This window comes from Archangium lipolyticum (assembly GCF_024623785.1).
In the GTDB taxonomy this organism is placed as follows: Bacteria; Myxococcota; Myxococcia; order Myxococcales; family Myxococcaceae; genus Archangium; species Archangium lipolyticum.
Genome location: NZ_JANKBZ010000025.1, coordinates 1 through 115,343, shown reverse-complemented (window position 1 = coordinate 115,343; position 115,343 = coordinate 1). Strand labels below are relative to the sequence as shown.

The window sequence follows — 115,343 nt, the reverse complement described above, 5'->3', positions numbered from 1 at the left end:
CGCGGTGGGCGGCGTGGAGTCGGACAGACCGAAGCCCTGGATGCCATCGCCGTAGCGGTAGAACGGATTGCCATAGATGGGCTGCACGGGCAGACCCTTGGCGATCCGGTCGCGGATGGCGGTGCGCTCGGCCTCGGTGGCCCCCAGGTCGAACGGCAGGTCCCAGCGCTCCTTCTGGTCGGTCTCCACATCGGTGCCGATCTGATCCAGCGAGCGCGGCAGATCCCACGGCAGCCGGCCACGGGGCAGCACGTCACCGAACAGCACGTCCGCCAGCGCCGGGCCACCCAGGTCTCCGGGCCGGTAGACGACCACCAGCGCGTTGCTCTGCGGCGCCACGTTGGTGAGGATGTAGGGCCGCGGCAGGACCACCACCGTGGTCGTCGGGATGTTCTTCGACTTGAAGCTGGTGATGATGCCGTAGTGATCTCGGGGCTCGTCCGGCCTCGAGAAGGCGGTGTGAGGGGGACCGGCCGGGTCACCGGGGATGTAGGGCTTCTCCTTGTCCCATGCGGTGCCGTGCGTGAAGTAGCTCTCGCCCACCACCACGATGGCCGCGCTGGGGGTGACTCCCGCGGGCGCCGCGTCCTTGTACACCGTGATGCCCGCCGCCTCGGCGCGCTGCTTGATGGCCTGGTAGATGGTCAGGGCCCCGAACTCCGTGTTGTGGAAGTCCGAGCGCCAGGTGACCATGCAGGACGGGTCGTCGGCGCGCGGACCGGCGACGACGATCGAGGAGCCCGCGCCCATGCGCAGCGGCAGGGCGCCGTCGTTCTTGAGCAGGGTCATCGACTCCTGGGCGGCCAGACGGGCCGCCTTCTTGTTGTCGGCCGTGTGCCACTCGGAGGTTCCCGCGAGCCCCTTGCGGTAGGGGTCCTCGAACAAGCCGAGCCGGAACTTCAGCTCGAGGACGCGGCGGGCGGACTCGTCGACACGGGCATCGGTGACCCGGCTCTCGAAGTCGCCCATCTGCCCGGGATCGGCACCGCCCATCACGTCGGAGCCCGCCATGAGCGAGCGGACCCAGGGATCGCCCGCCGGCAGCCAGTCCGTGCAGATGACGCCGGTGTAACCCATGTTCTGGCGCAGGTAGTTGATGATGCCCGGGCTGTCACCCGCGCCCCACTGGCCCGGAGCCAGCAGCTTGCTGCCGGCGTAGCCGGGCATGATGCCGCTGGTGCCAGCCTCGAGGGCCGCGTGCCACGGACGCATGTGGTAGTGGATGGTGGTGCCGTCGTAGGTGATGCCGCCCTCGCCACCGGCGCCCTGGCTCGGCCAGTGCTTGGTGGTGACCCAAATGGAGTGGGGGTTCACCTCGGGGCCTCCCTGCAAACCAGCGATGAGCGCGCGCGAGAAGGCGGCCGCCACGTCCGCGTCCTCGCCACTGCCCTCCTGGATGCGCGGGTAGAGGATCTTCGTGCCCACCTCGGCCAGGGGCGACAGGGTGCCGCGGCTGCCCACGGCCAGCTGCTCGCGCCGCTGGATGTCGCCCATCTCGTAGGCGAGCTGCGGGTCACGCGTGGCGACCAGACCGGGCTGGGTGGGCCAGCTCGTCTTGAAGCCGTGAATGGAGTCACCCGCGTCGATGTAGGGGATGCCCAGGGGCGTGGCCGCGGAGGCCTTCTGGAAGGCGACGATGTCCTCCGGCGCCAGCGGCCCCATGGTGAAGCCCGCGTCGGGGTACTCCTTGGCATTGAAGAACAGCTGCATCACCTTCTGGTGCCGCGTCATCCGGCTCATCAGATCGTTGACGCGCGTGGCGATGGGGTTGTGCCAGTCCTCGTACGGCTCGATGGTGCCGTTCTTGTTCAGGTCGCGCATCCCGTTGATGAGCGGCACGCCATCCGCGACGGTCTCCACCACCGGGAGGTAGACGCTGAAGGTGCGCAGGTCCGAGCGGCTGGTGCTTCCGCTCGCGAGCGTGGCGACGACGTACCACTTGTAGGTCCAGCGATCGACCAGGTCCTGGTTGAGGGTGAACGAGGTCCCCGTGGTGGAGCCCACCTCGGAGAAGCGGTTGATCAGGGCTCCGGGCGCATTCCAGTCGTAGTCATTGCGGGTGATGTTGACGAAGAGCTTGTAGTTGGTGGCGCCGGTGACGGCGGCCCACTGGAACGTGGGGCGGCGGGTGTTGGTGATCATCGCGCCATTGGCGGGGGCGATCACCGCGAACGCACCGGCCGTCGCCGGAGGAGGCACCTTCACGTAGGGGTCGGGGATGATGGGACCACCGCCGCCGGGATCCGTGGAGCCCGTGCTGTAGATCTCCACCTGCCACACCGCGTCCTGCACCGCGAGCCCGGTGACGGACTGCGCGCGCTGCGTGTTGCCCGAGGAGTCCGTGAGCACCAGGCGGATGTCGGTGTTGGGCTGGGTGGGCGAGAACTGGTTCTTGGACATCGTCACCGTGGTGTTGGGCGGGAAGGTCACCAGGTAGGTGACCACCCTGGCCGGGTTGCGCACGGAAGGCGTCGCGAGGCCCTCTTCCGGGATGGGAGACACGGCCAGCGGCGTGGGCGAGATGCTCACCTTCGCGTAGGCCAGATCGGGGAAGACCAGCTTGACGGTCTGGTTGGTCGTCTGGGTCGGAGGCGGCGTGGTGTCACCGGGCTTGTAGACCTCGAACGACCAGAGCGAGTAGCCATAGCCCGTGCCGCGCGCGGTACCGCGCATGCGCACGTAGCGGTACGTGCCCGACACGGCGATCTCCCGGCGGCCCACCGCGCCATCGGTGATGGTGGCCAGGGTCGTCCAGGTGGCGTCATCGTTGGAGCCGTCGACGGTGTACGCCTTGCCATAGGCGCCTTCCCAGTCGAGCACCACCTTGCCCAGGGCCTGGGACGAGCCCAGGTCGACACGGATCGACTGGGGGTCCACCCCCGCGGCGGAGGACCAGCGCGTGTTGGGGTTGCCATCGAAAGCGAAGGAAGGCCCGAGGTTGGGATCGTTGTTCTCGATGCTCGTGGCCGTGGCGGAACGGCCCCGGGCGAGGTCCGTGCTCGTCGACGAGCTCCCGCTGTACACCTCGAACTCCCACAGCGAATACCCGTAGCCAATGGCCCGGAGCTGTCCGAGCATCCGGATGTAACGGCCCGAGCCGGACACGGTCAGGTCATCGGTGCCACCGTCACCGTTGGTGACGGTGCTCAGGGTCGTCCAATTCGTCCCGTCGTTGGAAGTCTCGATCTTGTAGTTCTTGCCGTAGGCGGTCTCCCAGTAGAGGACCACGCGGCTGATCGCCACGGTCGACCCGAGGTCGATGGAGATCCATTCGTTGTCGCTGAAGCCGCTGCTCCAGCGGGTCCCGGGATCGCCGTCGACGGCGGAGGGGCCCGTGAACACGCCATCCGACGAAGACACCGTGACGGGCTTGCCTCGGGCGAGGTTGGCGATTTGAGCGTGCGCGGCGATGGGCCAGGCGGCCGTCATACCCACGAGCACGAGGCCCGCGCAGGCAGACGCCCACCGTGTCCAGGCGCTGCGCGCGCCGTGGAGGAGTGAATTGAGAGGGTTCATGGGGGGTGAGAATCGGAGTTTGAGAATGTCAGACAACAATGGTCAGACAACGCAGAATCCCTTCCAGCCTACCACGCTGGAAGGGATTCTGATCACCGCTTCGAGACCACTACTTCAGGTCGAGGTAGTCGACCGAGAACACCCAGCCGTTCGGGTGCGTCACCCCCACGAGGCAGAGCGTGCCCGTGCCACTCGAGGAGACCGACGTGGTGAGGTTCGTCAGGCTCGGGCTGCTCCAACCGCCAGTCGACGTGCTCAGCGTGAACGAGCCGATGACGGAACCATTGAACTTCAGCTGTGCCTGGCCACCGGTGTACGGCGCGCCCACGTGAGCCGTCGCGGAGGTGATGCCCGACATGTTCACGTTGCTCCAGCAGATGGTGTCATTGCCCTCGAAGGCGACGACCTTGCCACCGCTGTCACCGCCGGCCTCGGCGAAGCAGCCCGTCAGCGTGGCGCTCTCCGCCTCCAGACGCCGGGGCGTGACCGTGCCGACGCACTGGCCCGAGCTGTTGCACGTCGAGCCCGTGGCGCAGGTGCCGCAGGTGCCGCCGCAGCCATTGCTACCGCACACCTTGCCCGAGCACGAGGGTACGCAGGAGCTGACGCACTGGCCCGAGCTGTTGCACGTGGTCCCCGTGGCGCAGGTGCCGCAGGTGCCACCGCAGCCATCGCTGCCGCACACCTTGCCCGAGCACGAGGGCGTGCAGGTGCCGCCGGACGCCACGCACTGGCCCCAGCTGCCGCAGGTCGTTCCGGTGCGGCACGCGCCGCAGGTGCCACCGCAGCCGTCACTGCCACACAGCTTGCCCGTGCAGTCCGGCTGGCAGGCGTTGGCCGTGGTGCCGATGTACATGTCATCCAGGTAGAGCTGCGCGCCGGTGTAGGCGGAGCCGCCCAGGGAGATCTCGAACTTGTAGGTGTCCGTGGCGGACGCGGTGAAGTTGGGCCCGGTGCACGTGGTCCACGAGGTGCCCACGTTGCAGTTGAAGGAGGCGATGGCCGTCCACGGATCGTGCGCCTGGACGATCTTGATGGGCACCGTGCGCGCCGCGTTCGACTTCAGGTCCACCTTCCACTTGTACGAGGTACCGGCCTGAAGCTGGAAGCCCTCCTGACGCACCTGCACGCTGTGGTTCGCCCAGCCGCCGTTGTCCACGCGCACCCACTGCACGAAGCCGCGCGTACCGCCCTCGTTGATGACCTCGGTGAGGCCCGCGCCACCGTCGAAGAACAGGTCGCTGCGGTGGTAGGTGAAGTCCTCGTTGAAGCCGCAGTTGCGGATGAGGTTGTCGGGCACGCCGTTGTTGTCGATGTCCTGGCACGCGGCCCGGGGCGCCTGCGCATAGCCCGAGTTGCGGTGGTACCAGCGGATGTAGTCCACCTCGAGCTTGGCCTTGTCACCATGGGCCGCCCAGTCGATGTTGACGCACGAGCCCGCCGTCTCCTGGCACTTGCCGCTCACGCACGCCGCGCCATTGGCGCACTGCGCGCTGGAGGTGCAGGCGCGGTCCTTCCACCCCAGGCAGCCCAGCTCGCCGCCCACCGCGTTGTTGAGGATGAGGTACATCGGCTGACGGAACTCGGTCGCGCCGTCACCCGTGGAGAAGACGCCCACGGGCTGGCCGCCGTTCTGCGGCATGTTGTCGATGTAGATCTTGAAACCGCTTTCATCCCAGAGAAAGCCCCACGTGTGCCACTGGTGGTAGTCAATCGTCTTGCCGCCCCAGGTGGCCCGCGCACCGCCCACGTCCCCGTCACACTTCGCGTCACCGTTGTTGGGCCAGGAGCTGCACGCGTTGGGCTCCCATCCACCGGGGTTGGCCGCCAGCTCGCCCGCCTCGGGGAACTCGCGCCACAGCACGTTGTAGCCCATGGCCTCGTTGGACGGATAAAGGGCCTTGTTCTCCTTGATCTGCGTGTACTCCATGATGTCGATCTCGCCATTCATGGGCCAGCCGGCGCTGTCATCGCGGCCACCGTTGGTGATGGCTCCGTTGGCGCCGAGCATCCAGATGGCGGGCCACATGCCATTGGGCGGCGTGGCCCCGGCGGGCAGATCCGCGAAGGGCATGCGCGCGCGGAACTCGATGTAGCCGTAACGGTACTCGACCTTCTCGTCGCTCTTGATGCGGCCCGAGGTGTACTTCGTCCCGTTCACCGGCGCGTTCGCCGTGCCATTGAACGGCGCGCACTCCTCGTGATCGAAGACACCGTTGCGGTTCTGGTCATACACGCAGTAGCCCGTGGCCGCGCACGTGCCGTTGGTGCCGCATTGGCTGGAGGTGGTGCACTGCTGCCAGACCACACAGTCCAACGGCTCCTGTCTCGCCAGCAGCGTCAGCTTGCCGTTCTCGACACAGTAGTTCCAGTTGTTGGGATTGTTGGGACACTCCCGGTTCGTATAGGCCTGCTGCTCGAAGTTGACGCCCAGGTTCTCCTTCGTCCAGTACTGGGTGTTGAGATAGGACTTGGGCTGGCCCTTGTTCAGGTCACCGCCAAAGTCATCCTCCCACGTCAATCCAAACGTCTGTCCCCCGATGGTGAGCGTCTTGGAGCCGTAGGACTCCAGTGACGCCTCGTACCCGGCGGACTCCGCCGACTCCACGGCGTCCTCGCTGGTCGCCACCGCGCAACCCACTCCCGCGATGACGCCCACGACGCAGAAAGCGCTTTCAACAACGAACCGCCTCCAGGACGAACTCCCGCTTCGTTTCATGCCCTTGATCCTTTCCGCACTCCGGGCGAACACGAGAAGAAAAAGTAAAGCCCGTAAACAAGGCCTTATACCAATATCCAGCCTTTGAGAACGCGAAAAAAGATTGACGCGACGCGGCAGTTCCTACCTGTGAACGAAAGGCTCCTTCAAAGCCGGGAGTCGCAGGGAGGCGCCAATTGCAGGACATGTGTTCAGCAGGGAGCCCTCGAAGTCCGAGGCCATGGAGCCTTCCTGGCCGCCCTGGGACAGGTCCCACCACTCGCCTGATGCCATGCGCCCGGTGGGCGGGTCAGGTCTGGATCGCCTCGTATGCCGAGCGCCAGAAGTCCACGTAAGCGGGTGGAGCATCTGGCGAGTCCATCAAACGCTGGGTCAGCAGGATGCCGATCAGGCCGGTCTTCGGATCCCAATAGCAGGACGTTCCGTACCCGCCGTCCCAGCCGAAACCCCGAGGCTCTCCCGCCTCATGCTCATGGACGATGGAGAGTGCGTATCCCCAACCGCGCTTGTCCCAGAAACCGGGACCGAAGGGCGACACGGCCTTCTGTTGGGGAGTGATGTGGTCGGTGGTCATGAGCTCGACGGAGCGCTCGGAGAGGAGGCGCCTGCCCCCGTGCGCCCCCTTGTTCAGCATCATCCTCGCGAAGGCCAGATAGTCGTCCGCCGTCGAGACCAGGCCGCCAGACGCGGACGGGAAGCCCGGAGGGCGGCTGAACTGGCTGTCCCCACCGGCGGCGTCGAAGGCCTCGAACTTCCCCGGCGCGGGAGCGCGCATGTAGCAGGTGGGCAGCCGGTCCAGATTCCCGGCCGGTACACTGAAGCCGCTGTCCTTCATCCCCAGAGGCTCGAAGATGCGATCCCTGAGGAAGTCCCCGAGTGGCTGGCCAGAGGCTCGCGCGATCAGCACCCCCAGGACGGTGAGGCCGGTGTCGTACATCCATGCCTCGCCCGGCTGATGCATCAGCGGCAGGGAGCCCAGGGCGCGAAGCCAGGCGTCCGGACTCGGCGCCTTCGGCAACCAGGGGCCGACCGCGACCCCCCGCTCGGCCATGGCCTGGACGATCGGATACTCGCCCGGCGTCATGATGGCGCCCATGCCCATGCGCAGCGTCAGGAGATCGCTGACGAGAATCGGGCGTCTGGCCGGCACGGTGTCATCCACGGGCCCGCCGAGGCTCCTGAGAACCCTGCGGTTGGCGAGCTCGGGCAGCAGCCGGTCCACGGGCTCGTCGAGGCTGAGCTTTCCGTCTTCCACCAGGAGCATCGCAGCGACCCCTGAGATCGGCTTGGTCAGCGAGGCGATCCGGAAAAGGGTGTCGCGCCGCATCGGTGCCGCGCCGCCAAAGGATTGCAGGCCGATCGCGTCCGCGTGCACTTCGCTCCCTCGGCTGAGCAGCGTCACGACGCCCGGCAGTTCGCCGCGTTCGACGTAGGCGGCCATGGCCGCATGCATGCGGTCGAGCCCCTCCTTGGAAAACCCCGAGCAGGTGTCCTCTCGACGTTGCATCGTCCGATCCTTTCCCGCGATGACTGGTTGCAAATCGCAACCAGTTTCAGGTTAGGGATACTGGTACGAGAATGCAACCGGTTTCCCTGGGAGCAGGAGCATGCGCGCCGAACATCGGTCGGGTTGCCCGATCAACCTCTCACTCGAGGTCTTCGGGGACGGAGAAAGCCATCGCGCTCGTCCCCATCTTCGCGCATCTGGGCGCCTGGGGACGCAGGGCCCTTCCGTCGCCGAGCGGTTGCAGGCCGCCTACGAGAAGGCCCTGCGCGCTCCGTAGGCGCTCAGCGGCTCGCGGCGTGGGCCTCGGCCTGCTGCCACACGCGGAAGACGTTGCCCGAGGCGATCTTCTCGATGTCCGCCTCGCCATAGCCGCGCTCGAGGAGGACGCGGAAGAGGTTGGGATACCGGGACACGTCCTCGAGCCCGATGGGGAGCGTGGGGCCCACGCCATCGAAGTCGGAGCCGAGCCCCACGTGATCGATCCCCACCAGCTTCACCACGTGATCGATGTGGTCGGCCACATCCTCCACCCTGGCGAGGGGAAGCGGATGCTCGCGCAGATAGGACTCCACGAACGCCTTCAGCTCGGGGCTGTCCTGCTTCAGGCCACGCTCCTGGGCGAAGGCCGCCATGGCCTTGCGGAACTGCCCCTCGTAGGCGTTGGAGGCCTGGGAGAGGAACATGGAGCCGAAGTTGATCATCACCACCCCACCCTTCGCGGCCACGGCGCGGATGAGCTCATCGCTGATGTTGCGCTCGAAGCCCGGCGTGAAGTGGCGGCACGAGGAGTGCGAGGCGATGACGGGGACCTGGCTCGCCTCCACCGCCTGCCGGATGGCGTCATCCGAGAGGTGGGAGACATCCACCATGATGCCCACCCGGTTCATCTCGGCGACCACCTGCTTGCCAAAGGGGCTGAGGCCGTTCCAGGTGCGCTTGCCCGTGTTGAAGGAGGCATCGCTGAGCAGGTTGTCCCTGGAGTGAGTGAGGGTGATGTAGCGCACGCCGCGCCGCTGGAAATGCGCGACGTTCTCCAGCTTGTCCTCGATGGCGGCACCGTTCTCGATGCCCAGCGCGAAGGAGACCTTGCCCTCCTGGGAGTTGCGCCGGGCCTCCTCGACCGAACGGGCCATGGCGAATTTCTCGGGGGACCTGCGGGCGAGCGTCTCCACCAGGTCGATCAGCGAATCCGCGAGGGCCCTGGCGCCGCCCTTCTCCTGATACTCGGCGGGGATGTAGATGGACATGAAGGGCACGTCGAGGCCGCCCTCCACGGCGCGCGGATGGTCGAAGTCGCCCCCGGCGGTGCGCTGCGAGACATCCTCGGTGGGCACCCCATCGGGACCCAGCTTCTCCCTGAGGCGGTAGGGCACGTCGACGTGGCCATCGACAATGATGACGCGTCTGGCGAGCGCGCGGCCGCGCTCGGCGAGCTCCTCGGGCGAGGGGGTGGCCGGGGTCTCCTGGCGATTCGTGCCGTGGATGCAGGCCGGGCTCACGAGCAGGGCGAGGCTGAGAAACGCAGTGGTCGGTCTCATGGCCGATGCTTACCGCAACCTCGAGGACGCGTCGCGGCTCAGTAACCCGCCACCTTGTCGACGAGGTTCACCAATGGCTCGCCCCTCTCGAACCGGTCGAGGTTGCGCAGGAAGAGCGCCACGGTGTCCTCCCGCCAGCCAGGCGTTTGATCGGCGCAATGCGGTGAGAGCAGGACGTTCTCGAGCCGCCAGAAGGCATGGCCCACCGGCAGCGGCTCCGTCTCGAAGACATCCAGTGCGGCCCCGCGCAGACGTCCTTCTTCCAGCACCTTCACCAACGCCTGTTCGTCCACGGTGCTACCGCGGCCCAGGTTGATCAGCACGGACCCAGGCTTCATGGCCCGCAGCTCCGTTTCACCCATCAGCCGGTGCGTTCCGGACGTGTGGGGCATGGCCAGGAGCAGGTAGTCCGAGGCGGCGATCATCTCCAGCCGCCGCTCGAGGGGAAACAACTCGTCCACCAGCGGATCCCCCTCACTGCGCGACGGCTGGCGACGGCTGGCGAGGATGCGCATTCCAAAAGGCCTGGCTCGTTCCGCGGCCGCGCGGCCGATGTCTCCATATCCGAGGATGCCCAGGGTCCGTCCACGCAGCTCCACGGGCGTGAACTGTTCCCAACGTGCCTCGGCCTGCTGTCGCACCAGGCGGCGCAGATCCTTGGCGAAGTACAACATCGCGGCCAGGGCGAACTCCCCGAGCGAACCGCTGAAGACCCCCTTCGAATTGGTGAGGGGAAACGGACCCTGGATGAGCTCCTCGACGAGGAGATTCTCCACCCCCGCGGAGAGGGCGTGGATCCAGCGAAGGGCCTTCGCCCGTGGTAGCAGCGTGCGCAGCAGCTCCTTCTTCTGCGCCCCTATCAGCAGCACCTGGGCCCGTTCGATGGCCGGTCCCAGCTGCTCCTCGGAGAGCCCGACGGTGAGGGTGATTCTCGGGGCCAGCCGCTCGAGGTGTTTCAGGTAGGGCGACGCGGGATCCGCGAGGACCAGCAGGTGGTCGACTTTCATGTTGCCGCCGACCATATCAACCCCCCTGGCACTTCTTCAGAAGGGCTGGTTGGGATCGTGCCAGACGAAGAACGGGTTGCCCTCCGGATCCCAGAAGGTCACCGAACGGGCCGCGCCCACCTTGCCCGCCACCTGGCTCATCCGGACACCGGCGGCCCTCAGTCTCGCGAGTTCCGCGTCGAGGTCGTCCGCCTGAAGCACCAGGCGCGGCTGAGCCATGGCCTCCTCCGCCCCGAGCTCCTTGCGCCACACGTGACGTGCCATGAGGCCCACCGCTGGCTTGCCGCCGATGGCGATGAGCGCGTATCCCCAATCGAGCTTCAGCTTCAGCTCGAAGCCCAATGCCTGCGTGTAGAAGGAGATCGCCTGGTCGAGGTTCTCGACGTAGTAGGTGGTCTCCTGTGCCTTGAGTGCCATGCATCTCCCTCTTCATCAGGAAATCATTCCGCGAGGCAGCGCTCGAGCAGCGCCCCCGCCCAGGTGAGGCCACTGCCCACGACCGCGAGCGCGACCGCGTTCCCCACCTGGGGATTGTCCCAGTTCTCCGAGAGCACGGTGGGGGCCCCCGAGGCACCACAGTTGCCGCGCTGGTCCACGTTGTAGAAGTGGCGCGCGTCGGAGACCTCGGTGCGCCGCTGCACCGCCTCCAGCATGCGCAGGTTGGCCTGGTGGCCGATGAGGCTCAGTCCCTCCGGGGTGCGCTCCGGGGAAGCCGCGAGGTAGCGCGTGCGCAACGTGAGGAAGGTCTCGCTGGCGCGCTTGATGGCGAAGGTCTGCACCGCGGAGCCCTGCTGGGTGAAGTGTCCGGCGCGAGGCACCCGCACCTTGTCCGCGCCCGAGGGACTCCCGCCCAGCAGCGTCTGGGTGATGCGCCAGGGGCCGGGGATGCGCGGGCTGAGCAACGCGGCGCTGGTGCCATCACCCCACAGCACGCAACTGGAGCGGTCCGAGTAGTCGACCACGCGGGTGGAGTTCTCCGGATTCACCACGAGGATGAAGTCCGGGAGGACCTCCGGCCGCATCCCGGCGAGGAAGTGCAGCTGGGCGCAGAAGGAGGAGCACGCCGCGTTGAGATCCAGTGAAGGGGCCTCGATGCCCAGCGCCTCCGCGATGCGGCAGGCCTCCGCCGGGATGCACTCGTCGGGCGAGCAGCCGCCAGACACCACCATCCCCACGTCCTCCACGCTCCGCCCCGCGCGTTGGAGCGCCATCAGCGCCGCGCGCCTGCCCGTCTCCGCATTGGAGTACAGAGCTGCCTCCAGTGCTCCGCGTACGTCACGGTTGCGTGTCGCGCGGATGTAGTCGAGCGGCAGCACCGTGTGACGCGTGCGGATCCCCACCCGCTCGAGGATCCACGAGTCATTCGTCTCCAGGCCGATGTCCTGGAGGAACGCATTGGTGATGAGATTCTCCGGGTGGAAGTGTCCGAGAGCGTGGAGGAACATGCCCTCGTTCTACCCACGCCACGTCATCGCACTGACACGGCCTCGTAGATTTCCCGCGAGCGTCCGCTGTCTGACGTGACGCAATGCGTGACGGAGACGCCAGCGGGTGGTCCTACGCACTGAGGCGCATACGATTCTTCTCGGGGGCTTCGGGCAACTCCAGCGTGAACGTGGCCCCCTTCCCCGGGCCCTCACTCTGGGCGCGCAATGTGCCCCCCAGCTCCTGGGCCGCCAGGGCACTGGAGTGCAAGCCGAAGCCGTTCCCCTCCTCCCGGGTGGTGAAGCCATGTTGGAAGATGCGCGTGAGCATGTCCGGCGCGATGCCCACGCCATTGTCCCGCACCTCGATGCGGACGCGGTTGTCGGCGAGCCGCTCCAGCTTCACGCACAGACGCCGCTCCCCCTCGCTCACCGCATCCATGGCGTACTTGGCGTTGCTGATCAGGTTGACCAGGATCATCAACACCTTGTGCCTCTCGGTGAGGATGGGGGGCAGCTCCGCCAGGTTGCGCTCCACGGTGACGCAGTGGCGGCCCAGCGCCGCCTGGTTGATGCGCAGCGCGTCCTCCACCAACTCCTCGAGCTGGACCGGCTCGAACATGTGCTGGGGCGTCCGGGCATAGCGCTGCTGTAGTTTGACGATGGCGCCAATGTGCTCGGTGTGCTTGCCGACATCGTTGAGCAGTGCCTGCAGTTCCTGGCGCCCCTCCATCAGGTGCGTCCCCAGCTGGCTCAGGTAGGGCAGCGCGTTCCGCCCGCGCTCGTCCTGGGTCAGGAAGGTCGCCAGATCGGCGCGGTGCTCCTCGAACAAGGCCCCCAGCCGTTCCACGCCCTCGAGCTTCAGCCCGGCCAGCCGCTCCCTGGCCAGCAGCGCCGAGGTGTGGACGCTGTTCAGCACGTTGCCGACGTTGTGCAGGACGTTGGTGGCGACCTCGGCCCTGCCCACCTGCCGCGCGGTCTCCACGAGCTGACGGTGCACCTCCTGGAGCTCCCGGGTGCGCTCCTCCACCCGCTTCTCCAGTCCCTCGTTGGCCTGCCGCAGAGCATCCTCGCGATGCTGGACCTCCTGGGCCATCAGCTGGAAGGCATTGGCCAGCCGGCCCAGCTCGTCATCGCGCGAGGACTCCAGCTTCACCTTGAAATCACCGGCCGCCACCTGGTCCGTGGCCCGGGTGAAGGTCAGCAGCGGGCGGGTGATCTGCTGCTTCAGCACCCAGTACATGATGCCGAGCTCCATCAGCAGCGACGCCAGCCCGAACATCAGGACATAGCGCGCCACATCGAAGGCCCGCGCGGACACCACCTGCTCGGGCAGCACCGTGACGAGGTTCCACCCCGGGCCCTTCAGCCGCACCACGGCGATGTACTCGCCGTGCTCCGAGAGCTCCAGCACGTTCTGACCCTCCGGGCGGGCCCTCACCTGTTCGACGATGCCGCGCAGGTGGGCCAGCTGCCCGGCCGTGCCCCCCTGCTCGAAGACCGCCTCCGGCTTCCGGGCGTCGTTCAGGATGTTGTACGGCTCCGCCCCGCTCTTCACCTTCAGCTCGGGGTGGGCGATGAGAAGACCATCATCGCGGAAGAGGACGTTGTAGGTCCCGGGAGGGTGATCGCCGATGGTCCGGCGCATCAGCTCATCCAGGAGCATGTCATGGGTGATCGTCGCGACGTGACGGCCGTCCACGTCCAGCGGGGTCGCGACCGTGACCATCCAGGTCTTGCTGGGTGTGTCCTCGAAGATACCGGTCCAGGCGGACTCCCGCCGGAGGTTCTTCTCGGGAAGGCCGAGGGTGAAGTACTCGAAGTCCAGGAGCGAGAAGTCAGCCGCGACGTCCTGGAACCAGGTGGCCCCCCCCGGCCAATACCCCACCAACACCCCCTCCGGCAGTATGACGCCCGTGTTGGCGAAGCGGATGTGGAAGGCGGGCCCATACTGGGCGACCACCTCGTACGCGGCCAGGAGCCGGCGGCGGAAGTCCGCATCGTCCGTCACGCCCCTGGGAACGAAGACCCCCGGCATCTTCCTGCCATCGAAGCTCCGGGGCTCGTTGCGGATCGTCCCATCCGGCAGCCGCGCGAACAGGCGGTCGAAGTGGGGATCCGGATCCCGCTGACTCCAGGCCTGGAACCGCTCCGCCAGGGCCTTCTTGATGACGGAGTGGTTGTCCTGCGCCAGGACGAAGTGGGCCTGCTCCCTCTGGCCGCGCTCCGCGAGGTACCCCTCCATCTGCTCGAGAGCCTCGGTGCGAAAGGAGCGGAAGATGTGGAAGTAGCTGAAGAAGGTGGCCAGGGTGATGATCACCGCGATGCGCACGCCCATCTTGATGAGCGTGGAGCGGGCCAGGGAACCCTGGGCCTTCGGAAAGGGAGCGTGCCGCATGACCATGAATGCGTGTGATCAGGGGGTGTTGAGCGGATCCGCGGGATTGCTTCCCGCTACCCGCTCGTCGCCATCGAGGAACCCGTCGAGGTCGCGATCTATGCCGATGCGCCGGCCCGAGCCCGGAGGGGTGCAGGTATAGGTCAGCGCCCCCCCACCCGAGACGACAGCCGCACGGAGGGCCGCATCGGACAGGGAGGGGTGCGCCACCCGGTCGCTCGCGAATTGCCCATTGCGCAGGTAGAGGAAACCCACCTCCTTGCCGCCGACCCGGCCCTTGGCCACCAGATCGCACTCGCCGACGTTCGCACGCGCGACCAACAGATTGAGGCGGGGGGCCACCACGGTCGTATTGGTGACCGTGAGCGTCACCTGCTGGCCGACGATGGGCGCCAGGTTGCTGTCGAAGGCCAGCATGAAAAGCTCCATGTTCCGCTTGGCCTCGGTGCCCTCGGGCGTGAGCGGAATACCGGGCGTGTTGAAGATCGGGTGGAAGTCGAAGCCGCTGTTGAAGAGAAATAGCGTGGGGATGGCACCGTCGCTGTTGAAGCCGATGCCGCGAACCTGCTCCCCGAGGAAGGGATCGGCCTCGACCGAGCCGAAACCGAAGCCGGCGCCGAACATGCCGACCTTCTGGTACATATTGCGCAGGTGCGGGACCTTGGGGAACAGCGGCTCCGCGTCGAAGGACGAGCGGCCATCCGTCCCGAAGAAACCAGCGAAGAGGCCCTTCTCGGGATTGGCATGGGGATCCAACCGGTGGCAGGACTCGCACGGACCCTGGAAGAAGCTCGTGGTGTTGACGAAGAAGTCCTTCCCCGCCTGCTGCGCCGGCGTGAGTGAGTTGTCGAGGTTCCGGATCGGATTGGGCGGGTACATCACCTGGAGGATGAAGTCCGAGAACTTCTGCATCTCCGCGGGGGTGAGCTGCGTGTCGCGCCCGAGCAGGTCCATGAAGGCCGGGTTGAACTGCTTGAAAGCCGCGGCCTCGTCGTACGCACCGCTGTCCGGCTGAGCGCTCGGCGCGTCATTGGCGGCCGTCCGGTCACCTCGCCAGTGCATCGGGCCGTGGTTCGCCATCCCGCGCAGACTCTGGGTCGCCAGGGGCCCCTTCAGCGGATGGAAGCTCGTGTCCTGGCCGAAGGTGGGATCCGTGCCGAACTCCGGCAGCACCGGCACCACGGGGTTCAGGTTGGTCTTGACGGTGGCGTCCGGGTTGCCCAGGTCCCACGTCAGGCTGTCGAAGTCACCGAAGATGTGGCAGCTCGCGCAGGACGAGTCGCCGTGGCTCGAGCTCTTGCGCGCGTCGTAGAGGAACGGACGCCCCGCCACCACGCTGGGCGGCTCGGGGTTGTACATCGGCAGGTGGCCGATCTCCTGGCGCGTGGTGGTGTCGACGATGGAGATCGCGTTGTCGAAGCGCGTCAGCACGTACATGCGCCCGCAGGACTCGTCCAGCACCATCCCCGTCGGGCCACCGCCACTCAGGAGGATCTGGTTCGCCGTGCTCGGCACGAAGGTATCCGCCTCGAGCGCGGCCGTGGAGTAGACGCCGATCTTCGAGGAGCCGAACGCGGCCACGTACAGGGTGGAGCCGTTGGAGCTCACCGCCATGCCCATGGGCTGCGCGAGGCTCTTCTCGTTCTCCGGGTTGGGGATCGGCGCGCAGCAGGCGTTGTAGTTGATGTGCTTGTTGAGGTGCCGCGGGGCGACGCCCGAGGAGCTCAGCACGCTGATGCGGCTCTCGTGCAGGTGCCCGCGCAGGGAGCTGCCGGCGAACGTGCCCGGCCCCTCGAAGCGCAGATCGTTCCGGGCCTCGGTGTTGCTGACGTACACCTTCCCGCTGACCGGGTTGACGGCCATGTTGAACAGGATGGTGCCGACACCGGAGTAGACACCGGCCGGGCCCGCGAGCTGCGCCGGCGGGTTGGCGACGGCGTCGATGACGAACACGTCCTTGTCCGGCAGGGAGAACCGCACCTTGTCCGTCCACGGGCGGTTCAGCACGTCCACCCAGTCCTGGCCGTTGTACTTGACGATGACGGACACCTCGGTCCCCGGCACCCCCTCGAAGTTGGTGTTCGGTCCGGGGACGCCGCCCACCGCCTCGCCGCCATTGGGGACGAGGGACTCGTGGATGACGGAGGTGCGGTTGCCCGAGTGGAACGCGGCCGCGTAGACGCGCGAGCCGTCCGGCGTCACCGCGAGCGCGCGCGGGGTATCACTGAAGAGGCTGACGATCGTCAGGGGGGTGCCACCGAGCGAGGTGCCCAACACGTTGGCATCGAAGACCCAGACGTCGGCGCGGCCGATGCCCGGCGTGGTGAGCTTCGGATCGAAGGGCACGTTCTGGCCGCGGTGCGCGGCGGTGATGAAGGCGCGGCTCTTCCCGGGCCCGGCGAAGACGATGTCTCGCGGCTCGTCGCCGACGAGCAGGGTCCGCACCACGGCGCCGCCCGTCCCCAGGGCGTTGAGCCGCACGACGCTGACGCTGTCGGACAGGTGATTGACGACCCAGACCTCCTCGTCGCTCCGCGCCGCGACCGCGACGGGCTCGAGCCCCACGGGCACCGAGGCGCGGTGGGTGAGGCTTCCGGATTGGACCTGGAAGACCTCGAGGCGGTTGTCCGGCGTGTTGACGGCGTAGAGGAACCTGCCACTCGGCGAGAGTGCGAGAGGCCGGACCTGCCCGCTTTCAAAGAGGGTAAACGCCTCCGCGGACGCCGCACGGCCCGCCGCCAGGCCCGCCAACAGCATCGCGGCGAGGACGGCTCTCCAGATGTTCCGGCCAGACGCCGGGCTCCTGCTTCTCATGAACTCTCTCCAAGCGAGGTCGAACGCGTGCTCGCGTTTCCCAAGAAAACAGCCACACGCAAACATTGCATCTTCACGGTATAGATTGTAAATACTGGGGGCTTCTCGACAAAAGAAAGAGCCCATCCCCGAGAAGGCCGTCCGGAGTCAAGGTCCGGAACGACCCTCCAGGGAGGGCTCACCCTTTGCAACCGCAAGATGTCGTTCGACCGGAGGCTACCCGTTCTGCGGCGGCGTGCTCATCGCGGCCGCGGCGCGGCGCGCCATCTCCTTCGAGGAGACGTTCTCCTTGTGGGTCGCGAGCTGCCACTGATGACCGAAGGGATCGATGACCGTGCCGTAGCGGTCACCCCAGAACATGTCGGAGACGGGCATCGCGACCTTCGCCCCCGCGGCCACCGCCTGGTTGAACAGCGCATCCACGTCACGCGTGTAGATCAGCAGGCTCGACGAGGTGCCGCCCACGGACTCGGGCGACTTTGCCCCCATGTTGGGGAACTCGTCCCCGAGCATCACGATGGAATCGCCGATCTTGATCTCCGCGTGCAGGACCTTGCCGTCCGGTCCAGTCATCCGGTTCAGGTCCTTCGCACCGAACGCCTTCTTGTAGAACTCGATTGCCTGCGCCGCGCCGCGCACCACGAGGCTCGGCGTGATCACATGGTAGCCCTTCGGAATCGGCGGAACCTTCGCGCGGCGCTTCGCCGGCGCCTTGCTGGCCACCTTCTTCGCCACCTTCTTGGCCACCGTCCGAATCCGCTCCGCTGCCTTGCTGGTCTTCTTCGTCGCCATGGTTCACCCCTCTGAGGAGTTCGCGCCACAGCATGAGACCAATCCGGTCTCCCTTCAACATGAACCGCTCGGGTCCTACGGAACGAAACGGCCCCTCCCCCGGAGCCAGCAGGGCCGGGAGAGGGGGAACCGCGAGACGGCGAGGGCTCAGGCCGGGACGCTGTCCTTGTCGGCGCGCTCCCAGTGACGGTGCTTCGCGATGGCCGCGACGAACGTGGAGATGAAGGCGCCGCCGTCCGCGCCCGCCTCGGTCGTGACGACACCCGGAGCATTCACGGAAATCCCCGCGGCCCGGAGGAGCTCGAGCCCCTCCTTCGACGCCCCGAGCGCCTTGCAGTGACGGTAGGCCTCCTGGACGAAGTGCAGCGCGTCCCCATCCTTCTTCAGCACCGCCACGCTCGCCGCTCCCCCGGGGATGAAGACGGCGTCGTACTCGATGGACGCCGTCGTCGGGGCGCTCTTGTCGACCTCCACGGGCTGCCCCCCCGCCCCCTTTACCGTGCCGAGCCGCTTCGCGATGACCTTGACCTTCGCGCCCATCTTCTCGAGCGCCGTCCGCACGCTCGTGAGCTCGGCGGCATCGACCCCGTCCGCGACGAGCGCCGCGATGCGCCGCGTCTGGATGGACTCCTTCTTCAGGTTCTCGATGCTGAGGGCCGGCGACTTCTCCAGCTTCCCCTTCGGGGTGACGGACGCCTTGGGCACCGGCAGACCGAGCCCCTCGGCCACCCGCTTCACCAGCTCCCCGTCGATGTTCGCGAGGATCCGCTCGACGACACGCTGGCGGATCTCCTTTGTCTCCACCTTGCCCAGCTCGAAGAGGAGGGCCTCGATGAGGTGCTCCTGCTCGGGCTTGGAGAGGCTGCGGAAGAACAGCGTGGCCTGGCTGAAGTGGTCTCCGAAGGACTCGCTCCGCACGCGCGCCTTCTCTCCACCGACCTTCTCCGGGTGGTGCACGAACCCACCCTTGTTGCCAACGGAGAGCATCGGGCAGCCGCCTCCGAGCGAGTTCGGGTGGTAGTTGGCGCGGCCGGCGTTGATCGTCTGCCGGTGGAAGCCGTCCTGCTGGTGGTTGTGCACCGGCGCGAGCGGACGGTTGATGGGGATCTCCGCGAAGTTCGGCCCGCCGAGCCGGGTGAGCTGCGTGTCCAGGTAGGAGAAGAGCCGCGCCTGCATCAGCGGGTCATCGGTGAAGTCGATGCCCGGCACGACATTGGCGACGCAGAAGGCGACCTGCTCCGTCTCGGCGAAGAAGTTCGTCGGGTTGCGGTTGAGCGTGAGCTTGCCGATGCGGCGCACCGGCACGAGCTCCTCCGGGACGATCTTCGTCGGATCCAGCAGCTCGATCCCGAGCTTGTCCACGTCCGACTCCTCGATGATCTGCACCCCGAGCTCGTACTCGGGGAAGTCACCCTGCTCGATGGCCTCCCACAGGTCGCGCCGGTGATAGTCGGGGTCCTTGCCCGCGAGCTTCTGGGATTCGTCCCAGACGAGCGAGGCCACGCCCAGCAGAGGCTTCCAGTGGAACTTGACGAAGCGCGACACGCCCTGGGCGTTCACGAGCCGGAAGGTGTGGACGCCGAAGCCCTCCATCATGCGGTAGCTGCGAGGCAGCGCACGATCGGACATGGCCCACATGATCATGTGCGCCGACTCGGGCATGAGCGAAACGAAGTCCCAGAAGGAGTCGTGCGCGGAGGCGGCCTGGGGCATCTCGTGGTGCGGCTCGGGCTTCACCGCGTGGACCACATCCGGGAACTTGATGCCGTCCTGGATGAAGAAGACGGGGATGTTGTTGCCCACCAGGTCGAAGTTGCCCTCCTCCGTGTAGAACTTCACGGCGAAGCCGCGCACGTCCCGCACCGTGTCCGCCGACCCGCGCGAGCCGGCCACCGTGGAGAAGCGCACGAAGACGGGCGTCTTCAGCGAGGGCTCCTGGAGGAAGCGCGCCTTCGTGTACTCGGCCATCGACTCGTACACCTGGAAGTAGCCGTGCGCGGCCGAGCCTCGCGCATGGACGACCCGCTCGGGGATGCGCTCGTGATCGAAGCGCGTCAGCTTCTCGCGGAAGTGGAAGTCCTCCAGCAGCGTGGGGCCCCGTGCGCCCACGCGAAGGGAATCATCGGTGTTCTCGATGCCGATGCCCTGGTCCGTCGTCATCCGGCGGCCGGTCGGGTCCGCTCGATTCCTCTCGAGTGCTTCCACCTTGCTGTTCTCATCGATGCTCACAGACTCCTGATCGTTCCTGGCCAACGCACCACCTCCGTGAGCCGCTCCACATATTCACGGCGGGTGTATTGGCGAGGGCTCGACTGCCCCCGTGTCGGCCCTTCGTGAGCAATGGCGAACGAAGCGGCCCGCGGTGGGCCGCGACCCCATTCCTTTTGGTCCACTAGAAGAAACAGGCGCGGTGGAGGGAGCGCCTCACCCGCCCGAGCCGCGCGCGAGCACCGTCGCCCGGCCGATCCGCTCCACTACGGAGAAGCCGTGCCGCTCCAGCTCGGGCACCGCCAGACTCCGGAACGTCACCACCCGGTTGTAGGTGGGGTCTTTCATCGCGGCCTGGAAGTTCGCGTCCCCGGGCCGGTCCGCGGTCAGCCAGGGAATGTCCTTGCCGATGTAGAAGTAGCCCCCCGCGCCCCACACGCTCTCGTTGGGCACCTCGTTGATGTAGAGGAGGCCCCGGGTGTCCGGCGAGCGCGTGGCGCGAACGATGGCCTGGAAGTGGTCCTTCTTCCGCGGAGGCTCGAGCCGCAACGGCGTCGCCAGTGACAGGACCAGGGCCCCCAGCGCGGCGGCCGCGCGGACCTGGATGAGCCGGAGCGACACGAACAGCTCCACCGTGGCCGGCGCGGTCCCCACCACCCAGAGCACCGTGGCCGGGTAGAGGAAGCGATCCTCCTTGTGCGCCGTGGCACTGATGGCCACCAGGTAGAGCGCAGCGCTCCCCAGGAATGGCAGGGCGCTCCGGTGGCGGCGGAGCACCCCCCACAGGCCGAACCAGCTCCAGAGCGGGAGCACCTTCAACCAGATGGGGACGTAATAGCCGGGAGGCTCGGCGCCGAACTTTTCCGCCGCCTGCCCGGAGAAGACATTGAACGTGGTGTAGGCCCAGAGGGAGTGGAGCGGCCTGCCCCAGGTGAGCCAGTCGAGCAGCGCCAGGCCCAGGGCCACTCCCGCGCCCCCCATCACCCAGCCGCCGAGGACACGCCATTGGCGTCCCGCCAGCAGCCAGCCCAGGCTGGCGATGACGAAGACCATCGAGCCATACCGGGAGACGACCGCCAGGCCCAGCAGCGCCCCGGCCACCATGCCCCGGCGCAGCCGGCGCTCCGGCGATTCCCCCTCCTCGGAAGAGGCGATCCGCTCGAAGGCCAGCACCAGGAAGGCGGCGGAGAAGGACTCGCTGAGTGTCCGCCCCGCGTACTCCAGCACCGGGCGGTAGAGGGCGACCAGCGCGGTGGCCAGCCAGGCCCCGTACACGGGCAAGCTCCGCCGAGACCACCGCTCCACGGCGGCCAACGCCGCCAGGTGCAGCGCGTACTGGGGCAGCTCCAGCACCGCCCGGTACCCCAGGGGATGCTCGATGCCCAGCACCCGGCAGAGCCGCAGCAGCCAGGAGAACAGCCCGGGGATGGCCCAGTTGCGGATGCCCTCCTTCCACTCCCAGGACATCACTCCGTAGCCATGGGCGCGGTACCAGGCGGGCTCCAGCACCTGGTACACCTCGTCCGGGTGGATGCGCCCGAGCTGCGCTACCGCCAGGATGCTGGGGATCGCCGCCAGCGTGCACAGCACCAGCCAACGCCGGGTCTGCGCGCCAGAGCCGGCAGGGGATATCGAGACAGCCGCAAGTCGGGATCCGGAGTCCACGGGGGCGTGATCATAGTCCGGATACCGGGGCAACGAAGAAGACATGGGCGCTCGGCTCGCGCCCCTGCCTGCCACCCTGCGCTGCGTGGGACGCCCGCTCTCCGGACGACGGTTTTTCTGGGGGGTCCAGCCGTGTTAGGCAGTCGTTTCCCCCCCTTCAGGTGCTTCTGCATGACCCCCACCATCGAGCGGTTCATCGCGCAGTTGAGAGTCGAGATTCAGGCGCTCGGCGCACAAGGTGGAGTCCTCTCCCCGTCCATCTATGACACGGCGCAGGTGCTGCGATACGCCCCGCCTCAGGATCCCCGGCCAGCCATCGACTGGCTGCTGCGGCAACAGCGGCCGGACGGGGGTTGGGCACCCGAAGTGCTGCCCCTGGCGAGGCACATTCCGACGCTCGCGGCTGTACTGGCGCTGCGCCAGTCCGGAGGAGACAGCCCGGAGATCCGGCGGGCGGTGGAACGTGGCATCGCGTTCTTCCGGGACCATGCGGGCGAGTGGGCCTTCGAGGGCGCCCTGCCGGACGACATCCCCGTCGCCGCCGAGCTCACCCTGCCCCGGCTCCTGGGCGAGGCCGCCGAGGCGGGCATCGATCTGCCGCAAAAGCCCTTCCAGACGGTGCGCGCGCTGGGAGACCGGCGGCGGGGGCTGATCGCCCGCATGAAGCCCCGGAAGGCCACCGCGCCCATCCATGGCTGGGAGTCATGGGGCACCGCGCCGGACCTCGCGGTGCTGGACGAATCGGGCGGAGTCGGCAACAGCCCGGCGGCCACCGCGTATTGGGTGCACCTGCACAAGGCGGCCTTCCCAGACCGCTCCGAGGAGCGCCAGGGCGCGGAGCGTTTCCTCCGGGAGTCCGCCGAAGCCAGCGGGGCTGGAATCCCCGGGGTCGTCCCAACGGTCTGGCCCATCCACCACTTCGAGCAGTCCTGGTGCCTCTATGCCCTGTTCATCACAGGGCTGTTGAACCATCCGGACCTCCAGGACGTCGTCCGGCCCCAGCTCGAGGACCTGCGCCAGGCGTTGCGGCCCAAGGAGGGCTACGGCATGAGCGCTCACTTCGTGTGTGATGGAGATCTCACCTCCACCAGCATCGTCACCCTGAAGGGAGCGGGATACCAGATGGATGGGAACCAGCTCTCGCGCTACCAGCTCGCGGATGGGCAGTTCATCACCTACGAGTACGAGCTGCAGCCCTCCGTGACGACGACCGCCCATGGAGTGATGGCGTTGGCGGAGCTCGGCAAGGACGTGAAGGGGCTGGTCAACTGGCTCCTGGAGAAGCAGGGCGGCGATGGACGGTGGATGGTGGACAAGTGGCACATCTCCTGGCTGTACACCACCTCCCAGGTGGTGCTCGCGCTCATCCGGGCCGGCGCCACGGGAGCCCTGCAGACCGCGGTGAAAGCCCTGCTGGAGACCCAGCGCAAGGATGGTGGCTGGGGCGTGGCCCAGGTGTCCACGCTCTCGGAGACGTCCTACGCCGTCCAGGCCCTGCTCGGATTGCGGACACACGCCGACTTCGGCGCCCTGGTGAGACCCGCCCTGCAGCGGGCCGCCAGATGGATGCTGGCACAGAAGGAGGACGTCCCCCCGGAGCAGCGCGAGCATTACTGGATTGGTAAGGAGCTGTATCGCCCCTACCGGCTGGATCGCATCTTCGAGCTCAGCGCCATGCTCGCACTGGAGCTCAACCGGGACGACCTCTCTCGCTGAGCCAGCCAATGCGAATGCCCCTCGAAGCCATCATCTTCGATCACGACGGCGTCCTGGCCGACCTGAACTATCGGAAGGCGGCGGCATTCTTCAGCCAGCTGCTGCCCCTGTCGCTCGGAGGCATCGTCCAGGAGTGGAACCGGTGGGTGCAGGAGAGTCAGAAACACCTGCGGCCGGGGGCCCTGCGCTGGGATGATTTCTGGGACGACCTGAGCGTTCGCTTGAAGCTCTCGCCCGAGGTGCTGCGGGAGCTCAAGTCTTTCCGCTACCTCGACCTCTTCCAAGCCTTCCCGGATGCACGGCCCGCCCTGCTGGAGGCACGGCACCGGGGCCTGCGCGTCGCCGTGCTGTCCAACACGCCGCTCGTCGACCTGCAGGAACCCCTGACGCACATGGGGCTGGACGACCTGGTGGACGTCATCTGCAACCCACAGGCGACAGGCGCGACCAAGCCGGCTCCGGAGGCCTACCAGCGCGTCCTGGAGATGCTCGGGTTGGAGGCGTCGCGCTGCCTGTTCCTCGATGACGAGAAGGCCAACGTCTCGGGCGCGGAGCTCCTCGGCATGAGGGCCTGGCATGTGGAGCGCCAGCGCCCGGCGCACGACCTGGAGCGCAACGTCGTCCGCGACCTGTCCGCGCTGCCCGACATCCTGGCGCGGAACGGCTGAGCCCCCCTCACGAGCGGGGCGGGGGCACCTCATCCAGGTTCTGCCAGCCGTAGCGGCTGACGATGCCGGAGACCTGCTCCGCCACACCCCGGACCCGGGAGAGCACGTCGTCCGAGGTCCGCAGCTGGTGCATGGCCTGATCCATGCCCTTCGACAGATCGCTGACGGCCTGGAAGATCTGCGCGATGCCCACGTCCTGCTGACCCACGGCGGCGGTGATCTGCCGCACCGAGGTGGCGTTTTCCCGGACGATGTTGGAGATCTGCTGCACCTGGGTACTGAAGTCGCGGATCTGCCCGAGGCTCACCTCCACGCGCTCGGAGCCTCGCTCCATGAGCGACACGGCGGAAAGAATGGCGTTGCCGATGTCCTCGAGGATCTCGCTGATGTCCCGGGTGGCCTTGATGGACTGATCGGCCAGGGTGCGGATCTCCCGCGCCACCACTCCGAAGCCCTTGCCGGCGTCCCCGGAGCGCACCGACTCGATGGCGGCGTTGAGCGCGAGCATGTTGGAGCGGTCGGCCAGGCCCTTCACCAGCGTGGTGATGTGAGCGATCTGCCGGGCACGCTCGTCGAGGGCCCGGATGCTCGTGGCCATCTCCCGGACCTGCGTACCAATCTGCTGAATGCCCGTCAGACCCTGCTGGAGGGCACTCTCGCCCTGGACACTGATCTCGTTGGCTCGCTCGGTGAGCTGGAGGACGTTTTCCGCCTTCTGCGACGCGAGCACCGAGGTGTGCTTGATCTCCTGGGCCGTGACCTGGGTCTCCTGCAGGGCGGCGGCCTGGTGCGTCAGCACCTCGGTCTGCTTGACGGTCGAGTCCCCGAGCTGCTCGGCGCAGTCACGCAGCGACTGCGCGGACGACTGCAACGAGAAGGAGAACGCCTTGAGCTGCTCGAAGATGCGGGCCGTGGTCGCCGAGAGGACCCCCACCTCGTCGGTGGAGATCCAATCCGGGAGCTGGGGCTTGCCGTGCACCAGGTTCTCCATGGCGCGCTGAACGCTCTCCGTGCCCTCCTTCTGCTGCTGGGCCAGATTCCAGGCCGCGAGCGCGGCGGAGACGAGCAGGAAGGCCCCCACCAGCGCCACCGGCAGGATGGAGCCCTCGGTGAGCATCTGGATGGACTCACGCACAAAGACGATCGTCTGCTCCGGGCTCACCCCGCCCTGGAGGAGCCGGTCCATCAGGAACTCGTGGGCCACATAGGCCTGCCTGCCGATGATGGAGGCCGTCGCCACCAGCGTGCAGGCCACGAAGAGGGCGAAGGCGTAGGGGAGGTACCACGACTGACGGGGCCACAAGAACCCACTGCTCACCTGGGAGACCCGGCCCGACGCCTTATGGAAGTCCGCGATGGCATAGGGGCGAAGGATCTTCTCGAAGGCGACCCGCTGCTGGAGCATCAGCAGCGACACCAACAGACCCAGGGCCACCACGGCCCAGGGGATGATCCAGGCGCTCTTGCCATGGAGGACGACCGCGGCGGACGTGAAGATGACCGCCGCGGACACGGTGTTGAGGATGATCCCCGCGCTGATGATGCCGGGAACCTTCAGGAGCCGTGTCATCCGGTGTTCCGGAGCCTCGCCGGGGGACAGCGACAGCCCGTACCGGACCGCCAGCCGGATGATGAGGTACGGAGAAATGCACCCGATGACGAGGGCCAGGGGCGGCACGATCGTCCGCGTAATGGACGTGGCCTCGTCCCCCTGGAGCCCGCTGATGAGCACCATCAGGTACACCAACGGGGGTGCCCCGAAGAGGGTGTAGAGTTGCTGCGTCAGGAAGATCCGGCGCGTGAGCGGGCCGGGTTCGTAGGACAGGGCGGGCGGGCTTGCGGACACGGCCTTAGCATACGAGGCTCCGCCATCCCGTGAACAGAGACTGGCTCGATTTGGCGGAGGTGAACTGTCCGCCAGTCAGGTATTGGTGGAAATCAACCATCAGGGCGCAGCCGTCCGAGCAGGCGCTCCCCTCTGGTGGACCCACGGGAAACGGCGGGAATCGAGAAAGGTTAGGCTGGCTCCCCGCATGCGCTCCGCACGCTCCTGCCTCCCGCTCCTGCTCGCCGTCCTGCTGCCCCTGGGCGCGAGCGCCTTCTCCGTCCCCGCCCATGAGGCCATGACCCGGGCCTCCATCGACGCCGCGCTCGAAGCGGGCGCTCCGTCCGCGCTCGCGGCCCACCGCGAGGCCGTAGTGGAGGGCAGCCGGGCCGAGGACCTGAACCTCTTCGTCAAGTGGACCGGCTATCATCACTTCTTCCACCCGGGCGTGTCGCTCGACTCCGCCATCCGCAAGGACTCCGGTGTCCGTGTGCGCGTCCTGTGGCGGGAGGCCGAGGAGGCCGCGAGCAACGGAGACCTGGCGCGGGCCTTCGATCGCGTCGGCCACCTGGTGCACCACATCCAGGACATGGGCGTCCCGATGCACGTGGTGCCGGTGATGCACGGACTCACGGATCGCTTCGAGCAGCATGAGCCGAAGGTGGGTTCGGCCGCCCCCGGAAGGCAGCTCGCCCCGCTCTCCGGCGAGGAGGCCCAGCTCGCGCTGGCCCGGGAGACACTGGAGGTGGTGCGCACGGGCACGCTACCCGTGGAGGGGGGAGCCATCCCCTGGAGCGCGTTCTGGGCCGAGCCCACGCCCCACAAGCCGGGGGCGTTCGGCGGCTATGGCGTGGTGGGCAACGCCTTCGACTCGACGGAGGTGCGCTGGCAGGGGCGGACGTGGAAGGTGGACCCCTCGGCGTACGAGGACTTCGTGAACGCGCGAGTCGGCTCCGCCGAGGCCTACTCCCGCGCCTTCCTCCTCTGGGCCACGGCGCGGCTCACCGCGCTGGCGGAGGCTCGGAATCAGCAGGCCGCGAAGCCGGGCTGGAAGCCCTCCCCTGCCCTCGCCCTGGAGCTCCTGGGAGGAGCCGTCACCTCGCTCCGCGCCACGACTCCGGTGGCGGGCGCTCGAGCCCTGTTCCCCCTTCCCTGGGCAATGGGGCTCTCGGCCAGCTACGCGCGGGCCCTGGGCAATCCGCTCCTGGGTGGAACCGGCATCTGGTCCCTGGCGCTGCTCTCTCCGCCCCTGCTGACGGCGCGGCTCGGCCAGTCGGGCGGGCTCGACCTGCGCGCCACGGCGGGCGCGGGCCTGTTCGCCCTGAACCGGACGCTCCATCCGGAGCTGCCGGTCGGCCTGCGTCTCCACGCGCAGCTCAACCGAAAGGTCTCCCTGAGCGCGGAGGCGCAGTACCGGGCCTTCGCGCCCGCGGTGTCACCCTGGTCCCGGGGTGTCACCTTCACGGTGGGAACCGGCTTCACCTGGGGCGACCACTAGGTCGTGGTCATGGCGGCGTGGATGGCGCCGTAGAACACGTCCCGCAGCGCGTTGTAGTCCGAGGAGACGTTGACCAGGTCCTTGCGGATGTCGAGGTTCAGCTCGAGCTGCAGGCCGCCCGCGCCACTGGAGCTCCTGTTGACCGGGTTGTCCTGCGCCGTCCCCCGCCACTGCGAGCACGTCGTGCCCGAGGGCGCGGTGGCCGCGTTGACGGCGTTGATGGAGTAGCGCGTGAAGCGGCTCTTGTTGGCGTTGATGGAGTCGATGAACGCCTGCACCTGGGCCGCGTTGCGCCCGCCGACGCAGATGGTGCCCCGCGGATAGGTGTCCTCGCTGAAGCCGTGGATGGCCACCGCATTCGGGTACCTGCCCACGAGGTCGTGGAGGGTGGGCTCGTTGAAGTTGATGGCGGTGATGTGCAGCCTGCCGAAGTTGGACAGCCCATTGAGGCAGGACGAACGGCCGTGGCCGGCGAAGTTGTACCAGTTCCAGGAGTTCTGGTCGGCGACGGTGCGGGCGATGGTACTCGTGTGCAGCTCGATGTTGCCGCCGTGGAACGACATGACGGTGACATCGCTGCCGCGGTCCACCGTGGAGAAGTCGTAGTCGTAACTCACGCCCTGTAGGCAGTTCGGATCGGTCTTCAGATCGACGGTGCAGTTCTCGTAGCAGTCGAACGAGTCGGCATGGGCCAGCGTGGCGATTCCCAGGGAGCCCACGGTCAGCGCCGCGATGAACGATTGGTTGCGCATGTCCTTCCCTCTTCATGATGCAAGCGGCGCGGGCGCGCGCCGCCTGTGTTGGAGTGATGACCCTCTCCCGTGCCTCTGAGCACTCCTCGTGCCAACGGGTGACGTGTCTCCGGACCAGCGCACCCCTCTCGAAAAGGCCCCATCCCCCGGCAAGGTTTGCCTCCCGCGGGCAAGACCTGCTCGCGGCTCTTGCCCGCCAACGCTGGCGCGCCTACGGGCTGAGGAATGGCGCGTCAGGCCCGGCAGGATGCCCCGAGCAATCCAAGGAAGACACGAGGGTTTCGTCTCTAGGACAGTGAAACCGGGAGCTGCTTGGGCCCGCGCATGAGGAAGCCCGTGCGCCACTTCAGCGACTCCGCCGGCTTCGACAGGCGCAGGCGGGGGAACCGGTTCACCAGCGTCTGGATGGCGATCTGCCCTTCCAGCCGCGCGAGCGGCGCCCCCAGGCAGTAGTGGATCCCCATCCCGAAGGACAGGTGCTTGTTGGGCTCGCGGCTCAGGTCGAGCGTGTCCGGATTCTGGAATTGGCGCTCGTCACGGTTCGCGGAGGCGATGACGGCGAAGACCAGGTCCCCCTTCGGAATCGTCACCCCACCCACGGAGATGTCCTCGCGCGCGAAGCGCTCGGTGGAGATCTCCACCGGACTCGCGTAGCGCAGGAGCTCCTCGACCGCCGGCTCGATGAGCTCGGGGTTCTTCCTCAGCCGATCCAACTGCTCGGGGTGCTGGAGGAGCGCGAGCGTGCCACCGGCGATCAGGTTCACCGTGGTCTCGTGCCCGGCCACCAGCAGGAGGAACACCATGCTGACCAGCTCGTCCGGCGTCAGCTTGTCGCCCGCCTCCTCCGCCTGGATGAGGGCCGTGAGCAGATCATCTCCCGGGGACGAGCGCCGCTGCGCGACGAGCTTTCGCAGGTAGCGGGTGAACATCAGGATGCTCGGGACGGAGAGCAGCACGTCCCGCATGTTCGTGTTGGAGATGAGCCGGTTGGACCAGCGCTGGAACTTCCGGTAGTCGCCCGAGGGGACCCCCAGCATCTCGGCGATGATGGTCACCGGCACCAGCAGCGCGTACTCCGAGACGAGCTCCATGGAGCCCTTGCGTTGGGCCGCATCCAGCAGCCCATCCGACAGGCTCTGGACGCGAGAGCGCAGCCGTTCGATCAACCGGGGCGTGAAGGCCTTGTGCACGAGCGCGCGGAGCCGGGTGTGATCCGGAGGATCCCTGCTCAACATGTTCTGGGAGATCGGCTCGAAGAGCTTCACGAACCAGGGCATCCGGGCCCGCTGCTCCGGCGTCATGCTTCCGATGCGATCCTTGCTGAGGCTCGCGTGCTTCAACACCTGGTTGACGTCTTCGTAACGGGTCACCAGCCAGCCCACCTCGTTGGCGGGGCCCATGATGCGGAAGACGGGCGCCTCCTCGCGCAGGCGCGCGTAGAAAGGAAACGGATTGGCCTTGAAGCGCTGCGAACCGAAATCGGGCTGCGTGAGGGTCTGCATGGAGGTCCTCTCACCAGGATGGTCTAACACGATCCGGGAGGATTTGTTTTCCCGATCTGGAGAGGAATGCTTGGATGCCGCGCCAGACCTGATCCAAGGGAGGGAGAACACATGACGAAGCAGAGGATCGTTCGCGCGGCGGTTTCCGGGGCCGTGCTGTGGCTGGCGGGCTGGGGTGGAGCCGCCGGGGCCGCCGAGGTGTCGGCCAGCCCCCATCGGCCGCGGACGCTCGATGACGCGCTGCTCGAGGTGAACACCACCGTGCCCGACTTCGGTGGCATGTATTACGACGAGAAGGGCCGGCTGGTGGTGCGCCTGGTGCACGCCTCCGCGGCCCCCGCCGCCAGGCTCGCCATCGCGAAGGTGTTCGGGCAGGAGAAGATTCCGGCGGAGGGGCTGGTGACGGAGCCGGCCACCCGCACCTTCGCCCAGCTCAAGGCGCTGCACGAGCGCCTCACCCCTGGCGTGCTGTCCGTGGCCGGTGCGGTCGTCACGGACGTCGATGAGAAGACGAACCGCGTCGCCATCGGCATCGAGAGCGCCGAGGCGCGCGCTCGCGTCGAGAAGGTCCTCGAGCGCCTGGAGGTGGACCGCGACGCCGTCGACATCATCGAGGTGGGCCGCATCCTCCCCACCAATGTCCAGGGCGGGTGGCGGCCCATCAACGGCGGCAACCAGATCGAGACGCCGGGCAAGTACTGCACCCTCGGCTTCACCGCGTTCCAGGGCAACGTCCTGGGCTTCGTGAGCAACTCGCACTGCACGCAGACGCAGGGCGGTGTCGAATACACGCCGGCCTACCAGGCCGTCTACCCCGACCTGGCCGGCACGGAGATCACCGACCCGGTCTACACGAGTGGCGGAACCTGCCCCGCGGGCCGCATCTGCCGCTACAGCGACAGCGCCTTCTTCAGCGCCAGCGTCCCCGTCAACCCGCTGGTGGCGTACACGCCGGGCCCCTTCAACCTGTCCATCTCCTCCTGGCTGGAGGTGCCGGGCAAGGTGCTCTACCCCTCGCAGGGACAGACCGTCTACAAGACGGGCCGGACCTCGGGCACCACCAGCGGCACCATCCAGTGGGCGTGCGCCACCATCAACTCGGGTGGCGGCCCGCACACCTACTTCTGCAACTACATCGCCACCAACACCACGCAGAACGGTGCCGGCGGTGACAGCGGCTCGCCGGTCTACTTCCTGTCCGGCAACACCGCGACGTTGACGGGCATCATGTGGGGCGCGGGCTCCGATCCCTGGCACTTCGCCTTCTCCCCGCTGGGCTCCGTGCAGAACGAGCTGGGCATCGTCCCCTACTGCCAGGGCAACGTGGGCTGCTGACGCACCTGGCGCCCGGGCCTCATGGTTGATCTCCTCCCCCACGAGCGAATGGAGGGTTCCGGCCAGCCGGGGCCCCACCTGGGGCATATAGTCCCACGCGCATGCAACAGGGTCCGAGCCTCGATGCCTTCGTCCTCCTCAAGCGCCTGGCCATGGGCGCCATGTCCGAGGTGTTCCTCGCGGAGGTGAGGGGCGTGGTGGGGCCAGACCGGCTGGTGGCGCTCAAGCGGATGCGCCCGGAAGTGGCGGGAGAGGAGGCCTGGGTGCGGCAGTTCCTGGATGAGGCTCACCTCTCCACCCTGCTCAATCATCCGTTCCTGGCGCGTCTGCGCACCTATGGCCAGCAGGACGGCCTGCTGTTCCTCGTGTTCGAGTACGTGCACGGGCTCACCCTGGCGCAGCTCCTGGAGGCGCGCCGCACCGCGGGGCTGGGGCCGCTGCCCTGGGCCCACGCGGCACGCATCGCCACGTACCTGTCCGAATGTCTGGGCTACCTGCACGCCCTGCGGGGCCGGGAGGGACAGCCGCTGGGACTCGTCCACCGCGACATCCACCCTGGCAACATCATGATCGCCGACACCGGAGCGGTGAAGCTGCTCGACTTCGGCATCGCGCGCAGGGCCGGACGGCTGACGGAGACGCAGCCCGGCCGGGTCAAGGCCCGCCTGGAGTACGCCGCGCCGGAGCAGCTTCGCGAGGCGCCGCTGGATGGCCAGACGGATGTCCATGGACTGGCACTGACACTCTACGAGCTGCTCTCGGGAGTGCAGCCCCTGCGGCGGGACAACCCGGTGCGGACAATGGAGGCGGTGATGAAGGAGGTGCCTCGCGGACTCGGCGCGGTACGGCCCGCCGTGCCCGAGGCGATTCAGCGGAGCGTGACAGCGGCCCTCTCCAAGCAGCCCGCGCAGCGCCCTTCGCTAATGGAGCTCCGGAGCTCGCTCGACCAGGCCCTGCGCGCTGGCCCCGTGGTGGGTCTGCCCGAGCTGGCCGAGCTGGTGGCGCCCTGGCTCCCCGGCTCCGGGCGCCTGCCCTGGAGCCAGGATCGCGCACGACGGGAGGCCCCCACCGTCACCCACACCGCGGACCTGTCCCACCCGCCTCGGAACACGAAGGGCTGACGCTCAGTCTCCCGCCTTCAGCCCGTAGCGGTTGAGCAGTCCGTGGACGTGGCTGCGCGCCAGCCCCGCCGTCCGTGCCACTTCCGAGATGTTGTTGCCACACCGCGCCAGCAGCGCCGTCAGGTACTCGCGGGTGAAGGCCTCCACCATGCGCTCCTTGGCCTCCTTGAAGGTCAGGGCGCTCAGATCCTCGGTCGCGGAAACAGTGCTGCTCACCGGCCGCGCCGCATCCGGCAGCTCCACGTCCCCCGCCGCGAGGACGCGGTGCACGAAGTTGCGCAGCTCCCGCACGTTGCCCGGCCAGTCGTAGCCGACCAGCCGCTGCACCAGCGCCTCCGTGAACGGGAAGTCCGGCTGTCCCGCCTGCTCGAAGAGGTGGCGCGCCAGCAGTGGAATGTCTTCCGGACGCTCGCGCAGCGCGGGAACCCGTACCGGCACCACCGCCAGCCGGTAGTAGAGATCCGCCCGGAAGCGCCCCGCGGCCACCTCCGCCTTCAGGTCCCGGTGCGTGGCCGCCACCACGCGCACGTCCACCTCCCGCGCGGCGTTGTCACCCACCCGGCGCACCGTGCCCGACTCCAGCACCCGGAGCAGCTTCGGCTGGAGCTCCAGGGGAAGCTCACCCACCTCGTCGAGGAAGACGGTGCCGCCATGCGCCTGCACCAGGTGCCCCTGCCGGTCCGCGTGCGCACCCGTGAAGGCGCCCTTCGCGTGCCCGAACAGCTCGCTCTCGATGAGCGAGGGCACCACCGCCCCGCAGTCCACGATGACGAAGGGATTGGCGCTCCGGGGAGAGGCCTGATGGAGCGCCTCGGCCAGCAGTTCCTTGCCGGTGCCCGTCTCTCCCAGCAACAGCACGGAGAAGGAGGTGCGCGCGGTCCGCTCCAGCACGCCGAAGAGGCGCTGCATCGCGGGGCTCCGTCCCAGCGCGCGTCCGAAGGCGGTGCGCGGCGCGGGCTCGGCGCCCTCCTCGGATGGCTCGGGCATGACGAGCAGCGTCGTCTTGCCGAGCGTGAAGCGGGCCTCGCTGGCCACGGTGACCTCGTGGATGCGCACCCCCAGGGACCAGGTGCCATTGCGCGAGCCCACGTCGCGAACTCGCACGCCCTCCGGCCGGGCTTGCAGCTCCAGGTGGACCCGCGACACCGTCGGGTCGCTCAGCCGCAGACCGCCCTCCACCTGGGTGCCCACCAGCAATGTCCCTTCGAGGGGGAAGTCCTGTCGCGCGTCCGGTCCCGTCTCCACCACCACGCGGAAACGAGGACCGCGCGCCACTGGCCGCCCCTCCGTCAGGGCACCGGGAGACAACGGTTCGGTGGAGGAAACACCCATGAGGTATGGCAAAATACGGCCGCCCATGGCTCCCCACAAGCACCCCTCCTCGTGCGCCACCTGCGGGCTGCCTGTCCCCTTCGAGGGGGCCTCCTGCACGGAGTGCACGGCCATCACGCAGCACGCCGGTGAGGCGGGGTGGCGACCCCCTCGCATGCCAGTGCGGCCGCCCCTGACTCCAGGTGAGGTCCTGGAAGGCAAGTGGCGGCTGGAGGAGCTGCTGGGCGCCGGAGGCATGGGCCAGGTGTACCGGGCCCGGGACCTCACGCTCGAGCGCACCGTGGCCGTCAAGCTGCTTCACGATGCGCTGTGCGAGGACCCGGAGAGCGTGGCGCGCTTCGAACGGGAAGCACGGGCGATGGCACGGCTGGAGCACCCGAACATCACCCCCATCTACGCGGTCGGCCAGCAGGACGGGCGTCCGTTCATCGTGATGAAGCACCTGGAGGGGATGTCCCTTTCGCGCTACCTGGGCTCGGTGCCCGGACCCCTGCCCGTGGCGGAAGTGCTCGCCCTGGCGCGGCAGCTCTGCGCCGGGCTGGACTTCATCCACCAGCGCGGCTGCGTCCACCGCGACATCAAGCCGGGCAACATCTTCCTCTCGCCCGGAGGGCACGCCACGCTGCTCGACTTCGGCATCCTCTGGGAGTACCGCGGCGAGGAGGCCACAAGGAGCGGCTCGCGTCTCGGCACGCCCAGCTACATGGCGCCGGAGCAGGCCCGCGGCGAGCCCGTCGACGCGCGTGCGGACCTGTTCTCCCTGGGGCTGGTGTTGCTGGAGATGTTGACGGGCCTGCCGCCGGCGAGCACCTGCAGGCTCCTCGGCGAGGGGCCACGGGATGCGGCGCAGGCGCTCCGTGCCCAGGCGCCGTGGCTCTCGCCCCCACTGGCGGAGGCGCTCGTCCGAGCCACCGCGTCGAACCCGGAGCAGCGCCACGAGGGAGCACTCGCGTTGCTCGCGGCCCTGGAGAAGGCGGAGTCCGCGCCCTCCACGCCGGAGCCCACGCCCGCGCCGGTTCCAGCGAGGCCCGGGAAACGAGTACGGCTCATCCCATTCCTGGCGCTGCTGGGCGTCGCGAGCGTGGGAGCGCTCCTCTTCGGAATGCGTGAGACTCGGAGCACGGGGGAGGCCCAGGCGGCGGCCAGCACCGCGCCAGCCTCCGCCACTCCGCGCCCACCTCCGGAAGCGCCCCCTGCTCGAGCCTCCACGCCCTCCCCTGCCCCTCCCAGCACCGAGGCCGCCATGGCGCCCGCGCCGGTGGTGGCGCCAGCCTCCGAGACACCGGCCTCCGCCACGACGACATCCCGCCGGGCCAGAGCGCAGGCCTCGCTCGCGTCATCCACCGTGGGAAGCAACTCCCGGCAGCGCGCCAGGACGGGTCAGGGGGAGCTGCGCGTGGTGACCGTGCATGCGGGCAAGACGGTCTGGGCCAACGTCAGCGTGGACGGCAAGCACCACGGCGCCACCCCGGTGTCCCTGAACCTGCCCGAAGGGCGGCACTCCGTGCGAGTGGAACGCGGCGGCTTCGCCACGGAGGAACGCCAGATCGAGGTTTCTCCCGGAAAGAAAGCAGTGGTACGCATCGAACTCCACGAATGAGCGCTCCCCTGTTGGTGATGTCGCTGCTCCTCCCGTCCGCTGCGCCCGTCGAGGAGCACCGCGAGCTGGATGCGGCGCTCCAGGCCCTGTCCGAAGGAGACTTCGAGTCCGCGCTCTCCCGTGTGGAAGCGGGTTTGAAACGAATCCGTGACGAAACCCACATCGCGCGGCTGCACCTGGTGCAGGGCGAGGTGTACGCGGCGCTGCGCCAGTACTCCAAGATGGAGGCCGCCTTCGCCCGGGCGCTCGAGTCGGACCCGGACGTGCGCCTGGACCCGGAGCGTGTGCAGCCCACCGTGGTGACGCTCTTCGAGAGCCTGCGCGAGCGGCTCCAGGGTGAGCTGGCCATTGATGTCGAGCCCTCCGGAGCGGAGCTGCGTCTCGATGGACGGCCCCTCGGACAGGCACCGTGGCGGGGCCCGGTCCCCATCGGAACACACACGTTGGAAGTGGGCCCGGGGAAGACCGCGCTCCAGGTCAAGGTGCGGCCCGGCCGGACGGAACAGGTGCGCGTCGTCCTTCCACCCACCGCCCCGGAGGGGACGCCCTTCTCCGGACTCGCGTTCAGCGCCCAGATCCGGGCCGCGGTGGGCCTGTCTCCGCTGTCCGGCGTGGGAGTGGAAGCAGGCGCGCGGCTGGCGGGGACGTATGTCTATGGCGAGCTCAACGCCACCGCGGGACGCCAGTTCGGAGCCTCCGCACGCCTGGGAGCCCAGGCTCCGGAGCTCGTGGGTCCGCTGACGTTCTTCCTCTCGCTCGATGCGTACGCCCTGGGAGGGCCGGCCCTGTTCGGCGCTGGGCTGTCCACCGGAGCAAGCCTCCCCCTCTCCACGCGGCTCGCCCTCTTCGCGGAGCTGAGCGGACGCTGGCTCCCGGCGAGCGCCTCGTACGGGAACACCCACCTGCTGGGCCTCGCCGGATTGCGCTTCACGCCGGGCGGGTAGCGAAGACGAAGGCCCCGGCCCCCTCCCACCTCCTCGGATGAGGAGTAGGAGCAGGACCAGGGCCTGGGTCGGTCAAGCCATGCGCCGGTCAGCTCAGAAGAGCTGCTGGTAGCGCGCGGCCGAGTTGGGCATGCGGGTGAGGTTGCCCGGATAGAGGATCCAGCGGCGGTTGTCCCTGTCCACGTTGAAGAGGATCTCGTAGAGGAACTTGCCAGCGCCAGTGCCACCGTTGACCTTGAAGAAGTTGTGCATCTGCTCGATGAACACGGTGGAGTCACCGTTGTCCGCGTTGCCAGACCACTCGGAGATGGCCAGCGGCAGTCCCACGCTCCTGGCGAACTCGAGGTGCTTCGCCAGCCCCTTGGGAGCGCCATAGCCGTCGGTCTGCTGGATGGAGTTGTTCCAATCCGTGACGGTCGCGACGTAGGGGTACTGGTTGTAGTAGTCGACGCTCATCACATCGACGTAGGCGGCACCGGGGAAGGTCTTCCGCCAGTCGATGCCCGAGCTCACGGACTCACGGTTGACGCAGAAGACCAGCTTGGCGGCCGGGAAGACCTCCTTCTGCAGCGCGCGGTAGCGCTTCCAGGCGGTGATGAAGGACGTCGCGTCGCTCGCGGTGACCTTCCAGGGGTACCAGTTGCCGTTCATCTCATGGGCGAAGCGGATGTAGACCGTGCCCGGGCGGCTGCCCCACTTGGTCTTCAGCGTGGTGAGCGACTGGCGCCAACGCGAATCGTAGGCGCCGGACGCCGCCGCGGCCCAGGACTCGCCCGCGTCGAAGGCACCCACCGCGATGTCGATGTTCTTCTGCCAGCTGCCGTACTCCCCGCTGGGATCGAGCTGCCAGAAGTTCGCGGCATTCAGGTTGTTGTCGGACCAGGATCCGGCAATCGCCACCGGGGTGCCGCGCCACGTCGCGAAGGTGCCCGAGGGGACGCCGTAACCCGAGGCTCCGGAGAGCCAGGGGCCGGAGGTCCCGGTGTCGCCAGTCGTGGACACCGTGAAGGCGATACCCGAGCCATCACGCCAGACGCTCGAGGTGTCTTCCCAGGTCGGATAGAGTTCCCAGGTGCCCACCGGATCGGTCGAGGCGATGACGCGGGTCGCCGTGAGGGTCACGCTCTCGCCCGGCTGCAGGGTGCGGCCGGTGATGCGCGGCTCCAGGTTGTAGAAGGGGCCGCCCGCGTGCGTGCCACCGGGGGCGCGCGAGGTGAGCACGATGTTCTTCGTGGCCACCGCGGTGGTGCCGTTGTTCTTGTAGGTCACGCTCGCGGTCAGGGTCTGACCGCGCGTCAGCGAGACATCCGTCGCCGAGACCGACTGGGTGATGGTCAGCGCCCCGGAGGTCTCCACGAGCGCGGACGTATCAACCGCGTAGTCCTCCGCGCCCTCCAGGGGCCCACCGCAAGCCGTGGAGAGAGCGAGCATCGCGGCGGTGACGAGCCCGGTGAGAAAACCGCGAGAGAAGGGGTTGGTGCGTGTTGCCGATCGAGTCATGGGAAAGCGTTCCAGAAGAGGTTTGATGACTACGGCCGGCCCCAAGAGCAACTGTCGTGCCTGGCCTGTTCTTCTGGGGTGGCGCGGATTCCCTCTCTCTGGGACGAGTACGGACCGGCCTCTCCCGGGAGCGACACCTGTTCACTCGACAGGACAGTTCCCGTTCACTCGACAGGACAGGTGGGCGCTCCGGGGCGCCAAGACCGGCGTCGAAGCCAGGGTCCCAGGAGGAGCGGCAGAGCCACGAGGGCGCCTGGGGCCGAGGTGCAGCCCAGGTCCGTCGTCCAGGGTCCCGCCGGGTCCTCGTCCGGGTCTCCATCGGGAGCCCCGCCGCCCACCACCTCGAGCGTCGCGGGGAGGAAGTCCGGGTGCGAGGCCGCCAACATCGCCGTTCCTCCCGTGCCGCCGGGGCGGAAGTACACCCGCCGCTCGGAGGCGCCCGTGGGGAGGAGCATTCCGGGCACGGGAGACTTGCAGGCCTCATCCGAATGGAAGCCGCCCGCCCCCGCCGTCACGGCCAGGGCCACCTCCGTCTCGTACGGCGCGGGCGCGGGCGCCCCGGTGGCGGAGCTCCGCAGGGACACCTCCAGGGGGATGCACCCCGAGGACGTGGCCGCATCCACCGGCCACCGGAGCACCAGCCGGCTCGCCATGGGCGTGGCGCTCACCCGCACATCATCGAAGTCGAGGGTACCGGTGAAGGTCCGCGAGTCCGCCCACGGCTCGCCCATCACGACCCTTTTCATCACGTAGGACGGGTCGGTCCAGTCGCGCCCGGAGACCCCCGTCCCCTGTTCGACGCCGTCCACCCACAGCCTGGCCTCTCCGGAGCGGGTGCCCAATCCACTGGCACTGAACTCCACCAGGTGCCACCGATCCGCCTCCACCCGCGAACCAAAGAAACTGACGTAGGTCCGGCTCGCCCCGGTCATCACCGCCAGTTCCCAGACGGGGCCTGCCGACTGGCTCCGGAGCCGCAGCTCCACCTGCACCGGCAGAGCCTGCAGGGCCACGAGGCTCCCGGGCGTGCTCACGTCTCGCAGGCGCATCCACGCCCGGACGAAGAACTCCGAGGACAGGGGGGCGCGCTCGTCACTGCTGACGCTCGCCTCGGAGTCTGGGGTGCTGGCGTTGGTGCGATCGACCACGGTGAGCCCGTACTGTCCCCGGTGGGCCCCCACCGCCCCGTTGGAGAGCGCGTTGGGGCTGCTGGCTCCGACCACACTCCACCGGCCCGCGGGTATTTCGCTCGCGCGCAGCGTCCCCGTCTCGAAGTCATCCGAGAACCAGTCGTTGGAGGCCGCGACTCCCGTCAGGGGATGGAGAAGCACGCAACACCCCAGCACCCTGCCCCACCACGACGGTCTGAGCCAACCCTCGAGCATCCGCCGCACTCTAGCAGTATCGGCGGGCCCCACGCGGGCCGCTTCAGAACCAGGCCAGGAGCGGAAGGCGGAGGCTGAAGAGTCCCCCACCCGACGGGGAGAGCGAGAACCCGAAGCTCGGCCCACGCATCAGCAGCCCGAGAATCGCCATCCCGAGGCTCGCGGCAACCACCTTGCGGCCCGTGACGAGCGAGTGCAGGAAGGAGGTCTCGTAGTTGACGCCCACGTAGCGGATGGCGAAGAGCAGCCCGATGGGCAGGACGGGGAAGCCGTTGACGGTGAACCAGACGGTGGAGAAGGCAAGCAGTTGGAAGAAGGTCGCACGGCTCAGGTGGAAGCGGTCGTCGTAGACGGTGTCCATGAGGATCCTCTGGGTAAGGAGTTGCCCCGGCCCGAGCACACCGCGGACCAACGCCCATGGACGTCATTCCGGCAACTTGGAGGGAGGACCCATCCACCAGCGAGACACCATGTCCCGTTGGTGAGCCCCGTCAGCTCCAGGATGAGCCACCCGAGCAGGCGGCGGCCATGACGCGGATGAGCGCATGGCCACCGCACCTGACTCGGCATTGGCGCTCAGGCACTGATGGGTGGAGGCTCTCCGTGCCCTCCCGCGAGCACGGCGTCCTTGTGACTCCGGGCGATGTGCTCGAGCGCCTCGTCATAGGAAGGCACCAGGCTGGCCGACGGAGCGTTTCGGGAGAAGCCTCCCTGCTCGAGCATCCGGGCCACCTCTCCTCGCGCGACAGCCACGACCGTTCCCGCGCGCATGACGAGGCAGTCGCGGAGATCCAGCACGGCTTGCAGTCCGGTCGCGTCCATGTAGGGCACCGCGGACAGATCGAGCACGAGGTACCTCGGGAAGGGATGGCTGGTGAGCGCCGCGTTGAAGGCACCAGGGGAGAGGAGATCGAGCGGCCCGCGGACGCGGATGCGCTGGAGCGGCGGCCGATCGTCCTGCGCGGCGGCGGCCGTGCTCAGGCTTCGGAAGAAGGGACGTCCATCCAAACGCAGGATGCGCATCTGGATCTCCGTCCGCGGCCGTGCCATCAGGAGCCGTGCGACGCAGAGGGCCACTCCCGCGCCGAGCCCGAGCAGGAGGTCCACCGAGGCGATGACGGACGCGGTCACCGCGACCACCGCCACATGGGGGCGATCCTGCTCCCACAGCACGCGCACCCCCTTGAGATCCAGCAGCCGCACGCCGACGACCACGAGGATGCCCGCGAGGGCGGCGATGGGCACGCGAGCGACGAGCTGTCCGGCCACCAGACAGACACCGAGCAACAGGAGCGCATGAACCACCGATGCCGCGCGGGTGCGGGCTCCCGCCTGGATCGAAACCGAGGAGCGGACGATGGCGCCCATCACCGGCATGCCTCCAAAGAGGGAAGACGCGAGGTTGGCCATTCCCTGGGCCATCAGCTCCTGATCATGATCCGTCTGGTGCTTCTCCACCCCCGGGAGCTGATCAATGGCGCTGGCCGACATCAGAGAGCCCAGTGACGCGAGCAGGGTGAGTGAGAGGACGTCGGGCAGGAGCGCGCTCCAGTCCACCCCCGTGAACGAGGGGAATCGAGGCGGAGGCAGTCCCGGGGGCAGGCTCCCCACGCGGGCCAGTTCCGGACCCAGCAGTCCGCCGATCACCGTGGCGACCACGAGCCCGATCAACACCGCGGGCATCCGTCGGCGCAGCCGTGGCAGTCCCACCATGCAGGCGATCACCAACACACCGAGGACGAGGCCACCCCAATGCACCCGCAAGGCGCCTGCCTGGGTGAGCAGGGAGGAAAGCGAGCCGACCGTCTCCGGCAGCCCCAACAACCTCGGCAGCTGGCTGTTGAGGAGGATCAGCCCGATGCCCGCCATGAACCCGCGGACCACCGGTGCTGGCAGCAGCTTCGCCAGCCGGCCCACCCGCAGCACGCCGAGGAGCATCTGGAGGAGCCCGCAGAGAAGGGTGGCCGCGACCATGCCCTCGACTCCATGGCGCTGAACCAGGAGGAACACGATGGGCACCAGCGCCGCCTCGGGCCCCGTGATCTGCAGTCGAGCACCTCCCAACAACCCGGCCACCACACCGGCGATCGCACCACTGATGAGACCCACACTGGCTGGCAATCCCGACGCCACCGCGAGTGCGAGATTGAGCGGAAGGGCCACGCACGCCACCGTGAGCGCACCGGAGAGATCCTGTCCGAGTGTCTTGGGAGACACCATCTGCTGCCAGTCCCGCCACAGCAGGCGCAGGCGCCCCACGGATCCAAACGTGTGATGTTCGATCATGATGCCCACGCGTCTCTTCACACCGCGTGCCGCACCGCGCCCTCCTCTGCGGACGTGCCGCGCTGTCGGCGGGAGCCGACACCCTCGCTGGTGGGCCGAACCGACACCTGTCCGTTCCAGCCGACGCTACGGCCGGAGGGTGGACGGCCGGATACACTCTTGCGTGAATGAAAGGCTGGAGCACGTTACGACGTGCTCCCCGGAGCCTGCTCTCGACATGCGACTCGTCCAACGACTGCTCATCTCCCACGCACTGCTCACCGCCCTGCTTCTCGGTGCCGCGGCGTTCGCCGTGGTGGCCCTGGTACGCATGACGAATCTCCTCACGGAGATCCGGGAGGAGCATCTGGGACAGGTGAAGGAGGAGGAGGCCGTTCACCAGGCCGCCTGGAGCATCGAGGTCGCCGCCCGGCACGCCATCCTGAGATGTGAACGCGACCCGACCGTCGGACCCGAGATGGCTGCCTCCATGAAGGCGCCACTGCAGCAGCTGGAATCACTGCTGGCCATGCACGGAGACGCCATCCAGCCGAACATCCGGAACACGGCGGAGGACTACCTCACCTATGCACGGTATGTGATCGAGGAGAACACCTGCGCCCGCTTGTTCGATCCCGCGCTGCGAGAGAAGCGGCTCACCTGGGACGAGAACCTCACGGATGCATGGATCGCCATCGTGCACTCCCTGCACAAGGACGTCCTTCAGCGGGAGAGCGAGGCCTATGGCATCGGCGCCACCGCGATCTGCGTGGGGCTGGTGTTCGGAGCCCTGGCGGTGTTCTCCGCCTGGGGTGTGGCTCGCTGGATGGCGCGAGGGGTGACCCGGCCCCTGGAGTTGCTCGCCAGGGAGGCCCGGCAGGTGGGACAGGGGAACACCAAATCCATCGCCCAGGTGGGAGGGCCGCTCGAGGTGCAGGAGCTGGCCACCGAGCTGGAGCGGACACGCGCGCGCCTGGCGGAGATCGATCAGCTCAAGGACGCCTTCGTGGCCTCCGTGTCGCACGATCTCCGCACTCCGCTCACGCGGCTCCGGGCCGCGCTCGGGCTGATGGCGGACGGCACCACCGGCCCCCTCAACGAGCAGCAGCGGCGGGTGGTGGAGCTGGCGCGCAGTGCCTGCGAACGGGAGATCCGCCTGGTGTCCGCGCTGCTCGACATGTCCCGTGTGAAGTCCGGCAGGGTCCTGAGGCGCGAGGCGGGTTGCCAGCTGGATGACGTGCTCCGCCGGGCCATGGAGGACATGCGCGCTGAGGCCGAGGCGGCCGGAATCCAGCTGGAGTTGGAGACCGGGGGAGCGATGTCCCCCGCTTCGCTCGACGCCGCCCTCATCGAGCGCGCGGTGGCCAACCTCCTCGGCAACGCCATCCGCGTCTCCTCCCGGGGGCAGCGGGTGCGGATGGTGCGCACCCTCACCCAGGAGGGCCCCCCGGGACATGCCGCGTCCGAAACCTGCTGGGCCCGGGTGGTCGTGCGCGACGAAGGCCCGGGAGTCCGGCCCGAGATTCGTGACCGCCTCTTCGAACACTTCTTCACATCTCCGGTGGGCGGGGGCACCACCTCTCCCGGGATAGGCCTGGGCCTGCCGCTGGCGCGCGAGATGATGCGCGCGCATGGAGGCGAGGTAGCGCTCCTCGACGAGCCGGGCCCGGGAGCGGCCTTCGCCGTCTGGATACCGCTCGATCGCCCCACCCCACCCCGCTACGCTTCCGAGGCGACTCCCTCTGCGCCGCAACCCGACCGGAGCCTTGCATGAGCCCGTCATCCCAGTCTCTCTCCTCCCCCGCCAACCGCGTGCTGGTGGTGGATGACGACCTCGAATTGTGTGAGCTCATCGCCTTGCGCCTGGAGGCCCATGGGATGCGGGTGACGAGTGTCCCCACGGGCCAGGAGGCGCTCGCGAGGGTGGAGCGCGACGAGGTCGATGCGATGGTGCTCGACCTGCGGCTGGGAGACGTGGATGGCCTGGAGGTCCTCGCCCAGGCCAGGGAGCGCATCCCGGAGCTGCCAGTGGTCATCCTCACCGCGCACGGCACCATCGAGACCGCGGTGGAGGCCATGCGCCGGGGCGCCTATGGCTTCCTCACCAAGCCCTTCCAGGACCACGAGCTGGTGCAGAAGCTGGTGCACGCGCTCGAGCGCACGACCTTGCAGCGGGAGGTGGACGACCTGCGCCGCATCGTAGCGGGCGTTCCACGCGAGCGGCTGATCGGTGGAAGCCCGGCCATCACCCAGGTACGTGCGCACATCGCCCGGGTGGCGCCCTCGGATGCCACGGTCCTGGTGCTCGGCGAGTCGGGCACGGGCAAGGAGCTCGCCGCGAGGTTGCTGCACGGGCTCTCCCGCCGCGCGCATGGGCCGTTCGTCGCGGTGAACTGCGGGGCGCTGCCGCCGGAGCTGCTGGAGAGCGAGCTGTTCGGCCACGTGAAGGGGGCCTTCACCGGTGCCACCCAGTCACGCGAGGGGCTCTTCGGGGCAGCACGTGGCGGGACGCTCTTCCTCGACGAGGTGGGGGAGGCGCCTCCCAGCGTCCAGGTGAAGCTGCTGAGGGTGTTGCAGGAGCGGCGCTACACCCGGGTGGGCTCGAACACCGAGGAGGAGGCGGACGTGCGGGTGGTGGCGGCCACCAACCGGGATCTCCGCGAGGAAGTAGAGGTTCGGCGCTTCCGTGAGGATCTCTATTACCGGCTGTGTGTGGTGCCGATCACCATGCCACCGTTGCGCGAGCGCCCGGAGGACATCGCGCTGCTGGCCCAGCTCTTCCTCGAGCGGGCCGCGGCGCACAACGGGATGCGGGTGCCGAGACTGAGCACGGACGCCCTCCAGCTCCTGCGGGACTACACGTGGCCGGGCAACGTGCGCGAGCTGCTCAACGTGATGGAGGCCGCCGTCCTGCTGGCGGCCTCCGAGGAGCTGCGGGCGGAGCATCTCTCCCACCTCGTGCAGTCGTCCCCCCGCTCCGCGCCCCCCTCGATGGAGGAGAACGCACCGGGCTCCATTCTCCCCAGATTGCCAGGGAGCGAGGCCCCCCTGCCCACCCTCCGCGAGGCGCGCGACACCTTCGAGCGCGCCTACTTGATCGAGGTCCTGCGCCGCAACGGAGGGAACGTGAGCGCCGCGGCACGCATGGCCGGTCGCAACCGCACCGACTTCTACGAGCTGCTGCGCCGGCACGGTCTGTCGGTCGCGGACTTCAAGGACACGAGCACCGGGCGTTGAGCGGTTCCGCCAAGGCCCGGGCCGTGACGGCTCACAGGTAGCTCATCCAGGCGCTCCGGGTCCGGGCCTTGAGTCTCACGAACCAGCGGCAGGCGAACCACAGCGGAAGCGAGACGACCACGGCCAGGGCCCAGAGCGAGAGAACATTCGAGACGCTGAAGTGCGTCCCCTGATTGGGACCGAACAGGGCAAGAGCCACGCGGTTGAGGCCGTGCAGCAGATAGAGGTGCACCAGGTAGAAGAACAGCGGGGCCGCGCCGAAGGTGGTGAGGAGAGCCAGGAGCCGCGACGGCAGCCGCTCCAGCATCGCGAGCAGCAGCGCTCCCATCCCCAGCGTCAGCAGCAGGAAATCCAGCGATGGAGGGTACTTGGTCAGGTTCAGGAAGGAGAGCACGGTGGTGAGCGGCGTTGCGCCCCGCGCCCATGGGACGGGCTCTCCATACACATTGACCACCCGCAGCACGAGGAAGAGCGCCAGCGCCGCCAGGCCCAGGGAGCACAACCTGAAGCGGCGGACCGCCGGGCCGAGCTGGCTGGAGAACCAGGTCCCGATCCCATGGCCCAGCGCGATCACTCCAATCCAGGGGAGGAGCGGATAGGACGTGCGCGCACGGGCTCCCCAGGGCAGCTCGATGAAGCCGCGATCGTGGAGGATCGCCCACAAGGTGGCCCCCGGCGTCCCTGCCTCGAACTGGATGGGATCGAGCAGGTTGTGCCCGAAGACGATGACCAGGCCCACGCCGATCAGCACCGGCCTCGGCAGCCACAAGAGCCCGGCCAACGCGATCATCGACAGCCCGATGGCCCAGATGACCTGGAGGTAATAGGTGGGCGCTGGAAACGAGAACGTCCAGGCGAAGTTGATCAGCGTGAGCTCCAGCAGCACGAGGAACAGCCCGCGCTTCAGCAGGAACTCGGAGGCGGCGCGCCGTCCGCCCCGGCGCTGACCGTAGAGCCATGCCGAAAGCCCGGTCAGCGCGACGAATACCGGTGCGCAAAGGTGTGCGGTGAGCCGGGTGAAGAAGAGGCCGGGCGGAGTGGTCGCCACGTTGACCGGGTCGCTGACCTGCGCGTGCAGGTAGAAGAACTCGCGCGCGTGATCGACGAGCATCAGCAGCATGACGACGCCGCGCAGGGCATCGATGGTGACGATCCGTGCCGCCCGTCCGGCCGTCCCCTCTTTCGGCTGGCCGTCCACCTGAACGGCCGCCGGCTGCTGAACCATCACCCTCGCTCCCGTTGACACTTCTCACCCCTTGGAGGACAAAACGCTGCAACAGTACCTCAGTGGCGAATAGTCCGGACGGGGGTACGGGTCGAGAGCACCGGGCGCCAGGGAGCGCCAGAGGAGTGCTGCTGAAAGGGGCTATAAGGGCGCGGAGCCTTCGGCCCCAGGGGGTACAGCGCTCGCCGCAGCGCCCCCTGGGAATCGCGAAGGAAGGATTGGGAGGCCCGGCATGCGGGCACGGCGTAGGGCGAGACGCCCGCTCCGGGACCTACAGGCGCCCGCCGGGATCCTGCAGGGAGAGGCACGCCCACTTCCTCGAGCCGGTGCAGGTGCAGGTCCCCGCGACGGCAGTGCCGACACAGCAGCTTCTCGTGGAGCCAGGGGTCGCGCACGCCTGCCCCGTGAGATTCGTGCACGAGTTGCTCGAAGAGCAGAGGGGAACCGGCCTGATACCGCAGTACTGAGAGGTGCCATTACACGTCACATGGTCCCCGTCCGCGGCGGAACAGGTCGTCCCCGTGCAGGAGAGGGGGGTTCCGTTCGGGCAGATCGTCGAGCAGGTGACGAGGGCACTCTCGCTTTGCGCCAGGGAGTCCTCACCCTGGTCGAACTCCGTTCCTCCACAACCAGCCGCGACGGAAATGACAAACATCGCAAGGATGAGCAGGGGGCGCTTCATGTCTGACTCCTATGTCCACGGGTCTGGCTGGCACCGTACAAACCTCACAAAACTCCGTCAATCCCTTGCACTTTCGGCAGCCAGATTCCGCCTACCCCTTCTCAATCTGTTGCTCGCGGAGCAACAAGACAGCTCAAATGGCTGTCATAACTCCTCATCCCCACCCAGGTTGTTGCCCGCGGCGCAACCAGGCACCGCGGGCGGCTTTCTGATTTATCAACAATCGAGACTGACTACCCCGGTACGCTGGGGATGACCTGACGCTGGTCGGGAATTCCGTCCGGAAAGGTGATGCCCAGCACCGCAGCCACGGAGCCCCCGCGTTCCGAGGTGTCACTGGCCGCGGCCTCGAGCGCCGCCACGGAAGGAGCATCCAACGGAGCACCGGCCTCCCGCATACGCTGCGCGAAATCACCCAACCGTGGGCGCTCGAGCTCCAGTTGGAAGCTCATGTAGAGCCCGGAGAAGGCGCGCGCCTCCAGCAGCCACCCGCAACTGGAGATGGCCGCTTCGATGCGGGAGATCGCCGCGGCGCGCTCGCCCCGCGCGATGGCCGAGAGGGTCAGTGGACCAGGTACCGCCATGGGGAATACCTCCGCCAACTACCGGGGGATGCAATTGGCGCCGGGCGTGGAGGCCACGACCGTGAGCAGGTGCTCGCGGTAGTCGTTCCGGATCGGCATGGTGCCATCGGCTCCCGCGTGCTCGCCAATGATATAGGTTTCGGACTTGGGCAGGCCCACGGCCTCATAGGCGCTGATGTCCGTGGTCGCGTTACCGTACACGCGGACGATGTCGAGCCCCACATCATCGAGCAGGTAGGAGAGGTAATCGATCTTGTACTGCTCGGTATCCGGCGGAATGGGGCCATCCCCGTAGGGATTGGTATGCAGGTGCCCGTCAATGAGACCCTGATAGTCGATCCACTCGCGCGTGTCCTTGGCGATCCAATAGGGCCGGCCCGTGAGGTAGACGATCTGGTAGCCCATGGCCGCGTAGCTGTTCACCACCTCGACCGCATGAGCGTAGGCCTGGGCCGTGCTGACACCGAGGTAATCGCCCACCATCTCGAAGTCATTGAGGGTCAAGGTGCCATCGATGTCGAACAGGACGGTCTGGCGGCCAGGCTCGACCACGGAGACGAAGCCGGTGGCCGAGCTGAGATCGCCCTCGACGATCATGGTCACCCGGTACTCACCGACGGGCCGGACGATGGGGACATGAATCTTTCCGTCGGAATCCGTGCGGTACTCGCCAACATACTCCCAGCCCGGCGTGTCGGTTCCCATGATGTAGACGTGGACATCCTCATCCTCGAGATCCTTGTGCAGGACGCGGCTGTAGTCGAACTTGCCCACGACCGTGGCCTGGGTCCCCACGGGCACGATCTGATCGTGCACCATGTGATAGGGCGGATGGCTCCAGGACAGGAGCTGGCTGCCCGCGTGCCGGAAGCTCCGCCGCGCCGGACCCTGAAGCGCGGGAGGATTCGCGACCGAGCCATGGTCCGGGCACGTGAGCTGCGCGAAGGCAGACGAGGGAACCGCACACAGAATCCAGAGCATCAGCGCGACGAATCGAGAAACAGTCCGTATCAAGGTGGCCTCCTTGCCAAGGTCCGGCTCGAGCTCTGTGCATGGAGACCGGAACCGGGCCCGCCTTATACGGTTCGAAGCAGGCTCACGTCACCGTGAAGCAGAGGATGGAGCTGATTCTCGAAACCTGCACCGGATATGCCATTTACAGATTTAAAGACTTTTACTCGGTTTTTGCTTCTTTCCGCTTGACGGTGCATGTGCTACTGCGGGCGCACGGCGAGCAGTCGTGCCGTTGCCTCATCGCGGCTTCATTTCCACTGTCTTTCTTTTATTCCAGACACAGTGCATTGAGGCCCTCGACCCAAGGAGCAGTGCCATGACACGTCGTCGTTTCGTGAACGAGGGAGCGGGCATGTTCGCCGCGCTCATGCTGGCAGGCTGTGGTTCGGCTTCATCCGATACCGGGAACCGTCCAGGGACGGCGGAACCGGCCGCCACGGTCACCTCCCCCGTGGCCGTGAGCAAGACCTTCACCAAGAAGGTCTATGTCCACCTCATGCCCTGGTTCGAGAGCAATGTCTCCTCGGGCAACGGCTCCTGGGGAGTCCACTGGACCATGGCCACCAAGAACCCCAATGTGATCGACTCCACGGGCAAGCGGCAGATCGCCTCACACTACTATCCATTGATTGGACCCTACGCATCGGGCGACCAGGACGTGATTGAGTACCAGCTGCTGCTCATGAAGTACGCGGGCGTGGATGGCGTGCTCATCGACTGGCCCGGCACGCTCAATTGCGTGGACTACCCCAAGAACAAGCAGAACGCCGAGGCCTTCATCAACAAGACCGCCGCGGCGGGCCTGGACTTCGCCATTGTCTACGAGGACCACAACCTGTCGCTGGCGCCCACCTACGGCTGCTCCGTTCCCGACAAGCATGCCGCGGCCCGCAACGACATGATCTACATGCGGGACAACTACTTCTCCCGTGGCAATTACATCAAGATCAACAACGCCCCCCTGCTGCTGGACTTCGGTCCGCAGACGTTCAAGTCGCCGAGCGATTGGAGCAACATCTTCTCGCCGCTGTCGACCAAACCGACCTTCCTGACGCTCTGGTATCAGAACGGCGATGCCGGGGCCAACGCCCAGGGCGAGTACCCGTGGATCTACTCGGATTTCACGACCGGGTTGCAGAACTTCTATAACAACCGTCCGCTGGGCGTGAAGTTCGGCGTGGCCTATCCCGGCTTCAACACCTTCTACACGGAGGGTGGATGGGGCGGCCCGACCTGGAGCCTTCCCTACAATGGGACCGGCACCTTTGGCCAGACGATGGACATGGCCAAGAACAGCGGCGTGAACTGGATCCAGCTCGCCACCTGGAACGACTATGGCGAAGGCACGATGATCGAGCCGACGCGCGAGTTCGGCTATGGCTTCCTGACCAACCTGCAGCAGAAGCTCGGCGTGCCCTACGGGCAGAGCCAGCTGGAGCTCATCGCCAGGCTCTACGAGCAACGCAAGCAGTACGCGGGCAACGCGTCCAAGCAGGCGCAGCTCAACGAGGCCTTCAACTACTTCGTGGCCCTGCAGCCGGACAAGGCCGCCGCCATCCTCGATGGAGGCACCACGCCGCCACCCGATCCCACGGTCACCAATGCCGGTTTCGAGTCCGGTATGACGGGCTGGAACACCTGGTCGCCCAATGGCACCGCCGGGGCCGCGTTCACCGAGACCTATAACGGGGGCCACGACAGCGCCTACCACCTGACGCACTACAGCCCGGGGGCCTTCGAGACGTGGACCTACCAGATTGCCTACGGCATCCCCAACGGCAACTACCGGGTGCGCGCCTGGGTCCGCAAGGGCGGTGACTTCGGCTTCTCCCGGCTCCAGGCCAAGACGTGCGCCGAATGCACGCCCGCCGCCACGAACCTCGGCACGTACAGCGCCTGGACGCAACTGGAGACGCCGACCATCTCCGTGACCGCGGGCTACCTGGAGTTCGGCCTCCACACCCAGGCCACGAGCGGCAGCAGCTTCGTCCACCTGGACGACGTGCAGCTCATCCGCCAGTAGACGTCTTCCCGGGGAAGGCCGATGGGCATGGAGCTCACGGCCTTCCCCCGGCACGGGGCCTCAGCAGGCCCGGCTCACAGCGACTCCAGGAACGCCAGCACCGCGGTCCGATCTTCCTTGCTCAGCGCTTCGAACCTGCTGCGGCTGTTGTTCGCCTCGCCGCCGTGCCAGGCGATGGCTTCCATCAGCGTGCGAGCACGCCCATCGTGCAGGTAGCGCACGTTCTGCGCCCCACCCTGCACGAACTCGAGCGAACCGATGCCCCACAGCGGCGCGGTGCGCCACATGCTCGGTCCGGCCTGCCCTTCGGTCAGCGTATCGGCCAGCCCTGGCCCCATGTCGTGGAGCAGCAGGTTGGTGTACGGATGAATGGTCTGATCGCGCAGTTCGGCGAACGGATGGTTCGTGCCCGTCTTCATCTGGGGGGTATGGCAGGTCCCACACTGAACCTGGACGAACAACGTACCGCCGCGTTCGATCAGGGCGGGGTTCACGTCATGCTCAGGCGATACACGCATGCCGTCGAGGTAGCCGCTGCGCAGACTGCGCTGCGCCGGTACCCCCAGCAGCGCGAGGTAGGAGGCGAGCCGCTCAATCTCGGTCTCGGAGATGGAGGTTGCGGCACCCGTTGCGCTGCAATTGGGTGCGCCACGCTGGCAATCGAGTGTTTTGTAGACGGGCGAGGTCACCCCCATGTCCTTGAGAAGCGCGGTAGCCGCCTGCTGACGCAGGGTGGCCTTGCTCGCCTTCCAGCCAAAACGGCCGAGATGCCGGCTGCCGGTTTCCGGGTTGATGGCCCAGTTCGGCACACCCCGCACTCCATTGCCGTCCGCATCACCCGGGTCGGCCAGGTTCAAGATCGTCGACTCGTCCACGGCTTCGAGCAGGCCCATGCCGATGACTTGTGGCGCCTGACGGACGGAGAATTGCGCTGGCACTGGCCCCTTGAAGGCATAGACGGGCTTCTGCAATTCGACCGTCTCGCCATCGGGCAAGGTGTGCACGGTCTTCGCGTACGATTGCACGGACACCGAGTAGTCGGGCGCGTTCGCGTCCAGGGTCCGCTGCTGCACGTTCAAGCCGTAGGTGGGATCTGGAGTCACCTGGGTGGCGGAGCTCGATGCCGCGGTGTCGATGGACATGGTGTACAGCCGGCTGCCCGGCGCCGGAGCCACGCTGCGGCCATTGAGCGCGTGGCACGCGATGCAGCTGACGTTGTTGTAGCGCGGCCCCAGCTGATTGGCGTGCTTCGTGAACACGGGGTTGATGTCCGGGCTTTCGGAGTGCTTCCCGTCGACGAACGAGGTGTGGAACAGCCTCCGTCCCTCGACGAAGCGCCTGGTATTGGCGATACCGATATTGTTGGCCATCTGCTGGAACACCCGATGCGGCTCCTCGGAATAGTTGTAGGAGACGCTGGCCATGCCACCCAGCAGTGTGCTCTCGGGCAGAGGGGCGGAGTCGAGGGCGGGGGCAATGCCGTACCACGGGCGCATGCCCACGCCGACCTGGTACAGCTGCTCGAATGAGTAGTAGCGGATGCCCCCGCCATCGATCACGGCCTTGTTGTCGGCCGTATGCAGGAGGAACGGCGCGGGCGTCACCTCGATCACGTCGCCCAGCTTGAACGGGGTGTTGGGCTGAGGGGCGCGCCAGTTGGAGGTGATCACGACCATGCAGTCTTCCCGTGCCGAGGTCGAGTGACAGATGTTCTTGCCGCCCTCCAGGGGATTCTCGAAGCCGACATTCATCTTCCAGCCGTAATCCCGGATATCGGGATCCACGCGCCGGAAGGCGCTGAAGCCCGATTCGACGAAGGTCCCGTCGTTCACGCGCAGGGAGACCTCGATGCGCGAACGCCCGGCGGGGACTTCGTCACGGATCAAAAGACCGAAGGTACGGTTCTGGAAATACCACGTCGGAAAGGTGAAGTAGTTGCCCGGGCCGATGTCGGGCGCATCCCAGGGCTCGCCTCGCTCGCGGGCATGCCGGTTGGTCGGACGGAAGCCAGCGAGGGTGACCAGTGTTCCGTCCGCCTCCGTGTATTGGATCTGCTCGAGCACCTGCGTGCCGGCGGCATGAAGCGGTACGTAATCCGTTGCTCCCAGCCCGGGCATTGACACCTGCACGGGCGCGGCCTCCGGAGACGCATGGTCGGCCTGCGACGAGCCGTCGCTGGATTTCGAGCCGGCGCCGTCGCACGCGGTGAGGGAAAGAATGGCCGCAAACAACGCGGGCAGGACGGAGTCCTGAGGGGGCCGCACGAGTTCCCTCTCTCGCCCGGCGGATGAGGTTCGGCTTTTCATTGTCTTTTCACCTCGAAGAGAATGCGTCGGCGTTTCGCATGTCTTTCTACCGATCGCCGGGCGAGGGGAAAACAAGAGTTTCCCGCAGCTGAGCAACGGCTCCGCCACCCGATGGGTTTTCCACGCCTCTCAACAACCGGGAAGGCGTCCCCTGGAAGACTCAAAGACTACCGAGCAAAGGAAGGGCTGGACCTGGCGCTGGCCCGTGAAGGCCGTCCGAGCTGAAAACTCCGCACGGCCTGGCAACATGACGCAGGAGCCGCGGCAGGAGGAAGCGGCGCGGACGCGGGGGGATGGAGGGCGGGAAGGCCGGGGGGGCTTGTACGCCACGTTCCGCTTCCCGTATGCAGAGGTCTCGCATGATGCGCCCTCTTCTCTCCGCTCTCGTCCTGCTGCTCTCCATGCCCCTCGCCTCCGCGCGTGCCGCCGAGGCCACCTCCTGGGGCACCACCTTTCCCGCCAACACCCTGGCGACACACCTGGGTGATGCTCCTGCCCGTTACATGGTGGTGCCCGCGGGTGCCGAAACACCCGAGCTCGCACAGGCCGAACAGGCGCTGGCGGCGGCGCTACGGTCCAGCGGAAAGGCCCTGTTGGTGATGAACGCCCAGGCGCTCGGCCCGGTGGCGCAGCTCGATGATGCCTCCATTGTCCGGCGCGGCGCGGGGTTCCCCGTGGACCGGGTGGTGGTGCTGCGGCTGTTTCCGGATGCATCCGGAGCCCTGACCCAGGCGGTGGTCACCACCTACGATACCACGGGCCAGTCCCTGGGCTCCTTCTCCGCGGTGGCCGGCACGGCGCTCGCCGCCAGGGACGCCGGGCCGAGCGCCGCCCCACAGCAGGCCCCTGCCCTCCCCAAACCGGTGGCACCCGCGCGCCCGGTGGCGCCACTGGCGGATGCGGTCGAGCAGTACGAGCAGCGGCACATCGGCTTCGACGAGCTCGTCGCGGTGAGCACGAGAACCGGCGCGGTGATGTCCAAGTGGACCATGCCCTACGAGGGCAAGTTCAAGAAGCCGCTCGATGGCGAGGCCTTCTACCAGAAGCTGGGCAGGAACGACCTGGTGGACGCCTACCAGAGCAAGATGACCCTCAAGACGGTCACGGGGATCGCGGGGGGCGCCGCCATTGTGGGAGGCGCCATCCTCTCCATCACCGCCCTGAGCTCCAAGCACGAGGACTGCGATGCCTTCTCGCCCGACTTCAGGGCCTGCTTCGAGCGCAACAGAACGCGTTTCGACAGCACGAGGACGACGATGCTGGCGGGCATCGGTACCGTCGGGGTGGGCATCGGCCTCCTGGGGGTCACCCTCCTCATCAACCCCCACCCGATCACCCCCAGCGAGGCGCGCGAGCTGGCCGACGGCTACAACAAGCAGCTCAAGGCGGAGCTGGGGCTGACCGACGACGGCACGCCTGCCCCCGTGCACCCTTCCGCGATCCAGGCCCACCTCACCCCAGTGGTGGGCCCCGGCGGCGCGGGGCTGCAGCTGAGCGGGACGTTCTGAAGCTCTACCCCTCCACGGGCTCCATCTCGGCGCTCTGGCTGATGCGGCTGTAGAGCAGCATTCCCACCACGATGAGCATGGCCCCCGTGAGGCTGACCGGCGAGGGCCACGACTCACCCAGGAAGAGCACGCCAGCCCACGCGCGCATAGCCATAAGCCGCCTCGGCCAGCCACAACGGCAGAGCCCCCAACGTCATTAGCAATTCGAACTACAGCGTCCATGACGTGACGGACCGCGCCCAACGGTGAAGGCATGGGGTCCCCCATGAGGTGCGCGGCGAAGTGGGCCTGCCGCCCGTGGAGCTGGCGCGGACCCGCAGTGAAAACAGACATTGGATTCTGAAAATACGCGAACCGCCTGATGTGCTGATGCTCGAATCCAGAGAATGGTTCAGGTGTTTGATTGGGTTCGTGTAGGCATCAACAGAACTGATAGAGATGCCAAATGAGACAATCCGGAAAACACTGTTGATGCAGACAAGGCCTCTCGTTACATTGCCCGCGCTCCTCGACGAGGAGCTCATCCCATCATTCGAGCTTGTCGTTACCCTGAAGCAACGATTCCATGACACAGGGGGGGAGTCTGCTTCGCGATCGAAGGAAACGTTCATGATGCGCAGGTTCAAGGGAGTCTGTGGTCTGTCCATGGTGCTGGGTCTGACTTTTTCCGTCATCCCCACGGGAGATACCCAGGCAGCAGGCGTGACCGACTACAATCTCACGGGGTTCTCCGCTGGAAACACCGGGGGAGGCCTGATCAGTGAATCGGACACGGCCCGCTACAAGAAGGTCTACAACGCCACGGAGCTCGCGCAGGCCTTGAAGAAGGGCTCCGGCGTCAGGGTCGTGGAGATCATGAATGATCTGGACCTGGGCTGGAACGAGCTCCCCGCGGCGGCCAAGGTCTCTCCGTTCGCCGCCCACAACGCGGCCTCGACCCATCCCGTGCTCCTGAAGACGGGGGTCAGCAAGCTCAATGTGGATGGCTTCAATGGACTGACCATCTTCTCGGCCAACGGAGCCAGGCTCCGGCATGTCGCCGTCACCATCAAGCGCAGCTCGAACGTGATCATCCGCAACCTGGAGTTCGACGAGCTGTGGGAGTGGGACGAGAAGACCAAGGGGAACTACGACAGCAATGATTGGGACTACCTGACCCTGGAGGAGAACAACAAGGTCTGGATCGATCACTGCACCTTCAACAAGGCCTATGATGGCCTCGTCGACTCGAAGAAGGGCACCTCGGGGGTGACCATTTCGTGGTCCCTGTTCAAGGGGGACGATGGCAGCACGACCAGCTGGGTCACCCGCCAGTTCGATGCGCTCGAGGCGAACAAGTCCGCCTACCCCATGTACAACTACCTGCGGAGCAGCGCGGTGGGGTTGAGCCAGAGCGACATCATCGCGATCGCGGGGCCCCAGAAGAAGGGCCATCTGGTCGGCTCCACCGAATTCGATTCGGGCAATGCGAACCTCTCCATCACGCTGCATCACAACTACTACAAGAACATCCAGGACCGGATGCCTCGCCTGCGCGGTGGCAACGCGCACGTCTACAACATCGTCATGGATGCGCAGGGGGCCTGGGCGGCCAAGAAGAAGCTCACCTCGGCCATGGCTTCAGCCATTTCCTCCAAGGGCTACCACTTCGACCTGACGAGCAATGGGGCGATCTCCACGGAAAGCGGAGCCGTCCTGGTCGAGAAGTCCCACATCCTCGACGTGCAGTACCCCGTCCGCAACAACCAGACGGACCCCTCGGATGCGAGCTACACGGGGAAGATCCGGGTCGTCGACACCATCGACTCCCTGAATGGGGTGGTGTTCCGGGGAGACAGCGACACGTCCGGGAGCCCGCTCAGTCCCGTTCCCGCGACCGTGAAGGCCTTCTCCTGGAACGGTTTCTCCACCCTGCCCTACAGCCATACGGCGGAAGATCCATCGACCCTCGTCCCCCGGCTGACGGCCGCTGATGGCGCGGGAGCGGGCCGGCTGACGTGGGCGAAGGTCAACTGGCTGAAGACCAGTTACTAGCGAGCGGAGGACGCCGCGCGCCCGGCCGTTCACCAGGCCTGGCGCCGGCGGCATCGGACAGAAGGACTCGGGCAACGCGGTGCCGCGCGTCGCAGGTGCAGTAGAAAACGTCATACAGGGGTGTAGCGTTCGACACGACACGGAAGACGTGTTGGATTCGGCCACGGCCCACCGGGTGCACTGGTCGGGTCCACCCACCTGACGTTCGAGAGGAGCAGTTGATGGAGTCTCCCACCGCCGCCACCGTCCCCGTCGAAGCCGCGGACCCCTCCACCTTGCGCCGGGTCATCACCGCGGCCTCACTGGGAACCCTCTTCGAGTGGTACGACTTCTATCTGTACGGCAGCCTCGCCGTCTTCTTCGGCGGCCTCTTCTTCCCCAAGGGGAACGAGACGGCCCAGCTGCTGGCGAGCCTGGCGACCTTCGGCGCCGGCTTCGGTGTGCGGCCCCTGGGCGCCATCGTCTTCGGCCACGTGGGAGACCTGGTGGGCCGCAAGTACAGCTTCCTCATCACCATGGCCACCATGGGCCTGAGCACCGCCCTCATCGGCCTGCTGCCCACGTATGAGCAGGTCGGCCTGTGGGCCACCTTCCTGCTGGTGCTGCTGCGGCTGCTACAGGGCCTGGCGCTGGGCGGGGAGTACGGCGGCGCCGCCACCTACGTGGCCGAGCACGTGCCGGATACAAAGCGCGGCTACTACACCAGCTACATCCAGACGACGGCCACGCTCGGCTTCTTCGTGAGCATGGGCGTCATCGGCGTCACCCGCGTCCTCATGGGCGAGGAGTTCTTCAAGTCCACGGGCTGGCGCGTGCCCTTCCTCCTGTCCTTCATCCTGCTGGCTGTCTCCCTCTACATCCGCCTGAAGATGAGCGAGTCGCCGCTCTTCTCCAAGCTGAAGAGCAGCGGCAAGACGTCCAAGAATCCCCTCAAGGAGAGCTTCGCCAATCCGCTCAACCGCAAGTACGTGCTGCTGGCCCTCTTCGGCGCCACCGCGGGCCAGGGCGTCGTCTGGTACACCGGCCAGTTCTACGCCCTCACCTTCCTGCAGAGCGCGCTCAAGCTGGACTGGAAGACGGCCTACATCCTGGTCTCCATCGCCCTGGCCATCGCCACGCCCCTGTTCATCTTCTTCGGCTGGCTGTCGGACCGCATTGGCCGCAAGCGCATCATGCTCGCCGGGTGCGTGTTGGGCGCCCTCACCTACATCCCCATCTTCATGGCGATGAAGCACTTCGCCAACCCGCAGGGCCTGCCCGTGGCGGACCCCGCGCAGGTCAACCACTTCATGATGGTGGTGCTGCTCACGGTGCAGATGGTCTACGTGTGCATGGTGTACGGGCCCATCGCCGCATTCCTGGTGGAGCTCTTCCCCACCCGAGTCCGCTATACCTCCATGTCCCTGCCCTACCACCTCGGCAATGGCTGGTTCGGCGGCTTCCTGCCCCTCATCGCCACGGCCGTCACCTCCTCCACCTGGGCACAGACGACCTTCGGCGAGGGCGCCCTCTACACCGGCCTCATCTACCCCATCGTCATCTGCATCATCACCGTCATCATCGGCGGGCTCTTCATCCACGAGACGAAGGATCACAAGCTGGAGACGCACATCCAGACTTGATGAGCCTCGAGCGCGCCCCCCGTCCTGTAGCGCTCGGGGAACAGCGGCGGGTGACGACGCCACCCGCCGCGTCTACTCAGGGTTGGAAGCGGTAGATGCCGTAGGGACCGCGCTCGGCGGGCGGCAGGTGGATCTGCGTGGTGGTGACGTAGATCCACCCCTGGGGGCCTTGCGCGAAGCTATCCGGCCAGAGCAGGCGGGGATCGCGGATCACCTGCTCGTAGGCTCCGCCGGGCACGTAGCGGTAGATCGAACCATCCTCCAGTCCACCGAGCCAGAGGACCCCCTTGTCATCGAAGAGGATGCCATCGGGGGCCACGATGGTGTGCGCCCGCTCCACCCGGCTGGCGAGGGCCTTGTCGTCAAGCTTGGGGTCGAGCAGCGCCTCGGTGGGAATGCGCCAGAGCGTGTGGCCCGAGAGCGCGGACCAGTAGAGCGTCTTGCGATCCGGACTGAGCGCGATCCCATCCGACTGGACCGCCTTGTTGAAGCGACGGCCCAGCACCATCAGGTGGTCGACCTCGGCGTGGGTGGAGGGATGATCCCGCAGCACCTTGCGCGAGCTCCCGCTCTTCAGATCGAGCACCACCAGCCCACCGGCCTGCGAGTCGGTGAGGTAGGCGACCTCGCGCGCCGTGTCGATGCGGACATCGTTGAGGTAGCTGTCGCCGGAGGACACCTCGGGAGGAAAGGCGTAGCTGCGCACCAACCGCCCGCTGGGAATGTCGAACTGGTGGAGCCGGGGCGTCGCGATGACGCCCTGAAACCTGGGATTGCCGGTGTCCACGACCCAGAGCCGGTCCTGGTCGTCGATCACCACGCTCTGGACCGCGACGAAGCGGTTCGGCTCGGTCGTTCCCGGCTTCCACTCGTTCCAGGTGGCATCTGGCCAGGCAGAAACCTGCCCGTTCTTCAACTCGGCAACGGAGAGGGGGACGTCCTCGGACCAGCGGGGGAAGTTGACGAAGATGCGGCCTTCCTTCGAGAGCGCGATCCCCGTCCATTGCCGCGGTGACTGGGCCACGAGCTCGAGGCCCGGGCCCTTGTTTCCCGCTGGCTGTCCGGGGGTGCCGGGAGCGGGAGCGTTTCGGACACAGGCCGCCGCCGTCAGGGCAGCGACAACCAGAAAGAGCGGACGCATGAAGAGAGCCTCCTGGGTGGAAATGAGGGCCCCACTCAATGCAGGAACGGAGGCGCCTTCGCCACCCATAAGCAACCAGGGCATACCCGTTAAGCTTGATTTGTTTGTTTTGCCGACTATGGTTGGAAGCTCAAACCAGTTCAGCTTCTGAGTTGCAGGGGGTGCTTGAATGCGTGGAGCCGCTTCTCGATTGTTGCTGCTGTCCCTCGTGGGTGCCATCACGCCGAGCTGCGGGGTGGCCACCTCCGATAGCGGGTTGGACGAGGTCATCGGAGGCGTCGTCGAGGCGCTCTCCGTCGATACCAGCAAGACGTACAACCTCGTCGGAGTGGGAAGCGACAAGTGCGTACAGCCCAGGGGCGGTAATACGGGCGCTGGTACCGACGCGGTGATCTCGACCTGCAGCGGGGGAGCAGCCCAGCAGTTCCAATTCATCGCGCAGTCGGGCGGCTACTACAGCATCAAGAATGTCTCCAGTGGCCTGTGCCTCGACGTCACGGATGCATCGACGAGCAGTGGCGCTCTGATCAAGCAGTGGTCCTGCTCGGGCGGGGCCTACCAGCAGTTCCTGATCGAAGACACCGGCGGAGGTACGGTGAGGCTGACAGCTCGTCACAGCGGCCTGGTGATGGACGTCATCGGCGGGGGGACGAGCAGCGGGACGGGGCTACAGCAGTGGGGTTGGGGGGGCTCGACGAACCAGAAGTTCAAGCTGGTGGCCAGCGGCACGAGTGGGGGTGGCGATCCCTGCACCCTCTCCCTCTCCGACAAACCCAACGGCTTCGCCGCCGAAGCGGGTGGCACCACGGGTGGAGGAAGTGCCACCCCGCTCCAGGTCACGACGACGAGCCAGCTCAAGCAATACCTGGAGGATACCCAGCCCCGCGTGCTCCACATCCTGAATGATCTGGACTTCAGGACCACGGCGCGCACCGTGTCAGGATGCGAGAAGAAGGCGTCCTGTGACGCCCTGGGCAAATCCATCAAGGAGTTCCGGGTCTCGAGCACCTGCAACCCGGACGAGGTGCCCTCCACCCGTACGCGCAACGAGACCACCATCAACGTCAAATCGAACAAGACGGTGATTGGCATGGGCGACGGCGTCACGCTTTACGGCGTGTCGTTCAACCTCGGAAGCCAGGAGAATTTGATCTTCCGCAATCTCGCCATCCGCGACGTGAACCCAGGCCTCATCGAGGCGGGTGACGGGTTCACACTCACCTCGTCGAAACACGTGTGGATCGACCACTGCTCGTTCGCGCTCATCAGCGATGGCTACATCGACGTTGGCACCACGGCCGACGCGACCAGCATCCATCCCGATTACATCACGCTCTCGTGGAGCTACATCGATGGGCGGACTCCGTACCAGTGTGGCGGGCAACACAGCTTCGTGAACTTCGCCAATAACGCCAAGATGACCTGGCACCACAACTGGTACGACACCAGCTCGGGAAGAAACCCGAAGCTCGGCGGCGCGCTGATGCAGGCCCACCTCTACAACAACTACTGGCTCAACACGGCCTACTTCTGCATCACCGCCGCGGAGAACGCGCAAGCGCGCGTCGAGAGCAACTACTTCGAGAACGCGAGCAGGCCGCATTGGCTCCAAGCGCCGGGCGCGATCGCCATCGACAGCGGGAACGTCTACTCCGGCACTTCGGCGACCAGCTACCGGGACGTCGGCGGCAGCGTGTTCACGGTCCCCTACTCATACACCAAGGACAGTGGCACGACCGCGAAGGAGCGCGTCAAGGCGTGCTCTGGACCGCAGCGGATTCAGTAGCCACGCCCAACCGGTGGCAGTACCTCGGCAGCCTCCTCGTACACCCTGCCGAGCACCTCTTCCTGGAGCTTGTGTTCCGCCAGCAGGTCGGCGTCCTCCCGACGTCCCACGTATTCGAGGAGGGTCGCGGCCTGCCTCGGCGAGGTGGCACAAGTGGCAGTCAGCAGCGACAAACCCACCACGCCCACCTCCCGCTTCCCGCTACTTCGGGTCGACCGCGAGGACCCTCCAACGGTCCGTCGCGTCGTCGCTCTTCAATGGATCTCGGAACCGGAGATGGGGGTTACTTGCCGCAGGCGCACCAGGGCGAAGCGGTCGTCCGGGCGGCATGCTCGGCCCAGTACGCCGCGCTGTAGCGCGCGACGGAGTAACCGCTCAGCAGGGTGGTGCGGTCCTGTTCATCCAGCGTCTTGTCCGCCAGCGTCTCCTTCTCGAAGGACTTCGTGGTCTCGATCAGCGTGTCCGTGTCGAGGGGCGCGACGGCGGTGAAGTAACGGATGAGCCGCTGGCTCACGGCCGCCGTCATCTTTCCGCTCTTCACGCGATTCTGGAGGGCAACGCCAATGTCCTCATCAGCGGCCGAAGCGACGAAGTCGAGCGAGTCGTGCCAGGCCGCCTCGAACTCGGGCATCTTCAGGAGCTCCGGCGGGGCGTTCAGCGCCTTGCTGGCGTACTCCCAGATGGGGCCCTGGGTCCGATCGCGCGGGAACGGGAAGGGGAAGGGGTTGGGAATGCAGCCTCCCGGCCCAATGATGGACACGGTGTCGTCCAGTGCCGCGTTGTGGTGCTTGCCGATATGGTCGAACGGGTTGAGGGGATTGGACGGATCGCCCGACGCCCGGCGGCCCGCGCTCACTCCCTGGGTGGTGGTCTCCCTGGTGGCGGCCTCGGAGGAGGCCCCGGTTGCAGTGGTGAACGCGCCCGAGACGGCTCCGGTGACCCGGCCAATTCCGCCGGCTTCACCATTCTGAGCGCCCAGGTACGCCCCTGTGACGGCACCCAAGACGTCCGAGCCGATGACCCGGAGCCACCTCGGCCAGCGCAGGGGCTGGGCGAGGGTTCCCTCGGGCGTGGGCATGGGCTCGGACTCCTGGACGGGGCCACAGCCCGAGGCGAGCACGCAGGCGAGAAGCAGGGAGGAACGAAGCAGGGGGCGAATCATGGGGGTCTTCTTCTTCGAGGTGGGGGGACCGCGAGCCGATGCGTCACGGTGGCTCGGCCGGTTCGCCGAGCGTGCCCTGGCCTGGAGCAGGAAGCGGGCCAGGGCGTGCCTCCTCCTCTGAAGAAGGTGAAGATTGTTCTTCCCGTGTTGCTTTGAGCGCCACGGATTCCAGGCGCGCTGTTGCCTTCCGATGCACGACCCGGCTTCCGTCCTGGGAACCCAGTCACTCGCCCGCCACATCCGGAGCCCTCACCGGGCCGCGTGTTGCCTCGGAGGCACGGCACCTCGACAGCCTCCTGGCCCCCCTGCCAGGCACCTCATCTTAAGGCTCGTATTCCGCCAGCGGGTCGGCGTCCTCCCGATGCCATGTTTCAATACGGGCTCTGCGTGACCGCGAGGCCGGGGCTCGCTTCCCAGGACGTGACGTAGTTGTCCGGGGTTCGCCGCCACCACTGGCCCCACATCACGCCGGACGAGTTCCGGTACGCCCAGGCGGTGTTCGCGTTGTTGCTCAGCCAGCTCTTGATCGAAGCGTCATTGGCCGCGCCGGCCCACTTGCCCGCCCACCGAACGAAGATGCCCTTGAACCCAGCGGTATCTCCGTGGCCGCCGTTGGCATCGTACTCGTCGTTGAGGATGTCGGCGAGGTGCTGGCCCGTCAGGTTGCGCCGGGTCCAGTTCACCGCCAGCCCGCCCGCGTCGCGATAGCTCGCGTTTCCGGTCGCCTGGTAGAGAAGGGTCGACGCGCCAGCGAAGGTTCCCTGATTGTAGGTGAAGGCCCACCAGACCTTCGTTCCGTTGGCCTGGATGTGATCGGCGACCTGCCCGGTCGAGGGATTGAAGAGGGTCGAACGGAGCCAGTTGTAGATCTGGTCGGCTTGCGCCCGGTACCCGGTATTGACGGTGTTCCGGGCGAGCAACATCGCGGCGATGGCGGCCGGACCGTTCACGCAAGCATTCTTGGTCTGCTTGTCCGTGCGCCACCAGAGGCCCCCCCCGAGCTGGTTGTCCCAAGCGCGGCTCCAGACCTTGTTGAACTGCCACTGCGCTTGATCCAGGAACGGCCGATGACCGGTGATCTCGTAGCCGCGGGTCAGGGCGATGACCGCCCACATGACATCATCGTTGTACTCGTTCCACGACGCGAAGTCCGTGGTTCCGCTCACGACGTTGTTCAACCCGTTGAGCAGTGAGAACACCATGTCGCGGTAGCCCGGATTGCCAGTCCGGTCGTAGGCGTCCTCGACCGCCTCGATCTGCTCGCAGACCTTCCAGAAGTGGAACCGGCCAGGCACGCCGCGGTTCGTGTCGACCACGAAGTAGCCGTTCCCGCCGTTCGCCACATAGAAGGCGTTGTTGTAGGAGTCGACCGCCAGGTTCTTTTCCGTGGGGGTGAGGGCGATGGCGCCGGGCGCGTACGCCAGGACAAGGGTCGCGACCAGGAAACTCAGGAGCCGCTGCTTCATGTAGGCATTCTCCTTTGGGACCCGCTCCTCCGTCTGTCGTCAGGGCACGGCCAGGGAAGCGCGTTCATGCGCTCCCTCACAATGCTGATGACAGACGTCGAGGTGGGTCAGGTGTCTCTTTCGCTCAGAGACTCGATGCCCTCTTGAGCAGCCGGCCTATTTTTTCGGGTTAATGGGAAAATCCCGGTCGACGGCTTCGACAGGAGAGTCAGTCGCTGGGAGCCCCGGCCAGAATCCACGAGCGGATGCGGGTGAGGAGGCCGGGGTTTTTGTCGAAGTATTCGGGGGCCTTCTCCGGCATCCGGGGGCCACACGTGGTGCCGCTGATCTTCTGCACGAGCAGCGAGGCGTTCGGGAGCCCTGGTGCCACGCGCTTGAAGGCGGAGCAGGCCGAGCTGGTGCCAGGGCTGTCGACAAGTGCGTCGTAGGAGCTGTCCGCGGCCAGGTTCAATCCACCCGAGGCGCTCTTGGCGTTGTGGCAGGCCGTGCACGTGGCATCCCATACCTGCTGAACCTGTGCGTAGGTGGGAACGGTGACTTGCACGTCCACCGAGCGCGTGACGGAACTCCTGTCATCGGACACGGTGACCTGGAAGGTGACGACCCTGTTGGCGCTGATATCCAGGGATTGCCACCTCGCCGAGGTGGCGGTAGTGCCGCCCAAGAACGTGCCCGCGTCCACGGGAGTCGTCGTCCAGGCGTATTTGAGGGCGTCTCCGTCCGGATCCGTGGCGCCGATGGAGAGCTTCAGGGAGTCCCCCGCGACCACCGTAGCGGACGCAGTGATGGCCGCATCCACGACGGGCGGGGTGTTGACGCTCGTCACTGGCACCTCCACGCTGTCCTGGACCGTGCCTCCCTTGCCATCCGAGACAGTGACCTGAAGGGTGAAGGTCTGGTCGCCGGTGAGCGCGGGGGCCGTCCAGGTGGGGTTCGCCGCGGTGCTGTCGCTGAATCTGCCCGCGGGCGTGGGCGGGCTCTGCGTCCAGGAGTAGGTGAGCGTATTTCCTTCCGGATCGTTGGCGGTCACCGCGAGGGTGGTGCTCTCGCCCTCGTCGAGCGTGTCTGGCGTGGCCGTCACGGCGGAGATCGTGGGCGCTTGATTCTCGGGGAGGTTCGTCACGGACACGTCCACGCTGTCCTGGGCCGTGCCTCCCTTGCCATCCGAGACGGTGACCTGGAGGGTGAAGGCCTGGTCGCTGGTGAGCGCGGGGGCCGTCCAGGTGGGGCTCGCCGCGGTGCTGTCGCTGAATCTGCCCGCGGGCGTGGGCGGGCTCTGCGTCCAGGAGTAGGTGAGCGTGTTTCCATCCGGATCGCTGGCGATCACCGCGAGGGTGGTGCTCGCGCCCTCGTCGAGCACGTCCGGCGTGGCCTTCACCGCGGAGAGGGTGGGCTGTTGATTGGGCGGGGGAGGAGGAACGGTGATGGAGACGGGCTCGGAGCTCGTGGCATTACCCGCCGCATCGTAGGCCGTGGCGATGAGCTGGTAATTTCCCTCTGGGGCAGTGCTCGAATTCCAGTTGCAGGCGAAGATCGCCCCCGAGCCCCGCGTCGTACCGTCCGCGCAAACGAGGGTGCGGGAGACGCGGAACTCCATCCGCGCCACACGGCCGGAATCGTCCTCGGCGGAGCCCTGGAGCCTCCGTGTGCCCGTGATGATCTCTCCCTGCGTCACGTTGGTGATCTGGACGTTGGACGGAGCCTGGGTGTCCGCTTCAGGGGAGGGACCACAGCTGCTCCCGAGACACAGGAGCAGGAACGCGAGCAGCGACCTTCGGAGAAGCCTGTGCATGGGCCGGGATTATGTCACGGTCCGGAAGCGCCTGAGCCTGCCCCGGTTTTGTGAACACACCTGATAAGTCGGCTACACAGGAGGTAGTGTCCATGGAGCGGACTCGCACGGAATGTTCTTGATCGAACCACACAATCCGTGAGAACTATTTTTCCGAGATAAACGGAATATTACCGCTTTATCGAAAATCGGAAATGAGTCCATGACAAACCGACGCATCGAGTTTGCAGCTTTCAGTGGGTGGCGGTGGAGCGTGGTTCTGCTCACGGCAGTGATTGGGTGTGGTCAAGAGACGAAAGCCCCGGCTCCCGAACAAGACCCCCTCCAAGCACTCGAGCAGCGGTCGCGGCAGCTGTCTCCGCCCACCGGATGTACGGAAATCACGATGGGCGAGCTTCAAAATGGCATCCAGCTGTCGCCCGTACTGTACGGGCCGCAGCCGACGTATCGCGGAGAGTTCTCGAACCTTGGAGATCCCTCGTTCGTGGATACCGCGTTCATCCGGTTGGACGTGAACACCCCCCCGGGGCTCCATGACCTGGCCAACGGCGGCACCAACCTGTTCACGTGCGAGCAATGCGTTTATGGCTACCAGGATTTCAATGGGCCGGCGAAGAAGACCTTCGTCGCCGAGTCGGGCACGCTCTGGCTCGCGGTCAAGGTCTCCCCTCAGCAGACCGCCGGTGCGCTCGCCAATGTGACCTTGCGCGAGTCGGTGGCCGCACCACCGCTCTCCGCGCCGTACACCGGAACCGCGCCGGTGCCGGGCGGTGAGTGCCGGTGGATCCGGTTCGCGACCTGGGACACGATCCGCCCTGGCGGCTGCGATCCGCGTGAAGGCTCGTCGACCGCGAATCCGCCGGGCCACACCTGCGTCGCCGATGACGCCGCGGCCAGCGATGGCACGCTCGAGAAGTCGCTCGGCACCAAGAAGCAAGGGGAGGCGTGCACGTACACGCCAGCGGCGAGCGCGAACCAGCTCGCCTCGACGGACTGCGCCCCGGGCTACGCCTGCTCCAGCGCCTATACCGAGGCGCGGCAGTGCCTCGCCACATGCGACTTCCTGGCCGCGAATCCGGGTTGCCCGGCCGGCACCGTGTGCGGCGTCTACGGTCTGTGCATCGAGCAGTCGGTCATGGAGCCCATCGGCTACCTCTTCGACCCCGCGCTCATCGGCGAGACCTGCACCGCCAGCTTTGCCGAATTCTGTGGCGTCGAAGGTGCGCGAGGCGTCTGCGTCGACCTGACGCGCTCGGGCCATGGCACCTGCTATCCCTACACCCGTGCCCGCTCCGAGTGCGGCGCCGGCGAGGAGCTCGGCTTCGTCTCCTACCCGCTCGCCAACGGTGGAAGCGATAGAACCTCCGGGTTTTGCTACCCCGACGGACGGTGACACGAGGAAGCGGCCACACTGAGCGTATGGGAAGGATGGGGCCCTGTTGAGGTTCACGGCCCCATGTCGAGAGGAAGGGCCGGACAAGGGCGCTCGATTCCGGTGCGATTTTCACAGACTTGTTCCCACGCTATTCTCACTTCCTTGGTATTCAAGGTCGCGAAGTCAGCGGACCCGGTGAGGAAGGACCCAGAAGAATGCGCACCCTGAACAAGCTCGCAGTCGCGGCGGTATCTGGCCTGTTGATCGGTGGTTGCGGAGTCACGGACATGGACCTGGGCGGCGAAGGCGTCGCCAGCCAGATCGAACGGGACTTCGGTGGCCCGAGCGGCCTCATGGATTTCTTCGAGAGCCACACGGAGGAGGAGATCCGGAAGGCGATGGAGCCCTACGGCGTCGGGTACGTCATCCGCGGGGACGTCACCGCGGAACTGATCAGCGACTGCCCGAAGTTCTTCCCGTCGGGCGACAGGAACATCTGGCACAGCTTCGACGGCGAGTACTTCTTCATCGACAGCGCGGGCCGGCCAAACCGGGCGTACAAGTACATGCCGGCGATCATCGCCGCGCCGCGCATCGACTCCTGTCAGACGAACGTGGGGCAGTGGGGCGACGCGGAAAACCCCAGCAACGACTATGACGGGGGACACCTCATCGGCTCGCAGCTCGGGGGCTGGGGAGGCCGGGCGAACCTGGTGCCTCAGGATACCAACTTCAACCGTGGCAACTGGTTGCAGCTCGAGAACAAGATGGCCAAGTGCGGGAGCCTGCCGAGCGGCCGGCTGCGTTACTACATCGGTGCGAACTACCCGAACTCCACCACGCTCATCCCCAACAACATGACGATGGAGATCACCAACCAGTCCACGGGGAGCAGCGTGTTCATGTCTTTCTCGAACGTGGACTACGGCGGCTCGAACGGAACGAACGATAGGACCCGTGGCGTGAACTGGCTGTCGAGCCAGGGGTGCAACTGACGGAAGATTGTCGAGTGCACCTTTGGCTGGGCCCGGGGTTCATCCGGCTCGGAGCGTTCAGCCCCCTCAAGTCCCCGGCAGGGCCGGGGCCTTGGGCCAGTCCAGCTCGGCCACCACCTCGGCGTCCGTCAAGCCCGCCTCGCGAGCGCGGGCCAGCTCGCCACCCGCGCCGTGCCCACCGGTGCGCACCACGCGGCGCGCCAGGGGCTCGCCGCGACGCAGCCCTCGGTGGACGAGCTGCTCGTGCTCGCCGAGGACCACGGCTCGTCCCGCAGCTTCGGCTGGCCCGCTCCCCTCTTCCGGCTTCGGCTCTGCCCCCACTTGAGGGAGCAGAAATGGCCGCAGTTTCGCGCTTGGAGCGAAGACGCCATGGAACCTCGCCTGGGGCGCCACGCCCGCCTTCTCCGCACCTGCTTGGGGAGACGCCGCGATTTCCTATTATCCATTGAAAACAGATTTCAGGCATGAATAGGATCATCGCGTCACTGGTCAAGAAACGGAGCTCCCCATGAGTCTGCACTTGTCTCTGTGGTTCAAGCGTGCTTTCCGCATCTGTGTGGCCATGCTTATCCTGCCAGTGGCCGCATTCGCCCAGACGCTTCCGCCGGCGTCGCAGGTGGCCGGCCAGATCACCATCGGCTGGAACCTCGGGAATACGCTCGAGGCCATCTGCGGTGAAACCGCGTGGGGTAACCCGACCGTCACCCAGCAGTTCATCAACAGCGTAAAGGCCGCTGGGTTCAATGCCGTGCGCATTCCCGCTGCCTGGGATTGCCACGCTGATCAGAGCACGCTCACGATCGATCCGGCATGGATGGCTCGCGTGAAGGAGGTGGTGGACTACGCCTACGGTCAGGGGATGTATGTGGTCCTCAACATCCACTGGGATGGTGGCTGGCTCGAGGAACACCCGTTGTATTCGCATCAGCAGGCCGTCAACCAGAAACAGCGCGCCTACTGGACGCAGATCGCCAACACCTTCAAGAACTACAACGAGCGCCTGCTGTTCGCCGGCACCAACGAGGTACATGCCGACTACGGCACGCCGACGACCGAGCACATCACCGTGCAGCAGTCGTACCTCCAGACCTTCGTCGACGCCGTGCGCGCGACGGGCGGGAACAACGCATCACGGACACTCGTGGTGCAGACCTACAATACGAACAGCTGGCACGGCCTCGATTACTTCTTTCTGCCGTCGGACACGATCGCGAACCGGCTGATCGTCGAAGTGCATCACTACGATCCCTACGACTACACGCTGAACACAAACAACATCTGCTCGTACTGGGGCGCACCCTATCCGTCGCAGGGCACATGCGCCTGGGCTCAGGAGGCCTACCATGACGACCTGTTCGCACGCGTGAAGGCGAAGTGGATCGACCAGGGTGTCCCGGTGATCATCGGCGAGTACGGCGTGGCTACGCGTCCGAACCTCAACCTGGAATCGCGGCAGTACTACCTCGAATACGTCAATCGCGCCGCGGCTGCCAATGGCATCAAGACCTTCTACTGGGACAACGGCGTCAACCCCGGTCAGACCAACGGCTTCGCATTGTTCAACCGGAACAACGGAGCCGTCGTCGATCAAGGCGCTCTGGATGCCATACGACGAGGCGCCGGTACCGGCAATCCGAACAGTTTCATGCTCACGGTCACGAAGTCGGGCGCGGGCAGCGGCACGGTGACGTCGTCGCCGTCGGGGATTGATTGTGGAAGCACGTGCAGCGCGAGCTATTCGAGCGGCACGTCCGTGACCCTCTCCGCCGCTGCGGCGAGCGGCTCGACATTCGCCGGCTGGAGCGGTGCGTGCAGTGGCACAGGAACCTGCACGGTGTCGATGACGGCCGCGCGTTCGGTCACTGCGACGTTCAACACGAGCGGAAGCGGCACGGCGTGTTCCAACCCCATTACGTTTTCAGGCAACACAGGCAACTTCAACACGACCGGCGCTGTGTGTTATCGGACCAACGCCAACATCAACGGTTGGGGTTGCCACAACTTCGACGGCCGGACGATCACCGTAGGTGGGCAGGCGCGGACCTGTAGCCAAATGCCTCTGACGCGCTCGTCCGACGGTTACTACTACTTCGCCGTGTCGGGTGGGACGTATCCGTGGGCGGGCTTGTACACGTGGTAGGCCTCGGCGCATGAAGCCGTGTGGAGGGTGAGGGCTGGAGCGTATGGAAGGATTGGGAGGGCTGCCTGGGCTGCCCAGTTCCTCTTATGCGCCCTCCCACAGGGCCCTCATTCCTCTTATGCGCGGCACGGTTGGTGATAGTGTCCGGATATGAACAATCGCTTCACGTCCGCGATCCTTTGCTTGACCCTCGCGAGCTGCAACTGCGGGAGCAGTGGGATCACTCCCCCCATGCCGCACTTCGATCCCCCCAGCGCCACCACCCTCCCCGAGGTGGGCTCGCTCGTCTCAGTCATCAACCTCGACGACGAGCCGGTGGTCTGTTTCACGACCGACGGCACGGCCCCGGACTGGAACGGGGGCGACTGCCCGAACCGGCTCGACGCGAACCGCCAGATCGCGGTGCCCCACTGCGGGTTCAACGTCATCCGCATCGCGTGGTCGACGGGCACGGACGAGGCCAGCTACGTGGTCGAGAGCGAGGACTGCAAGGCAAGCTGCGACCCGGTGCTGCCCTGGTCCAACGGAGAGCTGGTGCGCGCCTTCGCTCTCTGGCAGGACGAGATCAAGTGCAAGATGAACGGGTGCGAGAACCCGGCGGCCACCGGCAATTGGTCGGCGCAGTGCGACACCGGGAGCGTCGCCTGGAACGTGAGCCTCGATGGCCTGCGCGCGGTCAGCACGTTCACCTTCGACGCCTGCGCTCACGCCGTCACCCTCGACGTCGAGGAGGACGGAACGACGGTCGCGCGGACGTTCAACCTCGTGGTCGACGGCCAGCTGCTCCAGGACACCGACTTCAGCGGCAACGGTAACGAGGGCGGGTCCGTCACGGTGTCAGGCGATTTCATCGGCACGGTGACCTCGCGCATCGTGATCAAGAACAAGAAGCGCGGCGGCGGCAGCTTCGAGGCGGCATGCTCGGCAGATCCTCTGGAAGGGATGGAGTGCGCACCGTCGGGCTCGAAGATCGCCTACGACTTCCCGGACTGGAGCTGCCACGGCGGTATCTGCCCAGTCTCCGCCGTGGCCGGCTGCGAGAGGTCCGACGTCGACAGTGACACCATCGTCGATGCTGACGACAACTGCCCCGAGCATCCGAACACCGCTCAGGCCGACGTCGATGGCGACGGCATCGGCGATGCCTGCGACGACGCCCCGGGTTTCGTCGTCATTCGCTTCAAGACGAAGAACCGTTGCCTGCTCGCCGACGACGACAAGGTCCAATCGACGAGCACGTGCGAGCCCGCCGACCCGCTCCAGCAGTGGCAGATGTTCCCCGACGGCGACGACGCCTTCGGGTTCCGCAACCTCGCGAACGGCGAGTGCCTGAGCCAGTCCGGCATCCTCGCCGGCCCCTGGACCGTCGTCACCGACCCGTGCGACGGCAGCGACGAGCAGCGCTGGATGCTCGAGAGGCACGACCAGGGCGGCTTCGACGAGCATTTCCCCATCCGTCTGCACAACGTCGCCAACAACTTCTGCGCGTACACCGATTTCACGGGGAACGTGTTCGGCACGGCCGCCAACTGCGGGCTGTGGGGGACCGAGTCGAACCAGAAGGTCGGGTTGTACTACGGAGGCGCGTTCGACACGCCGCCGTACCAGCCGTGAGCCGGTAGCGTCCGAATCCCACGGGCGGGCGCGGCTTCTATCTCATGCGGCCTGGGAAGGACGTGCCAGGTCCTCCAGGAAACGCACGACGCGGGCGTTGACGTGCTCGGGCTGCTCGCCGGACAACAGGTGGCCGGCATTGGGGACGAGCTCGGCCTGGACGTGGGGGACGAGTTGCCGCGCACGCGCCACCAGGGCCGGGCCGCTGGTGATGACCTCCTTGTCACCCACCAGCAGCAGCGTGGGCGCGAGCAGCCGCCGGAGCTCCTCCTCCGGGAAGGGACCCGGCCGCGCCTGCAACCGCGAACGGAAATGCTTCATACCCGCCGCGAACACGGCCGAGGATTCCCGAGGCGGGGTGTTCCCCGGGGCGCACATCCACCGCTCGGACCAGTCGAAGACGGGGCGGTACGGGAAGAACATGCACGGGATGGCGTGGAGGATGAACTGAAGCCCCACCTCCGCGAAGCAGCCCGCGGGCGCGATCAGCACCAGCGCATTCACGCGCGCGGGCACCTTCAGCGCGAAGTTGAGGCTCAGCCAGCCTCCCAGCGACTGCCCGCCCACCATGGCCGACTCCACCTTCAACCCGTCCATCACCTCCCCGAGCCAGGCGGCGCAATCGTCACGACTCCCCAACGGCCGCTCCACCTCGCTCCAACCGAAGTCCCCCGGCACCTCGGGCATGTAGACCCGATGCGTCCGGGCGAGCGCGGCGATGTTGGGGGCCCACATGGTCGAGGTCCCCGTCATCCCGTGCAGCAGGAAGAAGGGAGGTGCCTCGCGAGGCCCACTCACGAGCACGTGCGTCCGCCCGAAACGCGTGGGCACGAAGAGCCTCTCGACGGGGACGGGCCAGCGCTCCAGGGCCCTCTCGTAGACGGTCGTGAAAGCGCTCTGCCCTTCCGGAGTCTTGAAGGAGGGATTCATCATGGTGGGTGTCTTTGCACACAGATGATGTACGAGCACAAGAGGGCAACCTGGCTCGGCCGGCTCAAGGGGCCCCCTCGCAGGAATGGAGGAGCCGGTGCGCATGTCCTCGACATGGCTCATCGGCGGGTCGGGGGGCGACCCCGGCCTGGCGTCCCGAAATCGGCCGCGCAGGACGCTGACGTCAGCCCCGATGCGGAGGCTGCCCCCTTCCCAACGGGCAGCGTTGTACACGGCCACATCGCTTACCCGATGAAACGTCCGCTGTTGCCTGATTCCTCCGCCACGAGCGGATGATGGCTGAGCCACGCGATTCATGGAGCTTCAGGCGTTCCCTGGAAATGCTTGTTTTTTCATCATCTTCCGTGCGACGACGTCTCATCCACTCGGAGTGCACACGCTGTTCACAGGGAGAAAGGGAGACCCATGCGAATCCATATTCGCAACCTGGCTTTTCATGCTGCTTTCGTATCGATGTTCAGCCTCGCGGGGTGCGGGGGTGAAGCGCAGCAACAACAGCAGCGGCAGCTGCCGACCTGGGAAGAATTCCGCGCGCAAGCCTATCAGGAGCCTGACACGGGAATATTCATCATCAACGGTGACGAGCCCGCCCTGAACGAGGCCCGCCTGCGCGAGTTCTATGACCAGATGATCGGCAACAACACCCGGCAGCCCCTCGCCGCCCTCTACCTCCCCGGGTGGGCCTACAGGTGGAGCATTCCCGCGGCGCTCAACCTCACCTATTGCATCAGCTCGGCCAGTTTCGGCGGTTACTACTCAAGCGTGGTGAGCGCGATGAAAACCGCTGCCGCCGATTGGAAGGCGACCGGCGCGAACATCAAGTTCGTCCACTCCTCGTCGCTGGACTCCAACTGCGACAACACCACCAACGTTGTCTTCAATGTGCGTATGGTGACTGGCCAGACCTACCTGGCCCGCGCTTTCTTTCCGGGCGATCCACGTTACGCCAGCGAGATCCTGATCGACTCCAGTTCCTTTGGAAACATCACCCCCTGGACGCTGACCGGCATCCTGCGGCACGAGCTTGGACACGTGCTCGGCTTCCGCCACGAGCACGTCCGGCCCGAGGCGGGCGGCGCGTGCGCTGAGTCAGACTCCTACTGGCGGGCGCTGACTGCCTATGATTCGGCCTCGGTGATGCACTATCCGCAGTGCAATGGCACGAACCTCAACGGCGATCTCAAGCTGACCCCGACGGATGCCGTCGGCGTCAGGTCGTACTATCCCGTCGCGCTCCTGGCGGGGCAAGGTCTCGCCGCCGGGCAGAGCATCTCGTCGAGCGATGGCCGGTTCTTGCTTGCCATGCAGACCGATGGGAACCTGGTCTATTACTGGAACGGCCACGGCCCCTTGTGGTCGACGGTGACCGGGGGCTCGCAGGGGAAATCGGCCTGGATGCAGGCCGATGGCAACTTCGTTCTCTATACGACGACCTCCCCGGTTCTCGGCAGTGCCCTCTGGTCGAGCAACACCTACGGGAATCAGGGCGCCTATCTGGCCATCCAGAACGATGGCAACCTCGTCGTCTATGCAAAGGACGGCATCACCCCGCTCTGGAACTCGAACACGGGAGGACACTGAAGGAACTGGCGGGCCACCGGAGCCTCCGCACCACGTGCGGGGGCTCAGCAACCCCCTCATGAGCCTCCGGGGGACTACCAGCCAGGACGGCTACCACCATCCTTTGCGCCTGGCCCAAACGAGCAGGGCGGAGGACATCACAAGCATGACCAACAGAGCCAGCAGCAGGAACCCGAAGTGGGTGCTCTCGCTGACGATGACGTTCATCCCGAGGATCGACGACAGGGCCGTGATCGGCAGGGTGACCGCGGCGATGACGGCCAGCCGTTCGGCGGCGATGGTCATCTTGGTGTTGGTGCGTGCCTGGTAGAACTCGATGGTTCCCTGCAGGTAATCCTTCTGCGCGTCGGCCATGGCGCGCAGGCGATCGAACTGATCGACGATGTCCTCGACATACGACTGGCCCGCGGCCTGGAAGACAGCGATGGTAGCCATCTGGCCATACACTCCCGATTCGATGCGCCCCTGTACGGCCCGGACTTCGACCATGGCGGCGTCGGGGCTGACCGCCGGGTTCAGCGGACCGTGGACGGTGACGAGATAGTTGCGGCCGATGAACTGGTCGAGCTCGACGTAGTGCACATGCCCCCTCGCTCCCAACTCTGGAGCATGCAGGATGACGAACACGTGGTCGGCATACACGTGCACCTTGGGAACCGGGTTGCGCTCCCCGCAGTCACGGACGGCCAACGGATGGAGCTTGAACACATCCGACAGGACTCGCTCCGCCTCGGCATCCCAGGCAGGAATGTCCACCCAGACCAACCCGTCCTCGCGCCCAAGCAGAGCGGCAAGCTCGTCGACCGAGTGCGGCTCGATGGCTGTGGGAGACAGAAACCTGATGTCCAATCCGAGCCTCCGCGGGAGTCCGCCACGACACGCCCAGCCGCCCTCACCTCCCCTCGGTGCGCGCGGGTTCCCGCAGGAGCGCGGTCCCCCGCTCGCGCCGGTGCAAGGGCACGAGTGACAGGCCGAGCGCGACGATGCCCGCGAGGACGTCATTGAGAACGGGGGCGAGCTCGTTCCCGTACCCGAGGGCGAAGGGCGCCACGATGAGCCAGAGGGCGAGCACCCCGAGGAAGCGCATCCTGCCAACGGTGACGCCGACAAGGGCGAACGTGGCCAGGAAGAGGCCCACAATGATGTCGTTGGACCGGGCCGCCGGCACGTCATACCCGAGAACGAGGGGAGCGAAGACGAGCCAGATGCCCAGAACGATGATCGACGCGCGAGCCCACATGGTTGCCTCCTTCGACTCCGGGACGACGCCCCTCCTGCGAAGGTGGTGGGGGGTCCGCGGCGCTCGCAAGCCGCGGGGAACGGGCGCGAGGGCATCGCGATGAGCCCTCGGCGGATGAGGGCCCCAGGGACGGCTGGGCTGCCAGGACCCTCCCTCCAAGTGCAGGGCAGTGGACGCTGATCGCCTCCTGCGGTGGTCGAGACGGCGAACTACTGCCTGCGCCACAACGACCCACTCCACCTCTGCTTGTGTGGGAGGGAGCAGGACGAACCCCGCTCGCCCCTCCCCTCCCGGCACCTCACAGATTCCGGTGGAGCCGCTCCTGTGCCTTCACCTACGCCAGCACCCGCCGCCTGCCTCCACACCTGACGCAGGTAAAGCCCGTCCAGCGCGAATGTCCGGTGCAGCAGCCCGGCCCCATCCACTCGCGGCGTCCGCTCCTTCTTCGCTTCCGCATTCGCCGCTGCCTCTGGCGCCAGGCTCGCCTCTTGTGGCTTCGGCCCTGCCCACGCTTGGGGGAGCACCGAAGCTGATCCTCAGTGTTCCGCTCTCCCCGCGAGCCGCTCGCTGAACGGCGGTGATCACGTCCTTGCGTTTCGCCAGAAGCTCCCGGGCGTCCTCCATGAGCCGACTCCCCGCCGAGGTCAGGGCCACGCGCCGGCTGGTCCGGGTGAGCAGCTCAACCCCAAGCTCGGTCTCGAGCCTGCGGCTCTGCTGGCTGGAGGGGGGCTGAGCCATCCCCACCCGAGCGGCGGCCCGGCCGAAGTGCGGCTCTTCCGCCACTGCGACGAAGAGTTGGAGCTGGCGAAACTCCATATCCAGACGATATCCGTCTGGATCGACTTCGAAAGATATATTGGTAACGCATGATCCAGCCTCCTACCCTCGGGTCATGCCACGCTCGCTCTTCCTCCTCGGCATCCTGAGGGTCGGAGCAGATAGAGCGCCTTCTGGTCGCGGCTCAGGAGCACGACCTCCAGCTCGTCCGCGGGCAGGTGGCGGGCGAAGCGCTCCAGCTCCTGGCGTGCCTGGACGCTGCTCTCGGGCGAGCCGACCTGCGCCACCTCCGGCAGCTCCTCCGGGCGCTCCGGGGCCCCCCCCGACTGTCGGCGCCGGAATGTGGCGTCACAATCCTCCCTCCCCGACGTCTTGGGCTTTGGGCGGCCCGGGTGCCGTTCGGGGCCCTCTTCCTGGCCCGGTGACGACAATCCGCGCACCGGATTGGCGGAGGGGGGCGCTCGCCCTGAATTCGAATTCAAGGTTTGTGCAACGGAATTCAAAGCTGTCGATCCTGCGAGGGATCCCACGGAGGAATGAGTGAAGCTCTCTGGCCAGAAGGTCAATCACATCAATGCGCTTACCCATGATGGCAAGGTCGTGTGCTTCGGCACCGACGTCGACGGCGTCCTCTGGTACACCGTCAAGCGCAGCGGCTTCGAGGACACCGCCATCCAGGAGGGCGCGGATCCGTTCGGCTTCGAAGCGTGGAAGAAGGTCCGGCTGGGCGAGTCGTTCGCCGACCTGTCGGTCATCGCCGCGGAGAAAAGCACGCTCGCCGACGCCAGCGGCAAGGTGCTGGTGAAGACCGTCTACGGCGACTCGGCGGAGGCCACGAAGAGCGCCGACGCGCCGGTGCAGCTCGTCTCGGCCATGGATCACCTGTACCTGTTCCGGCAGTCGCCGAGCGGCAAGATCCTCGTGAATCGCTTCGTGCTCGACGGTATGACCAATGAGCTCGTGCCCAAGCTCGAGGTGCGGTTCCGGCGCAGCAGGCAGCGGCTCGAACCGCAGGAGTCCACCACGTCAAAAAACGGCTTCGGCGCTGATAACCTCGACTACCGCGACATCGACGGCAAGAGCTTCTATGAGGGGGCCATCGAGCTCGGCTTCGCAGGCGCCGTGGCGAATGGGTGGTTCTCGCCCATCTTCGTGCCGACGGCCCAAAACGATCGGAACAGGTGGCACCTCTTCGTGGTCGACGCCGCGACGGCCAAGCTGGTGCTCTACACCGTCGGATCCGGCGCGGACGGGCTGTTCGACGTCAAAGATTACCTCTATGGCCAGAGCGATCCGGAGGACCCGGAGCGCACCCTCTACCGCGCGATCCCGGGCATCATCCGCCGCACGATCGACCTCACGGGGCTGACCATCGCGGGCGGCCCGGCGGCGACGACGTACGATCTCCAGAAGGAGCAGATGACCGACGCGGGGCCGCAGCTCATCCGCGACGCCATGCGGGTGATGCTCGCCGTCCCGGTCAAGGCCATCGGCAGCGACGTCGTGAGGACAGCGGCGCTCTCCTTCGCGATCGCCGCCGACGGCACGCTCTCCCAGATCGATCCCACGCCGGACCAGAGCACGGTGCTGCGCAGCGACACTCGCGAGGTCGTCACGCCGCTCACGCTGCTCGATGACATCAAGGAGATCGCGAGCGCGTCGCCGCCACCGGTGGGGACCGTCGTCGCCACCGAGCAGGGCGAGGACGACCAGCTCCAGATCCGGTCCAAGGAGCCGCTGCCGGCGACCCTCGAGGCCGGCGCCAGGGTGAAGCTCCGCGGAACGCAGAGCTACGACGGGTATTACAAGGTGATCAGCGTCGACGGTGCGACCTTCAAGGTCGACGCGAGCTTCACGAACAACGAGGCCGGCTTCTGGGAAGTCGTGCCGGAGAAGCAGACCGGGCTCGTGTTCGACAACATGGTCGTGGGCACCGAGAAGACCGCGGACGGCAAGCTCTTGATCCGTTGCCCGGCGCACGATCTCAAGGCCGGCGACGAGGTGCAGATCTCCGGCACCCGCGAGTACGACGGGATCTTCCCCATCGCCTCGATCGTGGCCGACCAGAACGGCTTCGTGCTCGACGCGCCGTACTTCACGGGCGAGGCGGGGAACCTGGGCAAGGTGGTGCGCAGGGGGCTCCGGATGGACGGCAACGATCGCATCGAGACGCCGGACCTCGAGCTCGCGCCGCCGAGCCCGCAGCGGGAGCTCGGCCGCACGCTCTCGGCTTGGGTGCGGGTGGACGCCGCTGGCAACCTGGAGCAGAGCCTGATCGCGGACAGCGGCGAGCTGATGAAGCTCGGGCTGGGCAGCGACAACAAGGTGAAGCTCGTCGTGCGGATGAGCGACGGCGCGGTGCGGACGGTCACCGATCCCGGCGCGATTGCCGTGAACACATGGGTGCATTACGCGGGGACGGTCGACTACACCACGGCAAAAGGCGGCGCGACGCGGATCGCGCTCTGCCGCGGCGGCGTCGAGGTCGCGCAGCTCGCCGTCGGGCACGCGATGCCCTGCCACCTGGGCGACCAGGTGCTCGCGCTCGACGGCACGGACGATTACGTGGAGGTGCCGGCCTTCGCGAGCCCGACGACGGCCCTCACCGTGTCGACGTGGGCGCGCAGCGAGACCGCCACCTGGAACGCCCACGGCTGCGTCGTATCCAAGCGGGACGCGTTCATCCTGCACCCCATCGCGGGGACCAAGCAGCTCCAGTTCTACATGAATCTGGCCGGCGTCGGCTGGAGAGTGATCGACTGCACGCTGGACGATATCCAGTCCTGGCACCAGTACACGGGCACGTTCGACGGTAAGATGCTCCGGCTCTACGTTGACGGGGTCCTGGCCACGGAGGCTCCGGCCGTCGGCTCGATCCAGGCGGACTCAGGGGTCCTGTATCTCGGTTACGACGACGGCGCGGCGGGCTGCCTGCTCAACGGGCAGATCGCGGCCGTGGAGCTGTGGAGCCGGGCACGCACGGCCGCCGAGATCGCGGAGGGCGTCTCGAAACGGCTCTCCGGGCGCGAGGCGGGGCTCGTGGGGTACTGGCCGCTCGACAATGGCACGACCCAGGACCTCGCACCGGCGAAGCGGCATGGGACGCCCAAGGGGAACCCCGCGTGGAAGAAGGCGGCCTATCTGCATCCGCAGATCGTCCCCCCGGCGTCTCCGGGCGCGAAGCTCGCCAAGGTCATGACGTTCGATGGCGTGGATGATTACATCGACGTGGCCAGCGCCACGCCGCTCTTCACCGGCAGCTTCACCGTGGCCGGGTGGCTCCGGGTGACCGGCGGCAGCGGCACCGACCGCGTGGCCCTCTCGTGCACCGGCCCCGGCGCTCACGGTATCGGGATCGCCGCCACGTCGGCCAACCATTGGTTCTTCGCCGCGGGGCAAGGGAGCTCGTTCGCCATCGTGAACGGGCCGGCCGCGGTGGAAGGGGCCTGGGTGCACATCGCCCTCACAATCGGCGCCGGCGCTCTGAACGTCTATTTCAACGGGGCCCTCCAGGGGACCGCCCCGTGCGCGTACCAACCGCCGAGCTGGCTCATGCGCATCGGCGCGGGCGTGGTCCTGGGGAGGCCGAAAAACCACTGGAACGGCTGCATCGCGGACCTGCAGATCTGGAGCCGCGCGCGCACCCAGGCCGAGATCCAGGAGGACATGAAGCGCAGGCTCAGCGGCCGCGAGATCGGCCTCGTCGGCTACTGGCCGCTCGACGCTGGCGTCGACGATCTCACGCAGGGCAAGCGGCACGGGTCGATGAATGGCAACCCCGCGCTGGTGAGCGTCGGCTCGGCGTACACCATCGGCCAGGGCTTCTCCGGCGAGATCGCGGACGCGCAGATCTGGGATTTCGCGCGGGCCGCGGCGGACATCCAGGACACGATGCACCTCGTGCTCACGGGCAAGGAGCAAGGGCTCGCGGCCTACTATCGAATGGGCGCGATCGTGTACGAGGAGAGCCCGCCGATCGTGCCGGACTTCTCGCACTACGGCCGGAACGGCGTGGTGTTCGGCGACCCCTACGCGGGCGCGCGCCGCCTCACGCGCGCGACCGGGTCGGGCATGAAGGCCGTGAAGTACAGCAGCGAACAGCTCGTGGCGGTCAGCCAGCGCGGCATGTACGAGGAGACCTTCGAGTTCCGCGTCACCTCGCCCGACGCCGCCTTCGATCCGAGCAACGCGGACGGCACGGGGCTCAAGCTCTTCGCCTTCTCGTACTGGGGTAAGTCAAGCCGCGGCAGCGACGAGGTCATCGCCTTCCCTGCCGGGAGCGCCGTGGAGAGCGACTTCCAGAGCCTCGGGGGCGGCTGGTACAAGGCGGCCGCGAGGGTGGTCGTGCCCGACGGCGTGAGCCTCATGCGCGCGTTCGAGATCGCGGACGTGCGCGGCAAGTGGGGCGCCGAGGCCTCGGCGCCCGCGGCCGAGTGGACGGCGATCGACATCCGCAAGCACCGCATCCGCCTCATCTCGGACGTCGTGACGTGCGACAGCTACACGGACGTAACGGCGCTCTCGTCGCTCCCCGCACAGGCGCAGGTGGTGCAGGACAACCTGACGCTGTTCCGCAGGGCGGAGTCCAGGCTGTCCCGCGTCGAGCTGCATATCGCGGACCTCATGGCGCGGATCGACGTGGCGCAGAACAACCAGCGCTACATCGCCGAGAAGAACGCGCTCACGGCCAGCCTGCCCGGCCTCGTGTCGCAGAAGACCGCAGTGCAGAACGAGCGCACCGCGATCCTGAACGACCGCTGGAGCTACTGGGTGAAGCTGCTCGCGAAGCACAGCAGGATGGTTGTCTACGATAACGGATGGTGCCTGGCTCAGGCCTCGTGGACGCGGGCAGCGAGCCAGCAATGGCAGTTCGAGCCGCTGGGGAATGGGACCTACCGGGTCCGCAACAAGGCTCGTGAGATGTCGAAGGTCCTGACCGTCTATAACGGCGAGCACATGGATCTCGACAGTGATGCGGCGGCCAGCAGGGCCCATCTGCAGGAGTGGCAAGTCCTGGACGCGGGCGGCGGCTACAGCTCGCTTCGGGCCGCCTTCAATCACAGGGTCTGGGACGTGACGGGCGGATACACGTCGGAGGACACCCGGGTCGGGCTCTGGGATTCGCTGGGGCTCGATCACCAGCGGTTCCTCATCGAAAAGCTTGACGAGCTGCACCCTTCAGCGAAGAGCGCCATCGATGCCAAGGACGCGAAGATCGCGTCGCTCAGCGCGCAGATCACGGCGGGCCAGCAGCGCCTGGACTGGCTGAACCAGGTGCTCGCCGCCAACGAGAGCCTCGCCTCGCTCCAGAGCCAGCTCACGGCCGCGCAGACCGACCTCGGCAAGGCGCGCCTGGAGATCGCGGCGACGAACACCACCTTCATGAGCCAGCTCACCCAGGTCGGGCCGGCGACCATGCCGCTCGTCGCGACCGACGAGCGGAATCTCGAGACGGCCGGAGCAGTGCTCGATTTTGCCCAGCCTACCGGTGGGGTCCGGCTCTCGGAGAGCTGCGACGGCAACCTGCTGCTCACCTACTTCGACACGCAGGGCCGGATGCGCGCCACCGCCTATGACGCGGCGGCGGACAGCCGCAACGCGGCGTTCGAGCAATGGATCCCCGACGCCGTGCTCGCCACCGTCGACCTCCGCGACAGCGGTGACAAGGTGACGCTGGCTCAGGCCGTGAGCCTGCCCGTGAGCGGGTGGACGTGCGAGGCCTGGGTGCAGTACCCGCTGGCCACGAAGGTCGACGGGGGGATGTACGGCATGAGCGTGGTCGCCGCGGCCGACGGCAAGCCCGACGCGCCCATGGCGGTGCGAAAGGGGAGCCGGCTCGGTCTCCTCGTCGACGGCTGGTTCTTCGACAGTGGCGCCGACCTCGGGCGAACGCTCGCGGCGGGGTGGCACCACCTCGCGGTGGCGACGGCCCGGAGCACGGCCACGTTCTACGCCGACGGCGTGAAGATCGGCAGCCGCAAGACCCTGCAGCCCGCGCTGCGCTTCAGCGGCTCGGCCGATCACATCGTGGTGCCGGCGCACGCGAGCCCCACACCGACCATCACGGTGTCGGTCTGGGCGCGCGCCGCGACCGCGAACTGGAACGGCAAGGGCTTCCTGGTGAGCAAGCGGGACGGCTACGTCATGCACCCCATCACCGGGACCCGGAAGATGGTGTTCAATGTCTGCATCAACCCGGGGGGCTTGCTCACCGGTGCGAGCTGGCAGCCGGTCGAATACACGCCGGCCGACATCCAGGGATGGCACCTGTACACCGGTACGTACGACGGCAGCTACATCCGCCTCTACATCGACGGGGATCTCGTCGCCGAGAAAGCGGTCAAGGGGGCCCTCCAGGTCGCGTCGGGCCCGCTGTACATCGCCTACGACGATTACGAAAACGCCTACCTGCACGGCGACATCGCGGAGGTCTCCATCTGGAGTTCGGCGAGACCCCTGGGCGACGTCCGTGACGACCTCTACCGCTCCTTCAAGGGCGACGAGGCGGGCCTCGTCGGCTACTGGCGCATGGAGAAGGTCGACGACGGCGGTGTGGTCAAGGTCAAGGACCTCACGTCGAACGCGCGCCACGGCCTCGTGAAGGGGGCGCCGGTGGACGCGACCATCACGAGCATGCGCGAGATGTCCGTCAAGGTTCTGGGCAATCTCTCCGTGGGAGGCAGCCCCATCGGGCGGCTCAGCCAGGTGCGGCTGTGGAACCTGGGCATGACGGACGCCGAGGTCGCGGTGCACGCCCGCACGTCGAGCTCGGGGAGCGAGCCGGGTCTCCTCGCATACTGGCCGCTCCAGGAGGGCACCGGCGGGAAGGCGTTCGATCGCTCGGCCGGTGGCCAGGCGCACGGCACGCTGGTCGGGGCGGAGTGGGTGGCCTCCACGGCGAACATCGGCAACCTGGGGGGCCGGGTGCTGGTGCTGCCTGACCGGGGGAACGCTTACGTGCAGTGCCCGCCCGTCGCGCTCGCCGGCAAGAGCTTCACCTTCGAATGCTGGGCGCGGCGCAGCGGCGCGGGCATGGGCGCCGATCACCAGATCATCGCGGCGATGGGTACCGCCAGCAACAACGGCGGGCTCCACGTCGGGTACCGGAGCACCAACATGCTCACGATGGCGTTCTTCGGCAATGATGTGGACACGGCGGGGGTGTACACCGATACGGACTGGCACCACCTCGCCTTCACCTACGATCAACCCACGAAGAAGCAGCGGATCTACGTCGACGGGATATTGGCCGCGGAGAGGACGGCGGCGGCCGACTTCGCCGGGGCCGGCAACCTCGAGATCGGCAGGGGCATTGGCAGCGTCCACTACTTCCCGGGGGAGATCGCCGAAGTCAGGATCTGGGACCGCGCGCGCACGCCAGCCGAGCTCGTGGCGAACATGCGACGCCGCATGACGGGCGCCGAGACGGGCCTGCTCGCGTGTTATCCAATGGACGAGGTGAACGGGGACAACAAGGTCCGCGACCGGAAGTCGGGCTTGTTCCAGGGCCAGCTGCACGGGAGCGCGACGCTGCTCCTGTCCACCTTGCTGCCCATGGCCGGCGCCGACAGCCTGGTCACCGCCGAGTACAGCTCGGTGGAGGTGAGCGGCGAAGGGAAGAAGCAGGCGCTCATGCGGCGGTTCTACGGGCTCGCGGCCGGAAGCAACGTCGAGCTCTTGCCCGAGCAGCGGATCGAGGAGCTGATCTTGCGATGGGTCGGCAACACCCAGATCAACCCGACGCTGCTGGGGTACATCGAGGGCGCGCCGCCGGTCCCGTCGGAGAACCTGACGGGGGCGACCGACGAGTACGAGTACTACGGGGCCACGAGCGTGACGCTCGCGCAGTCCGACGAGACGACCTACGCCTGGCAGCGGAGCGAGACCCAGAGCTCCGCGTTCAGCGTCGAGGGCTTCGTCGGGACGGCGTGGGCCGAGGAGGCGGGCCTGGGCATCGGGTTCATGTCCACGGTCTCAGAGGGCGAGGTGGGCGCGGTCTTCGACTACGCACACGAAAAATCCAGCGGTCAGGACACCTCGGTCAGCGCGACGTCCAACCTCGCGACGAGCGACAGCCTGGCCCTCACGGGGATGTTCGAGGACACGCCCGCCTCCCCCGTGCTCGGCAAGCGCTGGGTCCCCAAGAACGTCGGGTATGCGCTCGTGCTCTCCGGCATGGCTGACGTCTTCGTCACGAAGCTCAAGCGGAGCGGCCGAATGGTGAGCTACGACATCCGGCCGGTCGACGGGGTGCCGCTCGATATCAATACGATCACGTTCCTGGTGAACCCCGCGTACACGATGAACGGGAGCCTGGACGGCCTGGTCGGATCGATGCCCGCCGATCCGACGTTCTACCCGCACGTGCCCGAGATGCGGGCGCAGTACGGCTCGCTGTATCCGGCCAGCTACTTCCGGCTCAAGGAGGCGTACGCGCTCAAGGACGCCATCGAGCGGGCGGACAAGGAGCGCGAGAGCTTCTTCTACAACTTCAATGCGAATCAGCTCGACCAGCTCGACTCATTCGCCGGGCCAGGCGCCCCGAGCATGTCCACGGGGAGCACCCCGGCGGGGTCCAGCCAGGCCGATCTGGACGCGATGAACGAGCAGAACGAGCAGAAGAAGAAGGAGGCGCAGGACGAGGCCGCGAAGCGCCAGGCGGAGATCAACGCAAAGCTCAACAGCCTGGAGGGGCGCGTGCGCGCGGGCGCCGCCTTCGCCGACTGGCAGCTCCGCATGGAGAACATCCAGAGGAAGGCGGGCAAGCGTAACATCGTCAATACGTACGTGTGGGACGGCGACGGAGGGATGCGCACGGAGGAGCAGAGCTTCGCCAGCACGATCGAGCACTCGATCAACACGGAGCTGAGCAATAGCGGCGGGGCCGGCGCCTCCACGGACGTGGCGTTCGCCCGTTTCAAGTTCGCGTTGTCACTCGTGGGCTCGGGCGGCAAGGTCGAGGGGAGCAGCAAGACACTGAGCCTCGGCAAGAGCCTCGAGCTCACCGTGGACCTGGGCGGCGTCGACAAGAGGGGCATCACCGATCTGCGCGACGCCCCGCTCTTCCCGGGCGAGAAGGTGGATCGTTATCGATTCATGAGCTTTTATCTCGAGGGGAGCACGGAGCACTTCAAGGACTTCTTCAGCTACGTGGTCGATCCGGAGTGGCTCATGAGCAATGACGAGGAGGCCCGCGCGCTGCGGCAGGCGCGCTCTGCGAAGCCGAACAAGTGCTGGCGGGTGCTGCACCGGGTGACCTATGTGGAGCGGCCGGCGCTGATGGCTCTGCGGAGGATGTAGTGCGAGCGGGGCGGGCTGGCTGGCCGGTGGTGCGGTGCGTAGGAAAATCAAGCGTCCTCGCCTTCGTAGCGAGCCCACTCGTACCCGCTGCCGCGCGCTCGCAGCGAACCCATGAGCCGAAGGGCCGGATGCGGTAGTCCCGCACGTCCGGATCTGTGGGGGGCCGGGGAGGGTGACCTCCCTGGCCTACCCGACCACTCACCGGTCCGGGCCCTCTTCTGCGAGTTCTTCAGGGGAAGAGCGACGCCGCGAGTTTCGCGGTGCGCGCACGCTGCGGGTGGTCGCCGACGGGGATGCGGGCCACCTCCTGCTCGGTCGCGTAGGAGATGACCGACACGGTGTCATCGCCAGCCACCGAGACATAGCAGTAGTTTCCGTCGGCGCTGCTCGTCGCCCAGTAGGTCCGCGCGCCGAGCGGGTGGATGCGGTAGCGGAGCGTCTCGCGTGAGACGATCGCCGCGTAGTTGGACATCGTTCCCGCCACGCAGAGCTTCGTCCCATCGCCGCTCATCGCGAGTCCGTGGTGGGCGGAGTCGAGGATGTACTGGTCGCGGCGCAGCGCTTGGGCCTCCTCGGAGACCGGCAGGTGGGCAAGCCGCGTCACGCGATCCTCCTCCAGGTCGTACTCCACGAAACCGTGGAAGAACGACACCTGGAAGTAGAGGAACCGCTCGTCGGGGGACAGCGCCATCGGCCGGACTGCCGCGCTCATGGCGTATAGGCAGGATAGTGGCGGTGTTGAGGGGGAGGGCTGGTGCAGAGGGGCCGAGGAGGGCCGCTGACGGGTGCCGGCCGAGCTGTGAGCCGGGCCGGTGGAGAGGCCACGCAGTCACGCTCGAGCAGCTTCATGTCCGGGGCCTCGGCCATGGCCTGGAAGCCTCGGACCGCGCGGGCGGGGTCATTCCGCCCACGCTCGAGGTTGGCATCAAGCCGCAGGACCGCACCGAGCACGCTCGGGTAGCTCATGCAGTAGCCGCCAGCCTGCTGGTCGAGGCGCAGGAGCCACGACGGGGTGTCGTCGAGGTGATACGCGGCGTGGAGCGCACTGCCCTCAAGCTGGGGCAACTGCGCTAATTCGCGCAGGAGACGTCGCCCTGGGGCAGTTGTCCGGTCATGAGGAACGCATTGAACACGCCATCCACGCAGGATGAGCCCTGACCGTAGACATAGTGGCCGCCCGCGTCGAGCTCGACAAACGTCGCGCGCGCTCCGAGGGCCTTTCGCATGCCCAGCCCGGATTCCCAAGGAGTCGCGTTGTCGCGTCGGTTTTGCAGCAGGAGGATGTTGTGCTCTCCCTGGCGGGTCACCTCGACCGGGGCCTCGCGAGGCTGGGTCTTCCAGAAGGCGCACGGCCAGATATTGAATGGCATGCCGGCGGTGAGCGGATGGGCGGCCCGGTCCTCGGCGGTCTTCTTCCTGTAGACCTCGATGTCGGTGGGCCAGCTCGCGTCACCACAGGCGAGCGCCAGGAAGACAGCCGTCTGATTGTCGGCGGGAACGTCCGCCCTGGCCGGTTCCTGGGCGAAGACCTGCTGAAGCAGCGCGGCATCCTCGGCGGTGGGAGCTCCAGCGGTGAGATTGTCGATAGCGCGCCAGAATTGGGCAAGGAGCGGAATCTGCTCATTCCTTTGCAACAGGCTGTAGGTGACGGTTCGGAACAGACCCCCTGTGATCCGCGCGCTCGTTCCGGGGACGAAAGCGGGGTTCGCGTCGAGCCGGCTCGCCAGCTCGAGGTACGCCGCCATCACCTCCTCCACGGTCGTGCCGAAGTGGACGGTGTCGTTGTTCGCCGCGACAAAGCGGGCGGCGTCGGGAAACCGGCTGGCCATGCCCTCGCCCCAGTAGTGGTAGACTCCATACCAGACTCTCGTGGGGTCCACATTTCCCTCGAGCACCATCCGGTCGGTGTTCTCGGCGAACAAGGACGCATACACCGCCCCCAGGTAGGTGCCATAGGACTGACCCCAGTAGGAAATCTCCCTCTCCCCCAGCGCTTGACGGATCTGCTCCATGTCGCGGGCGGTGTTGGCGGTGGTGATGAATGGCAGGACGTCGCCCGAGGTGGATGCGGCACATCGAGCCGCGGTTTCGCGGGCAAGGGCGACGTTCGCGTCGATCGAGCCGTCCGCGGCGGGGTACGGGAAGAGGTCGACGAGACTGACGTCGGTCAGCCCGCAGGTGACAGGAGAGCTGTGACCCACACCGCGAGGGTCGAATCCAATCAGGTCGTAGCGCTCGAGAACCTCGGAAGGCAGCGTGGTGGCGGCCAGGCTCGGAAGATCAAGTCCTTCGAGCCCCGGTCCACCCGGGTTCAACAAGAGAACGCCTCGTCGGGAGTCCGGCCTGGCGGTGGCAATGCGCGAGATGGCGAGCTCGAGGGTGCGCCCATCCGGGTGGTGATAATCCAGCGGGACCTGAAGGGTCGCACATGTTTGGCGAGGGTCTCGGGTGGCTCCTTCCGGAAGCGCCGGGCAATTCCCCCAGAGGAGGGGCCTACCCTCCCCCGGAGCCACGTCGGGAGGGGCCTTGTCCGAGCAACCCGCCACGGCCGTCAGAATCAAGACGGAGAGCAGACCCCACTGCGAACCGCGCGAACGCGGGAGATGAGCAGGGAGGGAGGTTGCCGCCTCCGGCATTGGCTTCGTTCTTCTGTTTCGTGTCCCATTCATTTGCTCCCTGAAACCCCACGGACCCCGCGGAGTGTCACCCACGGCGTCGATTTCCGCCGCCTCCCCGGCATGGGCCTTCTATGCTCGATGTATGCCCACGCGGTGCCGGTCCAGCGGCGCACCAGCACCACATCTTTCTCGTGCCAAGCGAGCGCGGGGTTGCCCCGGCTGTCGACCCCCATGAGAAGAAGCGTCAGGCGCGCCGCGGCTGAGCCAGGTTATGGCGTGTACAGCTCGGCGGAGGACAGGATGGCTCCACTCGAGTCATAGCCGCCCGTGACCAGCACCTGCCCCGTCGGCAGCGCGCTCGCCTCGTGCCAGACTCGCCCGCTGGTCATGGCCGCGGTCGTGGACCAGGTCTTCGTGGAGGGATCGTAGAGAGCGGCGGTGTTGCTGACGGAGGTATTGGCCCTGCCTCCCACGACGAGAACCTTGCCGTTCGCGAGCAGGCTCGCCGTGTGACCCCGGCGCGGTTCGCTCAGGGTGTGCTCGAGACTGGTCGTGGTGCCGTTCCCGGTAGGGTCGTACAACTCCGCGGAAGCCAGGATTTTGAACGACGCATCGTAGCCACCCGCCACGAGCACCTTATTCTCGGTCCATCCACCCGCGTAACCTCCCGCCACCAGTACCTTCCCGTCCGGCAGGAGCGTCGCCGTGTGACGGTAACGCACCGTCTGGAGCGAGCCGGCCGGGGTCCACGCTCCGGTGCTCGGCTCATACAGCTCCGCGCTGGCGAGGAGCGTGCTCCCGCTGAGCCCTCCCACCACGAGCACCTTGCCATTGGGGAGCACCGTCGCCGTGTGATCGTAACGCGCGTGACTCATTGGAGACGCGGTGGGCGCCCAGGCCGCGAGCCTCTGCTGATGCGCGCCCACGGGACGGACCACCTCTTCAGGCCGCTCGCCGCAACCGGACAGCACCACGGGAGCAAGGCACATCAGGGTTCGCCATGTCTTTGGATTCATGTCTTCCTCTGTTTGGGATGTTGGAGTGCGAGTCAGGCGGATTTTTGTCGTGGAGACGCTCGGGCCGCCTTCTGGACGAAAGACCTACCGCGCCGAGAGTGACTGGCAGGTGACTGGCTCCCCGGCTCGGGGGCATGCTGCGCATCCGGAAGGAGTGGTTCGGCGACGCATGGTGGCGCACGGCGTATAGGCAGGATAGAGGCGGTGTTGAGGGGGAGGGCTGGTGCAGAGGGGCCGAGGAGGGCCGCTGACGGGTGCCGGCCGAGCTGTGTGCCGGGCCGGTGGAGAGGCCACGCAGCCTCCTTGGGCATGCCTGCCCAGGCCGCCCTCCCATGAGGGGCGCGGCAGGGGCATCAGGTCTCTTGGCTGTGGCGGCGTAAGCCTCAACACCATGCGCCCTGGGGTGGCGCTCGCGCCGGGGTCAGGCTCTCACCTGCCGTGGGCAGTCCCAGGTGCTCCACAATCGCGCGCACCCCTCTGGCTTGCTTCACGACGACATCAACACACTGCCACGGGTCCTCCACTCTTAATTGAGCGCGTGACCGTCACGCTACCGATCCACCCCCTCAAAGGCATGGAACTGCCGGTCGCTCGGTTCATCCGTAGCCAGGATGGTCGGCGCTACGTAGACGTGGAGCACCCTCCCGGACAGTACATGAGACTGCCGCTCGAGTGGACGGACCGTTCTTCACCCCTCGTTCCTCCGAGCGTCGGTGGCCGAGAGGTCCGACTCTCGGTCCCTGCGCTGCTGAAGCTTGCCCAGGCCGTGCAGGCGGCGCTCGAGCAGAGACGTGGCTCGCCAGCCGTGCCCACTCCAGCGGCCAAGCATACGTTGAGACCCGCACGGAGCCCTTCGCTCAGAAGAAAGCGACGAGCAGAGAAACGATGAACAATGAAGTTCGAGAGAACCCAGCGCTACGAGTCAGGTGACTACGGGCAGGCTCAAATAAGTATGGAGGAAGGTGGGGCATTATGAATAGGCCATCACCTACGCCAGCACCCGCCGCCTGCCTCCACACCTCACGCAGGCGAACACGTCCAAGTCGAACGTCCTCTTCAGCAACTCTGCCTGGTCCAGTCGCGGCGTCCTCTCCTTCAGCGGCTCCTTGCTGATAGAGCCCTGGAAACGACGTCCAAGACTCACCTGGCGACCGTGAGCGCGAAGGGCGCGAAACCACGGCGGCGGATGATGTGCGGCACGAGCAGGATGAGCGCTTCCGTCCCTCGGGCGGTGGAGATGTCCCCCAGATCCTCGATCCAGTCGAGAGGCCACCCGAGGTCGTGAAGCAGCTTGCTGACGGTCGCCTTCGCTCCCTCGTCGTTGCCCGACAGGAACGCGGTCGGGGAAATGGCGAGGCCACGTGGATTGACCATGACGGAGAAGAGCATGGTGTTGAGCGTCTTGACGACACGGGTGCCGGGCAGAGCTCGTTGCAGATGCTCGGCCAGACTGCTGTCGGGATGGCTCAATCCCGCAGGCAGTCCTTCAGCGCCACGCCGGGTCGCATTCGAGACATCCACCAGGATTTTCCCATCCAACGCCTCGCGGAGGGCACCGAGCCGCTCCAGGCTGGTGTCTCCAGGCGTTGCATTGATGATGATGGAGGCCTCGCGCGCGGTCCGGGCGTGATCCGCGAACGTGACCGCCGGTCCGGTCCACTTCGCTGACGCGTCGGCGACATTTCGCGTCCCAATCGTCACGTCGTACCCGGTGGTCGCGAGCCGGGTTGCAAGGACCGTGGCGACACGGCCCGATCCGAGGATGCCAATGCGGTTCAAGGGTGTTCTCCGTTCGGTGATGGGTATGGGCGGGAGGGCACGGGTCAGGCGATCGTGGACAGCACGTCGACCGAGGCGGCATGGAGGTTCGCGGCGGCGGCCAGGAAGTCGCCGCTCGCCAGGCTCCACGGACGGCCATGGGTGTCGGAGATCCTGCCGCCGGCTTCTTGGACCAGGAGGGCGCCCGCCAGCAGACCGGAGCGGACCTGGCTGTACTGCCAGAAGACGTCCATCCTCCCGGCCGCGACCTGGATCAGCTGCAGGGTGGCCGGCACCGACACGCGCAAGACCAGGGCTCCTGCGAGCATCGCGATGACGGACTGGCCGATCCGGCGGTGGGTTTCACGGTCCTCCCCCGGCCTCGCCTGACCGGTCCCGACCAGGGCCGCATCCAACTTCGTCTTGGCCGACGCGTGCAGGCGCACCCCATCGAGATAGGCGCCACCGCCCCGGATCGCGGTATAGGTATCGCCAGTCATCGGCAGGTTCACCACGGTGAGCACCGGCGTGTTGTCTCGCACCAGCGTCGCCGTGACACACCAATCAGCCATCCCGTGGATGTGATTGATGTTTCCCTCCACCGGGTCCGTGACCCACCACTCGCCGGGCGGCAACATGCCCACCTCGAGCTCGTCCTCGACCCACCCCGCGCCCGGACGCGCCTTCTTCAGCCCCTCGCGCAGAAGTCCCGACGATTCCGCATCGTTGGCGTGGATCGCGGCGACGATTTCATCCCCGCTTCCCAGGCGGGAGTCGAAGGAGAAACGACTCTTCAGGTGGCTTCCAGCGGCTTGGGTCACCGCCACGACGGCGGGCAGCAACGCTTCATCATCCGTGATGTTCTTCATGGGTGCCTCTTGAGTGAATGGATTGCGAGGGATAGAATGCGAGCAAACGCTCACGTTCACTACTCGCTTTCACCCATGGCCGCCCGAACCGCTCCCCACACGCTCAACCCGAGGAAGAAGCCCAGCCAGACCCGCTCGGCGGCGACCGTTGCCGCCGTGCTGGAAGCGGCTGCTCGCATTTTGGAGACGGAGGGCTTCGAGGGTTACACGACCAACGCCGTGGCTCGGCGCGCCGGCATCAGCATCGGCTCGCTGTACCAGTACTTCCCCAGCAAGGACGCCATCACCAAGGCGCTGATGCTCCGGGAGACGACCACGCTCCTGGCGGACGTCGCCGCCATCGACGCGGGAGCAAGCGGGCGTGCGGGCCTCCAGCGGCTGATCGAGGTGGCCGTCGCCTATCAATTCCAACGGCCGACCCTCGCGCGGCTCCTGGATGTGGAGGAACGCCGCCTGCCGGTCGGTGAGGAGGTGCAGCGCATCGGTGAGCAGTTGACCCTCACCGTCCAACGGTGCCTCGACGCACCCGATATGGCGGGGACATTTCGAGCCCCGTTCGTCGCCAGCGATCTCCTGGCGATCGTGAAGGGCCTTGTCGACTCCGCGGGAGACCGCGGCGAGCGCGACGACGCGACACTGGTCGCACGCGTCAGCCGGGCCGTCTTCGGCTATCTAGAGCACGTCTCCGCCTGAGCCCCGGATCCTGCTCCGCAAGCGCGGCTCCCTACCGAAGCCGGCCTTCCAGCTCCGCGATGCTCTCACGCATGATTTCATGCAGCCGTCGGCAAACCGGCGCGGGCTCGGCTTCGGCGCGATGAATGGCAAGACCGAGCGCGGGCAGCTTCGGCAGACCGTATTCTTCAGGGCTCAGGACTCGTAAGCCCGGTGTCATGCCAAAACGCGTGCGCACCGTGACACCAAGCCCCGCGGCGACGGCCGCCCAGACGCCGCCGAGGCTGTGACTCGTGAACACGAGCCGCCACGGAATGCCGGCGCGGTCCAGCGCTTCGGTCGCCATGCTGCGCATCAGGCACGGCGCTTCGAAGGCGACCAGGGGCACCGGCCCGCCGCGTTCGCGCCAGGGTCCAAGCGGCCGGTCGGCAGGTCCGATCCACTGCAGCGGATACGTGCCAACCGACTCCGTATGCGGGGTATCGTTTCCCGCCTGCCACGCAAGCACCAGGTCCAGCTTCGCCGTCCGCACCTGCGTCATCAGCTCCCCGTTGCGCGCGATCTTCGCTTCGATACGCACTCCCGGATGGCTGCGAGCGAAGCGCCCCAGCACGTCGGACAACAGGTGTTCGCCGAAGTCCTCCTGCATGCCGAGCCGCACCCATCCCTCCAGCTCCAGGCCGCCCAGCGCCATCCACGCCTCGTCATTCAGCTCCAGGATGCGGCGCGCATAACCGAGCAGCACCTCGCCGGCGTCCGTCAGACCCAGGCCCCGCCCTTCCTTGCGCAAGATCGGCGTGCCCGCCTGCTCCTCCAGCTTCTTCAGCTGCGCGCTGATGGCGGAGGTCGAGCGGCCCAGCTTGTCGGCGGCCTTGGCGAAACTGCCGAGCTCCATGCCGGCGCTGAAGCTGCGCAACGCATCCAGATCGAAATTCACCTTGCGCATGCAACCATCCCGCTTTTTCGAATCATCGATTCGAAAGTTCCCGATTTTCTTGATCAACATGGCGCACTAGCTTGTCGCCGTCAATCCACTCGAAAGCCGTTGACGGCACGAACCCGGAGTTGCATGCCATGCCCTTGGCCCGTATTTCGCTGCTCAGAGGACGATCGCCGGCGTTCTTGAAGGCGCTGTCCGACAACGTGCACCGCGCGCTCGTCGAGGCGTTCGAGGTGCCACCGGACGATCGTTTTCAAATCATTCATCAGCATGAACCGGAAGAACTGATGTTCGACCGGCACTACCTGTGCGGCCCGCGTTCCGACAACTACGTCCTGGTCTGCATTACGGCAGGCAGACACCGTACGAGCGGCGTCAAGCAGGCTTTCTATCAGCGGCTGGCGGAACTGCTGGCCGATGCACCCGGCATCCGGCCGGAGGACATCATGGTGGTCGTCAACACCACCGAGGCCGAGGACTGGTCGTTCGGCCGCGGAATCGCGGCGGTGCCCAATTCCACCACTCAAGAGGATTCACAATGATTGCCATGCAATACAGCTTCGTTCTGCCCGCCGACTACGACATGTCGATTGTCGACCGCCGCATTGCCGAAAAGGGCCGCCTCATGGATGGTTTCCCAGAGCTGGTGTTCAAGGCCTATCTCAGCGCTCGAAAGAAGGCGCAGCAACCGTCGGACTCCGAGAACCTGTATGCACCGTTCTACCTTTGGAAGTCACCCGCGGGGATGAACGAGTTCCTGAGCGGACCGGGCTTCGTCGGCCTGACGCAATCGTTCGGCTGGCCGTCCGTGAAGACCTGGTCCGTATGGCATGCGGAAGTGTCGCCGCGGATCGCGGAGGCGCGCTTCGCCTCACGCGAAACGGTTCCCATCCCGCCCTATGCCGCGCTCGATGCCCTGCGCGCATCCGAAACCGGGCGCGCGAAGGACCGCGTGCACGATGACGGGGCGCTGGCGTCACTCGTCGGATTCGAGCCGACCACCTGGACCCTGGTGCGCTTTCAGCTTTGGGCCGAGCTTCCCTCCAACGACCAGCTCGAGGACCGCCATATCTACTCAGTCGGTCACGTGTCCCTGGCGTAGGGTGAGCCCGGCGAACAGTCCCCGCGGGGCAGAGTCCTTCGCGCGCTGTCGGACATTCATCTTGTGTGTTCAAGGTCTCGGGCAAGGTCATCAGCCGGCGCGCGCTCTTCCGCCCCGGCATGCTGTGACCTCGAGGAGGTCCCTTACCGGGCGACGGGTGATTCGACCGGATGGAGAGGCACGCGGCCCGCCGCCCGGCCCAGGCGCTCGGACAGGCGCCGCAGGTGGTCGATGAGTTCCGGCGGTTCATGAACCTCGAAGTCGAAGCCCATGGAGCCGAGCAGCCAGGCGACGGCCTCCAGGTTGTCCGCTCCCGTGTGCACGATGCATTGTCCGGAATCCCGTTCCTCGACGCGAAAGGCAATGCCGGACAGCTTCGCGGAGACCTCTTGCGCCGGAGCGTGCACCGTTGCCCGCTCGCGGAAGCGATGGGCGTCCGTCGAGACGCGCTGCGAGACATAGGCCGCCACGTCCTCGGCGGGCAGGGGGCGGGGCCTGAAGGCGCGTCCTGGCCTCGGATTTGGGCCGATGCGGTCGACGCGGAAGGTGCGCCAGTCCTCCTTCCCCAGGTCATACGCCAGCAGGTACCAGCGGAAGCGGGTGTGCACGAGCCGGTAGGGCTCCACGTGGCGCTCACTCGCCTCGCCCTCCCGGTTGCCATAGTCGAAGCGCAGCTGGAGTTCGTCGCGACAGGCGTTCGCGAGCACCGCCAGCGCCTCGGCGTCCACCGTGGGCCCCGCCGCGTCTCCGAGCCGCACGCTTACCGCCTGTAGCGCGTTCACCCGGCGGCGCAGGCGCTTGGGCAGCACCTGCTCAAGTTTTCCCAGGGCCCGCACCGCCGCCTCCTCCAAGCCCGTGATGGGACCCACCGCCGCGGCGCGCAGGCCCACCGCGACCGCCACGGCCTCATCGTCCTCCAGGGGAAGTGGGGGCAGTTCCTTCCCCGCGCCGAGCTGGTAGCCGCCGCCCACTCCGGCCGTCGCATGCACCGGGTAGCCCAGCGTCCTCAGCCGGTCCACGTCCCGGCGGACACTGCGCTCGGTGACCCCGAGCTGGCTCGCCAGGTCCCCGCCCGCCCAGAAGCGCTGGGACTGCAACAGGGACAGCACCTTGAGCAGCCGGGCGGAGGTCTGGATCATGGGGGCTCCTCGAATCGCGGACCGAATCTGTCCGCGACCCTTCCTACCTTCTTTTCGTCACCGGGGCGAGCCCACCAGGGCCGTTCCCCCTCCTTGGAGTTCCATCATGACGACCTCTTCCTCCTCCCACTCCTCGGGCCTCCAGACGTACAAGGTCGCCAGCCTCATCCTCGTGAAAATGCCCTAGTGGGGTCACCCCCTCCCGGTTGCACCTCCGAGGGGATGTGGGGGCCCGGTGGGCAAGTTCCCCTAATCGGGAACGTGAGCGTATAGGCGGGATGGGGGCCCTGTTGAGGGAGAGGGCTGGAGCCGAGGGGTCGAGGAGGGCTGCTGAGGGGTGCCACGCGGGCTGTGCGCTGGGCCGGTGGAGAGGCGGTGCAGCCCCTTTGGGCACACGCCGGCCCAGGTGGCCTCTGCGCCGGGGCCCGCTTCGCAGGCCGCGTGGGTCGTTCCAAGTGCTCCCATCTACCTCGAGGCGCTGGGGCCGGCGTGCTGATGTGCGGCGACGTGTCGGTGGGCCTCACCATGGTGTTGCGCGAGGACCCCAACTTCGCCACCGCCCATCTGGACAACGCCGAGCCCCTGGTGCAGGCCCTGCGCGAGCGCGCCGATCTGCAGCGGATCCTCACCTACGTCCGGTCCGACGACTTCCTGCGGCTGCGCCAGCGCGTGGGACTCGCGCTGCCTTGAGCTGAGCCAGGGTGAGGGATCCCTCCGGCCCCTCACCTCCTCGAGTTCACCCGGAGAGGTGCGGCAATGTCTGGCCGTTCCGCCAAACAACCCCTTGGGGGCACATCGCGGCCCTTGCGCGTGGGTGCGCTGGCCCTGGCGGCGTGCCAGGATTCCGATGGAGAGCTGGCGCGGTCCTATGGGCGGTATTGCGAGCGGCTCGCTCCTCCGGGGGGATTGCCTGTCGTTGTTCGAGGACGGGCCCCTCCTCCAATCCGACGACAAGCGCCGCCTCGCGCTTGCCCTGTGCTTGCATCTCCCCGAACCCCGCCGGCTCCCCTCGTCTGCCGGCACCGGGACGTCAGGCCGGCTTGACGGCCGCGAGCAGCATGTAACCCAGCTTTTCCGTGTAGATGGCCGCTACCTTCGGCCAGAGATCGAGCGTCGTCGCGTGGAAATCCTTTCCGTACGCCGCGCTGAGCCGCTCCTGCTCCTTGGAGATGAGCTTGTCGGTTCCAATCATCGACTTGCGGGTATTGGAGGTGAGGTCGAGGGCCTCTTCGACCGAGAACCCCGTGGCCTCGACCAGCGGGGGGTACTCCTGGAATCGCAACAGCGAGGTGATCATGAGCCCGCTGTACACCAGCATCCGCTCTTCATCGGTTATCGGGTGCTGCTCGGTCACATCTGTCAACACCAGCATGCCACCGGGGCGAAGCACACGAAACGCGTTGCGGAGGACCTGCGCCCGGTCGGGCATGTGAAGCAGCGACTCGAAAGCCCACACGGCGTCGAAGGAGGCATCCTGGAACGGTAGCTCCATGGCGTCGGCCACCTGGAAGCGCACCTGGTCGGAGAGCCCTTCTTTCCGCGCCCGCGCGTTCGCCTGCTCGACCTGCATGGCGCTGACGCTGATCCCCGTTACCGAGCACCCCGTTGCTTGCGCCAGCCGGACCGCGGGCCGGCCCGTGCCGCACCCGATGTCGAGCAGCCGTTGACCAGCGCCGAGCCGGGCTCTTTGGATCATCATATCGGTGAGCCGCTCCTGCGCCTCGGTGCCAGAGCTCTCGTCTTCCGGGCCGGACCAGTATCCTACGTGGATGTTGTCACCGAGCAGCGTTTCGAGGAATGGCCCCATCTGGTCGTAGAAGCGGCCGATGTCGGCGGGGGTCGGTTGGGGCTTTTGGGTGGTCATGGCGGCTCCTGGGCGGGTGCATCCGCAGACTACACCGCAAATGGTCCGCTTCGGGTGCAACATCTACCGGGCCTTTGGCGGTTGCTCGCGGCGCTTCCACTTCTCCGGGTCGATGATTCCCATCTGCTCACGCCCATTAGAGTTTGTTTCTAGAGCCTGTTCCGGTAGGAGGGAATGAGGCCTGCTGAAACTGGGGCTTGGGGCCAGTTCGTCCGAGGAGAAAGGCCTCTCAAACCTGACGGCTGTCAGGGGCTTGAGTTCGAGAACCTCAGCACGTCCCTTCTTGACCATGGTTTGGGTGCATGCTCCGATTGAAGGCACTCACACGGTTTCCAGGAATTCATATGATTAAAGATAAGGCTCCTGCCCCCACGTCTCCGCTACCCGCGCGCACGCCACGGGGCCCTCGGGGAAGCCTCCTGCTGGGCGTAATGCCCGAGGTCAGGAGGGACGTGCTCAACTTCCTCCTTCGGGTGCGCAGTGAGTACGGCGACGTCGCTCGCTACCGGCTCGGCACCCTCAACGCCTACCTGATCAGCCACCCGGACGGCGTCCGGCGCGTGCTACAGGAGAATGTGAAGAATTACACCAAGGATCACTTCAGCTACAGGATGGTGAGCTGGGTGATGGGAAACGGCCTGATCTCCAGCCAGGGCTCCTTCTGGCTGCGCCAGCGCCGTCTGGCCCAGCCGGCCTTCCACAAGAACCGCATCGCCGCCATGGGCCGGTTGATGACCGAGGCCACACGCGAGATGATGCAGCAGTGGGAGTCCCACGCCGCGAGCGGCGAGCCGCTCAGCATCGTCCGGGAGATGATGCAGCTGACCCTGCGCGTGCTCGGGGATACCCTCTTCGGATTGAGCGTGACGCCGCACGCCGAGACGGTGGCCCGCTCCTTCGAGGTGATGAACGAGCAGATCATCACCCGCGGCCGAAACCTCCAGCTGCTGCCGCCGGTGCTGCCCACCCGCTATGACCGAGAGCTCCGTGCGGCCATCCGCGCCCTGGACACGGTTGTCTACAACATCATCGCCGAGCGGCGCCGCAGCAACGAGGACTCCGGGGATCTGCTCTCCATGTTCATCCTGGCGCGTGATGATGAGACCGGTGAGAAGATGGATGACAAGCAACTCCGGGATGAGGTGCTCACCATGCTCTTCGCCGGCCACGAGACGACGGCGACGACACTGAGCTGGGCATGGGCGCTGCTCGATCAGCACCCCGCGGAGGAGGCGCGGCTGCACGCCGAGTTGGATGAGGTGCTCGGCGGCCGGCTGCCCACCGTGGAGGATCTGCCCCGCTTGCCCTACACGCGGATGGTGATGGAGGAGACCCTGCGGCTCTACCCGCCCGCCTACGTCTACAGCCGCAAGGTGCAGCAAGACGACGTCATCGGCGGCTACCAGATCCCCGCCGGCTCCCTGGTGGACATCAGCCCCTGGGTGACGCACCGCCACCCGGATTTCTGGGAGGCGCCGGACACGTTCCGTCCGGAGCGCTTCTCCGCGGAGCAGGTAGCCCAGCGCTCGCGCTCCGCCTACTTCCCCTTCAGCTACGGGCCGCACCAGTGCATCGGCAACAACTTCGCGATGATGGAGGCACAGCTCATCCTCGCTAGCGTGGCGCAACACTACCGGCTGCGCTGTGTCCCCGGATACCAGCCCACCCCCGAGCCGCTGATCACCCTGCGTCCCAAGGGAGGCCTGCCCATGCTGCTCCAGCGGCGCTCCTCCAAGGCTGTTACCGCGCACGCCTGGCAGCGGTAGCGCCGCACCTGCACCTGCGTGGGCGTACCTCCCGGCTCCTCGGGCCCCAGCACCTGCCGGCTTCTCTTGCCGTGCCCGTGCAGCACCACCCGGCCTCCCACTGGCCGGCTCGCCACGCCGCCCCCCGGGCACCTCCCCGGCCTCACCGCCTCCACGTCCGGCGGCCCCTGCTTCCACTCCTTGACTGTCTTCGCCACTCGGATGAGCTCTCGGCTGCTCCGCTTCTCTTTCTCCCCTGTATGCGCGGAGCCCTGGCCCGTGCCGTGCTGCCTACACGTCACGGGCCTCCTTTTTCTCCGTGCCCCAGCCGGGCCCTCGGAGCGGCACTCCCCGCCGCGCGGGCCCGCCCTCCTGGGAATCGCGCACTACCTCACCCGTCATGGCTTGACCCGAACCTCCTGGGTGATGGGCCGCCCCACTCCCCCACGGCTCCTCCCATCATCCAGTCGGTCCGATTCCAGGCCGATCTCCCCCATCCAAGCTGCGCGGTAACACGGAGGAGGAGAACGCGGGGAGTGAGCAGCGGCCAGGAAGGAGAGGACGACGCGAGTGGACCAGGCAGAGTTGCTGAAGAGGACGTTCGACTTGGACGTGTTGGCCTGCGTGAGGTGTGGAGGCAGGCGGCGGGTGTTGGCGTACGTGAAGAAAGTGGGAGGGGGGCGGGCGAGTCTGGAGCACCTGGGCTTGCCCCCGCGCCACCCGCCGCCTTCGTGGACTGCTGGCGCTCGGCCTACGAGGCCCTCTGAGGCATTGGCTCAGTACCTGAAGCCGAGCCGGCCGCCGCAGCTTCCAGCGTCGTAGCAGCCGGCTTGGAGCACGTAGGTTCCGCTCCCGCAGGACGGCACCCGGTAGCGGATGCGCGAGCCCGAGCCCTTGCAGTCATCGTCGTTTTCCCGAGCCAGATACCCTTCCCCGCGGGCTGCTGAGGCAGGAGCCAGTCGGCCTCCGCGGCGGTCTCGATGGTCACCAGCTTCTTGCCCATGTTGACGCAGGCCTGCTCCGCATCAGCCCACGTCTTGGGGTTGAGCACGAAGACGTACTCGTGGCCGCCGTACTCCAGGCGCTGGGTGCTCGTGGTCAGCGAGGGCTCGCCGCTGCCGACCGCGCCCATGCCGTTCCAAGGCTCCGTGCCACAGCCCAGGACCAGGGTCGCTCCCAAGGCCCAGCCGAGGCCCATCTTCTTCCAGGCCGTGCTCACCGCTGTCATTCGCTGCTGGCTCATCGTCGTGCTCTCCGGGGGATAGGGGCACGCCTTCCCGGCGTGTCTGGCACTCGGACCGGGGTTGGCCCGAGTGAAGACCCCTCATTGCGAGCGCGGTGCCACGGTGCGGAGAACGGCAGAAGCTCAGGAGCTCCAGCCTGTTACGCGGCAGGAGGGCGTCCCGGCCCCCGGGACTCGGGGAGGAACGTGCCAGAACAGGCACGCGCGCGGGTTCTCCCTGCGGACGCGGATGTCCTGGCCCTTCGAGTCGCAGCCGAGGGGCTCAGGGCGTGAAGACGAGCCCGTCGAGGACACCGTAGGTATAGAGGGCCGCGAAGGCATGGGCCGACATGAGGTAGGACGTGTTGAGCCTGCGGGCCGTCCGCGCATCCTCGGAGTTGTACAGCCCGTCCCGGCCTCGCAGCGACAGCGCCGTGCTCAGCGAGGCCGCGGAGACGGCCGCAAGAAGGCTCGCCGCTGGGTAGTGGAACGCACCCACTCCTGGATTCAGCCGGTTCCGTCGTCCGCTGGTGCGCTGGGAGAAGCGTGAGCCCCCTGTGTCAGGGTAGTTGATGCCTGGAGCGAATCTGGATGGCGCCCGGGAGCTCCTCGTTCCCTCGAGCGGGGGCGGAGCCGAGGCTGGAGGAGGAGAGCCCGGCCCTGGCTGCGACGGTGGAGTCGACGACGGAGCGCATGCCGCGATTGGCTTGGGCGGGGCTTCTGCGCCGTACTTTCGCGCTGGATGTCTTCGCCTGCTCTGGGTGTGGCGGCCGCGGGAGGGTGCTGGCATACCTGACGGCACCCACCGGGGGGCGCGCCATTCCGCAGGCACTGCCTCTTCTCCGGCCCGGCGCACAGCCCGCGCTTCACCCTCCAGCGGCCTTTCTCCACCCCTTTGCTCCTGCCCGCCCCCTCTATCAGGGCCCCCTTTCCCCCTATAGTCAGCTGCCGGAGGCGAAGACTCGGGAGGCCATGCGCGAGCACTGGTCGAAGGTCCTCGCGAGAATCGCGAAGGGACAGCCCGTAGGAATGAGAGGACTGCCAGTTCGGTAGCACTTTTCCTACCGCCGCCAGGTCGCCATGTTCAGCTTGGACATGTTCAGCGGCTCGGTCCTTCTCGCTCAGGGGCGGCGGACTACCTTCCTCCGCCGGAGCAGGAAACACGCAGTGTCTCGCCAGGTCCATGGCGTCAAGGACTGCGGAGCCCCTCCAGGAGGATGAGAACGTGAAGAACGAGCGACGTCTCCGGCTCCCCCTCCAGGGAGCCCTGGCCCTGACCTGCCTCGCATTGCTGGGGGCATGCGGACACTCGCCCCGGAGGGACAGTCAGCCCCCGGAGAGCTGCCGGCCCTGGCACAGCGTGCGCGCCAACGGCATCGACATCGAATACGAGACCTTCGGTGAGGAGGGGAATCCTCCTCTGCTGCTCATCATGGGCTTGAGCGCGCAGATGGTGTACTGGGACGAGGGCTTCATCGACCAACTGGTCCGGCGCGGCTTCCGGGTCATCCGCTTCGATAACCGGGATGTGGGCCGGTCAACGCACTTTCACGCGGCGGGTGTGCCCTCGCAGGCGTCAGCCTCCCAGGGGCCTACTTCCAGTAGCCCGCCAGAAGCGCGGTACCTGCTGTCGGATATGGCAGCGGATGCAGTGGGCCTGCTCGATGCACTGGGGATCAAGGCGGCCCACGTGGTGGGCTTGTCAATGGGAGGCATGATCGCGCAAGAGTTCGCCATCCGTCACCCCGAGCGTGTGCTCTCCCTGACCTCGCTGATGTCGAGTACGGGCGACCCAAGCCTCCCGGGTCCCAAGCCCGAGCTGATGCCCCTGTTCGAACTCCTTCTGAGCCCGACGCGCGATCGGGAGCAGGCCATCGAGCACGGGATGAGGCTTTTCCGGGCCATCGCCAGCCCGGGCTTCCCGCTTGACGAGGCGGCGCTCCGCAAGAAGGTAGCCCTCAGTTATGACCGTTGCTACGACCCGGCGGGGGTTGTCCGGCAACAGGCCGCCATCACGGCTTCGGGGAGCCGCAAGCAGGCGCTCGCCTCCGTCAGGGCACCCACCCTGGTCATTCACGGCAAGGAGGATCCTGTGATACCGGTGGAGGCGGCGATCGACACGGCGCGCTCCATTCCAGGAGCTGAGCTCCTCGTGGTGGAAGGAATGGGGCATGACCTTCCACGGGAGGTGTGGCCACGGATCGCTGAGGCCATCGCCGCAAACGCGGCCCGCGCTCCCGGAGAGAGAAGGAGCGGGAGAGAGGCGCCCTGATGGTTCGCGCTGGATGTGTTCGCCTGCCGCCGGACTCCATCACATCCGGCGAATCTCCCAGGCTGCGCGAACGAGCCGCTGCCCATTGACGGGGGGTCAGCGCACCGGCGCGTCCCGGCCCGCCCAGGCCCGGCGGCGCTCGCCCTGCGGATCGCTCACGACCTGATCGCTCAGGTTGAAGAGCAGGGTCTGGCGCTTCTCCAGATCGTAGGCGGGCCACCCGTCGCCCGGACGGCCCTCGCGCACGAAGTGGAGCCAGTGCCGCTGGAAGCGCTGCTGGAGCGCCGTCAACTCCGGCGTGGCCCTGCCCAGCAGCAGCCGGCTGACCAGGGAGGGAAAGGGGAAGAGCAGGAACAGGTCGAGCGCGTGCATCGCCCCCAGCTTGAAGAGCGGCGAGGGGTAGTCCAGCCGGTAGCGCCAGACCGGGGCGTGCCGGACGTGGCGCTCCGAGAAGTGGATGCTAGGCATGGTGAAGGACAGATCACTTCCCAGGTCCGTGAGCCCCCGGGCGTCATCCGGATAGAGCCGGAGGAGCTCGTCCGCCGGCTGGGCTCCTAGCCGGATCATCAGCGTGTTGGCGAGGCGCGCACGGGTCAGCGGCAGGACGGGCACACGCAGGACAGTGAAGTAGCGGTGCTCGTCCAGGTTGCTGCCAATCAACAGCGGGACGTCCGGGGTGGGCCGCGCATAGGCCTCCTCGAGGGAGGCGGGCAATACCTGGCCATCGAAATAAGGCCGGGTCATGAACCCCTCCGGCCGTGTCTTCTTGGTGGCGTGCATCGCCCGGAGCAGATGGCTGGCGGGCAACTGCCACAGCCGCTCGCGGGTGTCCCGGCCCACGCCCAGCTGGCCGGCGAACTCCTGGGCGATTCGCAGGCTGTCCTCCCAATCCGTGGTCAGCGTCAACCCGGCGCTCTGGGCGATCGCGCCATGGAAAAGGCCCCGCGCGGCCTCCATCACCATCAGTGACACCACGGAGCCCGAGCCCGCGGACTCCCCGGCGATCGTGACGCGCTCCGGGTCTCCTCCGAAGGCCGCGATGTTCTCCTTCACCCACCGCAACGCCGCGACCTGATCGAGCAGCCCGACATTGGCGTCGAAGCGCTCATCGTCGAACAGCCCTCGCAGGTTCAGGAAGGCCAGGGCACCGAGGCGGTAGTTGATGCTGACGAAGACGATGTCACCCTGCTCGGCCAGGAGGTGGCCCCGGTACCCGTCGCCGCTGCCCGTCTCGTAGGAGCCTCCGTGGATCCACACCACCACCGGACGCTTGCGCCCGTCCGCCGCGTGAGACCAGACATTGAGGAAGAGGCAATCCTCGCTCCGCTGGTTGAACAGCCCATCCAGCGGCGCGGGGAACGTGCCCGGCTGGATGGCGGTGGCCGCGGCCCGGCTCGCCTCCCGCACGCCTGTCCACGGCCTGGGCGGCTGGGGGGCCCGGAAGCGCAGCGGCCCGACCGGCGGCGCCGCGAAGGGAATGCCCATCCAGGACCAGACCGCTCCCGTCTTCTGGCCTCGGACGCGACCCTGCGCGGTCTCGACGACGCCCTCTCGTGTCTCCGTCATCCGCCCTCCTCATCACGAAAATACAAACCAGGGGGTCCATGTAGCTGTTTCATGCGGCGCTGCGAGCGCCGGTGGTGATGCTCGGCGACGACTCAGGCCGATGCGAGGATGACGTCGGCGGCCTTCTCGCTCGCCATGTAGATCGCGGTCACGATGAAGAGGCCGGGGATCTTCGGAAAAATCGATGCATCCACGACCCGGAGGCCCTGCGTGCCGCGCACCCGGAACTTGCTGTCGAGGACAAAGCGCTTCGCGTCGACTCCCGTCGGATCGCTCGGACCCATCGGACAGGTGCACGAGGCGTGGTGGCCCCACGCGTTGTCCCGCACGTAGTCCCGCACTGCCTCGCGCGTCTTGGGAACGTCGCGCATCATTCCGGCGGGGGTCATCCCTGCGCTCTCGAGAATGTCGCGCGCGAGCTCCGCGCCTTCGGCCACGGCGTCCAGATCCGGCAGCGCGGCGTCCGGGGTGCCTTCCTCGAAGTAGCGGAAGTTCACCGCCGGAATGTCGAACGGGTGGTCGGAGCGAAGACGCACGGTGCCCGCTGTGTTGGAGGTGTGGGCCTTGAGAACAGTCCAAGTGAAGCGCGCCTTCGAGACGTTGTTTGGCGGCGGCGGCGGCGCGCCACCGGGCGGAGGCAGGCCCGTCGAGTAGCCCGGGTAGTAGCCGAGGAAGCCCGACTGCAGTCCGAAGATCACCAGGTCCGATGGGATCCCCGCCGTGCGCGCCGACTCCGATCGCAGGACGATACCACCCACGCACTTGTTGTTGGCGTAGGGCCCGCTTTTGTTGGCGGCCCATTGCGCGAAGCAAGGATCCTCCGCCGTGTTGCCGGTGGTGGTGAACGTGCAGTCGGCGAGGAGCTCGAGCGGCTTTCCTTCCGGTTGATCGCCGAGCACGGTGACCTCGTAACGATCCTGGAGGTTTCCGCCGACGCCCGGAAGATCGACGATGGAGAGCGTCTTGCCCGAGACGGTCCTCGGGCCGTCGATGCCCATTTCTTCGAGGTGGTCCTTCGGGCCGATCCCCGACAGCATCAGGAGCTGCGGCGTGTTGAAGGCACCGGCCGAGAGGATGACCTCTTTGCGTGCATAGAGCTTGATGGTCGTGCCCTCCGTGCTTCCGTCGGCGAGCGGCGACGCCCGATAGACCTGCTTGCCGTCGGGATACGTCGTGGCCTCGATTCCCTTCGCCACCAGCTTGCCGTCGACCAGCTCCTCTCCGAACAGAATGCGGGTAACGAACGTGTTCAGCTTGATGGTGAGGCGATTGCTGCGCTGACGAGCGTCTAGGAGGAGCTCACGCGTACCATTGCGGAGGCCGCCCCGAATCGCCATCGGGATCGCATAGAGCCCCTCGAGGGTGTCGCGATCGGCGATGTCGCCATTGAAATCGCGCTGCAACAACGCCTTGAGAGCCGACGCGGGATTTTCCGACTCGGAGAGCTCTTGCGTGGCGATCGCCGCCTGATAGAGCAGGTTGCCGATCGTCTGCTGACCGAGGGTGGAGTCGTCGAATGTATCGAGGACCAGGCTCGCGGAGTTTCCCAGGCTCGTCCCAAGCCACCCCTCGGTGCCATGCACGCGATCGGCGCCGGCGTAGTCGCAGCGCTCCAGGCGGGCGAAGTAAGGCTGCATCTGGTCCGCCGCCCACGAGTCGTCACCGGTGATCCGTGCGATGTCGTCCCAGTCGGCGTCTTGCGGACGAATGGTGATCATCGCGTTGTGGGCGGTGCACCCTCCGAGGGTACCGGCGCGCGGGTAGAAGATGCCCTTCCGATGCTCGACGCCGTTCGGGTCCGTGTAGTGCTTGGGATCGCGCCTGGCCTGCTCGGGATCCGAGTAGTGATCGACGAAGTAGTCCCACTGCATCGAGGGCACCTCGGTCGACCGCGCGTGGAAGGACGGAACCTGGTAGTTCAAGTTGTCGCCGCGATCGCCACCGGCTTCGATCACGCAAACCTGGAAGCCTGCTTCGGCGAGCCGCGCGGCGACCGGACCGCCGCCCGCGCCCGAGCCGATGACGATGTAGTCGAAGGTCGAAGCCGTCGCGTCGCCCTCGGGCGCGTCGTCGTTCTTGCAACCAAGCGATCCTGCTGTCGAGCCGAGGCCGGAGAGTGCGATGAGCTTCAGGATCGATCGACGGGAAATCATGGGCGTACCTCGCGGTTCACGACTGGTGTCTGGCTGCACGGTGATGCAGCCGGTTGAGCAGCATTGAGTGACGACTCTCGAGCCCCTCCTGAACGATCCCCGATTGCGGCGGAGGCTCACTCCGGAGTTTCCCGCATCACCGTCAGCAATATCGATGCCACCGGACCCGCTCGGCGAGGTGAGATCCCCCCGAGCAGACCGGCCTGGTCGGGGGTCCGATGCAGCGGTTCTTGACGCGTCAGCCGTGTCGTTCGACACGTCAGCCGTGTCGTTCGACGTGTCAAAAGCTCGAGCTCACGGCTGTTCAACCGCGGCGAGTCGCGGACCGTCTGGCCCATCCAGCTCTTGCGCGTGCGCCGAGCCTCGGGCGTATCGGCTGATTCACAAGGTGCTCGCGGTCAACCGCATTGTGGCACCTCGGTCACCGGCTGGAGCGCTTCGAGGTGAGTGGGCCGGCTTCCCGCACCGTCACGCGGCTCGAGGCCTACAGCCCGGACCTCATCTTCAACATCGCCGGCCCAGCGGTGCAGTACCTGGAGAATGGACTCACCCTCCTCCACGAAGGAAGCTGGCAGGAGGATTACGAGCTGTCCCGGGGACTTCACGTGGAAATGGTGGAGGCCGCCTACCTGAGTGGTGGACACGAGCGCATGGAGCGCTACGCGCGCGAGGCGCTGTCTCATGCCCACCAGTTGATGGATGTGATCCAGGTCCATGAGCTCAAGATCCAGGCCTGCCAGGCCCAGAATCGCCTCGCCGCGGCTCTCAACCTGGGCCTGCACGGCTAGCAGAGCTCGGCATCTCCTTCCCCAGCACCCCCGAGACCGAGAACCAGGAGGCCGCCTTCATGGCGATCCGCCGCCTCCTGGGAGAGCTGGTAGAGGCGGAGCGGGCTCGCGTCCGCGGAGACCGCTGGCAAGCCGTTGAGCTCTACCAGGCCGCCATCGAGGGTGCCCGCGAGCAGGGATTCATCCGGGAAGAGGCTGTAGCCAACGAGCGCATCGGCCTCTTCTGGGAGACTCAGCACAAGCCGGAGTATGCACGCATGCACCTGAAGCGCGCGCGACAGCTCTATGATGCCTGGGGGGCCCAGGGCAAGGTTGCCGCGCTGGCGAAGCACATTTCGCGGACTGAATTCCCGGAGCCCCCCGTCGGCTCCAGCTCCGATTTGGGTTCCGGCCAGTCCTCGACGGTTCCCACCTTCAATCTCGATCTCCTCTCCATCATCCGGGCAGCCCGCGCCATCTCGAGCGAGCTCGTCCAGGCCGAACTCCTCCACACGATGCTGCGCATCATCCAGGAGAATGCCGGCGCCCAGTATGCGGCTCTCGTGGACTTCCAGGAGGGAGTGGGCTGGCTCATCCGCGGCCAGACCCAGATGGAGCAGCGCGCGCCCGAAGAGCTGCCTGAGAGCGTGCTCAACTACGTCCGCCGCACGCTCAAGCCCGTCGTCATTGACGATGCCAGCATCCAGAGTCCCTATGCCGATGACGCAGTGGTGCGCAGCCGAGGATTGCACTCGGTGCTATGCCTCCCCCTCATCCATCGCGAGCGCCAGCACGGGATTCTCTACCTCGAGAATTCGCTCTCGACCCACGCATTCAGCGAAGCACGCCAGGACATCGTCGAGATCCTCGCGTCCCAGGCCGCGGTCGCCCTGGACAATGCCGCTCTGTATCACCATCTGACGGAGCGGAATCGTGCATTGGAGACCTCTCGCAGCGCCATCTCGGCGAAGAACGCGATAGGGGAGATGCCCCCCGAAGCAAATCCATGCACCAGGATCTCGATCCGACAGGACGAGAACCATACGACGGTGGCCGTGGTTGATAATGGGGTGGGTTTTGATGAAGGATTGAAAGAGAAGCTCTTCGCCTCTGGTTTCACCACCAGGGAAGGTGGCCACGGCTATGGACTGCACAGCGCCGCAGTGAGTGTCCAGTCACTCGGCGGGAAGATAGAGGCGCACAGCGATGGACCGGGCCATGGAGCAAGGTTTCAGTTCGTTCTGCCGCGCAACCGGAATGCCGCAGCCAGCAAGGCGCATCGGAGCCAGGGCGGGCATGAATAGGCGCCTCCAGGTTTGTGGCCTGGAGTTCCGTGTAGCCAACTTATGAGGTATGTCCACAAAACCGGGGCATGCCCAGGGTTCAGGCGCGTACCCGGCTCTTGTCCGGGTCATAGAAGGGAAATCGTACGACGGTTGCCGGAATGCGCTTCTGGTGACCGTCGAGCTTGCCAATCTCGACTTCGGTCCCCATCGCCACGTACTTCACGTCCATGCGTGCCAGCGCGATGTTCTTGCGCAGCAGGGGCGAGCGCGTACCGCTGGTGACGGTGCCTATCTGTGCTCGGCCGGCATACACGCGGTCACCGTGACCCGCTGGCTCGTTGCCTTCGAGCTCCAGCCCGACCAGCTGGCGCTGCGGATGTGCCTTGCGCTCCATCAAGGCCTCGCGACCGATGAAGTCCTCCTCCTTGCTCTTGAGTGGTACGGTGAATCCAATGCCTGCCTCGAAGGGGTCGGTCTGATCGTTGAATTCGTAACCGGCGAAGATCAGCCCGGCTTCGATGCGCAGCATGTTGAGCGCATCCAGACCCAGGGGCATGAGGCCGCGCGGCTCGCCGGCCTTCCAGACGGCGTCCCACACCGCGGGCGCCTGCGTCGGGTGACACCAGACCTCGTAGCCGAGCTCGCCGGTATAGCCGGTCCGCGAGACGATGATCGGAATGCCAGTCGGTCCGCCGATGCGTCCGATGAGGAAGCGGAACCAGCCGAGCTCGTCCAGGGTGGGCTGCGTGGCTCCCGTCCACACCACTTCGCGCAGGATCTCCCGGCTGTTCGGGCCCTGCACCGCGATGTTGTGAAGCTGATCCGTGGACGACTTGACCCAGACGCGCAGGCCACGTCGTTCGGCTTGTTCGCGCAGCCATACGCCGCCGTATTCCTCACCGCAGATCCAGCGGAAATTGTCGGCGCCGAGCCGGAACAGCGTTCCGTCGTCGATCATGCCGCCGGTCGGGTAGCACATGGCGCTGTAGACCACGTGGCCCACGCCGACACGGCGGATGTCGCGCGTCAGTGTGAGTTGCAGCAGGGCCTCGGCATCCGGACCGAGGACCTCGAATTTGCGCAACGGCGACAGGTCCATCACCACCGCCTTCTCGCGACACGCGTAGTACTCCTCGGTCGGTCCCTTGCCGGTGTAACAAGCCGGGAGCCAGTAGCCACGGTATTCCACCAGGTTGCGTGTGAGCAGTGAGGTGCGCGGATGGAAGCCGGTTTCCTTGGTGAGTCTGGGTTCCGCGTCGGGAGTCATTCTGAAGGCAATCGCTTTCTTGAAGAGATTCCTGGCCGGGTAGACACGCACCTGGATGTCGGTCGGGTTCCAGGCATTGGTCGGATCGATGTCGTCGGGACAGGCCGATGAGCCGCACACCAGGTCGCGCGAGGCCCGCATCAGCACGTAATCACCCGGCCTCGACCAGGGGTCATCCAGATAGATGGCGTTCTGGGCGTCCAGGAAGGTGTTGTAGAAGAGATTGATGGCCGTCCAGCCAGGACGTGTCCTCAAGCCGTACGGTGCCAGCACGGCGTTGAAGTTGTCCGAACAGTTGGCGTGGCCGAAGTAGCCTTTGTCTTCGTAGAACCTGGCGAAGCATGCCAGTCCGAAGGTGTCGTGACGCCCGCAGGTGTCCTGGACGACCTCCACCAGGGGTTGCAGATCCTGGCCGAAGAACTTCGAGTGCAGCCCCGGGCCAGGGTAGACCTTGCCGGTCAGCGAGCGCGTCGACGTCGGATCGATGCCAATCTCGAGGCCTGCCTCGAGGCACGCGCGATCGAAGGCCAGGAAGTCCGAACACTGACGGCCCTCGATGTCGATGATCTGGATGTACTCGCCTTCGAACGCCTCATAGGCGAGCGCGGTCGCGCGGTCGACGCGGAGATCGAGCCGAGGTTCGGCCAGGGGTTCGGGGGGTTCCACGAGCCGGCGCGCGGCCGGTTGTGCGCGGTCGATGAAGACGACGAGCTCGGTCGGAGCATCGTGCGCGTCCACGGCCATTGGCCCGCCGACCGAGACCACGGCGCAAATGGCCGAGGCCTCGGCGACGTATGACACGGAGGCACCCGCCGGTGTGTCGAACCCAAACACCGGAATGGCGCGTGCGTCCCGCAGCGCGACCCCCCGCCGCGCCAGCGCCGAGATGACACCCTCTCCCTCGTTGCCGGAGGCCTCGAGCAGACTCAACAGACCGTCCGCTCGGCTCGAGGTCGTCACGCCCAGCAACTCCGGTCGCGATTGCCCTCGAGCATCGAAGACCACGAGCTCGCCCGGTTGGCGGCCCTCGGGATCGAGCACACGCAGCCGATCTCCGGCGGACAGCGCGACGACGATGGAGCCGCCACCAGGGACGACGTAGCGCTCGACGCCCACCGGCAAGGTGCGCAAGCCTGGCACCCGCAGGCCACGGGGCACAGCGGCATTCATGACGGACACTCCGGGAGACTCGTTTTCATCGGTACCCTCGACGACGTGGGCTCAGGCGGCCGAGGACTTCCTACCGTTGGCTTCGGCGAGCAACTTCTCGGCGAGTTGGCGCTTGCCGTCGGCGTCGAGCTTCTTCAACTCGTTGTTCAACACGCGCTCGTTGATCGTCTGGTTCCAGTAATCGAGTGACTGCGTGCCGAGCAGGGCCATCTTGCCGACGAACTGACGCAGCACTTCGTTGGTCGGGCCCATGACCCAGCCCGCCTTGGCGTCACGCAGATAGCGTTCGATGCCAAGCGCCGGCTTGTAGGCCGTGCCGCCGCAGGCATGCAGCATCTTGTCCGAGACGTGCGCGACGTTCTTCGCGGCGATGAACTTCACCTGCCACATCCAGTGCAGGAACTGGGTGCGGAGCAGGGTGGCGGGATCCTTGTGCAGGAACCAGTCGCAGTTGTTGGTGGCCTCATCCAGGGCCTGGCCCAGTTGATAGTCGAGGGCGCGTGCGGCGTTGGTGTCCATGATGCACTCGCCGACGTAGTCCTGGATGGTCGGGTAGTCGGCGACGCGCATGCCGACATCGACGTGGGTCTTCCCGGTCGTATGTTTCTTCGCGATGTCGATCATGCCCAGCGCGATGCCATTCCAGCAGGCGGACGAGCACAGGAGGAAGAAGGGATCGACGCACTCGTCGTTGGAAGTCGCGCCGTCACCGATCGGGCCGACCAGCCGGTTCCTCGGAATCTCCACATTGTCGATTTCTATCGGGCCGGATTGATTGCCGCGCAGCCCCAGACCGTCCCAGTTGGCGGGATCGGACTTCACCTCGTCGCTCATGATGAGGAAGCAGGAGAGGTTCGCGTAGTTGCCGCCGAAATCGGGACTGGTGGTCTGCACGATGTACCAGTCAGCGAAACCGCCCGAGGTGGTCCAGGAGGCTTTCTTGCGCACCCGCCAGCCCGTCGGTGTCTCTTCGGCGCTCGACGAGACCGGATACCAGAAGTGCGAGCCGGTTTCAGGGTCGGAATAGGACAGCGTGCCGATGAGACAGTCCCTGTCGACGCGCTTGAAGATGTCCTGCAGCACCGGGTTGTCGTGATGGCGGAGGAGACCGGCGGCGACCGCGCCCAGGTGCATGGTGTAACACATGGCGGTGCTCGCACAGCCGTAGCGCGCGATGGTCTCGACGACCATCGCGGCACAGACGTGGTTCTGGCCCATCCCCCCCAGTTCTTTCGGCACGATGAGGCCGAGCAGGCCGAGCTTCGCCAGGGCCTCGAGGTTCTTGCGCGGATAGACAAGCTTCTTGTCGCTCTCCACGGCGTTCACGCGCAGCGTGGTCCGGCAAAGGTCGATCAGCGCCGCCTGGAGCTTCTTCTGCTCGTCGGTCAGGAGCCATTGTGGATCGAACTCGAATCCCAAGCCCCAGAACTCCTGATCTCCCCACGTCTTCTTGTTGCTCATGACGCGTCTCCCATCTCGCGGATGTGGCCACCGCAGCCACTTTCTTTGCATCGAACAGCATACCACGTGAAGGGTTTCCGTCTCCGGCCTTCGGAGGACTCCTCCTTGCGATCGCAGTCCTTGGACAGACGTCTCTCGCGATTGAGCCAACCAAAGGTTCGCTCGACAATCAGTTGGGGAGGCTCATGGCTTCCTGGTAGGTGGCTTCGATCCCACCTCAGCTGGAGTGAGCCTCGAGCAGCCACGATCGCAGGATTGGCAGCACGTTCCCGGGCTGCATGGCCGCGGTGTGGTCCAGCCCGTCGAGGAGGCGGACCTCCCACCCGAGCGCCTCGAGCTCCGAGCGTCTTTGGAGCAGGGGCCCCGCCAGGCTGACGAGCACGTCGCCCCACTCCTTGCCGTAACGGATTTCGTCCCTGCTCCCGGCGAAGCACAGCCGCGAACACCGGAGCCGCGATTGGATCGCCGAGTCGTCGAAGGACTGGAGGGCGGTGTAGAGGGTGACGAACTGCTTCGTCTGCTCTTTCGAAATCCCTTCGGTGGACCATTCGTCACCGTTGGCCTGCCGTCCCGCGTTCTCGTGGGCCGCGAGGGTGACGCGGAGCATCTCGCGGTAGGGGCCCCCCAGCGGCGGAAAGCCACCCATCACCAGGGCGGAGAGCCGGTCGGTTCGGAGCGCGAGCTGCAGTCCCACCAGCCCCAACCACGAGTACCCGTAGTACGCGAACCGTGACGCACCCGCCGCCTGCGCCACCGCCAGTACATCCTTGACGATGTTCTCTGGCGTCAGCGTGTCCGGCTTCGGCTCGCGGAGCACGTGACCTTCGTAGTCGAAGGCGATCACGCGCAGGCGCTCCTGGAGCCCTTCGATGAGGTGCTTCCCCAGGGCGGGGTCGTTGCCATAGGCGCGCAGCAGCTCCGCCCGTTCCCCCTCGACAGGCCTGGGATTCACCGGCAGCAGCAGCGCGGGGCCCTCTCCGAAGACCTCGAACTCCAACGTGCTTCCATCGTGCAGGGTGGCTCCAGGCATGGCCGCTCCTCAAATTTGAGTAGCCAGAGCATACAGAAGGTGGCGGACTAGTCAAATTGGAATAGTCTTCGCCGCATGAGCGTCGTGCGGCTGTTCGTCCTGGGAGTGGTGCGCCTGCGCGGACAGGCCCATGGTTACGCCGTGCACCGTGAGCTCGGCACGTGGCGGATAGACACCTGGACGCGCGTCCGGCCCGGTTCCATCTACCACTCGCTCAAGCAGCTCACGAAAGAGGGGAAGTTGCGCGCGCTGGGGGTGGAAGAGAGCGCCGAGGGGCCCGGCCGTGAGCTCTTCTCGCTCACCCGCGAGGGGGAGGCCGAATTCCTGGAGCGCCTCGAGGCGGCGTTGTCGAGCTTCGATCTCGAGGAGCTGGGCGCGGGTGTGGCGTTCATGACCGCCCTGCCTCGCACGCGGGTGCTCGCCCTGCTGCGCTCACAGCATCAGCGAGCGACCGCAGCCTGCGAGGGCCTCGAGAAGATGCTGCCCATGTTCCCCCAGCGCGCCGAGCCGCCGCACACCGCGGACCTGCTCACACTCTGGACCGGTAGCGTGGCGGCGGTCGCCAGGTTCACCGAGGGGCTCATCGCCCGGCTCGAAGCGGGCGAGTACACAATGGCGGGCGAGTGAAGAGCCGTCAGCGAGGCTCGGAGCCGCCGCCACCGTCCAGGCTGGTGACAGGAGGGCGCGGCACCGCGACGGGCAGAAGGCATCTACGCTCGTAATCACTGTACGATCGCCCCACGCTCGCCGCGCCTCAGGCGGCGGACCCGCCTCTTGCGGATTCAGCTCCGCTCCCGCGCGAGGGGGCCCTGAAATCCTCCCGTCCGAGGATCCGGTCGATCTCCTGCATCTGCCGCGGGGTCAGTGGTCCGAATTCCAGGGCGCGGGCATTTTCCTCCGCCTGCGCTACCGTGCGGAATCCCGGAATTGGCAGGGTCACCGGGCTGTGTGCCCACAGCCAGGCCAGTGCGCCCTGGGCAAGGGTCCGGCCCTGGGAGGTGAGGATGTCCTTCACCTGCTCCAGGCGGGCAAGCCATTCAGGATTGGGCTGACCGTTCTGGAAGTACTTCATCCAGGGTACGTTGGCACCGCGAATGTCGGTGGAGTCGAAGCGTGCACCTCTGGCGTATTTTCCGGTCAGCAGGCCCATTGCCAGAGGACCCCGGTTGATGCTGGCCATGCCAATCTCCTCGCAGAGCCTGAGCATTTCAGGATTGTCCTCGAAGATGTTGAGCTGGTGCTGGATGGCCGCACAGTGCTTTCCGGCGGTGAAAGCCCTGGCCCGCACCGGATCATCGGTGCTCCATCCATAGGCGCGGATGTGGCCCTCCGCCACCAGGGATTCCAGGGTGTCCAGCACCTCATCCACCTGATCCGCGGGATGGTCGCCCACATGGAACAGGAACAGGTCGATGTATTCCGTACCCAACCTGCGCAGGCTGGCCTCGCAGGAGCGGCGGATGGCTTCCTGATGGACCTCCGGACCGTCTACCAGCTTCTGGTCGTCCAGCACCCGGTAGCCGAACTTCGTGGCGATCACCACGCTGGACCTGTGGCTGCCGAGGGCTTTTCCCAGAATCCTCTCACTGTGCCCAGCCCCATAATTGGCAGCGGTGTCAAAGAAGGTCACGCCCAGGTCGACCGCCCTATGGATCGCCTGGATGGATTCCCGGTCGTCCACCGGTCCGTAACCCCATTCGTCGGTGCCGCCCCGGAAGGGGCCTCCGATGGTCCATCCGCCCAGTCCGAGGGCGCTGACCTGAATGCCTGTGTTTCCCAGCTTGCGTTTAGACATGACTCCTCCTTGGCTTCGCTTCTGGCGAAACCTCTTGCGTGGGTTTTCTGTTGTTGTGCGGGAGTGGTCTTTCCTGGCTCAGCGGATCAGCCAGGCCACTTCGGTGCGGTAATCGGCGGTGTCGTCGGTGTTGCTCTGTTCGAACAGGTACACCTCATAGGGGGGCCCCTGGGTTTCGTGGCCGTGTTCCCGGATCCAGTTCCAGACCGCTTCATAGGCTCCCTGCAGCCCGAAATCCCCGCCGCAATCCCCCCCATGCACCGTGTAGGCCGCCGTTCCTCCCGGGAGGGTCAGCACATCGAACCCTTCTGGAAGCAGCAGGGGTCCATCGATCGTAAAGGGCTGGCAGACCTCCACATCCCAGGTGTCCTCCCCCTCGCTCTCGAAGTACCGCACGATTCCTGACCCGGCCGGGTGGGCTCCCGCCGCCCTGAGAGCCTTGAGCAGCGCTGGCTGTGTGGCATCAATGAAGGAACAGGAATGCTCGGGGGCGCAGCGGGCACGCCGGGTGATGCAGCGCTGGGGTAGTACTTTTTTGGTGTTCACCTGATACAGGGGCCGCTCGGCCTGCATGAAGGCCCGCAGGTCGCTCAGGACCCGCTGGATGTCCTCCTGCTGGGCCTGCAGCTTTCGCTGCTGCTGCTGGAGCAGGCTGGAGAGCTCGGATGCTTGCCATGCCCTCAGGGCTTCCCGGATGTCCTCCAGAGACATGTTGAAGTCCCTCAGACGGGTAATTCTGCGGGCGTCTTCCAGTTGGCTGAAGCTGTAGTAGTGGTAGCCCGAAAGGGGATCGGTATGCACCGGACGGAGCAACCCCTGCTCGGCGTACACCCGCAGCGCCTTGCGGGTCAGGCGCTGAGCCATCCCCTCATTTTAGCAGGGGAGCAAGGGAGCGGTGTGTAGGCTGAGTGGTGCGAAAAGTAGGACGGGCGCTATTACTTCTGCGGTCATGCGCAAGCCACGCCTCAATGACCAGCAGGTGCACAAGTTCCTGGAGTCGCTCTTCGAGGAGGACCTGCACGCCAAACGCATTCTCTCCTTGTCC

At 66.7% G+C, this 115,343-nt stretch carries 84 protein-coding genes and 1 pseudogene (1 of these 85 running past the window's edge); 29 read left to right on the top strand and 56 right to left on the bottom strand.

The window, feature by feature from the left end; translation table 11 throughout:
- The 12 genes from NR810_RS37475 to NR810_RS37420 form a co-directional block, all read right to left on the bottom strand.
- Positions 1 to 3,516: the 5' portion of a discoidin domain-containing protein gene (locus NR810_RS37475; RefSeq protein WP_257459619.1), read on the bottom strand. It extends 966 nt beyond the left edge of the window; 3,516 of the gene's 4,482 nt are visible here — the first part of the coding sequence; its start codon is at positions 3,514 to 3,516; the stop codon falls past the left edge of the window.
- A gap of 109 nt (positions 3,517 to 3,625) precedes the next feature.
- Positions 3,626 to 6,175, bottom strand: coding sequence for a carbohydrate binding domain-containing protein (locus NR810_RS37470; RefSeq protein ID WP_407653874.1), 2,550 nt, complete (start codon positions 6,173 to 6,175; stop codon positions 3,626 to 3,628).
- A 349-nt stretch (positions 6,176 to 6,524) separates the two neighbouring features.
- Complete coding sequence (locus NR810_RS37465; protein ID WP_257459617.1) at positions 6,525 to 7,742, bottom strand: serine hydrolase domain-containing protein; 1,218 nt, start codon at positions 7,740 to 7,742, stop codon at positions 6,525 to 6,527.
- A 281-nt stretch (positions 7,743 to 8,023) separates the two neighbouring features.
- A complete protein-coding gene (locus tag NR810_RS37460) occupies positions 8,024 to 9,280 on the bottom strand; it encodes a dipeptidase (RefSeq protein WP_257459615.1) in 1,257 nt (418 codons plus the stop codon).
- A 38-nt stretch (positions 9,281 to 9,318) separates the two neighbouring features.
- Complete coding sequence (locus tag NR810_RS37455) at positions 9,319 to 10,287, bottom strand: D-2-hydroxyacid dehydrogenase (RefSeq protein ID WP_257459613.1); 969 nt, start codon at positions 10,285 to 10,287, stop codon at positions 9,319 to 9,321.
- A 36-nt stretch (positions 10,288 to 10,323) separates the two neighbouring features.
- Positions 10,324 to 10,704 carry a VOC family protein gene (locus NR810_RS37450; protein WP_257459612.1) on the bottom strand — a complete coding sequence of 127 codons (381 nt, stop codon included), beginning with the start codon at positions 10,702 to 10,704 and terminating at the stop codon, positions 10,324 to 10,326.
- Positions 10,705 to 10,727: 23 nt separating this feature from the next.
- Complete coding sequence (locus NR810_RS37445) at positions 10,728 to 11,732, bottom strand: 3-oxoacyl-ACP synthase III family protein (protein WP_257459610.1); 1,005 nt, start codon at positions 11,730 to 11,732, stop codon at positions 10,728 to 10,730.
- A 112-nt stretch (positions 11,733 to 11,844) separates the two neighbouring features.
- Positions 11,845 to 14,109, bottom strand: coding sequence for an ATP-binding protein (locus NR810_RS37440; protein ID WP_257459608.1), 2,265 nt, complete (start codon positions 14,107 to 14,109; stop codon positions 11,845 to 11,847).
- Between the two features lie 18 nt (positions 14,110 to 14,127).
- The gene (locus tag NR810_RS37435) at positions 14,128 to 16,923 is read right to left on the bottom strand and encodes a YncE family protein (RefSeq protein WP_257459606.1); all 2,796 of its coding nucleotides are present in this window, start codon (positions 16,921 to 16,923) and stop codon (positions 14,128 to 14,130) included.
- A 216-nt stretch (positions 16,924 to 17,139) separates the two neighbouring features.
- The gene (locus tag NR810_RS37430) at positions 17,140 to 17,715 is read right to left on the bottom strand and encodes a VOC family protein (protein WP_257459605.1); all 576 of its coding nucleotides are present in this window, start codon (positions 17,713 to 17,715) and stop codon (positions 17,140 to 17,142) included.
- Positions 17,716 to 17,862: 147 nt separating this feature from the next.
- Complete coding sequence (locus NR810_RS37425) at positions 17,863 to 19,944, bottom strand: catalase (RefSeq protein WP_257459604.1); 2,082 nt, start codon at positions 19,942 to 19,944, stop codon at positions 17,863 to 17,865.
- Positions 19,945 to 20,139: 195 nt separating this feature from the next.
- The gene (locus tag NR810_RS37420; RefSeq protein WP_257459602.1) at positions 20,140 to 21,513 is read right to left on the bottom strand and encodes a glycosyltransferase family protein; all 1,374 of its coding nucleotides are present in this window, start codon (positions 21,511 to 21,513) and stop codon (positions 20,140 to 20,142) included.
- Between the two features lie 246 nt (positions 21,514 to 21,759).
- Here NR810_RS37420 and NR810_RS37415 point away from each other — a divergent pair, with 246 nt between their 5' ends.
- Together NR810_RS37415 and NR810_RS37410 are read left to right on the top strand one after the other, a co-directional pair.
- Positions 21,760 to 23,304: a prenyltransferase/squalene oxidase repeat-containing protein gene (locus tag NR810_RS37415; RefSeq protein WP_257459601.1), complete on the top strand. Its 1,545-nt coding sequence runs from the start codon at positions 21,760 to 21,762 to the stop codon at positions 23,302 to 23,304.
- A gap of 8 nt (positions 23,305 to 23,312) precedes the next feature.
- Positions 23,313 to 23,972, top strand: a complete 660-nt coding sequence (locus tag NR810_RS37410; protein WP_257459600.1) for an HAD family hydrolase — start codon at positions 23,313 to 23,315, stop codon at positions 23,970 to 23,972.
- 7 nt (positions 23,973 to 23,979) lie between these two features.
- Here the strand turns inward: NR810_RS37410 and NR810_RS52660 are convergent, their stop codons facing one another.
- Positions 23,980 to 25,818 carry a methyl-accepting chemotaxis protein gene (locus NR810_RS52660; RefSeq protein WP_257459597.1) on the bottom strand — a complete coding sequence of 613 codons (1,839 nt, stop codon included), beginning with the start codon at positions 25,816 to 25,818 and terminating at the stop codon, positions 23,980 to 23,982.
- A 187-nt stretch (positions 25,819 to 26,005) separates the two neighbouring features.
- On the opposite strand from NR810_RS52660, the gene NR810_RS37400 reads away from it, so the two are divergent.
- On the top strand, positions 26,006 to 27,295 hold the full coding sequence (locus NR810_RS37400) for a phospholipase C/P1 nuclease family protein (RefSeq protein WP_257459595.1): 1,290 nt from the start codon (positions 26,006 to 26,008) through the stop codon (positions 27,293 to 27,295).
- Here NR810_RS37400 and NR810_RS37395 read toward each other — a convergent pair.
- On the bottom strand, positions 27,292 to 28,047 hold the full coding sequence (locus NR810_RS37395; RefSeq protein ID WP_257459593.1) for a poly-gamma-glutamate hydrolase family protein: 756 nt from the start codon (positions 28,045 to 28,047) through the stop codon (positions 27,292 to 27,294). The genes NR810_RS37400 and NR810_RS37395 overlap by 4 nt on opposite strands.
- Positions 28,048 to 28,334: 287 nt before the next feature.
- Positions 28,335 to 29,549 carry a cytochrome P450 family protein gene (locus NR810_RS37390; RefSeq protein WP_257459592.1) on the bottom strand — a complete coding sequence of 405 codons (1,215 nt, stop codon included), beginning with the start codon at positions 29,547 to 29,549 and terminating at the stop codon, positions 28,335 to 28,337.
- Between the two features lie 111 nt (positions 29,550 to 29,660).
- Here NR810_RS37390 and NR810_RS37385 point away from each other — a divergent pair, with 111 nt between their 5' ends.
- Both NR810_RS37385 and NR810_RS37380 read left to right on the top strand, forming a co-directional pair.
- Entirely contained in the window at positions 29,661 to 30,884 is a 1,224-nt protein-coding gene (locus tag NR810_RS37385) for a S1 family peptidase (RefSeq protein ID WP_257459591.1), read from the top strand.
- A 101-nt stretch (positions 30,885 to 30,985) separates the two neighbouring features.
- Positions 30,986 to 32,005, top strand: a complete 1,020-nt coding sequence (locus tag NR810_RS37380) for a serine/threonine-protein kinase (RefSeq protein ID WP_257459590.1) — start codon at positions 30,986 to 30,988, stop codon at positions 32,003 to 32,005.
- A gap of 3 nt (positions 32,006 to 32,008) precedes the next feature.
- Here NR810_RS37380 and NR810_RS37375 read toward each other — a convergent pair whose 3' ends face one another.
- Entirely contained in the window at positions 32,009 to 33,280 is a 1,272-nt protein-coding gene (locus NR810_RS37375) for a sigma 54-interacting transcriptional regulator (protein WP_257459589.1), read from the bottom strand.
- 82 nt (positions 33,281 to 33,362) lie between these two features.
- On the opposite strand from NR810_RS37375, the gene NR810_RS52330 reads away from it, so the two are divergent.
- On the top strand, positions 33,363 to 34,937 hold the full coding sequence (locus tag NR810_RS52330; protein ID WP_306818844.1) for a serine/threonine-protein kinase: 1,575 nt from the start codon (positions 33,363 to 33,365) through the stop codon (positions 34,935 to 34,937).
- Entirely contained in the window at positions 34,934 to 35,881 is a 948-nt protein-coding gene (locus NR810_RS37360) for a PEGA domain-containing protein (protein ID WP_257459588.1), read from the top strand. The genes NR810_RS52330 and NR810_RS37360 overlap by 4 nt, the downstream gene beginning before the upstream one ends.
- A gap of 93 nt (positions 35,882 to 35,974) precedes the next feature.
- Here NR810_RS37360 and NR810_RS37355 read toward each other — a convergent pair whose 3' ends face one another.
- The 4 genes from NR810_RS37355 to NR810_RS37340 all read right to left on the bottom strand — a co-directional run bounded on the left by NR810_RS37355 (position 35,975) and on the right by NR810_RS37340 (position 41,052).
- Positions 35,975 to 37,381: a glycoside hydrolase family 26 protein gene (locus tag NR810_RS37355; RefSeq protein ID WP_257459587.1), complete on the bottom strand. Its 1,407-nt coding sequence runs from the start codon at positions 37,379 to 37,381 to the stop codon at positions 35,975 to 35,977.
- Between the two features lie 164 nt (positions 37,382 to 37,545).
- Positions 37,546 to 38,712, bottom strand: a complete 1,167-nt coding sequence (locus NR810_RS37350; protein ID WP_257459586.1) for a LamG-like jellyroll fold domain-containing protein — start codon at positions 38,710 to 38,712, stop codon at positions 37,546 to 37,548.
- A gap of 97 nt (positions 38,713 to 38,809) precedes the next feature.
- Complete coding sequence (locus tag NR810_RS37345; RefSeq protein WP_257459583.1) at positions 38,810 to 39,127, bottom strand: hypothetical protein; 318 nt, start codon at positions 39,125 to 39,127, stop codon at positions 38,810 to 38,812.
- Between the two features lie 215 nt (positions 39,128 to 39,342).
- Positions 39,343 to 41,052, bottom strand: a complete 1,710-nt coding sequence (locus NR810_RS37340; RefSeq protein ID WP_257459582.1) for a SulP family inorganic anion transporter — start codon at positions 41,050 to 41,052, stop codon at positions 39,343 to 39,345.
- 217 nt (positions 41,053 to 41,269) lie between these two features.
- Between NR810_RS37340 and NR810_RS37335 the strand changes: the two genes are divergently transcribed.
- Together NR810_RS37335 and NR810_RS37330 are read left to right on the top strand one after the other, a co-directional pair.
- Entirely contained in the window at positions 41,270 to 42,805 is a 1,536-nt protein-coding gene (locus tag NR810_RS37335) for a HAMP domain-containing sensor histidine kinase (protein WP_257459580.1), read from the top strand.
- On the top strand, positions 42,802 to 44,268 hold the full coding sequence (locus tag NR810_RS37330; RefSeq protein WP_257459579.1) for a sigma-54-dependent transcriptional regulator: 1,467 nt from the start codon (positions 42,802 to 42,804) through the stop codon (positions 44,266 to 44,268). Before NR810_RS37335 ends, NR810_RS37330 begins: the two co-directional genes overlap by 4 nt.
- A 31-nt stretch (positions 44,269 to 44,299) precedes the next feature.
- Here NR810_RS37330 and NR810_RS37325 read toward each other — a convergent pair whose 3' ends face one another.
- The 3 genes from NR810_RS37325 to NR810_RS37315 all read right to left on the bottom strand — a co-directional run bounded on the left by NR810_RS37325 (position 44,300) and on the right by NR810_RS37315 (position 47,773).
- On the bottom strand, positions 44,300 to 45,493 hold the full coding sequence (locus tag NR810_RS37325) for a DUF1624 domain-containing protein (protein ID WP_257459577.1): 1,194 nt from the start codon (positions 45,491 to 45,493) through the stop codon (positions 44,300 to 44,302).
- A gap of 915 nt (positions 45,494 to 46,408) precedes the next feature.
- Positions 46,409 to 46,759, bottom strand: coding sequence for a hypothetical protein (locus tag NR810_RS37320; RefSeq protein WP_257459575.1), 351 nt, complete (start codon positions 46,757 to 46,759; stop codon positions 46,409 to 46,411).
- Between the two features lie 18 nt (positions 46,760 to 46,777).
- On the bottom strand, positions 46,778 to 47,773 hold the full coding sequence (locus NR810_RS37315; RefSeq protein ID WP_257459574.1) for a lipin/Ned1/Smp2 family protein: 996 nt from the start codon (positions 47,771 to 47,773) through the stop codon (positions 46,778 to 46,780).
- A gap of 316 nt (positions 47,774 to 48,089) precedes the next feature.
- On the opposite strand from NR810_RS37315, the gene NR810_RS37310 reads away from it, so the two are divergent.
- The gene (locus tag NR810_RS37310) at positions 48,090 to 49,796 is read left to right on the top strand and encodes a glycoside hydrolase family 71/99-like protein (RefSeq protein WP_257459573.1); all 1,707 of its coding nucleotides are present in this window, start codon (positions 48,090 to 48,092) and stop codon (positions 49,794 to 49,796) included.
- 74 nt (positions 49,797 to 49,870) lie between these two features.
- Here the strand turns inward: NR810_RS37310 and NR810_RS37305 are convergent, their stop codons facing one another.
- Entirely contained in the window at positions 49,871 to 52,102 is a 2,232-nt protein-coding gene (locus NR810_RS37305) for a di-heme oxidoreductase family protein (protein WP_257459571.1), read from the bottom strand.
- Positions 52,103 to 52,461: 359 nt separating this feature from the next.
- On the opposite strand from NR810_RS37305, the gene NR810_RS37300 reads away from it, so the two are divergent.
- A complete protein-coding gene (locus NR810_RS37300; protein WP_257459569.1) occupies positions 52,462 to 53,610 on the top strand; it encodes a hypothetical protein in 1,149 nt (382 codons plus the stop codon).
- A 4-nt stretch (positions 53,611 to 53,614) separates the two neighbouring features.
- Here NR810_RS37300 and NR810_RS37295 read toward each other — a convergent pair whose 3' ends face one another.
- Positions 53,615 to 53,764 (bottom strand): hypothetical protein, encoded by a 150-nt coding sequence (locus tag NR810_RS37295; RefSeq protein WP_257459567.1) that lies wholly within the window; start codon positions 53,762 to 53,764, stop codon positions 53,615 to 53,617.
- 455 nt (positions 53,765 to 54,219) lie between these two features.
- On the opposite strand from NR810_RS37295, the gene NR810_RS37290 reads away from it, so the two are divergent.
- Together NR810_RS37290 and NR810_RS37285 are read left to right on the top strand one after the other, a co-directional pair.
- Complete coding sequence (locus NR810_RS37290) at positions 54,220 to 55,644, top strand: pectate lyase family protein (RefSeq protein WP_257459565.1); 1,425 nt, start codon at positions 54,220 to 54,222, stop codon at positions 55,642 to 55,644.
- Between the two features lie 221 nt (positions 55,645 to 55,865).
- Positions 55,866 to 57,266 carry an MFS transporter gene (locus tag NR810_RS37285; RefSeq protein WP_257459564.1) on the top strand — a complete coding sequence of 467 codons (1,401 nt, stop codon included), beginning with the start codon at positions 55,866 to 55,868 and terminating at the stop codon, positions 57,264 to 57,266.
- 76 nt (positions 57,267 to 57,342) lie between these two features.
- Here the strand turns inward: NR810_RS37285 and NR810_RS37280 are convergent, their stop codons facing one another.
- Positions 57,343 to 58,407: an SMP-30/gluconolactonase/LRE family protein gene (locus NR810_RS37280; RefSeq protein WP_257459562.1), complete on the bottom strand. Its 1,065-nt coding sequence runs from the start codon at positions 58,405 to 58,407 to the stop codon at positions 57,343 to 57,345.
- Between the two features lie 169 nt (positions 58,408 to 58,576).
- Between NR810_RS37280 and NR810_RS37275 the strand changes: the two genes are divergently transcribed.
- Positions 58,577 to 60,193: an RICIN domain-containing protein gene (locus tag NR810_RS37275; protein WP_257459561.1), complete on the top strand. Its 1,617-nt coding sequence runs from the start codon at positions 58,577 to 58,579 to the stop codon at positions 60,191 to 60,193.
- On the opposite strand, the gene NR810_RS37270 is transcribed toward NR810_RS37275, so the two are convergent.
- The 4 genes from NR810_RS37270 to NR810_RS37255 form a co-directional block, all read right to left on the bottom strand.
- The gene (locus tag NR810_RS37270; protein ID WP_257459560.1) at positions 60,187 to 60,366 is read right to left on the bottom strand and encodes a hypothetical protein; all 180 of its coding nucleotides are present in this window, start codon (positions 60,364 to 60,366) and stop codon (positions 60,187 to 60,189) included. The two genes, NR810_RS37275 and NR810_RS37270, sit on opposite strands and share 7 nt — an antisense overlap.
- A 110-nt stretch (positions 60,367 to 60,476) precedes the next feature.
- Positions 60,477 to 61,355, bottom strand: coding sequence for a hypothetical protein (locus NR810_RS37265; protein WP_257459559.1), 879 nt, complete (start codon positions 61,353 to 61,355; stop codon positions 60,477 to 60,479).
- Positions 61,356 to 61,726: 371 nt separating this feature from the next.
- Positions 61,727 to 62,821, bottom strand: a complete 1,095-nt coding sequence (locus NR810_RS37260) for a glycoside hydrolase family 76 protein (protein WP_257459558.1) — start codon at positions 62,819 to 62,821, stop codon at positions 61,727 to 61,729.
- Positions 62,822 to 63,029: 208 nt separating this feature from the next.
- Positions 63,030 to 64,613 (bottom strand): PKD domain-containing protein, encoded by a 1,584-nt coding sequence (locus NR810_RS37255; RefSeq protein ID WP_257459556.1) that lies wholly within the window; start codon positions 64,611 to 64,613, stop codon positions 63,030 to 63,032.
- 385 nt (positions 64,614 to 64,998) lie between these two features.
- Here NR810_RS37255 and NR810_RS37250 point away from each other — a divergent pair, with 385 nt between their 5' ends.
- Both NR810_RS37250 and NR810_RS37245 read left to right on the top strand, forming a co-directional pair.
- A complete protein-coding gene (locus NR810_RS37250) occupies positions 64,999 to 66,006 on the top strand; it encodes a hypothetical protein (protein ID WP_257459555.1) in 1,008 nt (335 codons plus the stop codon).
- A gap of 197 nt (positions 66,007 to 66,203) precedes the next feature.
- Positions 66,204 to 66,983: a DNA/RNA non-specific endonuclease gene (locus NR810_RS37245; RefSeq protein ID WP_257459553.1), complete on the top strand. Its 780-nt coding sequence runs from the start codon at positions 66,204 to 66,206 to the stop codon at positions 66,981 to 66,983.
- 66 nt (positions 66,984 to 67,049) lie between these two features.
- On the opposite strand, the gene NR810_RS37240 is transcribed toward NR810_RS37245, so the two are convergent.
- Positions 67,050 to 67,244, bottom strand: coding sequence for a hypothetical protein (locus tag NR810_RS37240; protein ID WP_257459551.1), 195 nt, complete (start codon positions 67,242 to 67,244; stop codon positions 67,050 to 67,052).
- Between the two features lie 247 nt (positions 67,245 to 67,491).
- On the opposite strand from NR810_RS37240, the gene NR810_RS37235 reads away from it, so the two are divergent.
- Positions 67,492 to 69,123 (top strand): cellulase family glycosylhydrolase, encoded by a 1,632-nt coding sequence (locus NR810_RS37235; protein ID WP_257459550.1) that lies wholly within the window; start codon positions 67,492 to 67,494, stop codon positions 69,121 to 69,123.
- 231 nt (positions 69,124 to 69,354) lie between these two features.
- Entirely contained in the window at positions 69,355 to 70,737 is a 1,383-nt protein-coding gene (locus tag NR810_RS37230; RefSeq protein ID WP_257459548.1) for an RICIN domain-containing protein, read from the top strand.
- A 42-nt stretch (positions 70,738 to 70,779) separates the two neighbouring features.
- Here the strand turns inward: NR810_RS37230 and NR810_RS37225 are convergent, their stop codons facing one another.
- The gene (locus NR810_RS37225; RefSeq protein WP_257459547.1) at positions 70,780 to 71,670 is read right to left on the bottom strand and encodes an alpha/beta fold hydrolase; all 891 of its coding nucleotides are present in this window, start codon (positions 71,668 to 71,670) and stop codon (positions 70,780 to 70,782) included.
- A gap of 423 nt (positions 71,671 to 72,093) precedes the next feature.
- Between NR810_RS37225 and NR810_RS37220 the strand changes: the two genes are divergently transcribed.
- Positions 72,094 to 73,269 carry a M57 family metalloprotease gene (locus NR810_RS37220; protein ID WP_257459546.1) on the top strand — a complete coding sequence of 392 codons (1,176 nt, stop codon included), beginning with the start codon at positions 72,094 to 72,096 and terminating at the stop codon, positions 73,267 to 73,269.
- Positions 73,270 to 73,359: 90 nt separating this feature from the next.
- Here the strand turns inward: NR810_RS37220 and NR810_RS37215 are convergent, their stop codons facing one another.
- From NR810_RS37215 to NR810_RS37200, 4 genes are all read right to left on the bottom strand, one after another.
- Entirely contained in the window at positions 73,360 to 74,118 is a 759-nt protein-coding gene (locus tag NR810_RS37215; RefSeq protein ID WP_257459545.1) for a CorA family divalent cation transporter, read from the bottom strand.
- A gap of 43 nt (positions 74,119 to 74,161) precedes the next feature.
- Entirely contained in the window at positions 74,162 to 74,509 is a 348-nt protein-coding gene (locus NR810_RS37210) for an SPW repeat domain-containing protein (RefSeq protein ID WP_257459543.1), read from the bottom strand.
- Between the two features lie 330 nt (positions 74,510 to 74,839).
- Positions 74,840 to 75,325, bottom strand: a complete 486-nt coding sequence (locus NR810_RS37205) for a LysR family transcriptional regulator (RefSeq protein ID WP_257459542.1) — start codon at positions 75,323 to 75,325, stop codon at positions 74,840 to 74,842.
- A 74-nt stretch (positions 75,326 to 75,399) separates the two neighbouring features.
- Entirely contained in the window at positions 75,400 to 75,573 is a 174-nt protein-coding gene (locus tag NR810_RS37200) for a hypothetical protein (RefSeq protein WP_257459540.1), read from the bottom strand.
- A 253-nt stretch (positions 75,574 to 75,826) separates the two neighbouring features.
- Between NR810_RS37200 and NR810_RS37195 the strand changes: the two genes are divergently transcribed.
- Positions 75,827 to 84,586 (top strand): LamG-like jellyroll fold domain-containing protein, encoded by an 8,760-nt coding sequence (locus tag NR810_RS37195; protein ID WP_257459539.1) that lies wholly within the window; start codon positions 75,827 to 75,829, stop codon positions 84,584 to 84,586.
- A 229-nt stretch (positions 84,587 to 84,815) separates the two neighbouring features.
- Here the strand turns inward: NR810_RS37195 and NR810_RS37190 are convergent, their stop codons facing one another.
- The 6 genes from NR810_RS37190 to NR810_RS37165 all read right to left on the bottom strand — a co-directional run bounded on the left by NR810_RS37190 (position 84,816) and on the right by NR810_RS37165 (position 90,847).
- Positions 84,816 to 85,298 (bottom strand): YncE family protein, encoded by a 483-nt coding sequence (locus NR810_RS37190; RefSeq protein WP_257459538.1) that lies wholly within the window; start codon positions 85,296 to 85,298, stop codon positions 84,816 to 84,818.
- A complete protein-coding gene (locus NR810_RS37185; RefSeq protein WP_257459537.1) occupies positions 85,295 to 85,651 on the bottom strand; it encodes a hypothetical protein in 357 nt (118 codons plus the stop codon). Before NR810_RS37185 ends, NR810_RS37190 begins: the two co-directional genes overlap by 4 nt.
- 5 nt (positions 85,652 to 85,656) lie before the next feature.
- On the bottom strand, positions 85,657 to 86,904 hold the full coding sequence (locus tag NR810_RS37180; RefSeq protein WP_257459535.1) for an alpha/beta hydrolase: 1,248 nt from the start codon (positions 86,902 to 86,904) through the stop codon (positions 85,657 to 85,659).
- A gap of 569 nt (positions 86,905 to 87,473) precedes the next feature.
- Positions 87,474 to 88,220 (bottom strand): Kelch repeat-containing protein, encoded by a 747-nt coding sequence (locus NR810_RS37175; protein WP_257459533.1) that lies wholly within the window; start codon positions 88,218 to 88,220, stop codon positions 87,474 to 87,476.
- A 1,140-nt stretch (positions 88,221 to 89,360) separates the two neighbouring features.
- Positions 89,361 to 89,999 carry an NADPH-dependent F420 reductase gene (locus tag NR810_RS37170; RefSeq protein WP_257459532.1) on the bottom strand — a complete coding sequence of 213 codons (639 nt, stop codon included), beginning with the start codon at positions 89,997 to 89,999 and terminating at the stop codon, positions 89,361 to 89,363.
- 44 nt (positions 90,000 to 90,043) lie between these two features.
- Positions 90,044 to 90,847 carry an inositol monophosphatase family protein gene (locus tag NR810_RS37165; RefSeq protein WP_257459531.1) on the bottom strand — a complete coding sequence of 268 codons (804 nt, stop codon included), beginning with the start codon at positions 90,845 to 90,847 and terminating at the stop codon, positions 90,044 to 90,046.
- Between the two features lie 75 nt (positions 90,848 to 90,922).
- Here NR810_RS37165 and NR810_RS37160 point away from each other — a divergent pair, with 75 nt between their 5' ends.
- A complete protein-coding gene (locus NR810_RS37160) occupies positions 90,923 to 91,540 on the top strand; it encodes a TetR/AcrR family transcriptional regulator (protein ID WP_257459529.1) in 618 nt (205 codons plus the stop codon).
- A 31-nt stretch (positions 91,541 to 91,571) separates the two neighbouring features.
- Here NR810_RS37160 and NR810_RS37155 read toward each other — a convergent pair whose 3' ends face one another.
- Positions 91,572 to 92,525 (bottom strand): LysR substrate-binding domain-containing protein, encoded by a 954-nt coding sequence (locus NR810_RS37155; RefSeq protein ID WP_257459526.1) that lies wholly within the window; start codon positions 92,523 to 92,525, stop codon positions 91,572 to 91,574.
- Between the two features lie 68 nt (positions 92,526 to 92,593).
- Between NR810_RS37155 and NR810_RS37150 the strand changes: the two genes are divergently transcribed.
- Both NR810_RS37150 and NR810_RS37145 read left to right on the top strand, forming a co-directional pair.
- Complete coding sequence (locus NR810_RS37150; RefSeq protein ID WP_257459524.1) at positions 92,594 to 93,001, top strand: tautomerase family protein; 408 nt, start codon at positions 92,594 to 92,596, stop codon at positions 92,999 to 93,001.
- Complete coding sequence (locus NR810_RS37145) at positions 92,998 to 93,561, top strand: DUF4865 family protein (RefSeq protein ID WP_257459523.1); 564 nt, start codon at positions 92,998 to 93,000, stop codon at positions 93,559 to 93,561. Before NR810_RS37150 ends, NR810_RS37145 begins: the two co-directional genes overlap by 4 nt.
- Before the next feature lie 143 nt (positions 93,562 to 93,704).
- On the opposite strand, the gene NR810_RS37140 is transcribed toward NR810_RS37145, so the two are convergent.
- A complete protein-coding gene (locus NR810_RS37140) occupies positions 93,705 to 94,700 on the bottom strand; it encodes a helix-turn-helix transcriptional regulator (RefSeq protein WP_257459522.1) in 996 nt (331 codons plus the stop codon).
- 489 nt (positions 94,701 to 95,189) lie between these two features.
- On the opposite strand from NR810_RS37140, the gene NR810_RS37135 reads away from it, so the two are divergent.
- Positions 95,190 to 95,390: a hypothetical protein gene (locus NR810_RS37135; protein WP_257459521.1), complete on the top strand. Its 201-nt coding sequence runs from the start codon at positions 95,190 to 95,192 to the stop codon at positions 95,388 to 95,390.
- 340 nt (positions 95,391 to 95,730) lie between these two features.
- Here NR810_RS37135 and NR810_RS37130 read toward each other — a convergent pair whose 3' ends face one another.
- Entirely contained in the window at positions 95,731 to 96,564 is an 834-nt protein-coding gene (locus NR810_RS37130; RefSeq protein ID WP_257459519.1) for an SAM-dependent methyltransferase, read from the bottom strand.
- A 63-nt stretch (positions 96,565 to 96,627) separates the two neighbouring features.
- Complete coding sequence (locus NR810_RS37125) at positions 96,628 to 96,855, bottom strand: hypothetical protein (RefSeq protein ID WP_257459518.1); 228 nt, start codon at positions 96,853 to 96,855, stop codon at positions 96,628 to 96,630.
- An 11-nt stretch (positions 96,856 to 96,866) separates the two neighbouring features.
- On the opposite strand from NR810_RS37125, the gene NR810_RS37120 reads away from it, so the two are divergent.
- The gene (locus NR810_RS37120) at positions 96,867 to 98,330 is read left to right on the top strand and encodes a cytochrome P450 (protein WP_306818842.1); all 1,464 of its coding nucleotides are present in this window, start codon (positions 96,867 to 96,869) and stop codon (positions 98,328 to 98,330) included.
- Positions 98,331 to 99,060: 730 nt separating this feature from the next.
- On the opposite strand, the gene NR810_RS37115 is transcribed toward NR810_RS37120, so the two are convergent.
- Positions 99,061 to 99,552 (bottom strand): C-type lectin-like domain-containing protein, encoded by a 492-nt coding sequence (locus NR810_RS37115; RefSeq protein WP_257459514.1) that lies wholly within the window; start codon positions 99,550 to 99,552, stop codon positions 99,061 to 99,063.
- A gap of 262 nt (positions 99,553 to 99,814) precedes the next feature.
- On the bottom strand, positions 99,815 to 100,030 hold the full coding sequence (locus NR810_RS37110) for a hypothetical protein (RefSeq protein WP_257459512.1): 216 nt from the start codon (positions 100,028 to 100,030) through the stop codon (positions 99,815 to 99,817).
- A gap of 726 nt (positions 100,031 to 100,756) precedes the next feature.
- Here NR810_RS37110 and NR810_RS37105 point away from each other — a divergent pair.
- Positions 100,757 to 101,803 (top strand): alpha/beta fold hydrolase, encoded by a 1,047-nt coding sequence (locus tag NR810_RS37105; RefSeq protein WP_257459511.1) that lies wholly within the window; start codon positions 100,757 to 100,759, stop codon positions 101,801 to 101,803.
- Between the two features lie 96 nt (positions 101,804 to 101,899).
- Here NR810_RS37105 and NR810_RS37100 read toward each other — a convergent pair whose 3' ends face one another.
- Complete coding sequence (locus NR810_RS37100) at positions 101,900 to 103,369, bottom strand: carboxylesterase/lipase family protein (RefSeq protein ID WP_257459510.1); 1,470 nt, start codon at positions 103,367 to 103,369, stop codon at positions 101,900 to 101,902.
- 92 nt (positions 103,370 to 103,461) lie between these two features.
- Positions 103,462 to 105,522, bottom strand: coding sequence for a GMC family oxidoreductase (locus tag NR810_RS37095; RefSeq protein WP_257459509.1), 2,061 nt, complete (start codon positions 105,520 to 105,522; stop codon positions 103,462 to 103,464).
- A gap of 443 nt (positions 105,523 to 105,965) precedes the next feature.
- On the opposite strand from NR810_RS37095, the gene NR810_RS37090 reads away from it, so the two are divergent.
- Entirely contained in the window at positions 105,966 to 106,310 is a 345-nt protein-coding gene (locus NR810_RS37090) for a hypothetical protein (RefSeq protein WP_257459508.1), read from the top strand.
- A 59-nt stretch (positions 106,311 to 106,369) separates the two neighbouring features.
- Positions 106,370 to 107,593 carry a GAF domain-containing protein gene (locus NR810_RS37085; protein ID WP_257459506.1) on the top strand — a complete coding sequence of 408 codons (1,224 nt, stop codon included), beginning with the start codon at positions 106,370 to 106,372 and terminating at the stop codon, positions 107,591 to 107,593.
- Positions 107,594 to 107,672: 79 nt separating this feature from the next.
- On the opposite strand, the gene NR810_RS37080 is transcribed toward NR810_RS37085, so the two are convergent.
- From NR810_RS37080 to NR810_RS37065, 4 genes and pseudogenes are all read right to left on the bottom strand, one after another.
- Positions 107,673 to 110,012: a DUF1989 domain-containing protein gene (locus NR810_RS37080; RefSeq protein ID WP_257459505.1), complete on the bottom strand. Its 2,340-nt coding sequence runs from the start codon at positions 110,010 to 110,012 to the stop codon at positions 107,673 to 107,675.
- Between the two features lie 51 nt (positions 110,013 to 110,063).
- Entirely contained in the window at positions 110,064 to 111,473 is a 1,410-nt protein-coding gene (locus NR810_RS37075) for an acyl-CoA dehydrogenase family protein (RefSeq protein WP_257459503.1), read from the bottom strand.
- Positions 111,474 to 111,562: 89 nt separating this feature from the next.
- A pseudogene (locus NR810_RS37070) lies at positions 111,563 to 111,655 on the bottom strand (IS5/IS1182 family transposase); the annotation flags it as partial.
- A 35-nt stretch (positions 111,656 to 111,690) separates the two neighbouring features.
- Positions 111,691 to 112,503 (bottom strand): alpha/beta fold hydrolase, encoded by an 813-nt coding sequence (locus NR810_RS37065; RefSeq protein ID WP_257459501.1) that lies wholly within the window; start codon positions 112,501 to 112,503, stop codon positions 111,691 to 111,693.
- A gap of 75 nt (positions 112,504 to 112,578) precedes the next feature.
- On the opposite strand from NR810_RS37065, the gene NR810_RS37060 reads away from it, so the two are divergent.
- Positions 112,579 to 113,130 (top strand): PadR family transcriptional regulator, encoded by a 552-nt coding sequence (locus tag NR810_RS37060; RefSeq protein WP_257459499.1) that lies wholly within the window; start codon positions 112,579 to 112,581, stop codon positions 113,128 to 113,130.
- Between the two features lie 127 nt (positions 113,131 to 113,257).
- Here NR810_RS37060 and NR810_RS37055 read toward each other — a convergent pair whose 3' ends face one another.
- Both NR810_RS37055 and NR810_RS37050 read right to left on the bottom strand, forming a co-directional pair.
- The gene (locus NR810_RS37055; protein ID WP_257459498.1) at positions 113,258 to 114,298 is read right to left on the bottom strand and encodes an aldo/keto reductase; all 1,041 of its coding nucleotides are present in this window, start codon (positions 114,296 to 114,298) and stop codon (positions 113,258 to 113,260) included.
- Positions 114,299 to 114,376: 78 nt separating this feature from the next.
- Positions 114,377 to 115,162 carry a MerR family transcriptional regulator gene (locus NR810_RS37050; protein WP_257459497.1) on the bottom strand — a complete coding sequence of 262 codons (786 nt, stop codon included), beginning with the start codon at positions 115,160 to 115,162 and terminating at the stop codon, positions 114,377 to 114,379.
- Positions 115,163 to 115,343 lie beyond the last annotated feature (181 nt).

Bases quoted from the DNA above. Each gene is read 5' to 3' on its own strand.
- NR810_RS37250 (WP_257459555.1), top strand. From the start codon at position 64,999: ATGGGCGAGCTTCAAAATGGCATCCAGCTGTCGCCCGTACTGTACGGG.
- NR810_RS37325 (WP_257459577.1), bottom strand. From the start codon at position 45,493: ATGGTTCAGCAGCCGGCGGCCGTTCAGGTGGACGGCCAGCCGAAAGAG.
- NR810_RS37275 (WP_257459561.1), top strand. From the start codon at position 58,577: ATGCGTGGAGCCGCTTCTCGATTGTTGCTGCTGTCCCTCGTGGGTGCC.
- NR810_RS37120 (WP_306818842.1), top strand. From the start codon at position 96,867: ATGCTCCGATTGAAGGCACTCACACGGTTTCCAGGAATTCATATGATT.
- NR810_RS37205 (WP_257459542.1), bottom strand. From the start codon at position 75,325: ATGGAGTTTCGCCAGCTCCAACTCTTCGTCGCAGTGGCGGAAGAGCCG.
- NR810_RS37145 (WP_257459523.1), top strand. From the start codon at position 92,998: ATGATTGCCATGCAATACAGCTTCGTTCTGCCCGCCGACTACGACATG.
- NR810_RS37410 (WP_257459600.1), top strand. From the start codon at position 23,313: ATGCGAATGCCCCTCGAAGCCATCATCTTCGATCACGACGGCGTCCTG.
- NR810_RS37235 (WP_257459550.1), top strand. From the start codon at position 67,492: ATGAGTCTGCACTTGTCTCTGTGGTTCAAGCGTGCTTTCCGCATCTGT.
- NR810_RS37385 (WP_257459591.1), top strand. From the start codon at position 29,661: ATGACGAAGCAGAGGATCGTTCGCGCGGCGGTTTCCGGGGCCGTGCTG.
- NR810_RS37460 (WP_257459615.1), bottom strand. From the start codon at position 9,280: ATGAGACCGACCACTGCGTTTCTCAGCCTCGCCCTGCTCGTGAGCCCG.
- NR810_RS52330 (WP_306818844.1), top strand. From the start codon at position 33,363: ATGGCTCCCCACAAGCACCCCTCCTCGTGCGCCACCTGCGGGCTGCCT.
- NR810_RS37300 (WP_257459569.1), top strand. From the start codon at position 52,462: ATGATGCGCCCTCTTCTCTCCGCTCTCGTCCTGCTGCTCTCCATGCCC.
- NR810_RS37225 (WP_257459547.1), bottom strand. From the start codon at position 71,670: ATGATGAATCCCTCCTTCAAGACTCCGGAAGGGCAGAGCGCTTTCACG.
- NR810_RS37330 (WP_257459579.1), top strand. From the start codon at position 42,802: ATGAGCCCGTCATCCCAGTCTCTCTCCTCCCCCGCCAACCGCGTGCTG.
- NR810_RS37400 (WP_257459595.1), top strand. From the start codon at position 26,006: ATGCGCTCCGCACGCTCCTGCCTCCCGCTCCTGCTCGCCGTCCTGCTG.
- NR810_RS37340 (WP_257459582.1), bottom strand. From the start codon at position 41,052: ATGATCGAACATCACACGTTTGGATCCGTGGGGCGCCTGCGCCTGCTG.
- NR810_RS37210 (WP_257459543.1), bottom strand. From the start codon at position 74,509: ATGTGGGCTCGCGCGTCGATCATCGTTCTGGGCATCTGGCTCGTCTTC.
- NR810_RS37085 (WP_257459506.1), top strand. From the start codon at position 106,370: ATGGCGATCCGCCGCCTCCTGGGAGAGCTGGTAGAGGCGGAGCGGGCT.
- NR810_RS37305 (WP_257459571.1), bottom strand. From the start codon at position 52,102: ATGAAAAGCCGAACCTCATCCGCCGGGCGAGAGAGGGAACTCGTGCGG.
- NR810_RS37130 (WP_257459519.1), bottom strand. From the start codon at position 96,564: ATGACCACCCAAAAGCCCCAACCGACCCCCGCCGACATCGGCCGCTTC.
- NR810_RS37355 (WP_257459587.1), bottom strand. From the start codon at position 37,381: ATGACTCGATCGGCAACACGCACCAACCCCTTCTCTCGCGGTTTTCTC.
- NR810_RS37050 (WP_257459497.1), bottom strand. From the start codon at position 115,162: ATGGCTCAGCGCCTGACCCGCAAGGCGCTGCGGGTGTACGCCGAGCAG.
- NR810_RS37100 (WP_257459510.1), bottom strand. From the start codon at position 103,369: ATGACGGAGACACGAGAGGGCGTCGTCGAGACCGCGCAGGGTCGCGTC.
- NR810_RS37260 (WP_257459558.1), bottom strand. From the start codon at position 62,821: ATGAAGCAGCGGCTCCTGAGTTTCCTGGTCGCGACCCTTGTCCTGGCG.
- NR810_RS37220 (WP_257459546.1), top strand. From the start codon at position 72,094: ATGCGAATCCATATTCGCAACCTGGCTTTTCATGCTGCTTTCGTATCG.
- NR810_RS37290 (WP_257459565.1), top strand. From the start codon at position 54,220: ATGATGCGCAGGTTCAAGGGAGTCTGTGGTCTGTCCATGGTGCTGGGT.
- NR810_RS37445 (WP_257459610.1), bottom strand. From the start codon at position 11,732: ATGTTCCTCCACGCTCTCGGACACTTCCACCCGGAGAATCTCATCACC.
- NR810_RS37075 (WP_257459503.1), bottom strand. From the start codon at position 111,473: ATGAGCAACAAGAAGACGTGGGGAGATCAGGAGTTCTGGGGCTTGGGA.
- NR810_RS37175 (WP_257459533.1), bottom strand. From the start codon at position 88,220: ATGAATCCAAAGACATGGCGAACCCTGATGTGCCTTGCTCCCGTGGTG.
- NR810_RS37380 (WP_257459590.1), top strand. From the start codon at position 30,986: ATGCAACAGGGTCCGAGCCTCGATGCCTTCGTCCTCCTCAAGCGCCTG.
- NR810_RS37245 (WP_257459553.1), top strand. From the start codon at position 66,204: ATGCGCACCCTGAACAAGCTCGCAGTCGCGGCGGTATCTGGCCTGTTG.
- NR810_RS37435 (WP_257459606.1), bottom strand. From the start codon at position 16,923: ATGAGAAGCAGGAGCCCGGCGTCTGGCCGGAACATCTGGAGAGCCGTC.
- NR810_RS37280 (WP_257459562.1), bottom strand. From the start codon at position 58,407: ATGCGTCCGCTCTTTCTGGTTGTCGCTGCCCTGACGGCGGCGGCCTGT.
- NR810_RS37125 (WP_257459518.1), bottom strand. From the start codon at position 96,855: ATGGTCAAGAAGGGACGTGCTGAGGTTCTCGAACTCAAGCCCCTGACA.
- NR810_RS37265 (WP_257459559.1), bottom strand. From the start codon at position 61,355: ATGATTCGCCCCCTGCTTCGTTCCTCCCTGCTTCTCGCCTGCGTGCTC.
- NR810_RS37295 (WP_257459567.1), bottom strand. From the start codon at position 53,764: ATGGCTATGCGCGCGTGGGCTGGCGTGCTCTTCCTGGGTGAGTCGTGG.
- NR810_RS37440 (WP_257459608.1), bottom strand. From the start codon at position 14,109: ATGCGGCACGCTCCCTTTCCGAAGGCCCAGGGTTCCCTGGCCCGCTCC.
- NR810_RS37155 (WP_257459526.1), bottom strand. From the start codon at position 92,525: ATGTTGATCAAGAAAATCGGGAACTTTCGAATCGATGATTCGAAAAAG.
- NR810_RS37360 (WP_257459588.1), top strand. From the start codon at position 34,934: ATGAGCGCTCCCCTGTTGGTGATGTCGCTGCTCCTCCCGTCCGCTGCG.
- NR810_RS37450 (WP_257459612.1), bottom strand. From the start codon at position 10,704: ATGGCACTCAAGGCACAGGAGACCACCTACTACGTCGAGAACCTCGAC.
- NR810_RS37165 (WP_257459531.1), bottom strand. From the start codon at position 90,847: ATGAAGAACATCACGGATGATGAAGCGTTGCTGCCCGCCGTCGTGGCG.
- NR810_RS37080 (WP_257459505.1), bottom strand. From the start codon at position 110,012: ATGAATGCCGCTGTGCCCCGTGGCCTGCGGGTGCCAGGCTTGCGCACC.
- NR810_RS37060 (WP_257459499.1), top strand. From the start codon at position 112,579: ATGAGCGTCGTGCGGCTGTTCGTCCTGGGAGTGGTGCGCCTGCGCGGA.
- NR810_RS37065 (WP_257459501.1), bottom strand. From the start codon at position 112,503: ATGCCTGGAGCCACCCTGCACGATGGAAGCACGTTGGAGTTCGAGGTC.
- NR810_RS37150 (WP_257459524.1), top strand. From the start codon at position 92,594: ATGCCCTTGGCCCGTATTTCGCTGCTCAGAGGACGATCGCCGGCGTTC.
- NR810_RS37140 (WP_257459522.1), bottom strand. From the start codon at position 94,700: ATGATCCAGACCTCCGCCCGGCTGCTCAAGGTGCTGTCCCTGTTGCAG.
- NR810_RS37190 (WP_257459538.1), bottom strand. From the start codon at position 85,298: ATGAGCGCGGCAGTCCGGCCGATGGCGCTGTCCCCCGACGAGCGGTTC.
- NR810_RS37415 (WP_257459601.1), top strand. From the start codon at position 21,760: ATGACCCCCACCATCGAGCGGTTCATCGCGCAGTTGAGAGTCGAGATT.
- NR810_RS37465 (WP_257459617.1), bottom strand. From the start codon at position 7,742: ATGCAACGTCGAGAGGACACCTGCTCGGGGTTTTCCAAGGAGGGGCTC.
- NR810_RS37390 (WP_257459592.1), bottom strand. From the start codon at position 29,549: ATGCAGACCCTCACGCAGCCCGATTTCGGTTCGCAGCGCTTCAAGGCC.
- NR810_RS37345 (WP_257459583.1), bottom strand. From the start codon at position 39,127: ATGGACACCGTCTACGACGACCGCTTCCACCTGAGCCGTGCGACCTTC.
- NR810_RS37335 (WP_257459580.1), top strand. From the start codon at position 41,270: ATGCGACTCGTCCAACGACTGCTCATCTCCCACGCACTGCTCACCGCC.
- NR810_RS37095 (WP_257459509.1), bottom strand. From the start codon at position 105,522: ATGATTTCCCGTCGATCGATCCTGAAGCTCATCGCACTCTCCGGCCTC.
- NR810_RS37055 (WP_257459498.1), bottom strand. From the start codon at position 114,298: ATGTCTAAACGCAAGCTGGGAAACACAGGCATTCAGGTCAGCGCCCTC.
- NR810_RS37395 (WP_257459593.1), bottom strand. From the start codon at position 28,047: ATGCGCAACCAATCGTTCATCGCGGCGCTGACCGTGGGCTCCCTGGGA.
- NR810_RS37255 (WP_257459556.1), bottom strand. From the start codon at position 64,613: ATGCACAGGCTTCTCCGAAGGTCGCTGCTCGCGTTCCTGCTCCTGTGT.
- NR810_RS37455 (WP_257459613.1), bottom strand. From the start codon at position 10,287: ATGAAAGTCGACCACCTGCTGGTCCTCGCGGATCCCGCGTCGCCCTAC.
- NR810_RS37310 (WP_257459573.1), top strand. From the start codon at position 48,090: ATGACACGTCGTCGTTTCGTGAACGAGGGAGCGGGCATGTTCGCCGCG.
- NR810_RS37160 (WP_257459529.1), top strand. From the start codon at position 90,923: ATGGCCGCCCGAACCGCTCCCCACACGCTCAACCCGAGGAAGAAGCCC.
- NR810_RS37430 (WP_257459605.1), bottom strand. From the start codon at position 17,715: ATGGCGACGAAGAAGACCAGCAAGGCAGCGGAGCGGATTCGGACGGTG.
- NR810_RS37230 (WP_257459548.1), top strand. From the start codon at position 69,355: ATGCCGCACTTCGATCCCCCCAGCGCCACCACCCTCCCCGAGGTGGGC.
- NR810_RS37115 (WP_257459514.1), bottom strand. From the start codon at position 99,552: ATGAGCCAGCAGCGAATGACAGCGGTGAGCACGGCCTGGAAGAAGATG.
- NR810_RS37285 (WP_257459564.1), top strand. From the start codon at position 55,866: ATGGAGTCTCCCACCGCCGCCACCGTCCCCGTCGAAGCCGCGGACCCC.
- NR810_RS37320 (WP_257459575.1), bottom strand. From the start codon at position 46,759: ATGGCGGTACCTGGTCCACTGACCCTCTCGGCCATCGCGCGGGGCGAG.